Origin of the sequence: Micromonospora globbae, assembly GCF_036184225.1 — a bacterium.
GTDB classification, from domain to species: domain Bacteria; phylum Actinomycetota; class Actinomycetes; order Mycobacteriales; family Micromonosporaceae; genus Micromonospora; species Micromonospora globbae.
In genome coordinates this window covers 1,664,747-1,777,252 of sequence record NZ_CP108084.1, presented here as the reverse complement: position 1 = coordinate 1,777,252, position 112,506 = coordinate 1,664,747, and the positions used below count along the sequence as shown (strand labels likewise).

At 74.4% G+C, this 112,506-nt stretch carries 109 protein-coding genes and 2 pseudogenes (2 of these 111 only partly in view); 44 read left to right on the top strand and 67 right to left on the bottom strand.

The window, feature by feature from the left end:
• Positions 1-758, top strand: partial view of a 5'-3' exonuclease gene (locus tag OG994_RS07890; protein WP_120327024.1) — the 3' portion only. The gene continues 163 nt to the left of window position 1, outside the view; the window shows 758 of its 921 coding nt (coding positions 164-921); its start codon lies beyond the left edge, outside the window; the stop codon is at positions 756-758.
• Between the two features lie 50 nt (positions 759-808).
• On the opposite strand, the pseudogene OG994_RS31540 reads toward OG994_RS07890, so the two are convergent.
• A pseudogene (locus OG994_RS31540) lies at positions 809-1,324 on the bottom strand (DEAD/DEAH box helicase); the annotation flags it as partial.
• A gap of 305 nt (positions 1,325-1,629) precedes the next feature.
• A pseudogene (locus tag OG994_RS07885) lies at positions 1,630-3,691 on the bottom strand (DEAD/DEAH box helicase); the annotation flags it as partial.
• 86 nt (positions 3,692-3,777) lie between these two features.
• Here OG994_RS07885 and OG994_RS07880 point away from each other — a divergent pair.
• Positions 3,778-4,548: an HAD family hydrolase gene (locus tag OG994_RS07880; RefSeq protein WP_120327101.1), complete on the top strand. Its 771-nt coding sequence runs from the start codon at positions 3,778-3,780 to the stop codon at positions 4,546-4,548.
• Between the two features lie 120 nt (positions 4,549-4,668).
• Here OG994_RS07880 and OG994_RS07875 read toward each other — a convergent pair whose 3' ends face one another.
• The 6 genes from OG994_RS07875 to OG994_RS07850 form a co-directional block, all read right to left on the bottom strand.
• Positions 4,669-5,604, bottom strand: coding sequence for a diacylglycerol kinase family protein (locus OG994_RS07875; protein WP_328852671.1), 936 nt, complete (start codon positions 5,602-5,604; stop codon positions 4,669-4,671).
• Positions 5,605-5,701: 97 nt separating this feature from the next.
• A complete protein-coding gene (gene tatC, locus OG994_RS07870; RefSeq protein WP_120327021.1) occupies positions 5,702-6,655 on the bottom strand; it encodes a twin-arginine translocase subunit TatC in 954 nt (317 codons plus the stop codon).
• 18 nt (positions 6,656-6,673) lie between these two features.
• Positions 6,674-6,970 (bottom strand): Sec-independent protein translocase subunit TatA, encoded by a 297-nt coding sequence (tatA, locus tag OG994_RS07865; protein ID WP_120327020.1) that lies wholly within the window; start codon positions 6,968-6,970, stop codon positions 6,674-6,676.
• A 250-nt stretch (positions 6,971-7,220) separates the two neighbouring features.
• On the bottom strand, positions 7,221-7,469 hold the full coding sequence (locus OG994_RS07860) for a hypothetical protein (protein ID WP_120327019.1): 249 nt from the start codon (positions 7,467-7,469) through the stop codon (positions 7,221-7,223).
• 10 nt (positions 7,470-7,479) lie between these two features.
• Positions 7,480-8,517 (bottom strand): helix-turn-helix transcriptional regulator, encoded by a 1,038-nt coding sequence (locus tag OG994_RS07855; protein ID WP_120327018.1) that lies wholly within the window; start codon positions 8,515-8,517, stop codon positions 7,480-7,482.
• Complete coding sequence (locus OG994_RS07850) at positions 8,514-9,512, bottom strand: helix-turn-helix transcriptional regulator (RefSeq protein ID WP_328852670.1); 999 nt, start codon at positions 9,510-9,512, stop codon at positions 8,514-8,516. Before OG994_RS07850 ends, OG994_RS07855 begins: the two co-directional genes overlap by 4 nt.
• A 158-nt stretch (positions 9,513-9,670) precedes the next feature.
• On the opposite strand from OG994_RS07850, the gene OG994_RS07845 reads away from it, so the two are divergent.
• Together OG994_RS07845 and OG994_RS07840 are read left to right on the top strand one after the other, a co-directional pair.
• The gene (locus OG994_RS07845) at positions 9,671-10,663 is read left to right on the top strand and encodes a cation diffusion facilitator family transporter (protein WP_120327016.1); all 993 of its coding nucleotides are present in this window, start codon (positions 9,671-9,673) and stop codon (positions 10,661-10,663) included.
• A 152-nt stretch (positions 10,664-10,815) separates the two neighbouring features.
• Complete coding sequence (locus OG994_RS07840) at positions 10,816-11,901, top strand: DUF3866 family protein (protein ID WP_328852669.1); 1,086 nt, start codon at positions 10,816-10,818, stop codon at positions 11,899-11,901.
• Position 11,902: 1 nt separating this feature from the next.
• Here OG994_RS07840 and OG994_RS07835 read toward each other — a convergent pair whose 3' ends face one another.
• The 6 genes from OG994_RS07835 to OG994_RS07810 form a co-directional block, all read right to left on the bottom strand.
• The gene (locus tag OG994_RS07835; protein ID WP_328852668.1) at positions 11,903-13,048 is read right to left on the bottom strand and encodes an oxalate decarboxylase family bicupin; all 1,146 of its coding nucleotides are present in this window, start codon (positions 13,046-13,048) and stop codon (positions 11,903-11,905) included.
• 307 nt (positions 13,049-13,355) lie between these two features.
• On the bottom strand, positions 13,356-13,550 hold the full coding sequence (locus tag OG994_RS07830) for a hypothetical protein (protein WP_120327013.1): 195 nt from the start codon (positions 13,548-13,550) through the stop codon (positions 13,356-13,358).
• 68 nt (positions 13,551-13,618) lie between these two features.
• A complete protein-coding gene (gene pafA, locus OG994_RS07825; RefSeq protein WP_120327012.1) occupies positions 13,619-14,977 on the bottom strand; it encodes a Pup--protein ligase in 1,359 nt (452 codons plus the stop codon).
• Positions 14,978-15,259: 282 nt separating this feature from the next.
• Entirely contained in the window at positions 15,260-16,090 is an 831-nt protein-coding gene (gene prcA, locus OG994_RS07820; protein WP_120327011.1) for a proteasome subunit alpha, read from the bottom strand.
• A 54-nt stretch (positions 16,091-16,144) separates the two neighbouring features.
• On the bottom strand, positions 16,145-16,984 hold the full coding sequence (gene prcB / locus OG994_RS07815) for a proteasome subunit beta (protein WP_192902055.1): 840 nt from the start codon (positions 16,982-16,984) through the stop codon (positions 16,145-16,147).
• Positions 16,903-17,193, bottom strand: a complete 291-nt coding sequence (locus OG994_RS07810) for an endonuclease VII domain-containing protein (RefSeq protein ID WP_328853688.1) — start codon at positions 17,191-17,193, stop codon at positions 16,903-16,905. Before OG994_RS07810 ends, prcB begins: the two co-directional genes overlap by 82 nt.
• Between OG994_RS07810 and OG994_RS07805 the strand changes: the two genes are divergently transcribed.
• Positions 17,098-17,400, top strand: coding sequence for a hypothetical protein (locus OG994_RS07805; RefSeq protein WP_328853850.1), 303 nt, complete (start codon positions 17,098-17,100; stop codon positions 17,398-17,400). The genes OG994_RS07810 and OG994_RS07805 overlap by 96 nt on opposite strands.
• On the opposite strand, the gene OG994_RS07800 is transcribed toward OG994_RS07805, so the two are convergent.
• The 3 genes from OG994_RS07800 to arc all read right to left on the bottom strand — a co-directional run bounded on the left by OG994_RS07800 (position 17,394) and on the right by arc (position 21,266).
• Positions 17,394-17,609, bottom strand: coding sequence for a ubiquitin-like protein Pup (locus tag OG994_RS07800; protein WP_120327008.1), 216 nt, complete (start codon positions 17,607-17,609; stop codon positions 17,394-17,396). The genes OG994_RS07805 and OG994_RS07800 overlap by 7 nt on opposite strands.
• Positions 17,610-17,717: 108 nt before the next feature.
• The gene (gene dop, locus OG994_RS07795; protein WP_120327007.1) at positions 17,718-19,235 is read right to left on the bottom strand and encodes a depupylase/deamidase Dop; all 1,518 of its coding nucleotides are present in this window, start codon (positions 19,233-19,235) and stop codon (positions 17,718-17,720) included.
• Positions 19,236-19,484: 249 nt separating this feature from the next.
• Positions 19,485-21,266: a proteasome ATPase gene (arc, locus tag OG994_RS07790; RefSeq protein ID WP_120327006.1), complete on the bottom strand. Its 1,782-nt coding sequence runs from the start codon at positions 21,264-21,266 to the stop codon at positions 19,485-19,487.
• Positions 21,267-21,445: 179 nt separating this feature from the next.
• Between arc and OG994_RS07785 the strand changes: the two genes are divergently transcribed.
• Positions 21,446-21,739 carry a ferredoxin gene (locus OG994_RS07785; protein WP_328853687.1) on the top strand — a complete coding sequence of 98 codons (294 nt, stop codon included), beginning with the start codon at positions 21,446-21,448 and terminating at the stop codon, positions 21,737-21,739.
• A gap of 75 nt (positions 21,740-21,814) precedes the next feature.
• Here OG994_RS07785 and OG994_RS07780 read toward each other — a convergent pair whose 3' ends face one another.
• The 3 genes from OG994_RS07780 to OG994_RS07770 all read right to left on the bottom strand — a co-directional run bounded on the left by OG994_RS07780 (position 21,815) and on the right by OG994_RS07770 (position 24,683).
• Positions 21,815-22,387, bottom strand: coding sequence for a hypothetical protein (locus OG994_RS07780; RefSeq protein ID WP_120327005.1), 573 nt, complete (start codon positions 22,385-22,387; stop codon positions 21,815-21,817).
• Positions 22,388-22,620: 233 nt separating this feature from the next.
• Positions 22,621-23,628 carry a tRNA (adenine-N1)-methyltransferase gene (locus OG994_RS07775; RefSeq protein ID WP_406104209.1) on the bottom strand — a complete coding sequence of 336 codons (1,008 nt, stop codon included), beginning with the start codon at positions 23,626-23,628 and terminating at the stop codon, positions 22,621-22,623.
• The gene (locus tag OG994_RS07770; protein WP_240032794.1) at positions 23,625-24,683 is read right to left on the bottom strand and encodes a site-2 protease family protein; all 1,059 of its coding nucleotides are present in this window, start codon (positions 24,681-24,683) and stop codon (positions 23,625-23,627) included. The genes OG994_RS07775 and OG994_RS07770 overlap by 4 nt, the downstream gene beginning before the upstream one ends.
• 183 nt (positions 24,684-24,866) lie before the next feature.
• Here OG994_RS07770 and OG994_RS07765 point away from each other — a divergent pair, with 183 nt between their 5' ends.
• The 5 genes from OG994_RS07765 (at position 24,867) to OG994_RS07745 (ending at position 31,440) form a co-directional block, all read left to right on the top strand.
• A complete protein-coding gene (locus tag OG994_RS07765; protein ID WP_328852667.1) occupies positions 24,867-25,784 on the top strand; it encodes a RecB family exonuclease in 918 nt (305 codons plus the stop codon).
• Between the two features lie 76 nt (positions 25,785-25,860).
• Entirely contained in the window at positions 25,861-27,054 is a 1,194-nt protein-coding gene (locus OG994_RS07760) for a sensor histidine kinase (RefSeq protein ID WP_120327001.1), read from the top strand.
• Positions 27,055-27,085: 31 nt separating this feature from the next.
• On the top strand, positions 27,086-27,766 hold the full coding sequence (locus OG994_RS07755; protein WP_328852666.1) for a response regulator transcription factor: 681 nt from the start codon (positions 27,086-27,088) through the stop codon (positions 27,764-27,766).
• Positions 27,767-28,120: 354 nt separating this feature from the next.
• Complete coding sequence (locus tag OG994_RS07750) at positions 28,121-28,888, top strand: ABC transporter ATP-binding protein (RefSeq protein WP_120326999.1); 768 nt, start codon at positions 28,121-28,123, stop codon at positions 28,886-28,888.
• The gene (locus tag OG994_RS07745) at positions 28,888-31,440 is read left to right on the top strand and encodes an ABC transporter permease (RefSeq protein WP_328852665.1); all 2,553 of its coding nucleotides are present in this window, start codon (positions 28,888-28,890) and stop codon (positions 31,438-31,440) included. Before OG994_RS07750 ends, OG994_RS07745 begins: the two co-directional genes overlap by 1 nt.
• Before the next feature lie 113 nt (positions 31,441-31,553).
• On the opposite strand, the gene OG994_RS07740 is transcribed toward OG994_RS07745, so the two are convergent.
• Entirely contained in the window at positions 31,554-32,216 is a 663-nt protein-coding gene (locus OG994_RS07740) for an HAD family hydrolase (RefSeq protein WP_328853686.1), read from the bottom strand.
• 111 nt (positions 32,217-32,327) lie between these two features.
• On the bottom strand, positions 32,328-33,074 hold the full coding sequence (locus OG994_RS07735; RefSeq protein ID WP_407942572.1) for a neutral zinc metallopeptidase: 747 nt from the start codon (positions 33,072-33,074) through the stop codon (positions 32,328-32,330).
• A gap of 397 nt (positions 33,075-33,471) precedes the next feature.
• On the opposite strand from OG994_RS07735, the gene OG994_RS07730 reads away from it, so the two are divergent.
• The 4 genes from OG994_RS07730 (at position 33,472) to OG994_RS07715 (ending at position 37,759) form a co-directional block, all read left to right on the top strand.
• Positions 33,472-33,864, top strand: a complete 393-nt coding sequence (locus tag OG994_RS07730) for a YciI family protein (RefSeq protein ID WP_240032793.1) — start codon at positions 33,472-33,474, stop codon at positions 33,862-33,864.
• A gap of 3 nt (positions 33,865-33,867) precedes the next feature.
• Positions 33,868-35,109 (top strand): RNA polymerase sigma factor, encoded by a 1,242-nt coding sequence (locus OG994_RS07725; RefSeq protein WP_328852664.1) that lies wholly within the window; start codon positions 33,868-33,870, stop codon positions 35,107-35,109.
• Positions 35,110-35,246: 137 nt separating this feature from the next.
• On the top strand, positions 35,247-36,131 hold the full coding sequence (locus tag OG994_RS07720) for a S1 family peptidase (RefSeq protein ID WP_328852663.1): 885 nt from the start codon (positions 35,247-35,249) through the stop codon (positions 36,129-36,131).
• A 203-nt stretch (positions 36,132-36,334) separates the two neighbouring features.
• The gene (locus OG994_RS07715; protein WP_328852662.1) at positions 36,335-37,759 is read left to right on the top strand and encodes a M1 family metallopeptidase; all 1,425 of its coding nucleotides are present in this window, start codon (positions 36,335-36,337) and stop codon (positions 37,757-37,759) included.
• Positions 37,760-37,856: 97 nt separating this feature from the next.
• Here OG994_RS07715 and metH read toward each other — a convergent pair whose 3' ends face one another.
• Positions 37,857-41,372 (bottom strand): methionine synthase, encoded by a 3,516-nt coding sequence (gene metH / locus OG994_RS07710; RefSeq protein ID WP_328852661.1) that lies wholly within the window; start codon positions 41,370-41,372, stop codon positions 37,857-37,859.
• A 339-nt stretch (positions 41,373-41,711) separates the two neighbouring features.
• Between metH and OG994_RS07705 the strand changes: the two genes are divergently transcribed.
• Together OG994_RS07705 and OG994_RS07700 are read left to right on the top strand one after the other, a co-directional pair.
• A complete protein-coding gene (locus tag OG994_RS07705; RefSeq protein ID WP_120326992.1) occupies positions 41,712-42,581 on the top strand; it encodes a PAC2 family protein in 870 nt (289 codons plus the stop codon).
• Between the two features lie 610 nt (positions 42,582-43,191).
• Positions 43,192-43,983, top strand: coding sequence for a GntR family transcriptional regulator (locus OG994_RS07700; RefSeq protein ID WP_120327097.1), 792 nt, complete (start codon positions 43,192-43,194; stop codon positions 43,981-43,983).
• Between the two features lie 243 nt (positions 43,984-44,226).
• Here OG994_RS07700 and mshC read toward each other — a convergent pair whose 3' ends face one another.
• From mshC to OG994_RS07670, 6 genes are all read right to left on the bottom strand, one after another.
• Entirely contained in the window at positions 44,227-45,465 is a 1,239-nt protein-coding gene (gene mshC / locus OG994_RS07695; RefSeq protein WP_328852660.1) for a cysteine--1-D-myo-inosityl 2-amino-2-deoxy-alpha-D-glucopyranoside ligase, read from the bottom strand.
• A gap of 133 nt (positions 45,466-45,598) precedes the next feature.
• Positions 45,599-46,417 (bottom strand): SCO1664 family protein, encoded by an 819-nt coding sequence (locus OG994_RS07690; RefSeq protein WP_328852659.1) that lies wholly within the window; start codon positions 46,415-46,417, stop codon positions 45,599-45,601.
• Entirely contained in the window at positions 46,414-46,992 is a 579-nt protein-coding gene (locus tag OG994_RS07685) for a DUF3090 domain-containing protein (RefSeq protein ID WP_120326989.1), read from the bottom strand. Before OG994_RS07685 ends, OG994_RS07690 begins: the two co-directional genes overlap by 4 nt.
• Positions 46,993-47,111: 119 nt before the next feature.
• Positions 47,112-47,825 (bottom strand): MSMEG_4193 family putative phosphomutase, encoded by a 714-nt coding sequence (locus OG994_RS07680; RefSeq protein WP_328852658.1) that lies wholly within the window; start codon positions 47,823-47,825, stop codon positions 47,112-47,114.
• An 88-nt stretch (positions 47,826-47,913) separates the two neighbouring features.
• Positions 47,914-48,558: a response regulator transcription factor gene (locus OG994_RS07675; RefSeq protein WP_328852657.1), complete on the bottom strand. Its 645-nt coding sequence runs from the start codon at positions 48,556-48,558 to the stop codon at positions 47,914-47,916.
• The gene (locus tag OG994_RS07670; protein WP_204985153.1) at positions 48,555-49,661 is read right to left on the bottom strand and encodes a sensor histidine kinase; all 1,107 of its coding nucleotides are present in this window, start codon (positions 49,659-49,661) and stop codon (positions 48,555-48,557) included. The genes OG994_RS07675 and OG994_RS07670 overlap by 4 nt, the downstream gene beginning before the upstream one ends.
• 112 nt (positions 49,662-49,773) lie before the next feature.
• Between OG994_RS07670 and OG994_RS07665 the strand changes: the two genes are divergently transcribed.
• From OG994_RS07665 to OG994_RS07655, 3 genes are all read left to right on the top strand, one after another.
• On the top strand, positions 49,774-50,514 hold the full coding sequence (locus tag OG994_RS07665; RefSeq protein WP_328852656.1) for an ABC transporter ATP-binding protein: 741 nt from the start codon (positions 49,774-49,776) through the stop codon (positions 50,512-50,514).
• The gene (locus tag OG994_RS07660) at positions 50,502-51,266 is read left to right on the top strand and encodes an ABC transporter permease (protein WP_328852655.1); all 765 of its coding nucleotides are present in this window, start codon (positions 50,502-50,504) and stop codon (positions 51,264-51,266) included. The genes OG994_RS07665 and OG994_RS07660 overlap by 13 nt, the downstream gene beginning before the upstream one ends.
• 487 nt (positions 51,267-51,753) lie before the next feature.
• Positions 51,754-52,344 carry a hypothetical protein gene (locus tag OG994_RS07655; RefSeq protein WP_328852654.1) on the top strand — a complete coding sequence of 197 codons (591 nt, stop codon included), beginning with the start codon at positions 51,754-51,756 and terminating at the stop codon, positions 52,342-52,344.
• 99 nt (positions 52,345-52,443) lie between these two features.
• On the opposite strand, the gene OG994_RS07650 is transcribed toward OG994_RS07655, so the two are convergent.
• Together OG994_RS07650 and OG994_RS07645 are read right to left on the bottom strand one after the other, a co-directional pair.
• The gene (locus OG994_RS07650; RefSeq protein WP_120326985.1) at positions 52,444-53,280 is read right to left on the bottom strand and encodes an undecaprenyl-diphosphate phosphatase; all 837 of its coding nucleotides are present in this window, start codon (positions 53,278-53,280) and stop codon (positions 52,444-52,446) included.
• Positions 53,277-54,329: an LLM class F420-dependent oxidoreductase gene (locus OG994_RS07645; protein ID WP_120326984.1), complete on the bottom strand. Its 1,053-nt coding sequence runs from the start codon at positions 54,327-54,329 to the stop codon at positions 53,277-53,279. Before OG994_RS07645 ends, OG994_RS07650 begins: the two co-directional genes overlap by 4 nt.
• 189 nt (positions 54,330-54,518) lie before the next feature.
• Here OG994_RS07645 and OG994_RS07640 point away from each other — a divergent pair, with 189 nt between their 5' ends.
• Complete coding sequence (locus OG994_RS07640; protein WP_120326983.1) at positions 54,519-55,490, top strand: aldo/keto reductase; 972 nt, start codon at positions 54,519-54,521, stop codon at positions 55,488-55,490.
• Between the two features lie 90 nt (positions 55,491-55,580).
• Positions 55,581-55,772, top strand: a complete 192-nt coding sequence (locus tag OG994_RS07635; RefSeq protein ID WP_120326982.1) for a DUF5703 family protein — start codon at positions 55,581-55,583, stop codon at positions 55,770-55,772.
• A gap of 67 nt (positions 55,773-55,839) precedes the next feature.
• On the opposite strand, the gene OG994_RS07630 is transcribed toward OG994_RS07635, so the two are convergent.
• Positions 55,840-56,496, bottom strand: coding sequence for a hypothetical protein (locus OG994_RS07630; protein ID WP_120326981.1), 657 nt, complete (start codon positions 56,494-56,496; stop codon positions 55,840-55,842).
• A gap of 55 nt (positions 56,497-56,551) precedes the next feature.
• Entirely contained in the window at positions 56,552-57,874 is a 1,323-nt protein-coding gene (locus OG994_RS07625) for a M20/M25/M40 family metallo-hydrolase (RefSeq protein WP_120326980.1), read from the bottom strand.
• A 226-nt stretch (positions 57,875-58,100) separates the two neighbouring features.
• Between OG994_RS07625 and OG994_RS07620 the strand changes: the two genes are divergently transcribed.
• From OG994_RS07620 to OG994_RS07610, 3 genes are all read left to right on the top strand, one after another.
• Complete coding sequence (locus OG994_RS07620; RefSeq protein WP_328852653.1) at positions 58,101-58,697, top strand: hemerythrin domain-containing protein; 597 nt, start codon at positions 58,101-58,103, stop codon at positions 58,695-58,697.
• A gap of 109 nt (positions 58,698-58,806) precedes the next feature.
• Positions 58,807-59,814 (top strand): LysR family transcriptional regulator, encoded by a 1,008-nt coding sequence (locus OG994_RS07615; protein WP_328852652.1) that lies wholly within the window; start codon positions 58,807-58,809, stop codon positions 59,812-59,814.
• A 20-nt stretch (positions 59,815-59,834) separates the two neighbouring features.
• Complete coding sequence (locus tag OG994_RS07610) at positions 59,835-60,080, top strand: hypothetical protein (protein ID WP_328852651.1); 246 nt, start codon at positions 59,835-59,837, stop codon at positions 60,078-60,080.
• A 113-nt stretch (positions 60,081-60,193) separates the two neighbouring features.
• Here OG994_RS07610 and OG994_RS07605 read toward each other — a convergent pair whose 3' ends face one another.
• Genes OG994_RS07605 through OG994_RS07595 form a run of 3 tightly spaced genes read right to left on the bottom strand, consistent with a single transcriptional unit; the run spans position 60,194 to position 63,314 of the window.
• Complete coding sequence (locus OG994_RS07605; protein ID WP_328852650.1) at positions 60,194-60,544, bottom strand: DUF3140 domain-containing protein; 351 nt, start codon at positions 60,542-60,544, stop codon at positions 60,194-60,196.
• Positions 60,544-60,762 carry a hypothetical protein gene (locus OG994_RS07600; RefSeq protein ID WP_328852649.1) on the bottom strand — a complete coding sequence of 73 codons (219 nt, stop codon included), beginning with the start codon at positions 60,760-60,762 and terminating at the stop codon, positions 60,544-60,546. Before OG994_RS07600 ends, OG994_RS07605 begins: the two co-directional genes overlap by 1 nt.
• On the bottom strand, positions 60,759-63,314 hold the full coding sequence (locus OG994_RS07595; RefSeq protein ID WP_328852648.1) for an ATP-dependent Clp protease ATP-binding subunit: 2,556 nt from the start codon (positions 63,312-63,314) through the stop codon (positions 60,759-60,761). The genes OG994_RS07600 and OG994_RS07595 overlap by 4 nt, the downstream gene beginning before the upstream one ends.
• Before the next feature lie 130 nt (positions 63,315-63,444).
• On the opposite strand from OG994_RS07595, the gene OG994_RS07590 reads away from it, so the two are divergent.
• The 5 genes from OG994_RS07590 (at position 63,445) to OG994_RS07570 (ending at position 68,706) form a co-directional block, all read left to right on the top strand.
• Positions 63,445-63,855, top strand: coding sequence for a hypothetical protein (locus tag OG994_RS07590; RefSeq protein WP_328852647.1), 411 nt, complete (start codon positions 63,445-63,447; stop codon positions 63,853-63,855).
• A gap of 162 nt (positions 63,856-64,017) precedes the next feature.
• Positions 64,018-64,278 carry a hypothetical protein gene (locus tag OG994_RS07585; protein WP_088993708.1) on the top strand — a complete coding sequence of 87 codons (261 nt, stop codon included), beginning with the start codon at positions 64,018-64,020 and terminating at the stop codon, positions 64,276-64,278.
• 9 nt (positions 64,279-64,287) lie between these two features.
• Positions 64,288-65,394 (top strand): hypothetical protein, encoded by a 1,107-nt coding sequence (locus OG994_RS07580; protein ID WP_328852646.1) that lies wholly within the window; start codon positions 64,288-64,290, stop codon positions 65,392-65,394.
• Positions 65,387-68,044, top strand: a complete 2,658-nt coding sequence (locus tag OG994_RS07575; RefSeq protein WP_328852645.1) for an FtsK/SpoIIIE domain-containing protein — start codon at positions 65,387-65,389, stop codon at positions 68,042-68,044. The genes OG994_RS07580 and OG994_RS07575 overlap by 8 nt, the downstream gene beginning before the upstream one ends.
• Complete coding sequence (locus OG994_RS07570; RefSeq protein WP_328852644.1) at positions 68,041-68,706, top strand: hypothetical protein; 666 nt, start codon at positions 68,041-68,043, stop codon at positions 68,704-68,706. The genes OG994_RS07575 and OG994_RS07570 overlap by 4 nt, the downstream gene beginning before the upstream one ends.
• Positions 68,707-68,748: 42 nt before the next feature.
• On the opposite strand, the gene OG994_RS07565 is transcribed toward OG994_RS07570, so the two are convergent.
• Positions 68,749-70,023 carry a cupin domain-containing protein gene (locus OG994_RS07565; RefSeq protein WP_328852643.1) on the bottom strand — a complete coding sequence of 425 codons (1,275 nt, stop codon included), beginning with the start codon at positions 70,021-70,023 and terminating at the stop codon, positions 68,749-68,751.
• A gap of 9 nt (positions 70,024-70,032) precedes the next feature.
• Complete coding sequence (locus OG994_RS07560; RefSeq protein WP_120326969.1) at positions 70,033-70,323, bottom strand: hypothetical protein; 291 nt, start codon at positions 70,321-70,323, stop codon at positions 70,033-70,035.
• A 229-nt stretch (positions 70,324-70,552) separates the two neighbouring features.
• On the opposite strand from OG994_RS07560, the gene OG994_RS07555 reads away from it, so the two are divergent.
• Both OG994_RS07555 and OG994_RS07550 read left to right on the top strand, forming a co-directional pair.
• Positions 70,553-71,302 carry a PIG-L deacetylase family protein gene (locus OG994_RS07555; RefSeq protein ID WP_328852642.1) on the top strand — a complete coding sequence of 250 codons (750 nt, stop codon included), beginning with the start codon at positions 70,553-70,555 and terminating at the stop codon, positions 71,300-71,302.
• Between the two features lie 6 nt (positions 71,303-71,308).
• Positions 71,309-72,061, top strand: a complete 753-nt coding sequence (locus tag OG994_RS07550) for a DUF72 domain-containing protein (RefSeq protein ID WP_328852641.1) — start codon at positions 71,309-71,311, stop codon at positions 72,059-72,061.
• 39 nt (positions 72,062-72,100) lie between these two features.
• Here the strand turns inward: OG994_RS07550 and OG994_RS07545 are convergent, their stop codons facing one another.
• From OG994_RS07545 to OG994_RS07505, 9 genes are all read right to left on the bottom strand, one after another.
• Positions 72,101-72,529, bottom strand: a complete 429-nt coding sequence (locus OG994_RS07545; RefSeq protein WP_120326966.1) for a DUF2267 domain-containing protein — start codon at positions 72,527-72,529, stop codon at positions 72,101-72,103.
• Between the two features lie 294 nt (positions 72,530-72,823).
• On the bottom strand, positions 72,824-73,696 hold the full coding sequence (locus OG994_RS07540) for a DUF72 domain-containing protein (RefSeq protein WP_120326964.1): 873 nt from the start codon (positions 73,694-73,696) through the stop codon (positions 72,824-72,826).
• A gap of 46 nt (positions 73,697-73,742) precedes the next feature.
• A complete protein-coding gene (locus OG994_RS07535) occupies positions 73,743-74,141 on the bottom strand; it encodes a TraR/DksA family transcriptional regulator (protein ID WP_120326963.1) in 399 nt (132 codons plus the stop codon).
• Positions 74,142-74,405: 264 nt separating this feature from the next.
• The gene (locus tag OG994_RS07530; RefSeq protein ID WP_328852640.1) at positions 74,406-75,053 is read right to left on the bottom strand and encodes a nucleoside/nucleotide kinase family protein; all 648 of its coding nucleotides are present in this window, start codon (positions 75,051-75,053) and stop codon (positions 74,406-74,408) included.
• Positions 75,054-75,082: 29 nt separating this feature from the next.
• The gene (locus OG994_RS07525; RefSeq protein ID WP_120326961.1) at positions 75,083-75,688 is read right to left on the bottom strand and encodes a winged helix-turn-helix domain-containing protein; all 606 of its coding nucleotides are present in this window, start codon (positions 75,686-75,688) and stop codon (positions 75,083-75,085) included.
• 299 nt (positions 75,689-75,987) lie between these two features.
• Positions 75,988-76,581, bottom strand: a complete 594-nt coding sequence (locus OG994_RS07520; RefSeq protein ID WP_120326960.1) for a winged helix-turn-helix domain-containing protein — start codon at positions 76,579-76,581, stop codon at positions 75,988-75,990.
• A gap of 50 nt (positions 76,582-76,631) precedes the next feature.
• On the bottom strand, positions 76,632-77,117 hold the full coding sequence (locus OG994_RS07515) for a rhodanese-like domain-containing protein (RefSeq protein ID WP_120326959.1): 486 nt from the start codon (positions 77,115-77,117) through the stop codon (positions 76,632-76,634).
• Positions 77,118-77,191: 74 nt separating this feature from the next.
• The gene (locus OG994_RS07510; RefSeq protein ID WP_328852639.1) at positions 77,192-77,644 is read right to left on the bottom strand and encodes a cysteine dioxygenase; all 453 of its coding nucleotides are present in this window, start codon (positions 77,642-77,644) and stop codon (positions 77,192-77,194) included.
• Positions 77,645-77,814: 170 nt separating this feature from the next.
• Positions 77,815-78,192 (bottom strand): cupin domain-containing protein, encoded by a 378-nt coding sequence (locus OG994_RS07505; RefSeq protein ID WP_120326957.1) that lies wholly within the window; start codon positions 78,190-78,192, stop codon positions 77,815-77,817.
• Positions 78,193-78,328: 136 nt separating this feature from the next.
• Here OG994_RS07505 and OG994_RS07500 point away from each other — a divergent pair, with 136 nt between their 5' ends.
• On the top strand, positions 78,329-79,282 hold the full coding sequence (locus OG994_RS07500) for a DUF3500 domain-containing protein (RefSeq protein WP_328852638.1): 954 nt from the start codon (positions 78,329-78,331) through the stop codon (positions 79,280-79,282).
• Between the two features lie 30 nt (positions 79,283-79,312).
• On the opposite strand, the gene OG994_RS07495 is transcribed toward OG994_RS07500, so the two are convergent.
• From OG994_RS07495 to OG994_RS07470, 6 genes are all read right to left on the bottom strand, one after another.
• Entirely contained in the window at positions 79,313-80,089 is a 777-nt protein-coding gene (locus OG994_RS07495) for a class I SAM-dependent methyltransferase (RefSeq protein ID WP_328852637.1), read from the bottom strand.
• A 44-nt stretch (positions 80,090-80,133) separates the two neighbouring features.
• Positions 80,134-80,652 carry a DUF2231 domain-containing protein gene (locus OG994_RS07490; protein WP_120326954.1) on the bottom strand — a complete coding sequence of 173 codons (519 nt, stop codon included), beginning with the start codon at positions 80,650-80,652 and terminating at the stop codon, positions 80,134-80,136.
• An 85-nt stretch (positions 80,653-80,737) separates the two neighbouring features.
• Complete coding sequence (locus OG994_RS07485) at positions 80,738-81,478, bottom strand: GAF and ANTAR domain-containing protein (RefSeq protein WP_328852636.1); 741 nt, start codon at positions 81,476-81,478, stop codon at positions 80,738-80,740.
• A gap of 182 nt (positions 81,479-81,660) precedes the next feature.
• The gene (secA2, locus tag OG994_RS07480; RefSeq protein WP_328852635.1) at positions 81,661-83,952 is read right to left on the bottom strand and encodes an accessory Sec system translocase SecA2; all 2,292 of its coding nucleotides are present in this window, start codon (positions 83,950-83,952) and stop codon (positions 81,661-81,663) included.
• An 80-nt stretch (positions 83,953-84,032) separates the two neighbouring features.
• The gene (locus tag OG994_RS07475) at positions 84,033-85,121 is read right to left on the bottom strand and encodes a zinc-binding dehydrogenase (protein ID WP_328852634.1); all 1,089 of its coding nucleotides are present in this window, start codon (positions 85,119-85,121) and stop codon (positions 84,033-84,035) included.
• Positions 85,114-86,124 carry a Gfo/Idh/MocA family protein gene (locus OG994_RS07470; RefSeq protein WP_328852633.1) on the bottom strand — a complete coding sequence of 337 codons (1,011 nt, stop codon included), beginning with the start codon at positions 86,122-86,124 and terminating at the stop codon, positions 85,114-85,116. Before OG994_RS07470 ends, OG994_RS07475 begins: the two co-directional genes overlap by 8 nt.
• 156 nt (positions 86,125-86,280) lie before the next feature.
• Here OG994_RS07470 and OG994_RS07465 point away from each other — a divergent pair, with 156 nt between their 5' ends.
• From OG994_RS07465 to ctaD, 5 genes are all read left to right on the top strand, one after another.
• Positions 86,281-87,339 carry a glucosyl-3-phosphoglycerate synthase gene (locus OG994_RS07465; protein WP_396844458.1) on the top strand — a complete coding sequence of 353 codons (1,059 nt, stop codon included), beginning with the start codon at positions 86,281-86,283 and terminating at the stop codon, positions 87,337-87,339.
• A gap of 49 nt (positions 87,340-87,388) precedes the next feature.
• On the top strand, positions 87,389-88,594 hold the full coding sequence (locus OG994_RS07460) for a glycosyltransferase (RefSeq protein ID WP_120326948.1): 1,206 nt from the start codon (positions 87,389-87,391) through the stop codon (positions 88,592-88,594).
• 92 nt (positions 88,595-88,686) lie between these two features.
• The gene (locus tag OG994_RS07455; protein ID WP_240032786.1) at positions 88,687-89,142 is read left to right on the top strand and encodes a DUF4383 domain-containing protein; all 456 of its coding nucleotides are present in this window, start codon (positions 88,687-88,689) and stop codon (positions 89,140-89,142) included.
• Positions 89,143-89,292: 150 nt separating this feature from the next.
• Positions 89,293-90,021: an ATP-binding protein gene (locus OG994_RS07450; RefSeq protein ID WP_120326947.1), complete on the top strand. Its 729-nt coding sequence runs from the start codon at positions 89,293-89,295 to the stop codon at positions 90,019-90,021.
• Between the two features lie 103 nt (positions 90,022-90,124).
• Positions 90,125-92,125 carry an aa3-type cytochrome oxidase subunit I gene (ctaD, locus tag OG994_RS07445; protein ID WP_120326946.1) on the top strand — a complete coding sequence of 667 codons (2,001 nt, stop codon included), beginning with the start codon at positions 90,125-90,127 and terminating at the stop codon, positions 92,123-92,125.
• A 142-nt stretch (positions 92,126-92,267) separates the two neighbouring features.
• Here ctaD and OG994_RS07440 read toward each other — a convergent pair whose 3' ends face one another.
• The 4 genes from OG994_RS07440 to OG994_RS07425 form a co-directional block, all read right to left on the bottom strand.
• The gene (locus OG994_RS07440; protein ID WP_120326945.1) at positions 92,268-93,401 is read right to left on the bottom strand and encodes a SigB/SigF/SigG family RNA polymerase sigma factor; all 1,134 of its coding nucleotides are present in this window, start codon (positions 93,399-93,401) and stop codon (positions 92,268-92,270) included.
• A 220-nt stretch (positions 93,402-93,621) separates the two neighbouring features.
• On the bottom strand, positions 93,622-95,025 hold the full coding sequence (locus OG994_RS07435) for a hypothetical protein (RefSeq protein ID WP_328853684.1): 1,404 nt from the start codon (positions 95,023-95,025) through the stop codon (positions 93,622-93,624).
• A gap of 463 nt (positions 95,026-95,488) precedes the next feature.
• Entirely contained in the window at positions 95,489-97,249 is a 1,761-nt protein-coding gene (locus OG994_RS07430; RefSeq protein ID WP_120326944.1) for a thiamine pyrophosphate-binding protein, read from the bottom strand.
• The gene (locus tag OG994_RS07425) at positions 97,242-98,366 is read right to left on the bottom strand and encodes a baeRF2 domain-containing protein (RefSeq protein ID WP_328852632.1); all 1,125 of its coding nucleotides are present in this window, start codon (positions 98,364-98,366) and stop codon (positions 97,242-97,244) included. Before OG994_RS07425 ends, OG994_RS07430 begins: the two co-directional genes overlap by 8 nt.
• A 143-nt stretch (positions 98,367-98,509) precedes the next feature.
• On the opposite strand from OG994_RS07425, the gene OG994_RS07420 reads away from it, so the two are divergent.
• On the top strand, positions 98,510-99,058 hold the full coding sequence (locus OG994_RS07420) for a hypothetical protein (protein ID WP_120326942.1): 549 nt from the start codon (positions 98,510-98,512) through the stop codon (positions 99,056-99,058).
• Between the two features lie 24 nt (positions 99,059-99,082).
• On the opposite strand, the gene OG994_RS07415 is transcribed toward OG994_RS07420, so the two are convergent.
• The 9 genes from OG994_RS07415 to OG994_RS07375 all read right to left on the bottom strand — a co-directional run bounded on the left by OG994_RS07415 (position 99,083) and on the right by OG994_RS07375 (position 106,550).
• Positions 99,083-99,427 carry a hypothetical protein gene (locus OG994_RS07415; RefSeq protein WP_328852631.1) on the bottom strand — a complete coding sequence of 115 codons (345 nt, stop codon included), beginning with the start codon at positions 99,425-99,427 and terminating at the stop codon, positions 99,083-99,085.
• Positions 99,399-100,196 carry an ABC transporter ATP-binding protein gene (locus tag OG994_RS07410; RefSeq protein ID WP_328852630.1) on the bottom strand — a complete coding sequence of 266 codons (798 nt, stop codon included), beginning with the start codon at positions 100,194-100,196 and terminating at the stop codon, positions 99,399-99,401. The genes OG994_RS07415 and OG994_RS07410 overlap by 29 nt, the downstream gene beginning before the upstream one ends.
• A complete protein-coding gene (locus OG994_RS07405) occupies positions 100,193-101,053 on the bottom strand; it encodes an ABC transporter permease (protein ID WP_120327089.1) in 861 nt (286 codons plus the stop codon). Before OG994_RS07405 ends, OG994_RS07410 begins: the two co-directional genes overlap by 4 nt.
• A 10-nt stretch (positions 101,054-101,063) precedes the next feature.
• Positions 101,064-101,906, bottom strand: coding sequence for an ABC transporter permease (locus tag OG994_RS07400; protein WP_328852629.1), 843 nt, complete (start codon positions 101,904-101,906; stop codon positions 101,064-101,066).
• Entirely contained in the window at positions 101,903-103,033 is a 1,131-nt protein-coding gene (locus tag OG994_RS07395; protein ID WP_328852628.1) for an ABC transporter substrate-binding protein, read from the bottom strand. The genes OG994_RS07400 and OG994_RS07395 overlap by 4 nt, the downstream gene beginning before the upstream one ends.
• 2 nt (positions 103,034-103,035) lie before the next feature.
• A complete protein-coding gene (locus OG994_RS07390) occupies positions 103,036-103,989 on the bottom strand; it encodes a sugar kinase (RefSeq protein WP_328852627.1) in 954 nt (317 codons plus the stop codon).
• A 4-nt stretch (positions 103,990-103,993) separates the two neighbouring features.
• The gene (locus OG994_RS07385) at positions 103,994-104,647 is read right to left on the bottom strand and encodes an RraA family protein (RefSeq protein ID WP_120326938.1); all 654 of its coding nucleotides are present in this window, start codon (positions 104,645-104,647) and stop codon (positions 103,994-103,996) included.
• A 35-nt stretch (positions 104,648-104,682) separates the two neighbouring features.
• Positions 104,683-105,456 (bottom strand): SDR family oxidoreductase, encoded by a 774-nt coding sequence (locus tag OG994_RS07380; RefSeq protein WP_328852626.1) that lies wholly within the window; start codon positions 105,454-105,456, stop codon positions 104,683-104,685.
• Positions 105,457-105,584: 128 nt separating this feature from the next.
• A complete protein-coding gene (locus OG994_RS07375) occupies positions 105,585-106,550 on the bottom strand; it encodes a LysR family transcriptional regulator (protein WP_120326936.1) in 966 nt (321 codons plus the stop codon).
• A gap of 568 nt (positions 106,551-107,118) precedes the next feature.
• Here OG994_RS07375 and OG994_RS07370 point away from each other — a divergent pair.
• From OG994_RS07370 to eda, 4 genes are all read left to right on the top strand, one after another.
• Entirely contained in the window at positions 107,119-108,567 is a 1,449-nt protein-coding gene (locus tag OG994_RS07370; protein ID WP_328852625.1) for a mannonate dehydratase, read from the top strand.
• A 64-nt stretch (positions 108,568-108,631) separates the two neighbouring features.
• Positions 108,632-110,263 carry an Hsp60 family chaperonin gene (locus OG994_RS07365; RefSeq protein ID WP_328852624.1) on the top strand — a complete coding sequence of 544 codons (1,632 nt, stop codon included), beginning with the start codon at positions 108,632-108,634 and terminating at the stop codon, positions 110,261-110,263.
• A 67-nt stretch (positions 110,264-110,330) separates the two neighbouring features.
• Entirely contained in the window at positions 110,331-110,795 is a 465-nt protein-coding gene (locus OG994_RS07360) for a 2,4'-dihydroxyacetophenone dioxygenase family protein (protein WP_328852623.1), read from the top strand.
• 2 nt (positions 110,796-110,797) lie between these two features.
• Positions 110,798-111,457 carry a bifunctional 4-hydroxy-2-oxoglutarate aldolase/2-dehydro-3-deoxy-phosphogluconate aldolase gene (gene eda / locus OG994_RS07355; protein WP_328852622.1) on the top strand — a complete coding sequence of 220 codons (660 nt, stop codon included), beginning with the start codon at positions 110,798-110,800 and terminating at the stop codon, positions 111,455-111,457.
• A 116-nt stretch (positions 111,458-111,573) separates the two neighbouring features.
• On the opposite strand, the gene OG994_RS07350 is transcribed toward eda, so the two are convergent.
• Positions 111,574-111,921: a DUF3817 domain-containing protein gene (locus OG994_RS07350; RefSeq protein WP_406104270.1), complete on the bottom strand. Its 348-nt coding sequence runs from the start codon at positions 111,919-111,921 to the stop codon at positions 111,574-111,576.
• 178 nt (positions 111,922-112,099) lie between these two features.
• Between OG994_RS07350 and OG994_RS07345 the strand changes: the two genes are divergently transcribed.
• Positions 112,100-112,506, top strand: the start of a protein-coding gene (locus OG994_RS07345; protein ID WP_328852620.1) for a glutamate--cysteine ligase. It continues 1,072 nt past the right edge of the window; 407 of the gene's 1,479 nt are visible here — the first part of the coding sequence; the start codon lies at positions 112,100-112,102; the stop codon falls past the right edge of the window.

Genomic DNA, 112,506 nt, shown 5'->3' with positions numbered 1-112,506 from the left:
CCGACCGGATGGTGTGCGCTCTCGACCACGACTGGCGGCCCGAGTGGCGGGTGGCGCTGCTGCCGTCGTACAAGGCCCACCGGCTCGCGCCCGAGGGCGGCGAGGTGGTGCCCGACACGCTCACCCCGCAGGTGCCGGTGATCCTCGACGTGCTCGCCGCGGTCGGCATCACCACCGTCGGCGCCGCCGGCTACGAGGCCGACGACGTGCTGGGCACCCTCTCGGTGACCCAGCCGGCCCCGGTGGAGGTCGTGTCCGGCGACCGGGACCTGTTCCAGCTCGTCGACGACGCGCGACCGGTGCGGCTGCTCTACGTGGGCCGCGGGGTGGCCAAGCTGGAGGACTGCGACGACGCGGCCGTCCAGGGCCGTTACGGGGTGCCCGCCGCCCGCTACGCCGACTTCGCGGCCCTGCGCGGCGACCCCAGCGACGGGCTGCCCGGCGTGCCGGGCGTCGGCGAGAAGACGGCGGCGCGCCTCATCACGCGCTACGGCGACCTCGCCGGCATCCTCGCGGCGCTCGACGATCCCCGGTCGGGCTTCGCGCCGGGGCTGCGCGCCAAGCTGGCCGCCGCCCGGGACTACCTGGCCGTCGCCCCGAAGGTGGTCCGGGTGGCCCTCGACGTGCCGCTCCCGGAGCTGCCCACCGCGCTGCCGAGCGCCCCGGTCGACCCGGACGGCCTGCTGGAGCTGGCCCGCCGGTGGAACCTCGCCGGCTCCACGCGACGCCTCGTCGACGCGCTGGCCGACCGCGGCTGACGCCGCCCGCGACGTCGCCCTGGCAGGGCGTGCCGGGCTCGGCCGGCGCGTCAGGCCGCCGCGTGGTAGGCCAGCACACCGCGGTTGACCGCGGCGATGGCCTGCCGGGCGGTGGACCGCAGGTCGGCCGACGCCCCCGACGAGTCGGCGAGCTGCCCGAGCAGGTCCACGACCTGCCGCGCCCAGCGCACGAAGTCGCCGGCCGGCATCTCCCCGTCGATCTCGTGGCCGCTGGCGAGCACCTTCGCGAGGGCCTCACCCCGCGCCCACCGGTAGATCGGCCACGCGAAGCCCAGATCCGGCTCCCGCGTCACCGCGAGGCCCCGGGACGACTCGTCCGCCTCGATGTCGCTCCACAGCTTCAGCGTCTCGTCGACCGCGTCGGCGACCGGGCCGCGCGGCAGCGACGCCCGCTCGTCGACGTCCCGGCGCGCCTCGAAGACCACCACCGACACGGCGGCGGCCAGCTCGGCCGGGGACAGGCCGTCCCAGACGCCCCGGCGCAGGCACTCGGCGACCAGCAGGTCCGCCTCGGTCCAGATCCGGCCGAGCATGCGGCCGGCGTCGGTGACCGCGCCGTCGGGCGTCAGGTAGCCGCGGGCGGTGAGCAGCGCGACGATCCGGTCGAACGTACGGGCCAGCGAACCGGTCCGCCCGGCCACCCGCTGCCGCAGTTCCTCGGTGTCCCGCTCCAGCCGGCGACGCCGCTCGGCCCACCGGGCGTGCTCCTCCCGGTCCGGGCAGGCGTGGCAGGGATGCCGGCGCAGCTCGGAACGGAGCTGGCTGAGCCGGTGGTCCTCGCCGACCGGCTGCCGGGACCGCCCGCCCCGGCGGCCGCCGTGCCGGTCCAGCCCGGTGCCGCTCACCGCGGCCGCCAGGTCCCGCCGGGCGGCCGGCGAACGGTGGTTGAAGTGCTTGGGCACCCGGATGCGGGCCAGCACCTCGGCGGGGCTCGTGAAGTCGCTCGGGCCCACCCGTCCCGCCCAGCGGTCCTGGGTGAGGACCAGCGGGCGGGGCTCGCCGAACCCGCCGGCGGCCGGGTCGAGCACGACCGCGAGCCCGGCGCGGCGGCCCGAGGGCACCCGGATGACGTCGCCGACGCGCAGCCGTTCCAGTGAGGCCACGGCGGCCGCCTTGCGCTGGCTCTGCCCCTGGCGGGCGAGCGCCCGTTCCCGGTCGGCGATCGCCACCCGCAGCGCGAAGTACTCGTCGAAGTCGCCGTGGTGGCAGGCGGCCTCCGCCCCGTACGCCTCGATGGTCTCGGTGTTGCGCTGCACCTGGCGGGCCAGCCCGACCACCGACCGGTCCGCCTGGAACTGGGCGAACGACGACTCGAGCAGGGCCCGGGCGGGTTCCGCGCCGACGCTGCCGACCAGGTTGACGGCCATGTTGTACGAGGGCCGGAAGCTGGACCGCAGCGGGTACGTGCGGGTCGACGCGAGGCCGGCCACGTGCCGCGGGTCGGTCTCGGGCGACCACACCACCACGGCGTGCCCCTCGACGTCGATGCCCCGACGGCCGGCCCGGCCGGTGAGCTGCGTGTACTCGCCGGGGGTCAGGTCGACGTGGGCCTCGCCGTTGTACTTGACCAGCCGCTCCAGCACCACGCAGCGGGCCGGCATGTTGATGCCCAGGGCGAGCGTCTCGGTGGCGAAGACCGCCTTCACCAGGCCCCGGACGAACAGCTCCTCGACGACCTCCTTGAACGCGGGCAGCATCCCGGCGTGGTGGGCGGCCAGGCCGCGCTCCAGCCCGTCCAGCCACTCCCAGTAGCCGAGCACGGAGAGGTCCTCGCCGGGGATCGCCGTGACCCGCGACTCGACCACCCGGCGGATCTCCGCCCGCTCCTCGGGGCTGGTGAGCCGCAGCCCGGCGGCGAGGCACTGCTGCACGGCCGCGTCGCAGCCGGCGCGGCTGAAGATGAACAGGATCGCGGGAAGCAGCCCCTCCCGGTCCAGCCGGTCGACGATGTCCGGGCGCATGGGCCCGCGCCAGCGCGGCCCGCGCCGCCCGCCGCCCGGTCCCGCGCTGCGCCCCTCGCCCAGTTCGAGGCGGCGCATGGTGTCCCGCGTGTAGCGCAGCAGCTCCGGGTGCACGTCGTGCTTACGGGCGGCGTCGGCGTCGTGGAACAGGTCGAACATCCGCTTGCCGACGAGCATGTGCTGCCACAGCGGCACCGGCCGGTGCTCGCTGACCACCACGGCGGTCTCACCGCGCACGGTGACCAGCCAGTCGGCGAACTCCTCGGCGTTGGACACGGTGGCCGACAGCGAGACCAGGGTCACCGAGGCCGGCAGGTGGATGATCACCTCTTCCCACACGCCGCCGCGGAACCGGTCGGCGAGGTAGTGCACCTCGTCCATCACCACGTACGCGAGCCCTTCCAGGGTGCTGGAGCCGGCGTAGAGCATGTTGCGCAGCACCTCGGTGGTCATGACCACCACCGGCGCGTCGCCGTTGATCGCGTTGTCGCCGGTGAGCAGGCCGACCTGCTCGGCACCGTAGCGGTCGACCAGGTCGTGGTACTTCTGGTTCGACAGCGCCTTGATGGGCGTGGTGTAGAAGCACTTGCGCCGGGTCGCGCCCGCGGGCGTGCCCTCCGCACCGCCCACCGTGCTCTCCGCGCCGCCGGGCGTGCTCTCCGCGCCGCCGGGCGTGCCCTCCGCGCCGCCGGGCGTGCCCTCCGCGCCACCGCGCGGGGCTCCGCCGCGCAGCGCCAGGTGGACGGCGAACTCGCCGACCACCGTCTTTCCGGCGCCGGTGGGGGCGCAGACGAGCACGCCGCTGCCCCGCTCCAACGCCTGACACGCCTCGCGCTGGAAGTCGTCGAGGTCGAATCCCAGGTCGAGAGCGAACTCTTCCAACGCCGGGAACATGGAGGCCTGCGCGGCCCGGCGGCGCGCCGCGGCGTACCGCTCGGCGGGGCTCGACATGGCACCAAGATTAATGCGTGCCGGGGCGCGGCACCCGGCAAGGCCGACCGGACGGGCCGTCAGGGGCGGTCGGTAGGGTGCACCACGTGCCGGAGCAACCCGAACCGCCCCAGACCCCCGCGCCGGGCGGCGCCGACGCGTCCGCCCGCCATGAGCCGTCCCGCCGCCCGGTCAAGGCGGTGCTCTTCGACTTCCACGGCACGCTCGCCCAGGTGGAGGAGCCCCGCGAGTGGGTGCTGAAGGCCGCCGCGGCCTGCGGCGTCACCCTCGACCGCGCCCGGGCCACCGCCCTCGCCGACCGGCTGCTCACCGCCGGCCGCGCCGGCGGGCCGCTGCCGGCCCGCGTGCCGCCCCGGCTGGCCGAGCTGTGGTCGGCGCGCGACCTCTACCCGCACGCCCACCGGGGGGCCTACACGGGGTTGGCCGAGACGGTCGACGCCGGCATCGAGGGCTTCGCCGAGGCGCTCTACGAGCGTGTGCTCATCCCCGACGGCTGGGTCCCCTACCCGGACACGGCGCCCACGCTGGCCGCGCTGCGCGACGCGGGCGTCCGCGTCGCCGTGGTGAGCAACATCGGCTTCGACCTGCGCCCGCTGTTCGACGCGTGGCAGCTCACCGGCCTGGTCGACGCGTTCGTCCTGTCGTACGAGGTGGGGCGCTGCAAGCCCGACCCGGGCATCTTCCTGCGCGCCTGCGGCATGCTCGGCGTCGACCCGGAGGAGACGCTCATGGTGGGCGACACGCCGGCCGACGCCGGGGCCGCCGCCGCGGGCTGCGCCGTGCTGGTGCTCCCCTGCGCCGACGCCGGGCGCCCCAACGGCCTGGGCGCGGTGCTCGACCTCGCCCTGCCGTCCTGAGCCCCGATCCCGGCGCCCTGGTCCCGCCGCACTGATCCGCCGTCCCGGGCGGGCCGGTCGCCGGGCACGCCGCCCGGCCGCGGCCCACGCACGGTGGCCTGGGCCCGGGCGGCGGCGCGGTCAGCGCAGCAGCCGCAGGGCGCCGGGCACGGCCGTGACGGTCACGGGCAGGTCCAGCGCCCGCTCCCCGTCGGCGTACGTGGTGATGCCCTCGGCGGCCAGCTCGACGGTGCGGACCCGGTAGCTGGTCACCAGCGGGTGCCGCACGTGGGTGCCCTGGTAGATGCTCGGCTTCACCCGGATCAGGGTGCGCCGGTCGAACCGGCCGCCGACCACCACGTCGAGCAGGCCGTCCGCCGGCTCCGCGTCGGGGCAGATCCGCATCCCGCCGCCGTAGCTGGGGCAGTTGCCCACGGCCACCAGCACGGCGTCCAGTTCGTGCGCCTCGCCGTCGAGGCGCAGCTTGTAGCGGCGGGGGCGCAGCCGCGCCAGCTCGACGAGGATCGCCAGGTCGTACCGGCGGGGCCCGCGCGGCCAGCGCATCCGGTTGGCCCGCTCGTTGACGATGGCGTCGAAGCCCGCCGCGAGCACCGCCCCGTACCAGCGTGGCGGACCGGTCGGGCCGGTGAGGCGGGCGAGGTCCACGGGGCTGGTGCGACCGGCGCGCAGCGCCCCGGCGATCACCTCGGCGGCCGCGAGGGGATCCGGCGGGTATCCGGTTTCGGTGGCGAAGTCGTTGCCGGTGCCCGCCGGCACCGGCGCGAACGGGATCGACGTGCCGGCCACCGCCTGCACCGCGCGGTGCACGGTGCCGTCCCCGCCGACCGCCACGAGGGCGGCCACGCCGCCGGCGACCGCCGCGTGGCAGACCGCCTCGGCCTGCTCGGCGCTGCGCGCCTCCAGTAGCCGCACCTCCCGGCCCGCGCCGGCCAGCCGGGACAGCAGCGGCGCGAGCAGGCCGCGGTGGCGGCCCCGGCCGGCGCTCGGGTTGGCCAGCACGGCGACGGGCCCGTCGGGGTCGACGGTGGGGTGATCGTCCGCGGTCACGGCGAGCAACCTACCGGTACGGCGGAGGCCGCCCCATCCGGGCGGCCTCCGCTGTTCGCACGTGTCGCGCCGGCGTGTCCGCCGGTGCCGGTGTGGTGACCCAGGGTCAGGTCATGTCGTCGTAACGGCGCTCGATCGGCGCGGGAGCCGCGACCGGCTCCGGTGGCTCGATCGGGCCGGACGCGTCGACCCGCTGCCCGGCCTCGACCGGTTCGGCGTCGAGGTCCAGCGGCGACACCTCGTCGTCGGCGATCCCCGCGTACATCTCCTTGCCCCGCCCGCGCCGCCTGTCGTTGAGGAACGCGACGCCCACCGCCGCGAAGTAGAGCGCGCAGAGGCAGACGGCGAGGGCGGTCATCCCGAACGGGTCCGGCGTCGGCGTGACGACCGCGGAGAACGCGAAGAACACGAACACCGCGATCCGCCACCACCCCAGCAGTCGCTTCCCGCTGGCCAGCCCCACGAAGTTGAGCATGAGCACGATCAGCGGGAACTCGAACGCCACCCCGAACAGCAGGATCAGGTTCGTGACGAAGGAGATGTAGCGGGTGATGTCCAGTGTCGTGGTGACGTCCCCGCCGCCGGAGACGTTGAGCAGGAACTCCAGGCCCTTGGAGGTGACGAAGAAGGCCAGCACCGCGCCCGCCGCGAACAGCGGCGCCGCCAGCCCGGTGAAGATGTACGCGTAGCGCCGCTCGTGCCGGTGCAGACCGGGCGCGATGAACGCCCACAGTTGGTAGAGCCAGATCGGTGCCGCGATGATCAGGCCGACCCAGAGCGCCACCTTGAGCTGGAGGAGGAACAGGTCGGCCGGGCCGAGCTGGACGAAGTTGCAGTCGCCGTTGGCCAGCCGCGCCTTCGGCAGGTCGCAGTACGGCATCTGCAGCACGTGCAGCACCCGACCGGCCACCGCGACCCCGACACCGAAGCCGACCAGGATTCCCAGCGAGGCGCGGAACAGGCGGGTGCGCAACTCCCGGATGTGCTCGATGAGCGTCATCGAGCCGTCGGCGGCCCGCTGGAAGTTGCTGGGGCCGCGCTTGCGCAGCGCGAAGGCCACGGGTCTCGGGCCCCTCGATCAGTTGTCGCGGACGCGCTGCACCGGGTCGGCGACCGGCTGCTGCGGCGGGGCCTGGTACGGCGCGGCCTGCGGGTGCTGCTGCGCGGCGTTCGGCGGCAGCGGCTGGTAGCCCGCCTGGGCGTCGGCCTTCTCGGCCAGGTCGCGGTCGTCGTCGTGCAGGCTCTTGGTCTCGGCCTTGATGATCCGCAGCGAGCGGCCCAGCGAGCGGGCCGCGTCGGGGAGCCGCTTCGCGCCGAAGAGGAGGATCAGCACGACCACGAGTACGGCGATGTGCCACGGCTTGAGGGCACCCATGGGAAGCTCCAGTCGCTCTGTGAGACAGCAAGGGGTGTGTCGGAGCCCATCGTACGTGCGTATCGGCTCGATGCCACCCACCGGGGCGACGGTGGTTCGTCCCGGCCGGTGAAGTCTTGACCAACCCGGGATGTCCCGTCAACAGGCAGTCACCGATCGTTTCCGCGCGAAACGGGGCAGAACTGCGCCGCCACGCGAAGATCATCGGGTCGGGGCGTCACCCCCGAGTGGACCGTGCGACCGGTCCCGGTCACCCGCCTCGCTTCGCCTTGATCAGCTCGATGCGCCGCTGGGCGGTGGCCAGCTGGTCCTGGAGCGCCTCGGCCCGCTCCTGCAGCGCCGTGGCCGCACCGGCCAGCTCCTGCGCCTCCGCCTGCCGGCGCTGCAACGCCACCGCCGCGCGGCGCAGGCCGGGCAGCCGGCTCAGCACGCCCCGGACGGCCACGGCCAGCACGACGAGGGTGGCGAGCACCACCGCGAGCACGATCCACCACAGCACGGCGGTCAGCCTACCGGGGGCCGGCGGCGACCGCCGGGTCGGCGGCCGCGGGTTCCGGGTCGCGCCGGGCCGTGGGCGCCGGTCGGGCGTACGCGTCCAGCGCGGCGGTCGCCGCCGCCCGGACCTGCTCGGCCAGCTCGGCGGGGGCGACCACGGCCACGTCCGGGCCCAGCCCGAGCACGAAGCGGCGCGCCCAGGCCAGGTCGGTGACCCGCAGGGAGACCAGCCACTCGTCGCCGTCACCGGCCTCCACCCGCTCGCACGGGTAGTACTCGGTGATCCAGCGCTCGCCGCGGCCGATCCGCAGCGTGATGAGCGGCAGGTCGGGCGAGGGACGGAACACCCCCTCGCTGAGGTCGTGGGGGCGGGCCTGCGGCGGCACGACGGCCGGCTCGTCCAGCTCGGTGACCGCGTCGATCCGGTCGGCCCGGAACAGCCGGACCGCCTCGGCCCGGCGGCACCACGCCTCCACGTACGCCCGGCCGCCGACCATCAGCATCCGCAGCGGGTCGATGGTGCGTTCGGTCGTCTCGTCGCGCGCCGCCGTGTAGTACGTGATCCGCAGCGCCCGGCCGCCCTCCACGGCCGCCCGCAGCTCCTCCACCCGCCGGGTGTCCGCCGGCAGCCGCACCTCCACCGGCGCGCCCACCAGGTCGGCCGCGTTCTCAATCTTGGCGAGGGCGCGTTCCACGGCCTCCCGGTTGGTGACCCCCGGCGTCTCGGCGAGCATCCGCAGCGCCACCACGAGCGCGAGCGCCTCGTCCGGCGTGAGCCGCAGCGGCCGGTCGATGCCGGCGTCGTACGTGATCGTCACCCGGTCGCCGTCGAACGCCATGTCGATGAGGTCACCGGGGCCGTAGCCGGGCAGCCCGCACACCCAGAGCAGCTCCAGGTCCTCGCGCAGCTGCCGCTCGGTCACGCCCAGGTCCCGCGCGGCCTCGGCGAGTTCGATGCCGGGCCGGGCCAGCAGGTAGGGCACGAGGTTGAGCAGCCGGGCCAGCCGGTCGGCGGAGGTGCGGGAGCCGCCGCGGGCGGCGGGGCGCGTCATCGGGGGCCTCCCGCGGCCGCCAGGTCGTCGTGCCGCGCGGCGAACTCCTTGAGCCGCTGGATGACCGCCTCGCGCACCTCCGGCGGGTCGAGCACCCGCACGTCCGGCCCGTAGCCGACCAGGTGCGCGGCGAGCGAGTCCGGGTCCGCGTACGGCAGCACCAGCCGGTCTCCGTCGGGCCCGGCGGCGACCTCCACCGCCCAGCGGCGCAGCCCGGCGGCCCGGCCCGGCGCGGCCAGCACGGTGGCCCGCCCCGTCCGCTCCACCGGCCCCGACCAGCGGGCGACGTGGCTGATGAGGTCGACCCCCGCCGGCGGCTCGTAGCCGCCCGGCTCGCCGGTGACCCGTACCGGGCCCACCACCCGGGAGAGCCGGAAGCAGCGGGTCGCCTCCCGGTCCAGGTCGTGCCCCACCACGTACCACCGGCCGCGCCAGCACACGACGCCCCACGGCTGGAGACGGCGGTGCGTCGGGGCGTCCCGGTCGGGCACCCGGTAGTCGAAGGCCACCTCCCGGCGGTCGCGGGCGGCGGCGGTCAGCGGCGCGAACGCCGGGTCGACGGTCACCATCGGCTCGAGACCGAGCGTGGCCTGCGGGTCGACGTCCACCCCGGCGGCACGCAGCTTCGCGAGCCCCGACGAGGCCGCGGCGGCCAGCCCGGCGTGCTGCCACAACCGCGCGGCGATGCCCACGGCGGCGGCCTCGTCCGGTTCGAGGGGGATGTCGGGCAGCGCGTACTCCCGGCGGGCGATCCGGTAGCCGGGCTCGCTGTCGAAGACGCTGGTCGTGCCGGTCTCCAGCGGGACGCCCAGCTCGCGCAGCTCGGCCTTGTCCCGCTCGAACTTGCGCTGGAACGCCTCGTGGTCACGCGCGTCGTTCGGATCGTGCTCGTAGCCGGGCACGGTCGCGGCGATCTGCGCGGCGGTCAGGAAGCGCCGCGTGGAGAGCAGGCAGATCACCAGGTTGACCAGGCGTTCGGTACGGGTACGGGACACGCATAGACGCTAGCAGCCGCCGCGGCGGAACCGTGCACCCGCACGGTCGGCGTGTGGTGGACGCGAAGGCCGTCGCCACGGCGGCCGATCTCCAACCGGGTGCGGGTGGTCCCCCGCTCGCCGCGCGGACCGCCCGCCGCTGGCCATAGGGTGGCCCCATGGCCCAGCCGGAGGTCAAGAGCGAGAGCGTCGGCACCGTCGTCGTCGCGGGCGCCGCCAACCTCGCCATCGCCGGGGCGAAGCTGGTCGCGGGCCTGATCTCCGGGTCGGCCGCCATGCTGTCCGAGGCCGCGCACTCGGTGGCCGACACCACCACCGAGGTGCTGCTGTTCATGGCCCTGCGCCGCGGGGCCCGCCCGGCCGACGCCCGGCACCCGTTCGGCTACGGCAAGGAGAGCTACGTCTGGGCGTTCTTCGCCGCCCTGTTCACCTTCGTGGCGGGCGCCGGCTTCGCGATCACGCACGGCGTCACCACGATCCTCGTGCACGAGCACAGCGGGAACTTCCTCGTCTCGTACGTGGTGCTCGCCGTCTCGTTCGCCATCGAGTCGGTCTCGCTGACCCGGGCCGTACGCCAGGTGCGCCGCGAGTCCCGGCGCTGGCGGACCACACCGCGCCGCTACCTGCGGCTCACGGCCGACACCACCCTCAAGGCGGTGTTCCTGGAGGACAGCGCCGCCCTCATCGGCCTGCTCCTGGCCGGGGCCGGCGTCGGCCTGTCCGAACTCACCGGGGACGAACTGTGGGACGGCATCGCGTCCGTCCTCATCGGTCTGCTGCTCCTGACCGTCGCCGCCACCCTCGCCTACAGCAACCTGTCGCTGCTGGTCGGTCGCGCCGTCCCGGAACGGCTGCGGCGCGAGATCGAACACGCCCTGGCCGGCCTGCCGGAGGTGCAGCGGATCGACACCCTGCTCACCATGCAGCTCGGCCCGATGGACATGCTGGTCGCCGCCAAGGTCGACTTCCGGGACGAGGCCACCGGCGCGGCCATCGAGGCCACCGCCGACGAGGCGGAGCGGCGGCTGCGGGAACGCTACCCGGAGATCCGCTACCTGTTCCTCGACCCGACCGGGTCGCTTCCCGGCCGCGGCGAGCGCGGACCGGAGCCGCCGCTGCAGGACGGCCCGATGGATCCCGGGCTGCGCTGACTGTGAGCATGGCGGGGTTCCGGGCCGCGCCGACCGCGGGCCGGCGACCCGCCCGAGCCGCGCCGACCGCGGGCCGGCGACCTCCGGGGCTGCGCCGACCGCGGGCGACCCCGCGCCCGGCCCCGGCGGGCCGCGCCGCTAGCGTGCCCGTCATGGTGCGATGGCGGTCCGGGACGGTGTCGGCGCTGCGGCGGCGGTGGGCCGGCGCGGTGGAACTGGACGTGGCCCTGCCCGACGGCACGATCATGCGGGCGCTCGCCTACCCGCACCTCGTCGGCGAGCCGCAGCCGGGCGACCGGGTGCTGCTCAACGCCGGCGCGCTGCTCATGGGCCTTGGCACCGGCGGGTACGCCCTCGTGGTGGCCCTGCCCGACCGGCTGCCGCCGGACCCGCCGCAGGCCGCCGACACCCGCGACGCGGGGCACCTCGTGAAGGCCCGCTACACCCCGCTGCAACCGATCCTGCTCGGGGTCGACGAGGAGGCCTCGCCCCACCGGGCCGTGCTGGAGGCCGCCGAGGACCTCGCCGGCCTGCCGGTGGTCACCGCCGACCTGCACTCGGCCCTGCCGGCGATCCTCGCCGGCGTCCGGGCCGACGCGCCGCACGCCCGCGTGGCGTACGTGCTCACCGACGGCGGCGCCCTGCCTGCCTGGTTCTCCCGCACCCTCGCCGGGCTGCGTGACGAGCTGGCGGGCACCGTCAGCGTGGGACAGGCGTTCGGCGGCGACCTGGAGGCGGGCACCCTGCACAGCGGGCTGCTCGCCGCCCGCCACGTGCTCCACGCCGACGTGGCCGTCGTCGCCCAGGGCCCGGGGAACCTGGGCACCGGCACCCGCTGGGGCTTCTCCGGGGTCGCCGTCGGCGAGGCCGTCAACGCCGTGGCCACGCTCGGCGGCCGCCCCGTCGGCTCGCTGCGCATCTCCGCCGCCGACCCCCGCCCCCGGCACCGCGGCGTCTCCCACCACAGCCTCACCGCGTACGGCCGGGTGGCCCTCGCCCCCGCCGACCTGGTGGTGCCCGACGACCTCGACCCGGCGCTCGCCGCCGAGGTGGACGCGGCGCTGGCGCCGCTGGCCGCGCGCCACCGGATCGTGCGGGTACGCACCGACGGGCTCGACGCCGCGCTGCGGGCCAGCACCGTGCCGCTGTCCACCATGGGGCGCGGCCTCGACGCCGACCACGCGTACTTCCTCGCCGCCGCGGCCGCCGGCCGCCACGCGGCCGCGCTGCTCGCCTGACTCAGCCCACGACCGACCGCTTCACCTTCGGCAACGCCTCGACCATCTCCCGGGGCAGGTTGAGCGTGTCCGCCACCACCTGCGCCGGCGTGAGCGCCATCCACTGGGCCAGCGAGATGTCCTCGAAGCGCGGCTTGCGGAACATCTCCAGGAACACCAGCGGCTCGGAACCGAGGTTCTCGATGTAGTGGCCGTACGCGAACGGCACGTACCCCACGTCGCCGGCCCGGAAGTCGAACGTCCGCGCCAGCCCGCTGCTCGCGAAGACCCCCATCCGGCCCTGCCCCGAGATGTAGTACTGCCACTCGTCGTCCGTCGGATGCCAGTGCAGTTCCCGCAGACCCCCGGGGTCGATCTCCACGAGCGCCGCGCAGATCGTCGTCGACGCGGCGAAGTTCGACACGTCCGCGACCCGGACCCGGCCGCCGGGGAAACGCTGCGGCTCCTGCGCCAGCATCCGGTGGCTGAACGTCCGCGGCACGTCCCCGGTCGGGCTGATCACCCGGTCCTGCTCCAGCGGCGGCGGCACCTGCCCCGCGAAGATGTACTTCTCCCGCTCCGGCAGGCGCTCCAACTGCTCCGGCGTCCAACCGAAGTTCTTCGCCAGCACCTCGCGGGGCGTGTGCGCGAAGAAGTCGCTGATGAGGAACGTGCCGTTCTCCGAGAACGCCCCGTCGTCGAACACCAGCAGGAACTCCACTCCCTCGTCGAGGGCCTGGATGTGGTGCGGCACCCCCTGCGGGAAGAACCACAGGTCCCCCGCTCGCACGTCGTCCAGGAACGTGCGCCCCTCCTGGTCGACGGCGCTGATCCGGCAGCTGCCCCGCAGCACGTACGCCCACTCGGACTGCTTGTGCCAGTGCAGCTCCCGGTACGCGCCCGGCTCCAGCGCCATGTCGACACCGGCCAGCTCGGTGGCGATCGGCAGCTCCCGCTGGGTGACCTCACGGGTCCACCCGCCCCGCTCGATGCGGGTGTGCGCGTCGGAGAACGAGAACCGCAGGTTCGGTAGCGTGCCCGCGTCCGTCGGCGGCGGGGTCAACAGATCCGGGTTCTGCCGGTCCCGCAGCACGTCCCGTGGCCCCGTGTCGAGCCAACCCCTGCCGTCCCACTGCGGCTGGGGCACCGTCGTCGTCTCATCGGCCATGCGTCGCCTCCCGCGTCGTGGCGTCCCGGTGGCCGCCGGCGCGGGGTCGTACGTGGCGCTGACCGCGCGGCGGCGACGCCGGCCGGTTACCCGCCGGGGCGACCCGCCCGGGCCAACCCCTGGCCCACCCGGGTCACGCCCCACCCCTCCCCCTCCCTCCCCGCCGCTCCCCGCCCCTCTCCGCGATCTTGCACTTTCGGCCCCGGCATTTGGGGCGAAGGCCGCGAAACAGGGGCCGAAAGTGCAAGATCGCCGGGGAGACGGGGGCGGGGCGCGCGGGGCGGGGGGGCGGGGCGCGCGGGGGCGGTCAGACTAGGAAGATCAGGGCGAGCCAGCCGCCCACGATCAGCACCAACGCGAGCGCCAGCACCCAGGTCGGCACCGTGTACTCGCCGCGCCGGTTGCGCTCGATCTCGGCACGGATCTTCTCCCGGCGGCGCTCGACCCAGTTCAGGCGCTGCTTGCCGCCCTCGGGAGGCTCGGGACTCGAGGATGTCGTCATGGCCCGGCCAGCCTACCGGGCCGGTCGGCTCGACGGCGCGCGCCACCGCCGAGCCGACCGCCCACGGGTCACATGCTGGCGATCAGCCGCTCGACCCGCTCGTCGTACGCCCGGAACGGGTCCTTGCACAGCACGGTCCGCTGCGCCTGGTCGTTGAGCTTCAGGTGCACCCAGTCGACGGTGAAGTCCCGCCGCTTCTCCTGGGCGTGCCGGATGAACTCGCCCCGCAGCCGCGCACGGGTCGTCTGCGGCGGCGTCTCCTTCGCCTCGAAGATCTCCGGGTCGGTGGCCACGCGGTCCACCTCGCCGCGCCGCTCCAGCAACGCGTACAGGCCGCGGCCCCGGCGCAGGTCGTGGTACGCCAGGTCCATCTGCGCCACCCGCGGATGCGACAGCGGCAGGTCGTGCTTGCGCTGGTACCGCTCGATGAGCCGCAGCTTCGTCACCCAGTCGATCTCCCGGGCCACCGGCTCCAGGTCACCCGTCTCCACGGCTCGCAGCACCCGGCCCCACAGCTCGACCACCCGCTTGGCCGTCTGGTCGCCGCCCCGCCGCTCCACGAACTCGGTCGCCTTGGCCAGGTACTCCTGCTGGATCTCCAGCGCGCTGATCTCCTTGCCGGACGCGAGCCGCACCTTGCGCCGGCCGGTGATGTCGTGCGACACCTCGCGGATCGCCCGGATCGGGTTCTCCAGCGACAGGTCCCGCATCACCACCCCCGACTCGATCATCCGCAGCACGATGTCGGCCGTGCCGACCTTGAGCAGCGTCGTGACCTCGTTCATGTTGGAGTCACCGACGATCACGTGCAGCCGGCGGTACCGCTCGGCGTCCGCGTGCGGCTCGTCGCGGGTGTTGATGATCGGCCGGCTCCGGGTGGTCGCCGAGGAGACGCCCTCCCAGATGTGCTCGGCCCGCTGGGACAGGCAGTACACCGCCCCGCGCGGCGTCTGCAGCACCTTGCCCGCCCCGCAGATCAACTGCCGGGTGACCAGGAACGGGATCAGCACGTCCGCCAACCGGCCGAACTCCCCGTGCCGCGACACCAGGTAGTTCTCGTGGCAGCCGTACGAGTTCCCGGCCGAGTCGGTGTTGTTCTTGAACAGGTAGATCTCACCCGCGATGCCCTCGTCGTGCAGCCGCTTCTCGGCGTCGACGAGCAGCCCTTCGAGGATCCGCTCGCCGGCCCGGTCGTGGGCCACCAGGTCGACCACCGAGTCGCACTCGGGCGTGGCGTACTCGGGGTGGGACCCGACGTCCAGGTAGAGCCGGGCACCGTTGCGCAGGAACACGTTGCTGGACCGGCCCCAGGACACCACACGGCGGAAGAGGTAGCGGGCGACCTCGTCGGGAGAGAGCCGCCGCTGCCCGCGGTAGGTACAGGTGACGCCGTACTCGGTCTCGAGGCCGAAGATTCGCCGCTCCATGGTGTGACATTAGCCGCCCGGAAGCCCGATTGGGCAGCGCTCATGTCCGCGGACCCACGACGGCGCGGCCCGACCGTGCCCGCCGGCCCGGCGCCGCCGCCCCGCCGGGCACGTCGCCACCCGTGAAGATCCTGGTCACCGGCGGTCGACCCGGCGTACGCGGCCGTCGCAGTTGGACGAGACGATCACCGACACCCGCCGACACAGAAAACCGGACCGCCCGGCGGGAGGAGAAACTCCCCGCTCAGGCGGCCCGGCTCGCTCGCCCGCCGGCCGGATCCGTCAGGAACCGGCCTCGTCGGAGTCGCGGCGCTCCAGGTCGGCCGAGGCGGCCGACGTGGTCGGCTTGTGCGCCTCCTCCGTCGGCACGGTCGGCGTCTGCGGACCGCCGGCCGGCTCCTCCCCCGTACCCGCGCCGCCGTCCAGCAGCGACGTCAACGCCGCCCCGGTGATCCGCCGGAACGTCCGCCCGATCCGGCGCCGGTCGAGGACCGCCACCTCCAGCTGGTTCGCCGCTATCGTGCGGGCCGCGCCGCCCTCGCCGCCGACGCTGCCCAGCGCCCGCACGGCCACCTGCACCGCCTCACCGAGCGACATGTCCGGCCGGTGCTCCGACTTGAGCACCCCGGTGATCGCCTCGGCCTGCCCACCCATCGCCATCCGGCCCGGCTCGTCGTTGACCGAGCCGTCGTAGGTCAGCCGGTAGAGCTCGTCGTCGTCGGGCGTGGCACCCACCTCCGCCACGCAGATCTCCACCTCGAACGGCTTCGACTGCTCGGTGAAGATGGCGCCCAGGGTCTGCGCGAACGCGTTCGCGAGGGCCCGCCCCGTGACGTCCCGCCGGTCGTACGACAGGCCGTTCAGGTCGGCCATCCGCACGCCGGCGCGGCGCAGGTTCTCGAACTCGTTGTACCGGCCGACGGCGGCGAACCCGATCCGGTCGTAGATCTCACTGACCTTGTGCAGGGCGCTGGAGAGGTTCTCGGCGACGAAGAGCACCCCGCCCTCGTAGCTCAGGACCACGGCGCTGCGCCCCCGGGCGATGCCCTTGCGGGCCAGCTCGGAACGGTCGCGCATGATCTGCTCGGGCGAGGCGTAGAACTGCATGGCCACGGCGGCTGGTTCTCCTTAGCGCTGTGCGGACGACTGCTGACGGTGCGGACGGGCTCAGCCGCCCGGGTTCTCCATCCGGGCGGAGACCACGGCCTCCGCGATCGCCGCCGTCTCGGCGTCGGTGAGCCGGTGGGTGCCCTCCGCGGTCGCGGTCATCACCACCGGGTAGATGCGACGGGTCAGGTCGGGACCGCCGGTCGCCGTGTCGTCGTCGGCGGCGTCGTAGAGCGCCTCCACGGCCAGCCGGACCGCGTCGTCGATCGACAGCCCGGGCCGGAACCGCTTCTTGAGCGCCGACTTCGCGAAGAGCGAACCGGAGCCGATGGCGTCGTAGCCGGTCTCCTCGTACGGGCCGCCCGTCACGTCGAAGCTGAAGATGCGCCCGGCCCTCGCCGGGTCCGTCGCGGCCAGGTCGAAGCCCGCGAACAGCGGGATCACCGCGAGGCCCTGCATCGCGGCGCCGAGGTTGCCGCGGATCATCGAGGCGAGCCGGTTGGCCTTGCCGTCGAGCGAGAGCATCGCGCCCTCGATCTTCTCGTAGTGCTCCAGCTCCACCTGGAACAGTCGCATCAGCTCGATGCCGATGCCGGCGGTGCCCGCGATGCCGACCAGCGAGTACGCGTCGGCCGGGTGCACCTTCTCGATGTCCCGCTGCGCGATCAGGTTGCCCATCGTGGCCCGGCGGTCGCCCGCCATGACCACGCCGCCCTCGGCGGAGATCGCCACGATCGTGGTGGCGTGGGGGGCCATGTCGGCCGCCATGCCCGGAGGCAGGGGCCGTCGGCCGGGCAGCATCTCGGGTGCCACCTTGCTCAGGAACGAGGTGAAGGAGGACGTCCCCGCGTTGGTGAACACATCTGGTAGACGCCCGGATGGATCAAAACCCGCTGCCACGTGGTTCCTCTCAGATACGTGATCGCCCTGGCCAGCCGTTCGGGACTGTCACGGAACCGGCCAGGACCACCGTTGCAGTTGAAGCAGAGTATCCCGCGCACCCATCCGGTGCGATGATCGTGGTCCAGATGTTCCGGATCGGGGACGCCGCAGACCGCGCACACGCCGCCCTGCGCGGCGAGGAGCTCGTCGAACTCCTTCCGCCCGATGCCGTACGGCCGCCGCAGGTGGTACTCGCGATCGCCGCCGTAGCGCCGCTGCCTGGTCTCGCTCGTCCGTCGGTCGTGGCAGGGCGCGTGCTGCTCGCACAGAACTCGCCGCGCCGCTTCCATTCCCCACAGTCGCGGCAACGGCGGCGGGCCGCCTTGATCATCCGGTCACAGCGGCATGTCCGCTTTGACCCGTATAATCACTGACCTCCCTTTTGCACGTATCCCCTCACGAACTCCTCTGCGTTCTCTTCGAGGACCGAGTCGATCTCGTCGAGCAGGTCGTCGACGTCCTCGGTGATCTCGGCGTGCCGCTCGGCGACCTCCGGGTTCGCCTCGGTGGTGACGTCCTCGATCTCCTCGCTCTGGCGGGACTTGCCCGTCTGCGACTGACCGCCGCTGTCACGAGTGGCCATCTGTGCCTCCTCCAACGATCTCTTCCGAGAAACTTACCTCGCGGGGGCGACGAAAGGCCCGCCGCGCGCCGTTGTGGTCGCGCGACGGGCACGTGGGTGCGGGACGGGTCAGCCGCCGGTGAGCGTCTCCAGCAGATCCTTCGCGCTGGCGCACCGGTCGAAGAGCGCCCCGACGTGCTTGCGGGTGCCCCGCTCGGGCTCCATCATCGGCACCCGCACGAGCGACTCGCGTCCCACGTCGAAGATGACCGAGTCCCAACTCGCCGCGACGACCTCGGACGCGTACTGGGCGAGGCACCGGCCGCGGAAGTACGCCCGGGTGTCCTCGGGCGGCTCCGTCATCGCCGTGCGGGTCTCCTCGTCGCTGAGCAACGTCTTCATGGCGCCGCGCGACACCAGCCGGTGGTAGAGGCCCTTCTCGGGGCGTACGTCGGCGTACTGCAGGTCGACGAGTTGGAGCTTGTGCGAGCCCCAGCCGAGCTTCTCCCGCTCCCGGTAGCCCTCGAGCAGCCGCAGCTTCGCCACCCAGTCCAACTCGTCGGCGCAGAGCATCACGTCGCGGCCGAGGCGGTCCAGCACGCTCTCCCACCGGTCGAGCACGTCCACGGTCTGCTCGTCGGCGTCGCTGCCGTAGCGCTCGTCCACGAAGGACCGCACCCGCTCGTAGTACGCCCACTGCACGTCGAGGGCGGTGAGCCGGCGCCCGTCGCGCATCCGCATGAGATGGGTCAGGGAGGGGTCGTGGCTGACCGCGCGCAGCTCGTTGACCGGGTCGGCGATGCCGAGGTCGGGCCCGAGCGCCTTCTCCTCGATCATGGTGAGGATGAGCGCGGTGGTCCCCACCTTCAGGTAGGTGGAGATCTCCGACAGGTTCGCGTCGCCGATGATGACGTGCAGGCGCCGGTACTTGTCCGCGTCGGCGTGCGGCTCGTCGCGGGTGTTGATGATCGGACGCTTGAGGGTCGTCTCGAGGCCGACCTCGACCTCGAAGAAGTCGGCCCGCTGGGAGATCTGGAAGCCGTTCTGGCCGCCGTCCTGGCCGATGCCGACCCGGCCGGCGCCGCAGACGATCTGCCGGGTGACGAAGAACGGCGTCAGGTACGCCACGATGTCGGCGAACGGGGTCTGCCGCCGCATGAGGTAGTTCTCGTGGGCGCCGTAGCTGGCGCCCTTGTTGTCGGTGTTGTTCTTGTAGAGGTGGATCGGCTGGGTGCCGGGGATGGTGGCGGCCCGGCGGGACGCCTCGGCCATCACCCGTTCGCCGGCCTTGTCCCAGCGCACCAGGTCCAGCGGGTTGGTCACCTCGGGCGTCGAGTACTCGGGGTGCGCGTGGTCGACGTAGAGGCGGGCGCCGTTGGTGAGTATGACGTTGGCGAGCCCCAGGTCCTCGTCGGCCAGCGCCTCGGCCGGGTCGTACGCGGCGCCGGAGTAGGTGAAGCCGCGGGCGTCGCGCAGCGGCGACTCCTCCTCGTAGTCCCATCGGGCCCGGCCGCCGCGGTTGAGTTCCGGGCGGGCCCCGTAGGCGTTCACCACCTGGGAGGAGGTGACCATCGGGTTGGCACCGGCCTGACCGGGCACGGAGATGCCGTACTCGACCTCGGTGCCCATGATCCGTCGTACGCTCATCGACCTGCTCGCTCCGCTCGCCCGTCCGGTCCCCCGTCCCGTCGAGCGTAGTCGTCCGTGCGGCGGGCGGGGGCGTGGCGGGGGCCGCGCCGTCCGCACGGGGTGTGGAGGGTCCGCCGCGCGGGCGCGGCGGTCGCCGCCGCCGGCCGGGCGACGTGGGCGCGCGGTCCGCGGCGGGTGGTGGGTGCGGCGTACGACGGGGGCCCGGGGTGGCGCCCACCCCGGGCCCCCGTCACCGCACGGTGCCGGTCAGAGGTACTGGCCGGTGTTGCTGGCCGTCTCGATGGACCGGCCGGCCTCGGCCCCCTTGCCGCCGGAGACGAGCGTGCGGATGTAGACGATCCGCTCGCCCTTCTTGCCGGAGATGCGGGCCCAGTCGTCCGGGTTGGTGGTGTTGGGCAGGTCCTCGTTCTCCCGGAACTCGTCGACGCAGGCGTCGAGCAGGTGCTGCAGGCGCAGCCCCTTGCGGCCGGAGGTGAGGAACTCCTTGATGGCCATCTTCTTGCCCCGGTCGACGATGTTCTGGATCATCGCGCCGGAGTTGAAGTCCTTGAAGTAGAGGACCTCCTTGTCACCGTTGGCGTAGGTGACCTCGAGGAAGCGGTTCTCCTCGGTCTCCGAGTACATGCGCAGCACGACCGCGTCGATCATCGCCGCCACGGTGGCCTGCGGGTCGCCGCCGTGCTCGGCCAGGTCGTCCGGGTGCAGCGGCAGGTCGGGAAGGATGTACTTGGAGAAGATGTCCTTGGCCGCCTCGGCGTCCGGCCGCTCGATCTTGATCTTCACGTCGAGCCGGCCGGGGCGCAGGATCGCCGGGTCGATCATGTCCTCGCGGTTGGAGGCGCCGATGACGATGACGTTCTCCAGCCCCTCCACGCCGTCGATCTCGCTGAGCAGCTGCGGGACGATGGTGTTCTCCACATCGGAGGAGACGCCGGAGCCGCGGGTGCGGAAGACGGAGTCCATCTCGTCGAAGAACACGATCACCGGCGTGCCCTCGCCGGCCTTCTCCCGTGCCCGTTGGAAGATCAGCCGGATGTGCCGCTCGGTCTCGCCGACGTACTTGTTGAGCAGCTCGGGGCCCTTGATGTTGAGGAAGTAGCTGGTGTGCTTCTCCTCGCCCCGCCGCTCGGCGATCTTCTTGGCCAGCGAGTTGGCCACGGCCTTGGCGATGAGCGTCTTGCCGCAGCCGGGCGGCCCGTAGAGCAGTATGCCCTTCGGCGGGCGGAGGTGGTGCTCGCGGAACAGGTCGGCGTGCAGGAAGGGCAGTTCCACGGCGTCGCGGATCTGCTCGATCTGCGCCTGGAGGCCGCCGATGTCGGTGTAGTCGACGTCGGGCACCTCCTCCAGGACCAGCTCCTCCACCTCGCTCTTCGGGATCCGCTCGTAGGCGTACGCCGAGCGGGGCTCGATCATGAGCGAGTCGCCCGCGCGCAGCGGGGCGCCGACCAGGGTGTCGGCGAGGTGCACCACCCGCTCCTCGTCGGAGTGGGAGACCACCAGCGCCCGGTCGCCGGGCGTCCCACCGGGGCTCTCCAGCACCTCCTTGAGCATCACCACCTCGCCGACCCGCTCGTAGCCGAACGCGTCGACGATGTTGAGCGCGTCGTTGAGCAGGACCTCCTGCCCGCGCCGAAGCTCGGCGACGTCGAGTGACGGCGACACCGCGACGCGCAGCTTGCGGCCGCCGGTGAAGACGTCGACGGTGCCGTCGTCGTGCCGGGCGAGGAAGACGCCGTAGCCACTCGGTGGCTGGGCGAGGCGGTCGATCTCCTCCTTGAGCGTCACGATCTGCGCGCGAGCCTCCTTGAGGGTGCTCACGAGCCGCTCGTTGTTCTCGGTCAGCCGCGCCAACTGTGCCTGGGTGGCCGCCAGCCGCTCCTCGAGCTGCCGGACGTGTCGGGGGCCTTCGGTCAACTTGCGCCGCACCAGAGCGAGTTCCTCTTGCAGGAACGCGACCTGCGTGGAGAGATCGTGGGCCTCCTTCTCCCACCGTGCGGCGCGCGAGTCCGCGTCGTCGCTGCGTGCCACGTCCCACCTCCCCGGGGGGCTTGAACGTTCTGCCCTAACACTAGCCGCTATGAGCGCGATTCGGTCCCGCGCAACGCCCCTGTCACCGAACCTTGATCGCGAAGGGTGGGCCGACCGGGCCGGTGCGGCCGTTCCGGTACCGTCGGGGCGTGGGACGGGAGAACATGGGGGGTGCGCCGGTGGCGGAGGTCGCGACGGACCAGCTCCAGGTCTGGGTGGACCAGGATCTCTGCACGGGTGACGGTCTCTGTGTGCAGTACGCCCCGGAGGTGTTCGAGTTCGACGTCGACGGCCTGGCGTACGTGAAGGGCGCCGACGGCGAGCTGCGGCAGGCTCCCGGCAGCCGGGTGGACGTGCCGGAGCACCTGCGTCTCGAGGTGATCGACTCGGCGCGGGAGTGCCCCGGCGAGTGCATCCACGTGGTGCGCGCGGGCGACGGCCTGGAGGTGGCCGGCCCCGACGCCGGCGACTGAGCGCTCCGCGGAGCGGGCACCGCGCCGGGGAGGGAGCGCCTGGTAGAGGGAGGGACGCCGCCCGGGGACTGCGCACTACAGGAGCGGACGGCCGACCACCGAGGCGACGAGCCGGGCGAACTCCTCCAACCGGGCGATCTGCCCGGCCCCGCCGTCGTCGAGGGTCTTGCCGAAGCGCAGCGCGTCGTGCCGCGGCGCGCCGACCATCTCCTCCGGCGCGGACGCCTCGTCGAGCGAGCTGAGCAGCAGGTAGACGTCGATGCTGTCGACCCGGATGGCGCCGCTCTCGGAGCGGGTGAGCCGGCGCCGGCAGCCCACCTCGGTGACCGTGGAGACCGGCACCACCCGCAGCGACGAGGTCATCGACCCCGGCGGCCCCTCCCCCGGCGGCACGTCCTCGCCGTGCCAGAGGATGAGCCGGCTGCCGTCGCAGACGACGACCTCCTGCCACACCCCGTTGACCTCGTTGACGAAGCGTTCCAGCGTGAAGCCCAGCACGGACGCCCCGCGCAGCACGCCGCCGAGCGCCTCCAGGGCGATGTCGGGGTCGCGCAGGTAGGCCCGCGCCGCCGACTCCAGGTCCTGGTAGGGCGACCAGTCCGGGAACACCGCGGGCAGGTCCCCACCGCCGTAACCCGGGCTGCTCATGCCGCCGCCTCCCTCCGGTCGGCGCCACCATGAGACTCCACCGCGCAGTGCCCGATGACTCGCTCGCTGCGCTCGCTCATGCCGCCGCCTCCCTCCGGTCGGCGCCACCATGAGACTCCACCGCACAGTGCCCGATGACTCGCTCGCTGCGCTCGCTCATGCCGCCGCCTCCCACCGGTCGACACCCTCGTCCGCGGACGCCCCGTCCGCTCATGCCACGTCACCCGTGCCGGTCACGGCCGGTCCGTCTCCTCCGCGGCCTCGGCCCGTACGCCGTCCGCCGCCGCGGCGGCCTGGCGGGCCGCCTCGGCCTCGCGCAGCACCTGCCGGCGCTGGACGTACGCCTCGGCGCCCTTGCTGGGCTTGCGGCGCCGCGGCGGCGCGGTGACGCCCGGGGCGAGCTTGCGGGCGGAGACCAGGAAGGCGGTGTGCGCGACCATCCGGTGGTCGGGGCGGACGGCGAGCCCCTCGGCGTGCCAGTCGCGCACCAGGGACTCCCAGGCGCGCGGCTCGGTCCAGCCGCCCCGCTCGCGCAGCGCCTCGACGAGCTCGGAGAGCTGCGGGGTGGTGGCCACGTAGCCGATGAGCACCCCGCCGGGCAGCAGCGCCCGTTCGACCATGTCGAGCATCTCCCACGGAGTGAGCATGTCGAGGATGATCCGGTCGAAGCCGGTCTCGGTGCAGCCGGCCACGTCGCCGACGTGCAGGTGCCAGGCGGGGTGCGGGCCGTTGAAGAAGGCCTCGACGTTGCGGCGGGCGATCTGGGCGAAGTCCTCGCGGACCTCGTAGGAGTGCAGTTCGCCCTCGGTGCCGACGGCGCGCAGCAGGGAGCAGCTGAGCGCGCCGGAGCCCGCGCCGGCCTCCAGGACCTTCGCGCCGGGGAAGATGTCGCCCATCGCGACGATCTGCGCGGAGTCCTTCGGGTAGATGACCTGGGCGCCGCGGGGCATGGACAGCACGTAGTCGGCGAGCAGGGGCCGCAGGGCGAGGAACGCGGTGCCGCCGCCGCTGGTGGTGACGACGCTGCCGTCGGGCAGGCCGATGAGCGCGTCGTGCTCCAGGATGCCGCGGTGGGTGTGGAACGCCTTGCCGGGCTCCAGGGTGATGGTGTGCATCCGCCCCTTCGGGTCGGTCAGCTGCACCCGGTCGCCGGGTGTGAAGGGGCCTCGGCGCGCCGGCGGCAGCTCCGGGCGGACGGGGGCGCCCGAGTCGGCCGGCACGGCGGAGGGAGTTGCGCTCACGTGTTCATCTTCCGGTCGGGTTCGAGGAGCTGGGCGAGATCCGCGATGTGCAGAACGCCGACGACATCTTCGCCTGCCGTCACGACGTACTGCGCGCCCGGGTGGGTCTGCACGGCCTCCATCACGCGTTCCCCGTCCAGCCCGACCGGGAGGGCGGGCAGGGCGGACAGCGAGCGGGTGACGGCGTCCACGGCGAGCCAGGGGCGGCGCTCGGGGGGCACCGCGGCGGCGGCGGCCGGGTCGACCAGGCCGACGGGGCGGCCGGCGTTGTCGGTGACCAGCAGCGCGGCACCGGGCGGGCCGCCCTCGGCGTGGCGGCGCTGCGCCTCGGCGAGGGGGGTGCCGGTGGGCACGGGCCAGACGGGCCGGGCGAGGCGGGTCAGGTCGATGAGCGGGAACCGGCGGCTGATCCGGGCGTAGCGGATCGACTGGCCGGCGCCGCGCCACAGGGTGAACGCGACGAGCAGCATGAGCGGCAGCGCGAGCGGCGCCAGGTGGCGGGTGAGGGTGAGCGCGGCGACGAGCAGGGCGGTGCCCGCGGCGACGACGCGCCCGACCCAGCCGGCCACCTCGGTGCCGCGGTGCCGGTCGCGGGTCAGCGCCCAGACGGCGGCACGCAGGGCCCGCCCGCCGTCCAGCGGCAGCCCGGGCAGGATGTTGAAGACCGCGACGATCACGTTGCTCACGGCGAGCTGGAAGGCGAGCTGGTTGGCGACGGTCCGGTCGGGCAGGGCGAGGGTGGCCGCGACGGAGAGCGCGCCGAGCACCGCGGACACCGCCGGCCCGGCGAGGGACACGAGCAGGTCGACGCGGGGTGACGGGGCGTCGCGGTCCATCTCGGTGTACCCGCCGAGCAGTTCGAGGGTGATCCCCCGCACGCCGATGCCGTACCGGCGGGCGGTGAGCGCGTGCCCGAGTTCGTGCAGGAGCACCGAGCCGAGCAGCGACACCACGAACCCGACCCCGATCACGTACCCGGCGAGCTGCGACAGCGCGAGCTGGTGGCGGGCGAACTCGGCGTACAGGACGGTGACCAGCAGGGCGAGCAGGAGCATCGAGCCGTTGAGGTACAGCGGCACCCCGAACACCCGCCCCACGCTCACGCCGGGGCCGGGGCGGGGCCGGCGCCGCGGCCGGGAGGTCTGCTCCATCGGGTCGATGCTACGGACTGCGCCCGCGGCGCCGCGCGGGCGGCGGGGGCGCGGGCGGTGTCAGACCGGTGCCCTAACCTTCCGGGCATGACGGCGGAACCGGTGACGACGCGACAGCCCACGGCCGCGGCGGAGGTGCCGCCGACAGTGCGGGCGTCGCTGTCGCCGTCGCGGGCGGCGGATTTCAAGACCTGCCCCCTGCTCTACCGCTTCCGCAGCATCGACCGGCTGCCCGAGCGGCCCACCGTCGAGCAGGCCCGGGGCACGCTGGTGCACGCGGTGCTGGAGCGTCTGTTCGACCTGCCGGCCGGGGGTCGCACCCCGGCGGCGGCGGCCGACCTGGTGGCCCCCCAGTGGGACCGGCTCGTCACCGAGCAGCCGGAGCTGGCGGAGCTGTTCGGTGACGACGCGGACCCGGCGGCCGTGGGCGAGTTCCTCCGGTCCGCCGCGGCGCTGCTGGAGGGCTACTTCGCGGTGGAGGACCCGCGCCGGCTGGAGCCGGCCGAGCGGGAGAGCCTCATCTCCGCGGTGGTCGACGACGAGCTGCTGATCCGCGGCTACCTCGACCGGCTCGACGTGGCGCCGGACGGGGCGCTGCGCGTGGTCGACTACAAGACCGGCGGGGCGCCGCGGGAGGCGTTCGAGGCGCGCGCCCTGTTCCAGCTGAAGTTCTACGCGCTGGTGCTCTGGCGCACCCGGGGGGTCGTGCCCCGGGTGCTGCGCCTGCTCTACCTGCGCGACGCGGAGGTCTGCGACTACACGCCCGACGCCGAGGAACTGGTCCGCTTCGAACGAACGGTGGTGGCGCTGTGGCGGGCGATCGAGCAGGCCACCGCCCAGCAGGACTTCCGGCCCCGACCGAGCAGGCTGTGCGACTGGTGCAGCCACCAGGCGCTGTGCCCGAGCTTCGGCGGCACGCCGCCGCCGTTCCCGCTGGGGGCGGCCGACGCCGACCCGCTGCGCGACGCCCGGTCGCGGCCGGCGCCCCCCGGCGCGGACGAGTGACCCTCATCCCTGGGGAGGAGGGCAGGCTCACCTTCGGCGACGATCATCGCGGCCGGGCGGCGGCTAGCGTCGCGGTATGACCGAGCGCCCGTGGGTGGTGCTGCGCCGGCACCCGCTGGCCGTCGACGCCCTCCTCGCCGCCGCCCTGGTGGCGCTGGACGCGCTGTTCGCCGTGATCGCGGCGCCGCGAAGCACGCCGCATCCGCTGCCGCTCGCGCTGCTCTGGAGCGTGCTGTGCGCGTTCCCCGTCGCGCTGCGCCGGGTCGCGCCCCGGGCGGCGGTCGCCGCGGCGCTGCCGACGCTGGCGCTGCCGGCGCTCACCGGCGGCGGTCCCGGCGCGCAGGGTCTGGCGTTCGCCATACTCACGTACACCCTGGCGGCGCGGCGACCGGCCCGCTCGGCGGCGCTGGCCGCGGCCGTGCTGTGGGTGCCGGTGGTGGTGGTCACCGTCGTGGCCCCGCCGAGCAGCGCGCAGGACGTGGGGCCGGTCCTGCTGGTGCTGAACAACCTGCTCGTCGGGCTGCTGTCGTACGCGGTGGGGCGGGTGGTACACGCCCGGCGGGCGGCGACGCTCGCGCTGCGGGAGCGGGCCCGGGTGGCCGAGGAGCAGCAGCGGGCGCTGGCGGCGCAGGCGGTCGCCGACGAGCGCCGGCGCATCGCCCGGGAGCTGCACGACGTGGTGGCGCACCACGTGAGCGTCATGGGGGTGCTGGCCACCGGTGCGCGGCGGGTGCTGCGCCGGGATCCGGACGCCGCCGACGAGGTGATCGGCACGATCGAGGAGACGGGCCGCGCCACGCTGCGGGAGCTGCGCCGGCTGCTGGACGTGCTGCGCACCGAGGCGGAGCCGGCCGCCGACCTCGCCCCGCAGCCCGGCCTGGCCGGCATCGAGGCCCTGGCCGAGCAGGTCCGCGAGGCCGGCCTGCCCGTGACCGTCCGGGTGGAGGGCGGCCCGCGGGTGGTCGAGGACGGGGTGGCGCTGGCGGTCTACCGGATCGTGCAGGAGGCGCTCACCAACGTGCTCAAGCACGCCGGCGCGGCGACGGCCGAGGTGCGCATCGCCTACGGCGAGGCGGCCGTCGAGGTGGAGGTGACCGACACCGGGCGCGGTCCGGCGCCCGACACCTCACGGGTGGGGCACGGCCTGGTGGGCATGCGGGAGCGGGTCGGCCTCTACGGTGGGGTGCTGCGGGCCGGCGCCCGCCCGGGCGGCGGTTTCCGGGTGTACGCGAGAATTCCGGTGGAGCGGGAGGGCCAGGTCGCGGCGTGAGCCGGCGCGGCGGGGCGGGACAGGGGGCACGATGACCGACGGGACGGCACGGCCGGTACGCGTCCTGCTCGCCGACGACCAGCCGCTGCTGCGCACCGGGTTCCGGATGGTGCTGGGCACCGAGGACGACCTGGACGTCGTCGCCGAGGCCGGGGACGGCGTGGAGGCGGTGGACCTGGCGCGCCGGCTGCTGCCCGACGTGGTGCTCATGGACATCCGGATGCCGCGGATGGACGGGGTGGCCGCCACGCGAGCCATCGTCGACGCCCGGCTGCCGGTGCGCGTGCTGATCCTCACCACGTTCGACCTGGACGAGTACGTGGTGGGGGCGCTGCGCGCCGGGGCGAGCGGCTTCCTGGCCAAGGACGTGCCGGCCGAGGACCTCGTCACGGCCATCCGCACCGTGGCCGCCGGTGAGGCGGTCGTGGCGCCGCGGATCCTCAAGCGGCTGCTGGACCGCTTCGCCGACGTGCTGCCGGACCCGTCGGCGACGCCGCCGCGTTCCCTGGCGGCGCTGACCGACCGTGAGCGGGAGGTGCTCGTGCAGGTGGCGCGCGGGCTGTCCAACGCCGAGATCGCCGCCGAGCTGTCGGTGAGCGAGACCACGATCAAGACCCACGTCGGGCACGTGCTCACGAAACTGGGACTGCGGGACCGGGTGCAGGCCGTCGTGCTCGCGTACGAGACGGGTCTGGTCCGCCCCCGGGGGTAGGGCGGGCCGGCCGGCTACGTCGATGGGCGTACCCGAAGATCCCTCCGTGGTGCGACGGCCCGGTTGCCGCCGTCACCTACCGTGACCGCAGACGGTCCGGCGCGGTTGACTCTCACGCGGCGTGAGCTCCTAGCGTCGGCCGGGTGCCGTTGCCGGCGGCGACGAGGACGCGGCGACGGCACGCCCGGTCAGGGTCAACCCTGAGCCGGGATGGGGGGCACCCGCAGCGCGGAAATCCGCGCCGGCTCCGCCCGTAGGCGGACGGATCCGGGGTGGCCAGCACGGACGATGGGACTGCCGCGTCGAAACCAGCGGGGGCGGCGCGGACCAACCTGACGACAAGAGGGAGACGACGTGACCGCGACGGTAGGCCGGCAGGCGCAGGCCGCGGCCCGGGCGAGCGACGTGTGGAAGGTGTACGGCAGCGGTGAGGCGCAGGTCATCGCGCTGCGGGGGGTCAGCGCGGAGTTCGAGCGGGGGCGCTTCACCGCGATCATGGGCCCGTCCGGGTCCGGCAAGTCGACGCTCATGCACTGCCTGGCGGGCCTGGACACGGTGACCCGGGGGACGGTGTCGATCGGCGACACCACGGTCACCGGCCTCGGCGACGCGGGGCTGACGAAGCTGCGCCGGGACAAGGTGGGCTTCATCTTCCAGCAGTTCAACCTGCTGCCCACGCTCAGCGCGAAGGAGAACATCCTGCTGCCCCTGTCGATCGCGGGGCGCAAGCCGGACCCGGCCTGGTACGACACCGTGATCGACACGGTCGGTCTGCGGGACCGGCTCGACCACCGCCCGGCGCAGCTCTCCGGCGGGCAGCAGCAGCGGGTGGCGTGCGCCCGCGCGCTGGTCTCCCGCCCCGAGGTGATCTTCGCGGACGAGCCGACGGGCAACCTGGACTCGCGCGCCGGCGCGGAGGTGCTGAACTTCCTGCGCAACTCGGTGCGGGAGCACGGCCAGACGATCGTCATGGTCACCCACGACCCGACGGCCGCCGCGTACGCCGATCGGGTGGTCTTCCTCGCCGACGGGCAGATCGTCTCCGAGCTGATCGAGCCGACCGCCGAGACCGTGCTCGACACGATGAAGAAGCTGGACGCCCCGACCGAGGTGAACGGCTGATGCTGCGGGCGACGCTCAAGAGCCTGCTGGCGCGCAAGCTGCGGCTCGTGCTGTCCGGCCTGGCGGTCGTGCTGGGCGTGATGTTCGTCTCCGGCGCGTTCGTGCTGACCGACACCCTCGGCCGCACCTTCGACGCGATCTTCGCCGACGCGTACGAGGGCATCGACGTCAACGTCGCGGCCAAGCCGAAGATCGCCCTGTCGGAGATGGAGGGCGAGCAGACGCCGCCGCCGTTCCCGGCGGCGACGGTCGAGAAGGTCCGCGCGGTGCCGGGGGTGGCCGAGGCCACGGGTGTGATCGCCGCCGACGGGGCGCGGCTGATCGGCAGCAACGGCAAGGCGGTGGCCTCGTTCGGGCCGCCCCAGTTGGGTGAGAACTGGACCGGCGAGTCGGACCTGATCCGGCTGCGCGAGGGTCGCGGCCCGAACGCCGACGGCGAGATCGTGATCAACAAGGGGCTCGCGACGGCCGGAAAGGTGGCCGTCGGCGACCGGGTGGGTGTGCTCACCCCCCTGGGCCCGAAGCAGGAGTTCACGATCGTCGGGATCTTCGGTTACAGCGGCGGCCGGGACTCCATCGGCGGGGCCAACGAGATCATGTTCACCACGCCGGTGGCGCAGCGGCTGATGCTCGGCGAGGCGGGCACCGTCAACAGCGTGTCGGTGAAGGCCGCGGACGGCGTGTCGGCCGAGTCGCTGCGTGACGCGGTGGCCACGGCCGTGGGCGACGCGTACGAGGTGAAGACCGGCAAGCAGCTCTCCGACGAGGCGGCGGCCGGCTTCAAGGAGGCGCTGTCCTTCTTCAACCGGATCCTGCTCGGCTTCGCGGCGGTGGCGCTGCTGGTGGGCACGTTCCTGATCCTCAACACGTTCTCGATCATCGTGGCGCAGCGGACCCGGGAGCTGGCGCTCATGCGGGCCATCGGCGCGGGCCGGCGGCAGATCGTCAGCTCGGTGGTGCTGGAGGCCGTCGCCGTGGGTCTGATCGCCTCGGTGCTCGGCCTGGCCGCCGGCATCGGCATCGGCGCGCTGCTGGCGTGGGCGTTCGGGAACCTGGCCGGCGATCTCACCCTGGCCGGGCTGGGCGTGCCGGCGAGCGCCGTGATCAGCGCGTTCGCCGTCGGCATCGTGATCACCGTGGTGGCGGCGCTGCTGCCGGCGCTGCGGGCCTCGCGCATCCCGCCGATCGCCGCCATGCAGGACGTGGCCACCCCGGACCGGCCGCTCACGAAGATCACGGTGGCCGGTGGGCTGGTCACCGCCGTCGGCGCCGTGCTGCTCTTCCTGGGGCTCGGCGGCAACGCCGGCGACAACACGCTGGTGACGATCCTCGGCGGGGTGCTGTTCGCCTTCATCGGCGTGGCGCTGCTGACGCCGCTCATCAGCCGGCCCGTGGTGAACCTGCTCGGGACGATCTTCGCCTGGTCGGTGCCGGGCAAACTGGGCCGGCTCAACTCGGGGCGCAACCCGCGCCGCACCGCCATCACGGCGGCCGCGCTCATGGTCGGCATCGCCCTGGTCACCGGCGTGACGGTGATCCTGGACTCGGCCAAGAGCAGCATCAGCGGCCTCGCCCAGGACAGCATCAAGGCCGAGCTGGTGATCTCCGGGGTGCAGAGCGGCCCCCGGCCGCCGACGTTCGACCCGGCGGTGCTGGAGAAGGTCGCCGCGATCCCCGGTGTCCGGCTGGTCGACGGCGAGTACGGCGACATGGCCGTGGTCGGCGGCGAGCGGACGTGGGTGGCCGCGAGCAGCGAGGTCGGCGCGCTGCGGCAGATCTTCGGGGCGACTCCCACGGCGGGTGACATCGACCGGCTCGCGCCGGACGAGATGCTCGTCAGTTCGGACGTCGCGAAGAACCGCGGGCTGTCGGTCGGCTCGACGGTGCCGGTGCAGCTGGCCCGGGGCGACGCCCGCACCTACACGGTCAGCGGCATCTACACGGCGAGCCAGCTCACCAACCCGGTCGTGCTGCCGCCGCAGGCGGCCCGCGACTTCGCGATCCCGCAGCCGATCCAGGGCTTCATCCAGCTCGCCCCGGGCACCCGTGTGGCGGACGTGCAGCCGCAGGTCGAGGCGCTGCTCGCGGACTCGCCCGAGGTGTCGGTGGCGGACCGGGACGCGTTCATCGAGCAGCAGGCCAGCCAGCTCGACGGGCTGCTCACGATGATCCAGATCCTGCTGGCGCTGGCCATCGTGATCGCCGTCCTCGGCATCGTGAACACCCTCGCCCTGTCGGTGCTGGAACGCACCCGCGAGCTGGGGCTGCTGCGGGCCATCGGCCTGCGCCGGGCCCAGACCATGCGGATGATCACCGTGGAGGCCGTGGTGATCTCGGTGTTCGGGGCGCTGCTCGGCGTCGTCGTCGGCGCCGGTCTCGGCGCGGCCGTGGTCGAGGCCCTCAAGGACGAGGGCATCACCGACCTGATCCTGCCCTGGTCGCAGATGGGCGTCTTCCTCGGCCTCGCCGCGATCGTCGGCGTCGTCGCGGCGGTGCTGCCCGCGATCCGGGCCGCCCGGATCAACGTCCTGGGCGCGATCGCCCACGACTGACCGTCCGGCGGGGCCCCTCGTCCGCGTTCCGCGCGGCGAGGGGCCCGCGTCGCTCAACGGTGGCGGCCGCTGGGCCCCTCGTCCGTGTTCCGCGCGGCGAGGGGCCTCGCCGCTCAGCCTCGGCGGCCGGCGGGGGCGCGCCGCTCGAGCAGCGCGGCGAGCAGGTCCAGGTCCGCGCCGGCCAGGCTGTCGAGCTGGTGTACGCCGTCCGTCGGCGGCAGCGGCACCTCGGCCGGCACGGCCAGCACGGCGGCGCCCGCCGCGAGCGCGCTCGCCACGCCGGTCCGCGAGTCCTCGATCGCCACGCACCGCTCGATGGGCACACCGAGCAGCCGGGCCGCCGTGAGGTACGGCTCCGGGTCCGGCTTGGGCGCGGCCACCTCGTCGCCGCAGACCACCGCGTCGAAGCTGTCCCGCCCCAGCGTCTCCAGCGCCACCTCGACCAGCGGCCGGCCGCTGGACGTCACGAGGGCGGTCGGGATGCCGGCCGCGCGGACGGCCCGCAGCAGGGCCATCGCGCCGGGCCGCCAGCGCAGCCCGCTGCGGAACAGCTCCAGGATCCGGGCGTCGATCCACGCGGCGCTGGCGGCCGGGTCCCGTTCGGGCTGGCCGAGGTCGTCGTGGACGATGCGCATCGACTCGGCCATGCTGGTCCCGGTGATCGCCCGGCGGGCCGCGTCGGAGAGGGTGCCGCCGTACGACTCGGCGAGCTCCTGCAGCGCGATGTCCCACAGCTTCTCGCTGTCGACCAGGGTGCCGTCCATGTCGAAGAGCACGGCGGCGGGGTGACGGCTGGTGAGCGGATCGTGCGGCATCCCGGGATCCTCTCAGGGTCGCGCGCCGCCCACCCCGGCGGTACCCGGTCGGGTGACCTGGGCCAACGTGTTTCAGCCCAGGCCGCAGGCCGACAGGGAGTTCTCGTAGCCGCGGAAGAACGACTCGGTGCGCTGCTCGGCGGTGCCGTGCGAGCCCTCGGCGAACCACGGTTGGCCGGGGTCGTCGCCGACGGCCGCGAGGCCCTCCCGGAACTCCTCCAGGTCGCCCTCGGCCAGGGTGAGGTCGCCCGCCCGCACCGAGTCGCCGAGGTACGCCCCGGCCATGCAGTCGGCCTGCAGCTCCTGCTGGATCGTGAAGTCGTAGCGGACGCCGAGGCGCACCTGGACGCCGTGCGCGTACTCGTGGCCGAGCAGGTAGAACACGAACGCGTCGCCGACCTGGCGGAACGCGGCGACCGACCAGGTCACGTCGTAGGCGATGAAGTCGCCCTGGGAGCAGTAGACGGCGTTGTTGCGGGGCAGCGGCTGCCCGCCGCAGGACACCTCCCCCGCCCGCTGGTACGGGATGATCCGCCGGATCGGCTGGAACCTCTCGCCGGACTCCCGGAACCGCGCGGCCCAGTAGCGCTCGGCGACGGCCTGCGCGCTGGCGACGTCCTCGGCGAACTCCTCGATGCTCGTGGTGCTGTCGGCGCGGGTCGTGGTCGCCTCGGGCTCCACCGTCGGGACCGGCGGCGCCGGCTCCCCGCCCTGCGGGTCGGAGACTCCGCCCACGAAACATCCGGCCGCGGCGAGCACCGCCGCCACGAGGCCGGCCAGCCGGACCCGGGAACGACGTGCCGAGCCTGCCTCCACCATTGCCCTCCCCGGCGTCCGTGCTGCCGCACAGCCATACCCCGGCGGCGCGTCGACCATGCGTCAGTGCTCACGGCCGGCGGGCCCCGCCGGTTCACCACCGGCCGGATCCCCGCCGCCCGCCGCGGTCAGGACGGGCCGCCGCCGCCCGGCCACCCGGCACGTCGCGTCGCCGGGCTCGCCGCGCCGGGGCGTGGCGCGGGGACTGGACGCGGTCCGGTGCGAGACGCTGTCCTGGACGTCCCGCGCGGCGCGGCTACGCGCCGGCCGCCCGGGGTCCGGGCGTGGCGGGGTCGGGCGCGGTGACGGACCGCCGGCGGCGTGTCCGGAACGGGGTGTCGGCCTCGACGTCCCCGGTGAGCGGCGCGCCGCGCCGGCGGAAGGAGCAGACGTGAAGTACATGATCATGCTGTACGGCTCGCAACAGGACTACGACGTCCTGTCCGGGCGGCCGGGCGACAAGCCGGCCATGTCCCCGGAGCAGGTGGCGGCCATGCACGCGCACATGGAGAAGGTCCACCAGGCGCTCGTCGAGTCCGGGGAGTTCGTCGACGCCCGCGGCCTGACCGCGCCGGTGCACGCGCGCCGCGTCCAGGTCAGGGACGGACTGCCGGTGGTGACCGACGGGCCGTACCCGGAGACGCAGGAGGTGCTCGCCGGCTACACCATCGTGGAGTGCGCCAGCTTCGACCGGGCCACCGAGATCGCCGCCGGGTACGTGAACCCGGACGCCCCCGGCGAGTACGTCGACGTGCGGCCGGTGCTCGACGGCGTCGAGGACCTGGCCGGCTGACCGGTGCCCGGCACGACCGTCGAGGACCTGCTGCGCGACCTGGCGCCGCAGGTCCTCGGCGCGCTCGTCCGCCGCTACGGCCACTTCGACACCGCCGAGGACGCCACCCAGGAGGCGCTCATCGCCGCCGCCACCGCCTGGCCCCGCGGCGGCGTACCCGACGATCCCCGGGCCTGGCTGATCGCGGTGGCCGCCCGCCGCCTCACCGACCTGCTCCGCCGGGAGCAGGCGCGGACCCGGCGGGAGGACACGGTGGCCCGGTGGGTGCGCCCCGCCGACCGGGTGGCGCCGCCCGCCGACGAGGCGCCCGACGACGGCGACGACAGCCTCATCCTGCTCTTCCTGTGCTGCCACCCGGCGCTCTCCCCGGCCTCGCAGATCGCGCTCACCCTGCGGGCCGTGGGCGGGCTCAGCACGGCGGAGGTGGCGCGCGCGTTCCTGGTGCCGGAGGAGACCATGACCCGGCGCATCAGCCGGGGCAAGCAGCGGATCCGCGCCAGCGGCGTGCCGTTCCGGATGCCCACCGGCGCGGAACGACGCGAGCGGCTCGCCGCCGTGCTGCACGTCCTCTACCTGATCTTCAACGAGGGGTACGCCCGCACGAGCGGGCCCGGCCTGTTCCGCGCCGACCTCGCGGCCGAGGCGATCCGGCTGACCCGCCTGGTGCACCGGCTGCTGCCCGACGACGCCGAGGTGGCCGGGCTGCTCGCCCTCATGCTGCTCACCGACGCGCGGGCGCCGGCCCGGGTCGGTCCGCACGGCGAGCTGGTGCCGATGGCCGAGCAGGACCGGAGCCGGTGGAAGGCCGCGCAGATCGCCGAGGGCGTCGCGCTGGTCAGCGCGGCCCTGCCCCGCGGGCCCGTCGGCCCGTACCAGGTGCAGGCGGCCATCGCGGCCCTGCACGACGAGGCGCCGAGCGCGGCGGAGACGGACTGGGCGCAGATCACCGCCCTCTACGAGGTGCTGCGCGGGATGAACGACAACCCGGTGGTGGCGCTCAACCACGCGGTGGCGGTCGCCATGAGCCGCGGCGCTCCGGCCGGCCTGGCCCTGCTCGACGACCTGAACGCCGACGGCCGGCTCGCGCGCGACCCCCGGCTGCCCGCGGCCCGGGCGCACCTGCTGGAGCTGGTCGGCGACCGGGACGCCGCCCGCGACGCCTACCGGGAGGCGGCCGGCCGGTCGACGAACCTCGCCCAGCAGCGCTACCTGCACGCCCGCGCCGACCGGCTGACCGGCAACTGACGGCTTGCGCAGCGATCGACAGACGCAAATACTGACGGGAGCGTGTGTCAGGCGGGCACATCGACCAACCGCAGCGATGCGTCACCCCGACGCCGACCCACGAGGCCACCATCCGACTCGCCTCCAAGGAGGAGACAGTGAGCCTCACACCCTCTCCCACCCGCCGCCACACCGTCTGGTCCAAGCTGGTCGCCGTGAGCGTCGGCCTGGTCGCCACCGCCGCCTTCGCGCCGTCGACGGCCGCCGCGTCGTCGCCCCGGGACTACAGCGCGAGCCAACTGGCCGAGGTCAGCGACGCCGTCCAACGCTCCGGCGTCGAGGGCATCGCCTGGCACGTGGACGCCGCGTCCGGACGGGTCGTCGTGACCGCCGACGACAGCGTCTCCCGCGCCGAGCTCGCGAGGATCACGAAGAGCGCCGGGGCGAAGGCCGGCGCCATCCGGGTCGAGCGGGCGAAGGGTGTGTTCGCCCCGCTCCTGGGCGCCGGCGACGCCATCTACGGCGGTGGATACCGCTGCTCGCTCGGCTTCAACGTGGTCAGCGGCGGCACCTACTACTTCCTGACGGCCGGACACTGCGGAAACGTCGCCAACACCTGGTACACGAACTCCAGCCAGACCACGCTCGTCGGCCCGACCGTCGGCTCCAGCTTCCCGGGCAACGACTACGCGCTGGTCCGCTACGACAACACCTCGCTCACCCACCCCGGCGGCTTCACCGTCGCGGACGCCTTCGTCGGTGAGTCCGTCACGCGCACCGGCTCGACAACCGGCACCCACCGGGGCACCGTGACCGCGCTGGACGTCTCGGTCCGCTACGTCGGCAAGGGCGGCGGCACCGTACGGGGCATGATCCAGACCAACGTCTGCGCCGAGCCCGGCGACTCCGGTGGCCCCCTCTACGACGGCACCCGGGCGCTGGGCATCACCTCCGGCGGAAGCGGTGACTGCCGCAGCGGCGGCACCACCTTCTACCAGCCGGTACGCGAAGCGGCCAACGCGTACGGCGTGACCGTCTACTGACCCGACCGGCGAACGTGGAGGGCTCCCCGGCCGGTGCCGGGAGCCCTCCACCCGGTCGCGGGCCGCGTCATCCCGCCACCCTCGGCACACACCACGACGGTGAGGTGGCCTCCAGACCTTGACGCAGGGGCGCCCCGTGCGCGTGGATGGGGCAGACACACGCTGCCCGGCACCGCGCTGGCAGTCCAATGGAGAGGAACCACATGACAGTCCCACGCCTGCGCAGCGCCGCACTGGCCACGGTCGTCCTCGTGGCTGCCGGGTCGGCGGTGGCGCCGACCGCGGCCGGCGCGGCACCCGGCGCCCCGGGAGCCCCCCGGTACTCGGCCGGCGCGGCGAGCGCCGGGGACCCGTACTTCCCGGACCAGGGCAACGGCGGGTACGACGTCCAGCACTACGACCTCACCTTCTCCTACGACCCGGCCACCCGGTTCATGGATGCCACCGCCACCATCACCGCGGTCGCCACGCAGGACCTCGACCGGTTCAACCTGGACTTCCGCGGCCCGGAGGTCTCCGCCGTGACGGTCGACGGGCATGCGCACGGCTTCAGCCGACACGGCCAGGAGCTGGTCGTCACGCCGCGGCCGAAGCTCAAGACCGGACACAGGTTCACCGTGGTGGTGAAGTACGCCGGCGTACCGGGCCCGGTCACCGACCCGGACGGGTCGATCGAGGGCTGGGTGCCCACCGACGACGGCGCCTTCGTCGTCGGGGAACCCCAGGGCACGCCCGCGTGGCTGCCCACCAACGACCACCCGACCGACAAGGCCACCTTCCGGTTCACCGCGACGGTGCCGGCGGGGCTCACCGCCGTCGGCAACGGCCAGCTCCTGTCCCAGAAGACCCGGAACGGCTGGACCACCTTCGTGTGGGACTCGACCGAGCCGATGGCCACCTACCTGGCGACGATCACCATCGGCACCTTCGTGGTCACCGAGTCGACCACCTCCGGCGGGATCCCCGTCTACGTGGCGACCGACCCGCGGCAGGTCTCCGGGTCCGCCGCGGCGGTGGCACAGATCCCCAGGATGATCGACTTCTTCTCCACGCTGTTCGGCCCGTACCCCTTCGCCTCGACCGGGGCGATCATCGACCGGGCACCCGAGGTGGGCTACGCCCTGGAGACCCAGACCAAGCCCATCTTCTCCAGCACGGCGAGCGTCGGCACGATGGCCCACGAACTGGCCCACCAGTGGTACGGCGACAGCGTCTCCCCGGAACGCTGGTCGGACATCTGGCTCAACGAGGGCTTCGCCACCTACGCCCAGTGGATGTACACCGAGTACAACGGCGGCGCGTCGGTCAGCCAGACCTTCAACAGCAGCAGCAACTACGGTCGCGCCGCGTCGTCGCCGTTCTGGCAGATCGTCCTCGCCGACCCGGGCCCCGAGGAGATGTTCAGCAACATCCCGTACAACCGGGGCGCGATGACCCTGCACGCGCTGCGCGGCAAGGTCGGCGACGACACGTTCTTCCGCATCCTGCGCGGCTGGGCGGCCAGCCACCGGTACCACCACGCCGGAACGGCCGACTTCATCGCCCTCGCCGAGCGGGAGTCCGGACGGGACCTCACCGCCTTCTTCGACGTGTGGCTGTTCCAGAAGGGCAAGCCCACGACCTGGTGACGGAGGGCCGAGGCCCGCGACACCGGCTACGCGGCTCTGCCCGGTGCGACGCCGTCGACCGACGACCGAGCGAGCGAAAGTCGCGGGCCTCCCCTTGTCACTTGGCGTTGAAGTAGCTCGCCTCCGGGTGGTGCACCACGATCGCGTCGGTGGCCTGCTCCGGCATGAGCTGGAACTCCTCCGACAGCTGCACACCGATCCGCTCGGCCCCGAGCAGCTCCACGATCTTGGCCCGGTCCTCCAGGTCGGGGCAGGCCGGGTAGCCGAACGCGTACCGGCAGCCCCGGTAGTCGGTGCGCAGCAGACCCGCCAGGTCCGTGGGGTCGTCGTCGGCGACCGTACGCCCGCCGGGCAGCGTCAGCTCGGCGCGCACCCGCTTGTGCCAGTACTCGGCCAACGCCTCGGTGAGCTGCACGGACAGGCCGTGCACCTCCAGGTAGTCGCGGTACTCGTTGCGGGCGAACAGCTTCGCCGTGTACTCGCTGATCGGCTGGCCCACCGTGACCAGCTGCAACGCCACGACATCCAGCTCGTCCCCCCGCGGGCGGAAGAAGTCGGCGAGACACAGCCGGCGCTCCTGCCGCTGCCGGGGGAACGAGAACCGGGCCCGCTCCGCGTGCCCGTTCTCGTCGAGCACCACGAGGTCGTTGCCCTCCGAGTACGCCGGGAAGTACCCGTACACCACCGCCGCCTCGAGCACCTGGTCGGCGATGAGCCGGTCCAGCCAGTAGCGCAGCCGCGGCCGGCCCTCGGTCTCCACCAGTTCCTCGTACGACGGGCCCTGGCCGCCGCGCGCCCCGCGCAGCCCCCACTGGCCCAGGAACGTGGCCCGCTCGTCGAGCAGCGCCGCGTAGTCCGCGAGCGGCACACCCTTGACCACCCGCGTACCGAAGAACGGCGGCGTGGGGATCTCCACGTCCACCGCCACGTCGGAGCGGACCGAGGCGTCGTCCAGCGCCGGCAGCGACTCGTGGACCACGGCCCGCTGCCGCTCCCGCCGGGCACGCCGCGCCGCGAGCGCCGCCTCCCGTTCCGGGTCGACCACCGGCGTGCCGCCCCGCTTGGCGGCCATCACCCGGTCCATGAGCGACAGGCCCTCGAACGCGTCCCGCGCGTAGTGCACCTGCCCGGGGAACATCGACCGCAGGTCGTCCTCGACGTACGCCCGGGTGAGCGCCGCACCACCCAGCAGCACCGGCCAGCGCTCCGCGACCCCGCGACTGGCCATCTCGGCCAGGTTCTCCTTCATGACGACCGTGCTCTTCACGAGCAGCCCGGACATGCCGATCGCGTCGGCCCGGTGCTCCTCGGCGGCGTCGAGGATCGCGCTGATCGGCTGCTTGATGCCGATGTTCACGACCTCGTAGCCGTTGTTGGACAGGATGATGTCGACGAGGTTCTTGCCGATGTCGTGCACGTCGCCCTTGACGGTGGCCAGCACGATCCGGCCCTTGCCGCCGTCGTCGGCCTTCTCCATGTGCGGTTCGAGGTACGCGACCGCGGCCTTCATCACCTCGGCCGACTGGAGCACGAACGGCAACTGCATCTGGCCGGACCCGAACAGCTCGCCGACGACCTTCATGCCGTCCAGCAGCGTGTCGTTGATGATCGACAGGGGCGTACGGCCCTCGGCCATCGCCGCGTCCAGGTCGGCCTCCAGGCCGTTGCGCTCGCCGTCGATGATCCGCCGCTTGAGCCGCTCCCCCAGCGGCAACGCGGCCAGTTCCTCGGCCCGGCTGATCCGCGCCGACGCCGCGTCGACCCCCTCGAACAGCTCGATGAAGCGCTGCACCGGGTCGTACCCCTCGCGGCGCCGGTCGTAGATCAGGTCGAGCGCGACCTCGCGCTGCTCCTCCGGGATCTTCGACATCGGCAGGATCTTGCTGGCGTGCACGATGGCCGAGGTCAGCCCGGCCTGCACGCACTCGTGCAGGAAGACCGAGTTGAGCACCTGCCGGGCCGCCGGGTTCAGACCGAACGACACGTTGGAGATGCCGAGCGTGAAGTTGACACCCGGCCAGCGGCGGGCGATCTCCCGGATCGCCTCGATCGTCTCGACGCCGTCGCGGCGGGTCTCCTCCTGCCCCGTGGCGATCGGGAAGGTCAGCGCGTCGATCAGGATGTCCGACCGGCGCATCCCCCACCGCCCGGTGAGGTCCTCGATGAGCCGCTCCGCGACGCGGATTTTCCACTCCCGCGTACGCGCCTGGCCCTCCTCGTCGATGAGCAGCGCCACGACGGCCGCACCGTGCTCCCGGACCACCGGCATCACCCGGGCGTAGCGGGAGGTCGGGCCGTCGCCGTCCTCGAAGTTCACCGAGTTGACCACGCACCGGCCGCCGAGCATCTCCAGCCCCGCCTCGATCACCGCCGGCTCGGTCGAGTCCAGCATGATCGGCAGGGTGGACGCGGTGGCGAACCGGCCGGCCAGCTCCCGCATGTCCTGGGTGCCGTCGCGGCCCACGTAGTCGACGCAGAGATCCAGCAGGTGCGAGCCGTCCCGGGCCTGCCCCCGGGCGATCTCGACGCACGCCTGCCAGTCCCCGGCGAGCATCGCCTCCCGGAACGCCTTCGAACCGTTGGCGTTGGTGCGCTCCCCCACCATCAACACGCTGGCGTCCTGCGCGAACGGCACGTGGTGGTAGATCGACGACACCCCCGCCTCCGGCGCCGGCCGCCGGTCGACCGGCCGGAGCCCGCCCACCCGCTCCACGAGCACCCGGATGTGCTCGGGCGTCGTGCCGCAGCAGCCGCCGACCAGCGCCACCCCGTAGTCGGTGATGAACTGCTCCAGGGCGTCGGCCAGCTCCACCGGGCTGAGCGGGAAGTACGCCCCGTCGGCGGTGAGCACCGGCAGGCCCGCGTTCGGCATCACCGAGACCGGGATCCGCGAGTGCTGCGACAGGTAGCGCAGGTGCTCGCCCATCTCCGCCGGGCCCGTCGAGCAGTTGAGGCCGATCAGGTCGACGCCGAGCGGCTCGATGGCGGTCAGCGCCGCGCCGATCTCGCTGCCGAGGAGCATGGTGCCCGTCGTCTCCACGGCGACCTGACAGATGATCGGCACGTCCCGCCCCAGCTCGGCCCGCGCCCGCTTGGACCCCACCACCGCGGCCTTGACCTGGAGCAGGTCCTGGCACGTCTCGATGATGAGCGCGTCGGCGCCGCCGGCGATGAGGCCCGCGGCGTTCTCCTGGTATGCGTCGCGGAGGGTCGCGTACGCGGCGTGACCCAGGGTGGGCAGCTTGGTGCCGGGCCCCATCGAGCCGAGCACGAACCGCGGCCGCTCCGCCGTCGCGTACGCGTCCGCGGCCTCCCGGGCCAACCGCGCCCCCGCCTCGGAGAGTTCCCGGATGCGGTCGGCGATGCCGTACTCGGCGAGGTTCGGCAGGTTCGCCCCGAAGGTGTTCGTCTCGACGCAGTCCGCGCCCGCGGCCAGGTACGCCTCGTGCACGCCCCGCACGACATCCGGGCGGCTGACGTTGAGGATCTCGTTGCAGCCCTCGTGCCCCTCGAAGTCGTCCAGCGTCAGCTCGGCGGCCTGCAGCATCGTGCCCATCGCCCCGTCGGCGACGAGGATCCGGTCGGCCAGCGCGTCGAGAAACGAAGTCTGCACGGCTTCAGGCTAATGCGGCGGAGACGTCACCGACCCTCCCCGGCGCGCCGTCCCACATTCTGTCGGCTGGATCACGCAGTCCGGTTCGACCGGTCCCGCCGGGTTGTGCGCACGGTTGTCCCCCGGCCGCGTGTTCGGTGGTCCGCCGGGTCGTCCGCCCGGCCCGACCGGCGCGGCCGGCGGGCCGCATCCCGGCCCGGGACGTAGGCTGACGGACGTGAAGGAGTACAGGGACGCCACCACGCGCCAGGGGCGGTCGGCCGGGCCCCGCCCGGCGCGCCGAGGACGACCGACCGGGCCCCGCCCGGGTCGGCGTCACGAGCAGGGTGAGGTGACGGCGTGACCGAGTTCGACGGACTGCCGGTGCTGCGCTCCCCGGTGGCCATCGCCGCGTTCGAAGGCTGGAACGACGCCGCCGACGCCTCCACCGCCGCGGTCGAGCACCTCGAGCAGGTCTGGGAGGCCCGACCGATCACCGAGCTGGACCCGGAGGACTTCTACGACTTCCAGGTGAGCCGGCCGACGATCACCATGGCGGAGGGCGAGACACGCCGCGTCGAGTGGCCCACCACCCGGTTCATGGTCGCCAGCCCCGAGGGCACCGAGCGGGACGTGGTGCTCATCCGCGGCATCGAGCCGAGCATGCGTTGGCGCACCTTCTGCGAACAGGTGCTGGAGGTCTGCCACAGCCTGGAGGTCGAACGGGTGGTGCTCCTCGGGGCGCTGCTGGCCGACGTGCCGTACACGCGGCCGCTGCCGATCAGCGGCAGCGCCTCCGACACCCGGGCCGCCCAGCGCTACCAGCTGACCCCCACCCGCTACGACGGCCCCACCGGCATCGTGGGCGTGCTGCACGACGCGTGCACCCGGGCCGAGGTGGACGCCGTGTCGTTCTGGGTGCATGTGCCGCACTACGCCAACAACCCGCCCTGCCCCAAGGCCACCCTCGCCCTGCTGCACCGGGTCGAGGAGGTTCTCGACCTGCCGGTGCCCATGGCCGACCTGGCCGAGGAGGCCGCCGAGTGGGAACAGCGGGTCCGCAACGCCGCCGAGCAGGACGCCGAACTCGGTGAGTACGTCCGCGAGCTCGAGGAACGCGTCGGCGACGCGGGCATCACCCCGCTGACCGGCGACGAGATCGCCCAGGAGTTCGAGAAGTACCTGCGCCGCCGGGGCGGCTCCGCCGGCCCGACCGCCGGCTCCTGGTAACGCGCTTCTGACGTACGGTGCCCGGGTCGCCCACGGCCCGGGCACCGTCGTGTCGGCTCCCCGTGACCGTCTGAGCTTTGTCGTGCCCGCCCCGCCGTGCCCGCCCCGAGCCCCGTCCGTTGGCCGTGCTCGCGCGACTGCCCGGGCTCCGTCGTGCCGGAGTCCCCTCGGTAGCCGCCGGCTTGAGGCCACTACTTCCCGGATGTTGTCGGATCGTCGCGGGGTTGATGCCCCTACTTCCGGGATGTTGCCGGGGTGCCCGGCCGACGCCACCCCGTCCTGGTTGTGGAGGTCCCCCGCCGGGCGAGGCCGCTACTTCCTGGATGTTGTGGCTTCCGCCGCGGCCTGAGGCCACTACTTCCTGGATGTTGTCGGGTCCGGTGCCCGTTGAGGCCACTACTTCCTGGATGTGGGGGCTCCGCCGCTGGGTGAGCCCACCACTTCGTGGATGGTGCGGTGCCGAGCCTCTTTCTGCGGGTCGCCGCGCCGCACGGCGGCAGATGCCCGCCGAGCCGGTCGCTCGGCATCTGCTGCCGTCGGCGTGTCGGGGTCGCGCGCCACACCCTCCCTACGGCATCCTAGGAACCTAGCCGTGGACGAGGAGGAGGGCATGCAGATCAATCCGGGCGCCGCCGAGTTCCCGCACCGGCAGATCGCCGCGCAGCTCAAGGCTCGGGTGCGTCGCGGTGACTGGGCACCCGGCGAGCGCCTGCCGTCGATCCCGGCCATGGCGGAGATGTTCGGCGTGGCCAAGCAGACCGTCCAGCGTGCCGTCGACCAGCTCCGCGTCGAGGGCGTCCTGATCACCAAGCCCGGCTCGGGCACGTACGTCCGAGGCACCCGGCGGCGACTCAACCGCCTCTCCCGCGGTCGCTACGGCGGCTTCCGCGGCTACCACACCGATCTCGCCGCCCGATACCGGCAGCAGCTCGTCTCCGTCGGGCGCGCCCCCGCGCCGCCCGAGGTCGCCGACGCCTTCGGCGTGGCCGACGGCACCGAACTGATCTGCCGTCGGCACCTCGTCCGCACCGACGACTCCCCCGTCGAGGTGGGCGCGTCCTGGTTCCTGCCGGCCGACGCCGCCGGCACGTCCCTCGAACGGGCCGAGGCGTTCGGCCGGCCGCTCTACCAGGAGGCCGAGGAGGCGACGGGGCGCCGGTACGTCACCGCCACCGACACGATCAGCGCCCGCCAGCCCAGCCGGGAGGAGGCGGAAACCCTGCAGATCAGGCCCGACACACCGGTGCTGCACCTGCTGCACGTCGCCTACGACGGCGCCCGCAAGCCGATCGAGGTCGCCCAGGCGACCTGGCCCGGACCGATGACCACCCTCACCGAGGAGTACAAGATCCCGGCCCCGGCCGCAGAACCGGACCCCGACCCCGGCCTGGTCCTGGGCTGACCGGGGCGGGCGGGGAGGGGCGTGGTCCTGGGCTGACCGCCCCAGCCCCAGCCCCAGCCCCAGCCCCAGCCCCAGCCCCAGCCCCAGCGATCTTGCACTTTCGGCCCTCGATTCGCGGCTAACGCCCCGATTCGCCCGGGCACAAAGTGCAAGATCGCGGGGGTGGGGGCCGCGGGAGCGCATGGAGCCCACGGAGCGCGCGCGGCGCCGGGGCCCTGTGGGCTTGGCGCGCGGGGGCGGGGACTAGAGGGCTACGCCGAGGAGGGCGTCGACCGTCTTCGCGAACAGCGCCGGCGCGCCCGCATCGTCGCCCACGCCGGCCAGCGCCTGCTCCGCCCACGCGTCGGCCAGCGCCAGCGCGCCGGGGCTGTCGAGGTCGTCGGCGAGCCGTGCGCGTACGCCCTCGAGGAACTCGGCCCCCGACGGCCCGGCGGGCGCGGCGGCGGCCCGGCGCCAGCGGGCCAGCCGCTCCTGCGCGGCGGCCAGCAGCTCCCCGGTCCAGGCCCGGTCGCTGCGGTAGTGCCCGGCCAGCAGCGCCAGCCGGACCGCCATCGGGTCCACCTTGTCGGCGCGCAGCCGGGACACGAACACGAGGTTGCCCTTGGACTTGGACATCTTCTCGCCGTCCAGCCCGATCATGCCGGCGTGCACGTAGTGGCGGGCGAACGGCGCCTCGCCGGTGAGCCGCTCGGCGTGCGCCGCGGACGCCTCGTGGTGCGGGAAGAGCAGGTCGTTGCCGCCGCCCTGCACGTCGATCCGGTCACCGAGCAGGTTGAGCGCGATGACGGCGCACTCGATGTGCCAGCCGGGCCGCCCGGCGCCCAGCTCGCCGCCCGGCCAGGACGGCTCGCCCTCACGGGCGCCGCGCCACAGCAGCGGGTCGAGCGGGTCGCGCTTGCCGGCCCGGTCGGGGTCGCCGCCGCGCTCGGGGAAGATCTCCAGCATCTCGTCCCGGCTGAGGTTGGACTCGTAGCCGAAGCGGGGCGCGGCGGAGACGTCGAAGTAGATGTCGCCGGTGCCGTCGTCGAGGCGGTACGCGGCGCCGTCCTTGAGCAGGAGCAGCACCTTGTCGGCGATGTCCGGGATCGACTCGACGGCGCCCACGTAGTGCTCCGGCGGGATGATCCGCAGCGTCTCCATGTCCTCCCGGAACAGCGCCGTCTCCCGCATCGCGAGGACCACCCAGTCCTCGCCGTCGCGCTCGGCGCGTTCCAGCAGCGGGTCGTCGATGTCGGTGACGTTCTGCACGTACCGCACCGTCAGGCCGGCGTCCCGCCACATGCGCTGCACCAGGTCGAACGTGATCATGGTGGCGGCGTGGCCGAGGTGCGTGGCGTCGTACGGGGTGATGCCGCAGACGTACATCCGCGCCACGTCGGCCGGGTCACTCGGGTGGATGCCCTGTCGCGCCGAGTCGTACAACCTCAGCGGCTGGCCCCTGCCCGGCAGCCGCGGCACCTCGTGTCCCGCCCACGCTTCCATGATTGCCAGCCTAACGAGCCGTACGACAGCGGGTGGGCACGGCCACGGGTGATCAACATGACAGCGCCGGGCGGGACGCGGCCGGGCGGGCTGCCGGGCCGCGGCCCCGAAGGCCCCGGGCGGACCCCGCCGGTCAGATCGGCGGCCAGGGGACCGCCGGCCAGTCCTCGGACGGCAGCGGGAACCGGCCGGTGTCGCGCAGCCGGTCGATGCGGGCGGCCAGCTCGGCGATCTCGCTGATCGTGAGGTGCTCGGCCAGTTCCTCGCCGAGCGGCCCGGCGACCTGGCCGGCGAGCGTGTCGAGGACCTGCACGGCGTCCGGCGGCAACTGCCGACCGGCCCAGCCCCAGAGCACCGTGCGCAGCTTCCCCTCGACGTGGAAGCTCACCCCGTGGTCGACGCCGTAGATCCGGTCGTCCGGCCCGACGAGCACGTGCCCGCCCTTGCGGTCCGCGTTGTTGATCACGGCGTCGAGCACCGCGAGCCGCGCCAGGCGGGGATCGTCGGCGTGCGCCAGGGCGTACGGGGTGCCGTCGTCGTCGCGGGCCGCGGCGATCGCGAACCAGCGGGGCGGCAGCGCGTCGGCCGGCACGAACCCGACCAGCGGCTCGGCGTCGGCCGGCTCGTCGATCCAGAGCTGGCACGATCCCGGGCCGAACGGGCCGTCGCGCAGGACCGTCGGGGGGACCAGGTCCCAGCCGGTGGCCCGGGAGACCAGGTAGGCCGAGACCTCCCGGCCGGCCAGGGTGCCGTCCGGGAAGTCCCACAGCGGCCGTTCACCGCGTACCGGCTTGTAGACGCAGTGGGCGCTGACCCCGTCGCGGGTCAGCACCCCGCGCAGCGTGGCGTTCGACGCGTCGACGAGCCGTCCTTCGAGGGTGAGCTCGCCGTCGCGCAGCAAGCGGAGCGCGGCGTCGCCGTCCTGCCGGGGCTGGATGCCGGACGACGTCACCGGTGGTAACCGTTGTGCCGCGGGCAGAGGTGCCCGGCGGGGTCCAGCGGCTGGCCGCAGAGCGGGCAGGGCGGGCGGCCGGCGTTGACCACGCGGCGGGCCCGCTCGATGAACTCGCGGGTCGCCTGCGGGGTCAGCCGGACCCGCAGCCGGTCGAGGTCGTCGTCCGGCTCGTCGTCGTCCTCGTCCTCGTCGTCGTCGGAACCGCCCAGCTCGACCTCGGCCTCCGCCTCGCCGGCGGCGATCGCCTCGATCACGACGGTCGCGGTGTCGACGTCGAAGGCCAGGCCGAGGGTGCCGACGCGGAACTCCTCGTCGACGGGCGTGTCCAGCGGGTCGTTGTCGCCGAGCGTCGTGGGCGCCTCGGGCAGCTCCACCCCGAACCGGCGGTGGGCCTCGGTGAGCAGTTCCTCGAGCTTCTCGGCGAGCAGGGACACCTGGACCTTCTCCAGCGCGACGCTGACCAGCCGGCCTCCGCCGCGGGCCTGGAGGAAGAACGTCCGCTCCCCCGGAGGCCCGACGGTCCCGGCGACGAACCGCTCCGGCGGCTCGAAGGCGTGCACCTGGTGGGTCATACCCACGACCCTATCCGGCCCGTCACGGCGTCGCGCACCCCACCGACCCGAATCGCCGCCTCGCGCCACACCCGGCGCAGCCCACCCGGCCGCCCCGCGTGGCCCGGCGCCGGGCGTGGTCACCGGGTCGCGCCGGCGCCGCCGCCCACCGCCGCGTCCGAGTCGGCCCGCCGGGGGGCCCGCCGGCGCCGCTTGCGCGGCGGCGGGACCAGGCCCGCGAGGTCGCCGCCGGTGTCGTTCAGGCGTACGAGGAACGGCCGCAGCGGGGTGTAGCGGATCACGGTCACCGACGCCGGGTCGGCCACGACCCGCTGGAACAGATCCAGGTGTACGCCGAGCGCGTCCGCCACGATGGCCTTGATCACATCGCCGTGGCTGCAGGCCAGCCAGAGCGCCTCGGGGCCGTGCTCGGCGTTGACCCGGGCGTCCCAGGACCGCACCGCCGCGACGGCGCGGGCCGCCATCTCGGCCATCGCCTCCCCCTCGGGGAAGACGGCCGCGCTCGGGTGCTGCTGCACCACCGGCCAGAGCGGGTCCTTGGCCAGCTTCTTGAGCGGCTGCCCCTCCCAGCTGCCATACCCGCACTCGACGAGCCGATCCTCCACGACCGGGGCGACGTCCGGCAGCGCCAGTTCGAGGGTCTGCCGGCAGCGGACGAGGGGGCTGGTCACCACGGCGGCGAGGGGCAGCCCGCGCAGCCGTTCACCGACGGCGGCCGCCTGCCCCCGGCCGGTCTCGTCCAGCTCGACCGGTTGCCGGCCGGCCAGGCCGCCATCGGCGTTCGCGGTCGTCCGGCCGTGTCGCAGAAGCAGAAGGGTCGCCACGGTGACCACCCTAGGGCCTGCCCCGCCGCCCCGGCCCGCCGCGCGCCCCGGGTCGGCACGCGCCGCGGCACCGGCGTCCGGACGGGTGCGACCCGGCTCAGCGCAGGATGCCCTCGTGCAGGGCCCGCAGCACCGCGTTGGTGCGGTCCCGGGCGCCGAGCTTGAGCAGGATCGTCGAGACGTGGTTCTTCACGGTCCCCTCGGCGAGGAACAGGGCGCCGGCGATCTCCCGGTTGGTGTACCCCTCGGCCACCAGCCGCAGCACCTCCAATTCGCGTCCGGTCAGCTCCTGCGGGGTGGACCCGGCCACGCCGACGGGGGCGGGCGCCGACCGGATGGCGCGCAGCAGCCGGTCGGTGATCGACGCGGCGATGAGCGTCCCGCCCGAGGCGAGGGTCTCGACGGCCCGGGTCAGCTGCTCGAGCGTGACGTCCTTGAGCAGGTAGCCGCGCGCGCCGGCGCGTACGGCGTCGAGGAGGAGAGCGTCGTCGTCGAAGGTGGTGAGCACGAGCACGGGTACGTCCACCGCACGGTCGCTCAGCTGCCGCAGCGTCCAGATGCCGTCGCGGTGCGGCATGCGCAGGTCGAGCAGGGCGACGTCCGGGCGGTGCGCCACGATGACGTCCAGCGCCGCCGCGCCGTCGTCCGCCTCCCCCACGACCTCGATGCCCGCGAGGTCGAGCAGGCGGCGGATGCCCTGACGGACCAGCGTCTGGTCGTCCACCACCACGACCCGGGTCATCGGACCGGCGCCCACGCGGTGACCCGGAAGCCGGACGCGCCGTCGTACGCGATGTCACCGCCGAGCGCCGCGAACCGCTCCGCGATCCCGCGCAGCCCGTTGCCCGGGACCACCTCGGCGGCGCCCTTCCCGTCGTCGGACGCCGTGAGCCGGATCGTGTCGCCGTCGCGCGCCACGCTAATCCACAGCTCCCGCGCCGCGGCGTGACGCAGCGTGTTCGTCACGATCTCCTGCACGGCCCGGACGAGGGCGGCCGTCTGCTCCTCGTCGGCCTCGACGTCGTCGCTCACCTCGACCGCGACGTCCAGGCCGGGAACGTCGCGGCCGACGTCACGCAGCGCCTGCGCAAGGTCGGTGGCCGGCGCGGCGCGCAGCGCGCCGACCGTGACGCGCACGTCCGCGAGCACGTCGCGGGCCACCTGGTTCGCCCGCTCGACGTGCTCCCGCGCGGACTCCCCCGTGCGGTGGCGGGCCGCCTCCAGTTCCAGCGTGAGGACGGTGAGCTGGTGGCCGATGAGGTCGTGCAGCTCGCGGGAGATGCGCAGGCGTTCCGCCGTACGCGCGGACCCGGCCAGCAGCACGCTCGCGGCCTGCAGGTCGACGTGCGCCCGGGCGAGTTCGTGGCGCAGGCGCCGCTCCCGCCCGATCGCCGTGAGGCTGAACACCGTCGCGAGCTGGATCAGCGCGTAGAACACCGGGGCGGCCGCGAGCTGGAACCCGTCGTCGTGCACCCGGCTCACGGACACCGCCACCACGGCGGTGTTCAACGCGACCACCACGAGGTTGGCCGGCAGTCGGACGACCTCCGGCCCGAGTGCGGCGACCACGACCAGCAGGATCGGCAGCAGCCCGGCCTGCGGGGCGGAGAGCACGGTGCCCCAACTGGCCGCCACGGCGACGCCGAAGGCGGCACGTCGCGGGAGGAGACGCCCCGCCCCGGCGACGGCGACGAGGGCCGCGACCAGTGTCGTGAGGAGCAGCGCGACCCACACCGGTGGCGGAACGTCCGGCTCGACCAGACCGACCACGACGGGCGACGCGGCGCCCAGGCACACGGCGAGCATCACGAGGCCGGCCCACTCGTCGAGCCCCACGCGACGCATGGGTCCACTGTAGCGACGGGGCCACCCCGGCCAGGGGTGCCGGAAGTCACGACCGACGTCGCTGACCTGCGGCACAGGCGGCCGAGCGGGTGCGGCGCCCACGATCGAGGGCATGAGCGTTCCCGCGATCCAGGTCGAACATCTGCACAAGCGGTACGGCGACGTCGTCGCGGTCGAGGACGTGAGCTTCGAGGTGGCCGCCGGCGAGGTGCTGGGTCTGCTCGGCGTCAACGGGGCGGGCAAGACGACGACGGTCGAGCTGATCGCCGGCCTGCGTACGCCCGATGAGGGCCGGATCCGGGTGCTGGGCCTCGACCCGCGCCGGGACCGCGGCGCCCTGCGCCAGGTGCTCGGTGTGCAGTTGCAGCAGACGTACCTGCACCACGCCCTCACCGTCGCCGAACTCGTCGACCTCTACCGGGCCTTCTACCCGGACCCGCGCCCCGCGGCCGACCTGCTGGACCTGGTCGAGCTGGGCGGGCACGCCCGGACCCGCTTCGAGAAGCTGTCCGGGGGCCAGCAACAGCGACTGTCCATCGCCCTGGCCCTGGTCGGCCGGCCGCGCGTGGTGATCCTCGACGAGCTCACGACCGGGCTGGACCCGCGGGCCCGGCGCCGGGTGTGGGCGGGCGTCGAGGAACTGCGCGCGGAGACCGTGCTGCTGGTGAGCCACTCGATGGACGAGGTCGAGCGGCTCTGCGACCGGGTGGCCGTCCTCGACGGCGGCCGGCTCGTCGCCCTCGACACGCCCGCCGGGCTGGTCGCCCGGGCCGGCACGACGGACCTGGAGGAGGCGTTCGTCGCGCTCACCGGCAGGGAACTCGCCCCGGAGGAGGACGGGTGTCCGAGGTGACGGTGCGGCGGCCGGGTCCGCGGGCCTGGGCGACCCTGATCCGGTGCGAGGCGAAGATGGTCGTCCGGGACACCGCCGGGCTGGTCGTGCCGATCGCCCTGCCACTCCTGATCATGGTGATGAACGCCTCGGCCGCCGGTCAGGAGACGGTCGTCAACGGCCGCTCGGCGTTGGACGTCCACGTCCTGCCGTTGGTCTTCACGATCGTCCTCGCCTCGATCGGCATCATCAACATGCCGAGCTTCCTGGCGTACTACCGCCGCGCCGGCGTGCTGCGCCGGCTCGCGGTCACCCCGGCCTCGCCGGCGATGGTCCTCGTGGCGCAGTTCGTGGTGAGCCTCGCGCAGGCCGTGGTCGGCATCGGCGCGGCCTACGCCGTGGCCGTGCTCGCCTTCGGCGCGCTGCCGCCCGTCGACACCGGGGTGGCCCTCGCCGTCGTGGGGCTCGCGGTCGCCGCCATGTACGGGTGGGGCATGGTCGTGGCGTCCGTGGCGCCCACGCCGAACTCCGCCGTGGCCATCGGTCTGATCGGCTTCTTCGCGCTCGGGGCGGTGGGCGGGATGTTCGGCGGCACCGCCGTCCTGCCGGAGCCGGTTGCGCGGCTCGGCTCCTGGCTGCCGTTCGGCGCGACGGTCGAGGCGTTGTCCGCGGCCTGGGCCGGATCGCCCGTCGACGCGTCGCACCTCGTCGGCCTGGCGCTGTCGGCGGTCGTCGGGGCGGTCGTGGCCACCATCCTGTTCCGCTGGGACTGAGGCCGATGTCCGCGAACGGCCCGGCTCGACCCGTCCGGGGCCGGTGTCCGGTTCCTGGGAGGTGGCCGCCTGGGGGTGTGTCCGGTATGGGGTGGTCTGGGGTGTGGCCGGTGGCACCCTGGGGCCGGAATCGTGGGCGGGCCGGGGTCGTTGAACACCCCTGACGGCCGAGGCAGCACGGCCCCCTGGCCCGCGTGGCCCGCTCGATCGGCGGGACCGCCGGGAATGATGGCGGGCCGCCGGTCGTTGAACACCGATCCACGGCCCCGGTAGGGCACCGCCCCGCCGCCGCCCCCCGGCCTGGCGCCGGGGAATGACGGCCGGCCCCGGGTCGTTGGACACGGACCCGGCCCGGTGCGGCACCCCCGCCCACCACAGGCCGCGAGACTTTCCCCCCTTCGAGCGCACCCCCGTGCTCGTTCCCCTGAGATCCACGCCCTGATCCCCCGAACGGGTGTGGACCTTCACCCCCTGAGGAGCTTTGATCATGAACACGATCCTGCGGAAGAGCATGCTCAGTGTCGCTGGTCTGGCGTTCGCCACCGGTGTGGCCGCCGGCCCCGTGACCGCCCACGCCGCCCCGGTGCACGAGGCGAAGCCCGTCGCGGTCGTCCACACCGACAAGCCGGGCGTGGACACGGCGAAGCTGATCCCGCACGGCACCCAGGGCGCCCAGTCCCGTATCGCCCTGAACGACGAGCAGACCGCGAACGCGAAGGCGATCATCGCGGCGACGAAGAAGGCCGGCCTGCCCGAGCGGGCGGCGGTCATCTCCATCGCCACGAGCCTGCAGGAGTCCAAGCTGGAGAACCTGGGCCACCTCGGCGACGCCAACGACCACGACTCGCTGGGCCTGTTCCAGCAGCGCCCGAGCTCGGGTTGGGGCACGCCGGAGCAGATCACCGACCCCGAGTACTCCACCACCGCCTTCCTGAAGGGCCTCAAGCAGGTCGACGGGTGGCAGGACATGCCGCTGACCGACGCCGCGCAGACCGTGCAGGTGTCGGCCTACCCCGACGCCTACGCCCAGTGGGAACAGCAGGCCGCCGACCTGGTCGCCCAGCACTGGAACAGCTGACACCCCCACAGCGGACCACCACACAGACCTGACACACAAGGGGGAAACACGCTGGCCGGCACCCGTTCGGGTGCCGGCCAGCGGCATGTCACGGGTGGATCAGGTCGCGCTGATCTGGCCCGTCAGGAGCAGCGCCAGCACCAGCGTGCCGAGCGCCACCCGGTAGAGCACGAACACGTACAGGGTGTGGTGGGCGACGTAGCGCAGCAGCCAGGCGATGGCCGCGTACCCGATGCCGAACGCGATGATCGTGGCGACGATCATCTGGGCGACGGTCGGTGCGGCCGTGCCGGCCGCGGCCGGTTCGAACACGTCGCCGAGGCTGAACACCCCGGACATGACGACGGCCGGGATGGCCAGCAGGAACGAGTACCGGGCCGCGGCCTCCCGGGTCAGGTTCAGCAGCAGGCCGGCGGTGAGCGTGCCGCCGGAGCGGGACACCCCGGGCACCAGCGCCATGGCCTGGGCGAAGCCCATGACCACGCCGTCGCGCATCCGGAAGTTCTCCAGCGTGCGGGTCTGCCGGCCCCAGTACTCGGCGAACGCGAGCACGAAGGCGAACACGATCAGCGTGGTGGAGACCAGCCACAGGTTGCGCCCCGCGGTGCGGATCTGGTCCTTGAACACGAATCCGAACAGCCCGATCGGGATCGAGCCGACGATGACGTACCAGCCCATCCGGTAGTCCATGCTCGACCGCACCGACCGGTCCCACAGGCCGACGATCCAGGTGCGGGCGATCCGCCAGATGTCCTTGGCGAAGTAGATGAGCACGGCCGCCTCGGTGCCGAGCTGCGTCACCGCCGTGAACGACGCGCCCGCGTCACGCCCGAAGAAGATCGCCGAGGTGATCCGCAGGTGCCCCGACGAGCTGACCGGCAGGAATTCCGTGAGCCCCTGGACGACGCCCAGGACGATGGCCTCGATCCAGGTCACTCGCCGACTCCGGCGAGATCGAGCGCCTCGGCGACGGTACGCAGGGTCTGCACGCCGCTCTCCCGGTCGGCCCCGAACAGCGTCACCGACAGGGTGGTCACGCCGGAGGCGGCGTACTCCCGCATCCGCTCGGCGATGCGCTCCTTCGGCCCGAGCAGCGACGTACGGTCGATGAACTCCATCGGCACGGCGGCCGCGGCGTCGCGGTGCCGCTTGGCCAGGTAGAGGTCCTGTACCTCGCGCGCGGCGTCGCCGTAGCCCATCCGGGTGGCCAGCTGGTTGTAGAAGTTCTGCTTCCGGCTGCCCATGCCGCCCACGTAGAGGGCCGCGTACCAGCGGACCAGCTCGGCGCAGGACGCGACGTCGTCGCCGACCACCACGGGCACCGACGGGACCACGTCGAAGCCCGTCAGGTCCTTGCCGACCTTCTCGCGGCCGGCCCGCACCGCGCGGAGGTGCTCCTCGGCGAACTCCGGGGAGTAGAACACGGCCAGCCACCCGTCGGCGATCTCGCCGGCGAGTTCGAGGTTCTTCGGGCCGACGGCGGCGAGGTAGATCGGGATGTGCTCGCGCGGCGGGTGGAAGCTCAGCCGCAGGGCCTTGCCGGGGCCGTCGGGCAGGGGCAGCGTGTAGTGCTCACCGTCGTACGCCACCTCCTTGCGGCCGACCGCCAGCTTGACGATCTCCACGAACTCGCGGGTCCGGGCGAGGGGCTTGCCGAAGCGTACGCCGTGCCAGCCCTCCGAGACCTGCGGCCCGGACACGCCCAGGCCCAGCCGGAACCGGCCGCCGGAGAGCGTGTCGATGGTCGCCGCGGTCATCGCCGTCGCGGCGGGTGTGCGGGCGGGGATCTGCATCACCGCGCTGCCCACGTCGATCCGGTCGGTCTGCCCGGCGATCCACGCGAGGATGCTGGGCGCGTCGGAGCCGTACGCCTCCGCCGCCCACACCACCGAATAGCCGAGCCGGTCCGCCTCCTGGGCCAGGGCCAGGTGGTCGGCCGGCGTGGTCCACGCCGTCTGGTATCCGAGGCTCAGCCCGAGTCGCAATCGTCCTCCCCCATCCGCACCACAGGTCGCACCAGGTTACGCAATGCCGGCGGCGGGTTCGATCACCGGCTCACCGGGAGGCGGTCGGGACGGTGTCGGGGCGTCGCGCCGGCAGGATCACCGGCAGACACGCCAGACATGACGGGAGCGAGGATATCGGTTGCGCCGGGTTCGAAATAAGGTTCACCCATGCAACAGCGACCGCTCGGCCGAAGCGGGCTGGCGGTTTCGCGGCTCGCCCTCGGCACCATGACCTGGGGTCGGGACACCGACGCCGACGACGCGGCCGCCCAGCTGAAGAGCTACCTCGACGCGGGCGGCAACCTGATCGACACGGCCGACGTCTACGGCGACGGCGACGCCGAGTCGGTGATCGGGTCTCTGCTCGGCACCCTGGTCCCCCGTGACGAGCTGCTGATCGCCACCAAGGCGGGGCTGCGGCCCGGGCACGGCCGGCGCCGCGACAACTCCCGCGGGCACCTGCTGCGTACGCTCGACGCGTCGCTGCGCCGCCTCGGCACGGATCACGTCGACCTGTTCCAGGTCCACGGCTACGACCCGGACACCCCCCTGGAGGAGACCCTCGCGGCGCTCGACCACGCGGTGGCCAGCGGCCGGGTGCGCTACGTCGGGGTGTCGAACTTCTCCGGCTGGCAGACCGCGCGGGCCGCGGCCTGGCAGGCGGCCTGGCCGGGGCGGGCGCCGGTGGTGGCCGCCCAGGTCGAGTACTCGCTGCTGGAGCGGGGCGTGGAGCGGGAGGTGCTGCCCGCCTGCGAGGCGCTCGGCCTCGGCGTGCTGCCCTGGTCGCCGCTGGGCCGGGGAGTGCTGACCGGCAAGTACCGGCACGGCCGGCCGGCCGACTCCCGGGCCGCCTCGCCGCACTTCGAGCGGTTCGTCGCCACGTACCTGGAGCCGCGCTGTTCGAGCATCGTCGAGGCGGTGGCGACGGCCGCCAGTGGGCTGGGCGTCTCGCCGCTGGAGGTGGCGCTGGCCTGGGTGCGGGACCGGCCCGGGGTGACCGCGCCGATCCTCGGGGCCCGCACGGTGGGCCAGTTGCTCGGCGCCCTCCAGGTGGAGCGGATGACGCTGCCGGAGGAGATCACCACGGCGCTCGACGACGTGTCGGCGGTGCCCGTCGGGTATCCCGAGCGGGACAGCTGAGGGCCGGGCGGCACGAAACGCCCGGGCAGCGGCGCCGGTCACGCCCCGGGGGGGTGGCGGACGGTGCCCGGGCTGGGCAGCATAGGGCCCATGGACTACGAATACGCGCCGCTGCGGTTGCCGCCGAACGTCGACCGGGTGACCGCCGCGGCGCAGCTGGCGATCCAGGCGGAGTTCTCCGGATGGGAGCTGGCCCGGGTGCGGCTGTTCCGGGACGGTACGCGGCAGGTGATGCTGCGCCGTCGGCGGGTCAACCAGCCGCAGCCGGGCCTGTCGTACTGAACGGGCGACCGTTGCCGGCCGCTGCGGGGCCCCACGCCGTCGCGTGCGGGCCCCGCAGCGGGGCCGCCTAGTGCACGTGGTCGTGCTCGTCCTCGAGGTCGAGGAACGGGTGCTCGTCGAGGCGGCCGATCAGCCGGTCGTCCGCGGCCGGCTGGAACGGGCCAACCGGGTCGTCGTCCTCGAACGACTCCAGGTCGACCGGGGTGCCGACCTCGCTGACCATCACCACCCCGTCGAGCGGTTCCAGCTCCGGGATGTCCAGGGCGCCGAGCGACCCGTCGCCGCTCTGCAGCAGCTCCAGCACCGCCTCGCCGACACCCTCCACCGGCGCGGGCTCGTCGTCCTCCGGCGTGCCCTCCCGGCGGGCGATCTCGGCCACCCGCATCAGCGCCGAGACGCTGGGCACCCGGTAGTCCCGGCGCTGCCGTACGGAGATCACCCGCGGGTGCGGGTCGGTGGCCTCCAGGCCCTCCACGCCACCGCCGAAGCGCTCGTCCGCCTCGTCCGGGTCGATGGACTCGACGTCCCACGGGGTGACCTCGCCGAAGGCGTCCAGGAGTTGCTCGTCGTAGGCGTAGGAGGCGTTGTTCAGCTCCACGTACGCCTGCCAGACGGCGTCGTCGTCGATGCGGCCCTGGGCGGCCCGTACGGCGGCCAGGTGGCGGCGGGCCGCGTCGATCACCCGCTCGAGGGCGGCGTCCAGCTCACCATGCTGGTCGGTCATGCGAGGTTGTCCCTTCACGATGGGAGGTTCCGCGTCGGCTGCCACCGGACACGGGCTAGCAGGTGCGGAGGAACCGGTCGAGAACCCGCACGCCGAACTGTAGTCCCTCGACCGGGACCCGCTCGTCGATGCCGTGGAACAACGCGGAGAAGTTCAGGTCGGGCGGCAGCCGCAGCGGCGCGAACCCGAAGCAGCGGATGCCGAGCTTCGAGAACGCCTTGGCGTCCGTGCCGCCGGAGAGCATGTACGGCACCGGGTGGGCGCCCGGGTCCTCGGCGCGCAGGGCGGCCGACATCGCGTCGACGAGGTCGCCGTCGAAGGTCGTCTCCAGGGCCGGCTGCCGCTGGATGTACTCGATGGCGATGTCCGGCCCGACCAGCTCACGCAGCTGCGCCTCCAGCAGCTCCGACTGCCCGGGCAGGCTGCGGCAGTCGATGGTGGCGGTGGCCCGGCCGGGGATCACGTTGTCCTTGTAGCCGGCCGCGAGCCGCGTCGGGTTCGCGGTGTTGCGGACGGTGGCGCCGATGATGTTGGCGATCGGGCCGAGCTTGGCGATGGCGGTCTCCGGGTCCTCCGGGTCGAGTTCGATGCCCAGCAGCTCGCTGACCTGTTCGAGGAACGCCCGCACGGTGGGGGTGACCACCACCGGGAAGCGGTGCCGGCCCACGCGGGCGACCGCCTCGGCGAGGGCGGTGACCGCGTTGTCGTCGTGCACCATCGAGCCGTGCCCGGGCCGGCCCTTGGCGTGCAGCCGCAACCAGTCGAGGCCCTTCTCGGCGGTCTCGATGAGGTAGAGGCGCTGGCTGTCGTTCACCGAGTACGAGAAGCCGCCCACCTCGCCGATCGCCTCGGTGCAGCCGTCGAAGAGGTCGCGGTGCCGCTCGACCAGGAAGTGCGCGCCGTAGTCGCTGCCCGCCTCCTCGTCGGCGGTGTAGGCCAGCACGATGTCGCGGGCCGGGCGTACGCCGGTGCGCTGCCAGTGCCGCACCACGGCGAGGACCATGGCGTCGAAGTCCTTCATGTCGATGGCGCCTCGGCCCCAGAGGTAGCCGTCGCGGATCTCACCGGAGAAGGGGTGCACCGACCACTCGTCCGGGTCCGCCGGCACGACGTCGAGGTGGCCGTGGACCAGCAGCGCGGGGCGTCCCGGGTCGGTGCCGGCGATGCGGGCGACGACGTTGGCCCGGCCGGGCGCGGACTCGTGGATCTCGGCGGCGAGCCCCACCTCGGTGAGCTTCTCCGCCACGTACTCGGCGGCGCGGCGCTCGCCCACGCTGGTGTCGTTGTCGCCGGTGTTGGTGGTGTCGATCCGGAGCAGGTCGCGGCAGAGGTCGACGACCTCGTCGGTGGGTGCGGGTCGGGTGGCGTCGCTCGTCATCGCTTCTTCATACCAGCCACGGCGCCCGCCCAGGTCGCCCCGGGCCCCGAGTCGGCCCGCGCCACGCCCCGGCACCGACCGATCCGCGCCGCGCCCCGGTGCCGGAACGCGGTCCGCCCCCGACGGTCCGCGCCGCGCCGGGCCGCGGTTTGGCGGCGGGCCGCCCCGGGTACCGCCGCCCGCGACCGCACGTCCCCCGCACCGCCCGCCAGACGAGGAGGGCACCATGACCGTCCCCCTGCCGCCGCTGCCGCCCGCCCCCGACGAGGGCTACCGGCCCGGTGGACGCAGCGTCGCCGACGTGGTGGCGCAGGAGCACCGCCAGCTGCGGGAGCTCGTGGACCGGCTGGACGAGCCGGACGTGCCCGCGGAGCACCTGGCGGTGCTGACGGCCGTGCTGTCCCGGCACCTGTCGGCCGAGGAGCAGTACCTGCTGCCGGCCGTGCGGGCGGCGGTCCCCGGGACGGCCGAGCGGGTCGACCGGACGCTCGACGCGGACGCCTCGCTGCTGACCGCCCTGAAGGGGCTCGCCGACGGCGACGCCGGCGAGGTCGCCGCGCGGGTCCGCCGGCACGTGGCCGAGGTGGACGCGCTGGTCGCGGCGCTGCGCGACGTGGCCACCGAGGAGGAGCTGATCCGCCTCGGCAACCGGCTGGAGATCGCCGAGGAGGCGGCGCCCACCAGGCCGCACCCCGACACCCCGGCCACGCCCCCGTGGAACCGGATCGTCGAGCCGGCGCTGGGCGTGGTCGACAAGGTCCGCGACGCCGTGACCGGCCGGCCGACGTACCCGGCCGACCTGCCCGAGCCGCCGCGCGCCTGACGCCGCGCCCGGGCCCCGGCGGCGGCCGTCCCGCCCCGCGACGGTCATCCATCATCACCGATCCGTCCGGGCCCTTCCCCGGGCCGGAACGGGGTCATACCGTCACGGTATGAATCTGGAGCTGCGACACCTGCGGGTGGTGTGCGCGATCGCCGAGACGGGCAGCGTCACGAAGGCCGCCTCGACCCTCGGCCTGGCCCAGCCGGCTCTCACCGCCCAGCTCCAACGCATCGAACGGACACTGGGCGGGCCGCTGTTCGAGCGGGACCGCCGCGGCGCCCGGCCCACCGCGCTCGGCGAGCTGGTGCTCGCCCGGGCCCGGGTGCTGCTGCCGGCCATGAAGGGGTTGCAGGACGAGGCGGCGCGGCTGGCCGGCGCCGCCGACGCGCCGCGGCGCTACCGGTTCGGCGGGGTGAACAGCCCCATCCTCGGCCGGCTGGTGCACCGGCTCGCCGCTGAGCAGCCGCAGGCGCAGATCAGCACGTACGCGTCCTGGTCGGTGGACGAGCTGGCCCAGCTCGTCGTCGGCGGACGGTTGGACTTCGTGCTGACCGGCGTGTGCGGCGACTCGAGCCCGTCGGCCGAGTTCGGGCTCAGCTGGCGGGAGGTGTCGGTCGACCCCGTGCTGGTGCTGCTGCCGGAGACCCACCCGCTCGCCGAGCGGGAGGAGATCGACCTGGTGGACCTGCGGCACGAGCAGTGGGTGGCCGCGCCGGGCGACGGCTGCTTCGGCGACTGCTTCGCCGCCGCCTGCGCCCGCGCCGGCTTCACCCCGCGGAAGCTGTACGAGACCGACATCCGTGGCTGCGTGGACCTGGTCGACGCCGGGGAGGCCGTGGCGCTCTGCCAGGCCACGTTCCGCCCGATCCCCGGGCTCGTCACCCGGCGGCTGGCGGGGGTGCCGCTGCGCTGGCGCCTGATGTTCGGGTGGCACCCCGACTCCCCCGCCGCCGGGGTCGCCGAGATGGTGCTCGAGACGGCGCAGGCCGCGTACACCGACTCCCTGGCACCGCACCCGGCGTACCTGGCCTGGCTGGTGCGCAACCCGGAGTTCGGCCTGCGCCGTTCGACGGTGGCCGGGCCGGCGGCCGGCGCCGGCGGGGTGCGAACCGCGTAGCGCTGGGTATCACGGCCCTCATGACCGAACCCGCTACCACCGCCGACGACCGCGACCTGCTGCGCCGTGCCGCCGCCGCGCACGCGAGCGCCGCGCAGGACATCGAGGCGTTCCTGCGCCGGCTGCCCGAGGTGCCCGGCCCCGCCGAGATCACCGAGTACGCGAACCTCGTCACGCGGGAGGAGCGGCTGCGCGCCGACCGGGAGGCCGCCGCGGACGCCGCCGGCCTGGTCATCGGCAGTCTCGAATCCGACCAGGGCACCTGAGGCCGCCGCCGCCCGGCCGCGCGACGGCGACGCGGTCGCGGGCGGACGGCGAGCAGACCGCGGGCGGACGGCGAGCGGACCGCGACCGGACGGCGGCCCGCCCGGCGGGCGGGTCACCGTTCGACGAGCACGTCGTGGCCGAGGTCCAGCAGGGAGTGCCGCCACTCGTCGTCGGCGTTGCCGCGCGGCGGCCGGGCGTCCACGAGGGACTGGATGCGGTCGACGGCCTCCCGCATCACCTCGATGTCCTCCGGGGTGAGGTCCACCTTCCGCTTGGTCAGCACCCGGAGGATGTGCCGGCCCGGCTCGGGCAGGCCGAGGTCCGGGTCCGCGCCGAAGGACTCCTCGCCGGAGCCCCGGGTCAGCAGCCACTGCCGCAGCTTCTCCGACGGGACGTTGACCTGGGCGTGGAAGTCGTCCCAGAGCTCCTCCACCTCGGGATCGAGCCGCTGTTCGCGTGCCATCAGGCCTCCTCTCCGGGTGGCGGCCCGGACGCCTCCGGGTCGCCCTCGTCCTTCCTGCGGCTCAGGCCCTCCTTCGGTACCCGCACCCGCGCCGGGTTCGCCGTCGGCCCCGTCCGGATCCGCTCGACGTGCTCGGCGTCGTCCCGGGACGCGGCCTCCTCCCGGCCGGCCCCCTCCTCCCGGGGCTCCTCCGGCTCGGGCGCCCGCGGCCGGCTCATCGGGGGTGCGACGTGCTGGCGGCGGTGTAGCCCCGCTCGCCGGCACCCACGTCGAAGGTGAGGGCGCCGTCACGGGCGTCCACGGTGACCTTCTGCCCCGGCGAGATGGCCGACTCCAGCAGCATCCGGGACAGCTGGTTGTCCACCTCGCGCTGGATCACCCGCCGCAGCGGGCGGGCGCCGAACTCCGGCTGGTAGCCGTGCTCGGCGAGCCAGTCGATGCCGGCGGTCGTGAAGTCCACCTCGATGTCCTGGGCGTGCAGCCGGCGGCGGGTCTCCTCCAGCAGCAGCTCGGTGATCTGGCGCAGCTGCGCGGCCTCCAGCCGACGGAAGATGATCACCTCGTCGATGCGGTTGAGGAACTCCGGCCGGAAGTTCTCCTGGAGCCGGCGCATCAGCCGCTCCCGCAGCTCGTCGCTCTCCTGCGTGCTGCCCGGCTCGCCCGCGCCGAACCCGACGGCCCGCTGGGTGCCGGTGATCAGCTCCGAGCCGAGGTTGCTCGTCATGATCAGTACGGTGTTCTTGAAGTTCACCGTCCGGCCCTGCCCGTCGGTGAGCCGGCCGTCGTCGAGCACCTGGAGCAGGATGTTGAACACGTCCGGGTGGGCCTTCTCGATCTCGTCGAGCAGGATCACCGCGTACGGGCGGCGGCGCACCGCCTCGGTGAGCTGGCCGGCCTCCTCGTAGCCGACGTAGCCGGGCGGCGCGCCGACGAGCCGGCTCACGGTGTGCCGCTCCTGGAACTCGCTCATGTCCACCCGGACCATGCGGTCGGACTCGCCGAAGAGCGCCTCGGCGAGGGCCCGGGCCAGCTCGGTCTTCCCGACGCCGGTCGGGCCGAGGAACAGGAAGCTGCCCATCGGCCGCTCCGGGTCGGCCAGGCCCGTACGGGAGCGGCGGACCGCCTCCGCCACCGCGGCGACGGCGTCGTCCTGCCCCACCACCCGCTCGTGCAGGTGCCCCTCCAGGCGAAGCAGCCGGTCCCGCTCCTCCTCGGTGAGCTGGGCGACCGGGATGCCGGTGGCCCGCGACACGACCTCGGCGATCTCCTGCGGCCCGACCTCGGGGACCTGCGAGGTGTTGCCGTCCTCGCCGTGCGCCCGCCGGACCTGCTCCTCCAGCTCGGCGATCCGGTCCCGCAGGGTCGAGGCCCGCTCGTACTTCTCGTCCGCGACCGCCTGCTCCTTGTCCCGGCGCACCTCCTCCAGCTGCCGTTCCAGCTCGCGGACGTCCGCGGCGGGCGTCCGGGTCCGCAGGCGGACCCGCGCGCCGGCCTGGTCGATGAGGTCGATGGCCTTGTCGGGCAGGTAGCGGTCGGTGACGTACCGGTCGGACAGCTCGGCGGCGGCGATGAGCGCCTCGTCGGTGAAGCGGACCTGGTGGTGGGCCTCGTACCGGTCGCGCAGCCCGCGCAGGATGGCCACCGTGTCGTCCACGCTCGGCTCGGGCACCAGCACCGGCTGGAACCGGCGGGCCAGCGCGGCGTCCTTCTCGATGCTCTTGCGGTACTCGTCCAGCGTCGTCGCGCCGATCACCCGCAGCTCGCCGCGGGCCAGCGCCGGCTTGAGCATGTTGCTGGCGTCCATGCCGCCCTCGCTGCCGGCGCCGCCCGCGCCGACCAGGGTGTGGATCTCGTCCAGGAAGATGATCAGCTCGTCGCGGTGCGCCCGGATCTCGTCGATGACCTTCTTCAACCGTTCCTCGAAGTCGCCCCGGTAGCGGGTGCCGGCCACCAGACCGGCCAGGTCGAGCTGGACGACCCGCTTGCCGAGCAGCGTCTGCGGCACGTCCCCGTCGCAGATCCGCTCGGCGAGGCCCTCGACGATGGCGGTCTTGCCGACGCCCGCCTCACCGATCAGCACCGGGTTGTTCTTCGTACGCCGGGAGAGGATCTCCACGGCCTGCTCGATCTCGTCGGCGCGGCCGATCACCGGGTCGATCTGGTCGTTGTGGGCCAGGTCGGTGAGATCCTGGCCGTACTGGTCGAGGGTCGGCGTGCCGCGGTCCGGCCGCGGCCCGGTCATGGGGCCGCGCTCGGCGTTGGCCGCCTGCAACGACTCCGGTTGGATCCGCCCGGCGGCCAGCATCCGCCCGGCCGGTGACTCCGGGTTCAGCGGCAGGGCCATCAGGATGTGCTCGGGGCCGATGTAGTTGGCGCCCATCGCGCGGGAGAGCTGGTGGGCGTCGAGCAGCGCCCGTTTCGCCGCCGGGGTGAGCGACAGGTTCGGCGGCACCTCGCCGCGCGGCGCGCCGTCGCCGCGCCCCCCGAGGGCGTTGAGCAGCGTGTCCGGGTCGGCGCCGGCCCTGCGGACCAGGTCGCGCAGCGGCTCCCGTTGCAGCGCCGCCCAGAGCAGATGGTCGGTGTCGAGGTCGGTGCTGTGCTTCTGCGCCGCGCGGCGGGCCGCGTCGGCCAGCATCTCCCGCGCGTCGGCGGTCATGAGCCGGGTGATGTCGACCCGGTGCGCCGGCCGGCGCCCGCCCTCGCCCCGGCCGAAGTACCGGGCCAGGAACTCGTCCCAGGGGTCGGTGCCGAAGTCGCCGGGTCCCATCATCTTTGTCCTCCGCAGTAGCGCGCGGCACGGTCGGCAGGGGCTACCCGGCGGTCGGCGCGACAAACGCCGCCACGCGCGGGGCGGCGCGCGTCGCCGGGCCGGCCGGGGGGCCGGGTGGCAGGCTGGGGGCATGGAGGGACCTCCGCTGCTGATCGTGGACGCCGCCAACGTCGTCGGGTCGCGGCCCGACGGGTGGTGGCGGGACCGGGCCGGGGCCACCGCCCGGCTGCGCGACTCGCTGGCCGGGGTGGCCGAGGCCGGACTGCCCCCGGACCTGCCGCCTCCGGTGGAGGTCGTGCTCGTCGTGGAGGGCCGCGCGCGGGAGGTGCCGGCCGTGCCGGGAGTCGGGGTCGTCGCCGCGTCCGGCTCCGGCGACGACGCCGTCGTCGACCTGGTGAGCGCGGCGCCGCGGCGCCGGCGGGTCGTCGTCACCGCCGACCGTGAGCTGCGGGAACGCGTCACCGCGCGGGGCGCCGAGGTGTACGGGCCGCGCTGGCTGCGCGACGGCGCCCAGGGCCCGGACGGGGCGCCGGTGGGGTGAGCCGGGGGCGGGTGGCGGTTTGCAGCACGGTCCCACCAATCGGACTCCCGGCGCTTCCTGGTGACAAGCGGTCACCGGGGCAGGAACACTGACAGGGCGGATGTCGTCGCTCCGCACGCGTAGGCTCTAATGAAGGCCTCCCCGCCCCCAGGAGGTACCCCCGTGGCGAGCGTCGCCGAGCTCAAGGCAGCCATCGACGTTGCACTGCAACAGATCGGCGACGGCCAGAGCGCCGTGCAGGCCGCCGGCGAGAAGCTGGCCGAGGCGCAGCAGACCCTGGCCGGCGCGCTGGAGGGCAGCGGGCACGAGACGGTCGAGGCGGCCCAGGCGTCGCTGACACAGGCCAGCCAGGAGCTGGAGGAGTGCCTCGCGGCCACCCTCGTCGCCGTCGAGCAGGCACAGCTGTACGTCGCGGCTCTGTGAGGCGTACCCGTGTCCATCGTCGAGGACATCGGTGCGCAGGTGCGCGCCGCCGCCGAGGAGCTGCCGCTCGGCCTCGTCAGCCAGGCGCTGGAGAAGTTCGGCCTGGCCAGCGAGCGGCTGAGGTGGGTGCGGCAGGAGTCGGCCAACCCGATGGGGGTGCCGGAGCTGTCCGCCGCCACCGAACACGCCGAGACCGCCGGGTACGCGCTGCGGCTCGCCCAGGAGCAGTTGGCGGCGTACCTCGCCGCCATCGGCCTCGGCGTGGGCGGTGAGCCGCCGGCCCGTGCGCCCCGCCCCGAGCCCCGGCACGACGCGCCCCGCGAGGCAGCCCCGGTCGTCGTACCGGCCGAGCCGGCCGAGCAGGTGCGGATGCGGCGCTGGTGGTCGGTGCGGGTGGCGGAGCTGACCGGGGGACCGGAGGGCGCCGACGAGCCGGACGAGCGGATCAGCGACTCCACGGAGCTGCTGCGGCGGGTGGTGCGCGGCGTCCGCGCGGGCGACCGGGACCGGCTGCGTACCGAGCTGCGCCGGGCGCACGCCGACGTCGGTCTGGGGCTGGCCGCGCTCGCGCCGCCCCTGCTGCGCGACCTCGCCACCGACCTGCTCCGGCACCCGCCGCGCGCCGAGGACCTCGACCGTCTCCGCGGGGCGCTGGGCGGTCCCGTGCGCGACCTGCTGCCCGGGCTGCCGGCGCCGGTGCTGGAGACGCTGCTGACCCGGGTGTGCCGGATGCCCCCGCCCCGGCGTTCCGGCGAGCCGCCCCACGCGGCCGACTCGGCCGTCGCGGGCGGCGTGCTGACCGGCGTGCTCCTCGCCCGCCTCGGCCGGGACCTGCCGCCCGACCTCGGGCCGGCGGCCGGCGGCACGGGCGGGGCGGGCGCGGATCGGGCCGGCGGCGACCGGCCGGGCGCGGGCCGTCCCGGGGACGGCTCGCCGGCGGCCCGCGCGGGCCGGGCCGGCACCACCGGGCCCCGCGACTCCACGGCGGCCGCCGGCCGCCCGGCGGCGCCAGATCCGGCCCGGGCGGCCACGGGCGGCCCACCGGCGGGCGTTCCGCGCCCCGGCCCGTGGACCGGCGCGCCGCACCGCGTCTCCCGCCGGGGTGGCGATGGCTGACCGGCGTACGCAGCTGGTCAGCCGCGTCCGGGACACGCTCGCCGACGCGCTCGGCGCGGCCCGTACCCGGCTCTTCGCCGCCCAGGCCGACCTGACCGCCGGACGGGAACGCCTCGCCCGGGTCCGCCGCGCCGCGGCGGAGGTGCCGGCGCGCGTGGGCGCGGAGCGGGACCGCCGGCTCGCCGAGATCGACGACCGGCACGCGGCCCGCATCGCCGAACTGGCCCGGCGGGCCGTGGACGCCGCCCGGCGGGAGGCGCCCGGCGCGGCCTCCGAGGAGTGGCCGCGGTGGGAGGCCACGCCCGCCGGGCGGGGCGAGGCTCCCGGCCCGCTGCGGGTCGGCGCCCTCGCCATCGCGGGCGCCGAGCCGGTGCCGGCGCTCGTACCGCTGCTCGACGCCGGGCACGTCGAGCTGGCGGGAAGCGACCGGGACGGCTGCGACGCCGTGGTCTCCGCGCTGCTGCTGCGGTCCCTCGGGCGGGCCGAGCCGGGCGGGGTCCGGCTGGTCGGGTACGACCCGGAGCACCTCGGCGGCGGGCTGGCCGGGTTCGCCCCGCTCGGCACCGCGGGGCTGCTCACCTTCGTCGGCCCCGGCGGGCTGGGCCGGCTCCTCGACGACCTGGTCGAGCAGATCCGCCGGATCAACGAGACCGTCCTCGCCGGTGAGCACGGCTCGCTGCGGGACCTGGCCGCCGACACGGGCCGGCGGCCCGAGCCGTGGCGGGTGGCGGTGCTGCTCGGCGGCGACGAGCTGTCCCGGCACGAACGCGGCCAGCTCGACCGGATCGTCCGTACCGGCGCGGCCTGCGGGGTGCACCTCGTGGCGCGGGGCGTGCGGCTGCCCGACGACCCGACGGTCACCCGCGTGGTGGCCGACCCCGACGGCGTACGCGTCGCCGGCGTGCCGGTCCGGCTCGACCCGCCGCCACCGGCGGCGCTCGTGACGCGGACCTGCCGGGACGTGGCGGCCCGGGTCAACGCCGGCCCGCCGCCGGCCCCGTTCACCGACCTGCTGCCGCCGCCGGAGCGGATGTGGCGGGAGGACTCGGCCACCGGCCTCACCGCGCCGATCGGCGAGGGAGCGCACGGCCGGCAGGTGCTGCTGACGCTCGGCGACTACCCGCCGCACGCGCTGATCGGCGGCCCGTCCGGCACCGGCAAGACCAACCTGATCTTCGCGTGGATCGGGTCGCTCGCCGCGCGCTACTCCCCCGCCGAGCTGGAGTTCTACCTGCTGGACTTCAAGGAGGGCGTGTCCTTCGCCCGGTTCGCGCAGGGCCGGCGCGACCCGAGCTGGCTGCCGCACATGCGCCTGGTGGGGATCAACGTCAACACCGACCGGGAGTTCGGGCTGGCCCTGCTGCGCTTCCTCGCCGAGGAGCTGCGCCGGCGGGCCGACGCCGCCAAGAAGCACGAGGTCACCAAGCTCGCCGAGCTGCGGGCGGTGGACCCGACCGGGCGGTGGCCGCGCATCGTGGCGGTCGTCGACGAGTTCCAGATGCTGCTCGCCGGCCGGGACGTGGTCGCCCGCGAGGCCGCCGACCTCCTGGAGGACCTGGCCCGCCGGGGCCGCTCGCAGGGCATCCACCTCGTGCTGGCCTCGCAGGACGTGCGGGGCATCGAGGCGCTGTGGGGGCGCCCGGCCCTGGTCGCCCAGTTCACGCTGCGGATCGCCCTGCCGAAGGCGCTGCGGATCCTCGCCGAGCGCAACGACGCCGCACAGTCGCTGCCCCGCTGGCACGCGGTGGTCAACGCCGAGTCGGGGCTGCCGGAGGGCAACGAGGTGGCCCGCATCCCGTCGGCCAGCGACTGGGAGACCTGGAGCGGCCTGCAGCACCGGTTGTGGCGGATGCGCCCGCAGGACGCCGCGCCCGCCCGGCTCTTCGACGGCGACGCGATCCCCCGGCTGGCCGACGCCCCGGACTTCCGGGCGCTGCGGCCCGACGAGGGCACCGCCCGCGGGCCGGTCGCGCTCCTCGGCGAGATCATCGACGTGCAGGCCCGCTCGGCGGCCCTGCGGCTGCCGCGGGCGCCGGGCCGCAATCTCGCGGTGCTGGGGACGCGGGTCGACGAGGCGTGCGCCGTGCTCGACGCCGCGGCCCGCTCGCTGGCCCGGCAGCACCGGCCCGGGACCGCCCGCTTCTCCATCGCCTGCCTCGACCCGGACGCCGACCCGGTCGCCCGGGCCCTCTACGAGGACCTGGCCGACGACGCCGCCTGGTACGACGAGGAGACGGTGCCCGAGCTGATGGCCGAGACCGCCGACGGGCTGGCGGCCGCGGCGGACCCGCACTACCTGCTGCTGTTCGCCGTGGACGCGGCCTCCGGCGCGCTGGCCGCCCGCGCCGGCGGGCGTACGGGGTTGGAGCGGCTGCGCCGCATCCTGCACGACGGGCCGGAGCGGCGTACGCACGTGCTGGCCTGGTGGCGCGGTGTGGCCCGGATGCGCGCCGACCTGGGCGGGCCGGCGGCGCGCACCGACCAGATCGGGGCGTGGGTGGCGCTCGACACGCACGGCGGCGAGCTGGGCTCGCTCCACCCGGGCACCGGGGGCCCCGACTGGTATCCCCGCCCGTGGCGCGGGCTCTTCTTCGACCGGGCGGTGCACCGCACCGGCCAGGTCATCATCCCCTACGGACCGTCGCGATGAACCAACCGGTGCCCAGTGAGACGTACGCCGCGCAGGTGCGGCGGCTGGCCGACGTGAGCGAACGGGTGCACGCCCAGCGGGAGGAGGCGCGGGCCTGGCACGAGCGGCAGTGCGCGGCGGCCGACCGGGCCGTGGCCGAGGCCGAGGAGCGGGTCCGGCGGGCCGAGCGGGACCTGGCCGAGGCGCGGGAGCTCCAGGAGCGGGTGGACGCGGAGGTGGCGCACCTGTGGCAGCAGTTGCGGGAGCGGCTCGGCGCCGCCGGTCGGCGGCTCGCCGAACCCCCGGCGCCCACGTCCGGTGTCGACGCCGACCCGGTCCTGCTGCTCGACCGGGTCCGCGAGCTGCTCGACCGGACCCGCAAGCCGGGCGAGCTGCCCGGTTCGACGAACCCGCTGCTCGCCCTCTGCGGGGTGGCCGGCGCCGTGTTCGCGTACGCCCTCGGGGCGGCCGCCCGGGCCGCCGGCGTCGGCTACGGCGGCGACCTCGCGGTCGGGATGCCGGTGCTCGCCCTCGTGGTGACGCTGTTCGGCCCGCTGGTCGGCCTGGTACCGGCGAAGGTGCTCGCCGACCGGCGGCACGCCGTCCTCGGCCCCCGCCCGATGATGGTGGTGCTGGCCGCCGGGCTGGTGACCACCGTCGTGCTGCTGGTCGCCAGCCGGTGACCAGCGTCGTGCCGCTGGGTCGCCGGCCGGTGGGCGGCGGCGTCAGGCGGGGACCAGCACGGCCTCCCGCAGCAGCCGGCGGGCCAGCGTCACCCGGTCGGCGTCGTCGTCGAGGCCCGGCAGGTCATCGACCCGGCCGACCGCGCCGGTGAGCAGCGCCCGGACGGCGGGCGCGCACTGGGCGGGCAGCGTGATGGTGCGGTCGAACAGCCGCAGCGCGACCCGGTCGTCGCCCTCGGGTTCGAGCTGCCACCGCAGCCCGGGCCGCACCGCGACCCGCGTGTCGGCATCCAGTGTGGCGAGCACGGCGGCCTGAGCGAGCGGGCGGATCGGCGCCGGCCGGGCCGCGGGCCAGGCCCGCCTCCGCAGCCGCCCGGCCACCGCCGCGGGGTCGACGCGCAGCAGCCAGTCCCGCAGCGCCTCCACCGTCTCGGTGAGTTCCGGCTCGACGGCGTCCGGGTCGGCCACGTCGATGCCCAGCGGCAGGCTCGTCCGCAACCGGCCGTCCTCGGCGGCCAGCGCCAGCAGCTCCTCGACGAGCGCGTACCGGGTGAGGGCGCGCACGCCCACGGTCAGGTGCAGCGAGCTGTACTCCTGCGCCTGCGCGCTGTGCAGCCAGCCGCGCGGCAGGTAGAGCGCGTCGCCCGGGGCGAGGACGACGTCGAGCGTGGCCGGTCCGGCCGCGGTCGCGGCGACCTCGTCGGCCCGGCCGCCCCACGGCTGCCGTTCCAGCGGGTCGGGCAGCACCGGCGGGTGGATCCGCCAGTGCTTGCGGCCGTCGACCTGGAGCACGAAGACGTCGTGGGTGTCGTAGTGGGTGGCGAACCCCTGGTTGCCGGCCGGCGTGAGGTAGGCGTTGACCTGCAACGGCTGGCCCAGCGCGAGACCCAGGTCGCGGGCGAGGTCGATGAGCGGCGGCCAGGTGCGGTGCAGGCCCTGCAGCACGAGGGTCGCGCCGGCGGCGTACTGCTCCAGCACCCGCTCGTCGAGGACCTGGTCGCCGATCTCGGCGCCGGCGCCGCCCCCGCCGGTCCAGCGGGCCGGCGGCACCAGCTCGCCGTCCTTGGCGATCCGCAGGAACGGCGTACGCAGGCCGCGCCGGCTGAGCAGCTCGTCGGCGTCGTCGGGGCTGAACAGGTCGGTGAAGCCGGCCCGGTTCGGCAGTTCGTCCGCCCGGGACAGCAGCGGGGTCCGGCCCCAGTGCGCGGCGGCGAACTTCGCGGGCTCCACGGCCACGCAGCGGGCGAGGGCGTCCGCCGCGCCCTGCGACGGCACCGCCGGGCGGCCGTTGCCGCCCGGCGGGTCGATGTCCGTCATGGCGATCGGTCAGTTGGCCGGGCCGTCGGCGCCGCCGTCCTGCTTGCCCGGGGTGGTGCCGCCGTCCGCCGGGCCCTCGGCCGCGCCGTCGGCGCCGCCGTCCTGCTTGCCGGGAGTGGCGCCGCCGTCCGCCGGGCCCTCCGCGCCCTCGTCGGCCCCCCGGTCGAGACCGCGCTCGACACCCTCGTCGGCGCTGCCGTCCGCGCCGCCGTCGCGCTTGCCCGGCGTCGCGCCCCCGTCGGCGGGACCCTCGCCGCCACCGGCGCCGCTGGTCGTCATGTCGTCGTCGCTGAGTGCCATCGCTGCTCCCTCATGCCGCCCCGCCTACGCCGGGGTTCGTCGTGCAGCGGGTGCTACCCCACCCTCGGTCTCCTCTAACCACACCGTAGACGGCCGGTAGGGCGCGCACGGGCGGTTCGGCCAGCGCGGCCGCACCGACGGTCCGACCCGCCGGCACCGGCCGCGCGGACGGCGGGCGGCACGCCGCGGACGGCGGTGGCAGGATGGGGCGGACGCGCAGGAGGTGTCGATGACCGAGCCCACCATGCTTCCGCTCGAACCGGTGACAGAGGACTGGCAGCGCGCGCTGGCGGTCGTGGCCCACCCCGACGACCTGGAGTTCGGCGCGGCCGCGGCCATCGCGCGCTGGACCGGCCAGGGCAAGCGGATCGCCTACTGCCTCGTCACCAGCGGGGAGGCGGGCATCGACGGGATCCCGCCCGAGCGCGCCCGGCAGATCCGGGAGCAGGAGCAGCGGGACTCGGCGGCGCTCGTCGGGGTCGACACCGTCGAGTTCCTCGGGCTGCCCGACGGCGTCCTGGAGTACGGCGTGCCACTGCGACGCGCGATCGCCGAGGTGGTGCGGCGGCACCGGCCCGAGATCGTCATCACGACGAACTTCCGGGAGACGTGGGACGGCGCGTACGCCCTGAACCAGGCGGACCACATCGCCACGGGGCGGGCGGTGCTGGACGCCGTGCGCGACGCCGGCAACCGGTGGGTGTTCCCGGAGCAGCTCACCGACGGCATCGAGCGGTGGGCCGGGGTCCGGCAGGTGTGGGCCGCGGCCTCGCCCCTCGCCGGGCACGGTGTCGACGTGACCGACACGTTCGACCGGGGGGTGGCCTCGCTGCGGGCGCACGAGGCGTACCTGGCCGGGCTGGGCGACGGCGGCTTCGACGCCGAGGAGTTCCTGGAGGGGCTCGCGCGGCCGACCGGCACCCGGCTGGGCGTCCGCTACGGCGTCGCGTTCGAGGTGTTCCGCTTCGACCTCTGGTAGCCGGCGATGATCCTGGTCGGCACCTCGGGATGGCAGTACCGCGACTGGCGCGACCGGTTCTACCCGCCCGGGCTGCCGCAGCGGCTCTGGCTGGAGCACTACGCGGAGCGGTTCGCCACCGTGGAGGTCAACAACGCCTTCTACCGGCTGCCGGAGCGGGACACGTTCGCCGCCTGGCGGGCCCGTACGCCGGACGACTTCTGCGTGGCGGTGAAGATGAGCCGCTACCTGACCCACATCCGGCGGCTCGCGGAGCCCGCCGAACCGGTCGCCCGCTTCCTCGGCCGGGCCACCGCGCTCGGCGACCGGCTCGGGCCGGTCCTGCTGCAACTGCCGCCGACCCTCGGCGCCGACACCGCGGCGCTCGACGGCACCCTGCGGCTGTTCCCGCCGGACGTGCGGGTGGCCGTCGAGCCGCGCCACCCGTCGTGGTGGACGGCCGCCACCCGGGCGGTGCTGGAGCGGCACCGGGCGGCGCTGGTCTGGGCGGACCGCCGGGGCCGGCCGGTCACGCCGCTGTGGCGCACCACCGACTTCGGCTACCTGCGGCTGCACGAGGGGCGTGCGCACCCGCATCCGCGGTACGGCCGCGCGGCGCTCGCCTCCTGGGTGCGCCGGCTCGCCGAGGCGTTCGGCGATGCGCCGGCGTACGTCTACTTCAACAACGATCCGGGCGGGGCGGCGATCGTCGACGCCGTCGCCTTCGCCCGCCTGGCCCGGCGGGCCGGGCTGCCGGTGAGCCGCGTCCCCGCCGGGTGACGCCGGCCCGCCCCGGAGGCGGGGCAGGCCGGCGTCACCTCACGGCATCATCCGGGCCAGGTCCCGGGGCATGGTGTCCTTGACGTCCTCCCACTCGCCCTGGGTGACGTGCCGGCGCAGGGTGTCGAGCACCACCTGCACGACCCGCTCCGGGCCGCCCTCCACGTCGTACGGGAAGCCCTGCCGGACCTCGTAGAGGAAGTCGTCCCGGTTCAGCTTGATCGGCACGTCGGACGGGTTCCACCCGTCGTAGTAGATGCCGCGCACCAGCACCGGCAGCTGCTGGGCGAACTCGGCGCTCTCCTGCACCGGCAGCCGGTCGCGCAGCAGGTGCAGCACCGTGCGCAGCGCCGCGTAGGACTGGTTGCGCTGTTCCTTGGGCCAGCCGTAGGCGTTCTCGATGTCCTTCAGGATCAGGTTCGTCTTGTCCATCGAGGACTCGAACGCCGACACCAACTGCTCAGCCATCTTCCCACCCCCGTTCGTCGGTTACCCAGCGTCGGTCGTCGTCGCGTCGCGGCGGACCCGCCGGTCCGGGACGCGCCCGGACGGGGCTGCGCCGGCCGGCCCGCGGGGCCTGCCGGGCGTCGCCGGACGCGCCGACCACGTGCAGGACGGCCCCGCGCCGGGGATCCGTCACCACCCGAGCCGTCATTCCCGGTCACCTCCTCGTGGTGCGCCGGTCGGTGGACCAACCGCACGCACCCTCCACGGTGCCGCTCGGGTGGGTGAGGTGGCGTCACCCGCCCGGGGTGAGCCCGGTCAGTCGGCGCCGAGCAGCCCGGCGAGGGTGGCGGCGTTGGTCTGCGCGTAGTCGCGGTAGCAGTTGTTCATGAGCACGTGCGTCTCCCGCGCCGAGTCGGCCAGCTCGCGCAGTTTCGGCGCCCAGTCGCGCAGTTCCCGGTCGGAGTAGCGGTAGCCGAACTTCTCGTGGATGTCGGTGCTGGTCCACTTCTCGCTGTGCCCGTGGAAGCGCACCACGGCGAGGTCCGCCGTGGCGGCCAGGACGGGCGGGACGGACGAGCGGTGCCCCTGCGGCATGTCCACGCAGACGTACGGCAGGTGGTGCTTGCGCAGGAACTCCAGCGTCTCGTCCCGGTTGTCCCCGTCGAACCAGGAGGCGTGCCGGAACTCGATCACCGGCCGCAGCGGCGCGCAGCGCTTCGCGACCTCCAGCAGGTACTGCTTGTTGTCGCGCCGGATGGTGAACCACGGCGGGAACTGGAACAGCAGCGCGCCGAGCTTGCCCGCCTCGACGAGCGGGTCGAGTGCCGTGAGGAAGCGCGTCCACACCTCCTCGTACGCCTGCGGCGCGAGGTCGTCGGGATAGACGTTGCGCTTGTCGGTCTGCGGCCGCAGGTCCTTGTAGAGGGCGCTCACCCGGGTGGGGTGCCCGGTGAGCAGGCTGAACGCCTTGACGTTGAACGTGAAGCCGGCCGGGGTGCGCTCGGCCCACAGCCGCGCCGTCCGCTCGGCCGGCGGTGAGTAGTAGGTGGCGTCCACCTCGACCAGCGGGAACTGCCGGGCGTAGTACGCCAGCCGCTTCTCCGGGGTGTCCGCGGTCTGCGGGTACCAGCCGGAGTCCAACAGCGTCCGGTCGGTCCAGGACGCGGTGCCCACCTTGATGTCACCCATGGGTGGAGTCCACCGCGCTCCGGACCGACCGGCAACCGCTGGCTCGTCAGGCCGCCCGCCGCTCCCGGGTCTGCTTGCAGGTGACGCAGGTGGTGGCGGAGGGGAAGATCTCCAGCCGCTCGACGGGGATCGGCGCCGAGCAGCCCTCGCAGAAGCCGTAGGTGCCCTCTTCGAGGCGGGTGAGGGCGTGCTCGTACTGGGCGCGGCGGTCGAGGATCGTCCGCAGCAGGGACTGGGCGGTGTCCCGCTCGGCGGTCTTGGTGCCGCTGTCGGCCTGGTCGTCGCCGGCGGTGTCGCCGACCTCGACCAGCCGCAGCACCTGGCTCTGCAGCACCGCCTGCTCGTACTCCGCGGACAGCTCGTCGTAGCGCGCCTGGAGGGACTGCCGGATCTGGTCGATCTCCGCCTGGGTACGGCCCGTTCCTACCGTGTCGTGGACGAGCATGACTGCCTGCCTTTCCTGGCCTCTGGTCAACCGGGGCCCGGTGCGCGGTGGCCCCGGTCGTCGCGTCCGGTGCACGAGCGGTCACCCGTGCTCTGTGAGCCGGGCGAATACCCACCCCGCCAGTCGATCAAACCGGGGATTTTCCGGACGCCGGTGCGGTTCCGTCACCCCTGCGCCGGAGCGAGCGCGCCACGCCCGCCGGCGCCTCGCCCGCCCGCCCGCGCTGGTGCCGTGCGCCGCCCGCCGGGCTTGCCGTCGGCGCGCTCAGGCGGGCTCCGCGGGCTCGACGAGGGCCGGGTGGCGGGGGTCGTCGACCCGCACGACGACGTCGGCGAAGGAGTCGGGGGCGACCTCCGCGGCGTACCGGTCGAACGCCGGCAGGGTCCGCCGCCGCTCCGGTGCGGTGCGCCGGCGCAGCGCGGCCGGGGAGAGAGCCAGGTGGACGGTGACGTCGAAGGGCAGCCCTCCGCCGAGCAGCAGCGCCCCGCTGACGAGCACGACCCCGCCGGGCGGCAGTCGCACGTACGCCGCGCGGCTCGCCCGGTCGGCGTCGGCGTCCCAGAGCGAGGGCAGCATCCGGCCCGAGCCGCCCGGACCGGCCGGGTCGAGCACCTCCCGGCGCAGGCCGGACTCGTCCACCCAGCCCTCGTAGTACGCGTCCGGGTTGGTGCGCCCCCGTTCGAGGCGGACGGAGGCGGGGCGCAGGAAGTCGCCGGCCCGCACGTGCAGCACCGGACGGCCCCGGGCGCGCAACGGGTCGACCAGGGCCGCCGCCAGCTCGTCGGGGGCCGCGGCGTCCGGGCCGTCGACGCCGACCCGGAGCCGCCCGGTGCCGGTGCCGGCGGCCCGCTCCGCCAGGTGGTCGGTGAGTTCCGCGACGAGCCGCTCGGGCGAGATGGGACGGATGCGCACCCGACCATCCTGCCGGGCCGGCGGCGGGGTCAGCCGTTGCGGTCGACGGTGACCCGCGCGTCGTCGGCGAGGCGGTAGCCCACCCCGTACACCGTCGTGACCAGCGGCACGTCCACGCCGACCTTGCCGCGCAGACGGCGTACGTGCACGTCGACGGTGCGTACGCCGGCGTGCTCGTAGCCCCAGACGGCGTTGAGCAGTTGCAGCCGGGTGAAGACCCGGCGGGGGTGGGCGACCAGGTGCAGCAGCAGGTCGAACTCGAGGCGGGTCAGCGGCAGCGGCTCGCCGTCGCGCAGCACCGAGCGGGACGAGGCGAGGATGTGCAGGGTGGGGATCGTGGGGGCGACCGATCGGGAGGCGGCCCGGTTCGCCGGCACGTCGACCCGACGCTCGACGGTCGCGGGGACCCCGGTCACGGTGCCCTCGCCGCGTTCGATCAGCTCCCGGGCGGCCTCCAGCAACCGGCGCGCGGGCGGCGTCAGCGACTCCTCGCACGCCAGCGGGATGGAGAGCGTGACGGTGAGCACCGGTGCGGGCGTGCTCGCCGGGCGGCGCTGGCCGCCGGGGGGCCGACCGGGAACCGCGGGTTGGGACGTATGCCATCCGGCGCGCGACGAGGCGGGGCTGACCGACATGGTCCTCCTTGGCTGGTCCGGGTATATCCCCACGGCCCGGGACGCCGCTTCATCGATGCTTCCCGGCACCCGTGCGAGGGTCAAGAGGCGGCTGCGTTGCATGAATGTGACAATTGACGAACACATCGGAGCCGAATGCTCGCTCTGCGTACGAGGCCTGATGATTACAGCAGAGCCGCCGAGATGACCCGATACGGGGGGTCCCCGCCCGGTTCACATTCCACGCCGTCCGGCGCGGGCCGCGTCCGGTGAGGATCGTTCACCTCGACCGGGCGCGCTCCCATGTGGATCCGGGGCCGTCACCCGTCCCGCTCCACGGTGATCCGCGCGTCGTCGGCGAGCCGGTAGCCGACGCCGTGCACGGTGGTCACGAGCGGGGCGCCGGGGCCGAACTTGGCCCGCAGCCGGCGGACGTGCACGTCGACCGTGCGGGCCACGGCGTGGTCGTATCCCCAGACGCTGCTGAGCAGTTGCCGCCGCGTGAAGACCCGACGGGGGCGTTCGGCCAGGAAGAGCAGCAGGTCGTACTCGATGCGGGTCAGCGTCACCGTACGCCCGCCGTGGCGCACCACCCGCGGGCCGGCCAGGATGCGGACCTCCTCGGGTCCGGCGGCGGCCGGGCCGGGTGGGAGCGGGCCGGACGCCGCGGGGCCCGGCGCCGGTACGGGCGACGGCGGGCCGGGTACGGCCGGCGCGGCGCCGGCGGCGCGCAGCCTGCCCTCGCCGGACTCGGCGAGTTCACCGATCAGGTCGAGCAGCCGGGCCAGCCGAGGCGTGAGCGGGCCCGGCGGGAGGTCGACGGTGAGGGTGAGGGTCGCGGTGGCGCGGCGCGGCCCGGGGCGGTCGGCGCGGGCCGGTGGGCGGGGTCGGGGCGGGACGGCGACGACGGACATGGTGCCTCCTGTTGCGGCGTACGCCCGCCGCGCCCGGTGGAGCGCGGCGGTCAGCGACGTGCCCGGGCGGCGGTGACCGGGGGCGGGAACGGGGACGGCGGCAGCGGGGTGGGGCCGAGTACCGGCAGGCCGGCGATCCGCCAGGCGGCGAATCCGCCGACGACGTCGGTGGCCCGCCACAGCCCGAGGTCCTTCAGGGCGGCGGCGGCCAGCGAGGAGGTGTAGCCCTCCTGGCAGATGACCACGACGGGCAGGTCGTAGCCGACCGCCTGGGGCAGCCGGGCGGGACAGCGGGGGTCGAAGCGCCACTCGAGGACGTTGCGTTCGACGGCGAGCGCCCCCGGGACGGTGCCGTGCGCGGCCCGCTGGGCGGCCGGGCGGATGTCGACCAGCAGCGCCCCCGTCCGGCAGGCGACGTGCGCCCGTTCGGGGTCGAGCCGGTCGAGCCGGGCCCGGGCGGCGGCCAGGATCTCGTCGATGCCGCGGGAGCCGGGCGGCGGCGAGGCCGGCGCACCGGTGGCCTGGAGCTGGCTCATGGTCGTGTCCTTCCGGTGTCGACAGCGGGACCGGCCGGGCCGGGTGGGCGGGAGCGGACGGCGCGGCGCGGTCGTCACCACGCCACCCCGGCCTCGGCCACCTCGGCGACCCGCAGCCGGCCGCCGGTGAGGTCGTAGCGGGTCATCCGGCGCAGCGCCGGACGGTAGACGTGCACGCTGACCGCCGGGGCGTCGCCCCGGTTGGCGACGAGGTGCACGTGGCGGACGCCGAAGCGCCGGCCGGCGCCGGCGGGCAGCCGGTGGGGGCGCAGCCGGCCGCCGCTGACCGTCTCCTCGGTGAGGACTCCGGCGACGACGAGGAACGCCCCCGCCGAGCCACCGTGGTCGTGCAGGTCCGTGCCCTGCCCCGGCAGCCAGCTGAGCGCCCACACCTCGTGGTCGGCGTCGGCGGCGAGTCGGGCGTACCAGCGGGTGACGGGATCGAAGCGCAGCGGCTCCGGCCACCCGCCCGGGTCCGCCGCCCACCGGGCGGCCACGGCGAGCAGATCGGTGGTGCGGTGGGTCATCGGGCTGTCCTCACGGGTCGGCGACACCGTCCACCATAGCCCATAAACCCTATCGGTTTAGTGGGGATATCGGATACTGGGATTCCGGGTCGTCGCGCTCGGGCGGGCGTTCCCGCTCGCGGACCCCGGCCACCGCTCACGCGCGCGGACCCTTCCGCGGCGCGGCCGGCTCACCGGATGACGGGCGGCTCCACCCGGTAGCCCGGCACCGACGGCCAGCGGACCGTGAGGACCACCGACTCCCGCTCGGCGTACCAGGAGTGGTCGACGCCGGGGCCCCACACCACGTAGTCGCCGGGGGCGCCGAGCACCACCGTGCGGTCCGGCAACTCCACCCGGAACCGCCCGCTCACCAGCACCAGCAACGCCGTGCGCCGCTCCCCGGTCGCCCACCGGGCCCGGGTCTCCCCCGGCGGGTGCACACCCCACTTGATCTCGACGTCGGTGCTGTGCCGGACCTCGCCCGGCGGCATGAAGTGCCCCAGCAGCCATCCACCGTTGGTCGCGCCGTCGACACCCGCGTTACCCACGTAGATCGCGTCGTCCATCGCCCTCCCCCACGCGCGCCAGACCGTACCAGGGCGCCCGCTTCCCGCCGCCCCGCGGTCACTGCGCCCCGGCGGGGTCCCGGCCTTCCCGCCGACATCGCGGGCGGGCCGCGGCCCGGCCCGGTATACAGAGGCGGTGGACGACCCGCTGCCCGAACAGATGCGCGCCGCCGCCGGCGACCTCCTGGCGGCGCTCGACGAGCCGGCGCGGGCCCGTGCGGTGTACCGCTTCGACGACACCGACGCCCGGCAGTGGCTGGAGTACCGGCCGCGTCCCCGGCCCGGCGTCTGCCTGGACGACCTGGGCCGCCCCGCCCGCAAGGCCGCGCACCGGCTGCTGGCCACCGCGCTGAGCCCCGCCGCGTACGCGCAGGCCATGGCGATCGTCGCGCTGGAGGAGGTGCTGGACCGCGCCGAGGGGTGGCGGGGCGGCCGGCACAGCGGCGACTACTGGGTGGCCGTCTTCGGTGACCCCGTGCGGGACGACCGCTGGGCCTGGCGGCTGGAGGGCCACCACCTGTCGGTCAGCATGACGGTGGTGGACGACCAGGTCTCCCCCGCCCCGATCTTCTTCGGCGCGAACCCGGCCACGGTCCGGCACGCCGGGCACCCGGTCTCCCGGCCGCTCGGCGTCGAGGAGGACCTGGCCCGCGCGCTGCTCGACTCGATGGGCCCGGCCGCCCGGGCCCGGGCGATCATCGCCGACGAGGCGCCCGGGGACATCGTGAGCGCCACCCGCCCCCGGGTGCGCGGGCCGGTGGAGCCGCTCGGCGTCCCGGCCGACCGGCTCGGCCCGACCGCCCGGGCGCTGCTCGACCAGCTCGTCGCCGTCTACCTGGACCGGCTCCCGCCGGAGCTCGCGATCCGCGAGGCGCGCCGGCTGGACGGCCGCGAGCTGCACGTCGCCTGGGCCGGCCCGGTCCGGCCGGGCCAGCGGCACTACTACCGGGTGCAGGGTGACGACCTGCTGATCGAGTACGACAACACCACCGACGACGGCAACCACGCGCACACCGTGCTGCGCCGCCCCGACAGCGACTTCGGCCAGGACGTCCTCGCCGCCCACCACACCGCCGCCGCACCCCGCTGACCACTCGGCGGGCGCCCGGCCCCGCCAACCTCATGATCGGCCGGAGCGGGCGGGGCGGTGAGCCTCGACGAGGAACCGGCGGGCGTGGGCCACGAACGGGCCCTCGGCCAGGATGCGGCGGTGCAGGGCGTACAGCTGGGGGCGGTACCGGTCGACCGTGAAGCCGGGCACGGTCCAGACGACCTTGCGCAGGAACCAGACCACCGCCGCGATGTCGTTGAAGACCGTCCGCAGCGTCGCCTCCCGCAGGTCCACCACGGTGAGTCCGGCCGCCCGGGCCGCCGCCACCGCCTGCCGTGGATGCCGCTGCGCGGGCGGAGGCAGCGGTCCGAGGATGGCCTCGCTCAGCTCCCGCACGGTGCCGGGACCGATCTGCTGGGACAGGAACGTGCCGCCGGGGCGGAGCACCCGGGCCGTCTCCGGCCAGTCGGTGCGGACCGGGTGCCGGCTCACCACGAGATCGAAGCTCGCGTCGCGGAACGGCAGCGGGGCGTCCGGGGTGACGGCCACGACGGTGGCGCCCAGCGGGCGCAGCGCCCGGCGGGCGACCGGCACGTTCGGCGGCCAGCCCTCCGTGGCCACCAGCAGCCGCGGCGGCCGGGGCACCTCGGCGAGCACCTCGCCGCCGCCGGTGTCCACGTCCAGGGCCGCGTCGGCGGTCGCCATCCGCTCGGCGACCATGCGGGCGTACCCCCACGGGGGACGCTCCTCGGTGGCGCGACCGGCCAGCCAGTCGAACGCCCAGCCCTCGACCGGCGCCGCGGCGCCCTCCACGATCAGTCGCGCGAAGTCCGGATCGGTGTCCACCGGGCGAGGGTGCCGGCCGGCGCCGGCCGGCGGCAACCCGTTTGTCAGCGGCCGCGCAGGGACCGGGTCGGGGTGACGATCTCGACGGTCGAGCCGGCCACGCCGTCGAGCGCGTCGAGGCTCGTGGTCTCCGCGGCCCGGCCCGCGTCGAACCGGCGCACCAGACGCGCGCCGAGCCGTACGCCGACCCCGCCCACGGCGAGGGCCAGCACCTCGACGGCGAGCAGCGCGACCGAGGCGCCCCGCTGCGGGGAGTCGGCCCGGATGAGGCAGGCCAGCAGGAAGAGCCCGGCCGTCGCCAGGTTCACGAGGTTGAAGGCGATCGCCGTCGCGCGGGTGCGGTCACCCGGCACGTCCCACAGGTCGACCATCCCGGCCACGGCGGTCAGCGCGGCGCTCACGAGCGCGGCGACCGCCGTCCAGTAGCCGACCTCGCCGAGGAACGCGGGCCCGCCGATCACGTCGGTGAGGTCGAAGATCCCGGCGCTGACGAAGAGCCCGTACGGGAACGTCACCAGCATCGGTTGGATGGGGTGCCCCTGCACCCGCAGTCGGCTCTGCATCGTCCCCTCCTCTGGTCGCCTCGCCCCTGAGCCCAGGGTGCTACCCGGGTGCGAACGGGCCGAAACGACGCGGAGGGGACGGCCGTCAGTTGTCCCGGGGTCGGGAAACGGTGCGGACCAGGCGTTCGGCCACCTCGCGCAGCGGGATGTCGAGCGACGAGGCGGCGGTGCGGAGCACCTCCAACGCCTCCTCGGCCGGGCAGCCGCGCTGCGTCATGATCACCCCGATGGCCTGGCCGACGACCCCGCCGTCGAGCAGGGAGGCGTCCCGCTCGCCGGCCGCCTCCAGTTGGCGGGCGCGGTCGCGGACGGCCGCCAGCAGCAGGCCGGCGTGTTCGGCGAGCAGCATGGCCGTGAGCTGGTGCTGAGGTGTGAGCGCGTCGGCGGCGCCCGCGTACAGGTTGACGGCGCCCAGCACGTGGTCGTCGACGTCGAGCGGGGCGGAGATCACCCCGCGGACGCCGAGGTCGACGGCGCGGGGCGTCCAGTCCGACCAGCGCCGCTCGTGGCGCAGGTTCTCCGACAGCACCATCTCCCGCCGGCGGATCGCGTCCATGGCCGGCGTGTCCGGGCCGTGCCGCAGGTCGTCCAGCCCGGCGAGGCGCGGATCGGAGGCGGCGGCAGCGGCCGGCTCCCCGGCGCGCAGGGCGGTGAAACCGCACCAGCTCACCCCGGCCACGGCGTCCCGGGTGATCCGGACCAGCGCGGCCAGCGCCTCGTCGAAATCGGTCGCGGCGATCAGGCCGGCGGTCAGCTCGCGCAACAGCGCGGCGGTCTCCAGGACGCCGACGGTCGCGACCGCCGGCTGGTCGGTGTCGAGGTTCACCGGCGCCCAGCCCCCGCTCCGCCGCCGGCCACGGCGCGGTCGGCCGGTGCCATCACCTGTGTCATGCTCTGTTCTCTCCCGAGTCTTCGGACCCGCCCTCCTACCCCCGCGTACACGGGTCGAAACGGGCCAAAACGGGGCCTGCCCGGCACCGGCCTGCGCCGCGCGGGCCCCGGGTGACGTCAGCGGGACGCGCCCGTGAGCCGGCGGCCCACCGAGGCGATCAGCCGGTCGAGCTCCGAGCCGAACGGGTTGTCGTGCACGAGGTACGTCCACGTGGCGCTCGGGCGGACCAGCGCGGCCTCGTCCGGCTCCCAGTCCTCATCGAATTCGGTCTCGGTGAAGGTGGCGATGGTGCGCGCCTCGATCTCCGGGATCAACGCGTTGAACGCCGGGACCGCGGCCCGGTGGAACTCGTCCAGCGGGTCCAGCCGGCCCAGCGCGCGCAGGTGCACGCCCTCGCGGACCTCCGACAGCTCGGCCAGGTGCTCGGCCCAGAGCCGGTCGAGGTGGTAGAGCGCGATCGACCGCGCCACCCGGCAGAGCAGGTCCTCGTCCATCTCGCCGGCCTTCTCCGGCACCTTGTCCAGCAGCATCAGCGCCGCCACGTCGGTGGTGAGCAGCCGCTCCCGCCGCTCCGCGAGGGCCTTGCGCTGCTGCTCGATGACCACGCTGTAGCGCCACGTGTTGCGGTGGATCTCGTGGTCGACGCCCTCAGCGACCCGCTGGGCGTGCTCCACCGCGTAGTCGACCTGCTCGTCGGTGACCAGGCCGTCGGCGTGCATCCGCGGCGACGGCGGCACCACGTCGGCGGCGTGGCGGACCACCAGGTCGTCCTCGAGGCTGACGAAGAACACCGAGCCGCCCGGGTCGCCCTGGCGGCCGGCCCGGCCGCGCAGCTGGTCGTCGACCCGGCGGCTGTCGTGCCGGCCGCTGCCGATCACGTAGAGGCCGCCGAGGGCGGCCACCCGCTCCCGGTCGGCCTGGTCGCTGCCGCCCAGCCGGATGTCGACGCCCCGGCCGGCCATCTGCGTGGAGACGGTCACCGCGCCGAACGCGCCGGCCTCGGCGATGATCGCCGCCTCCTCGTCGTCGTTCTTGGCGTTGAGCACGGCGCACGGCACACCGGCGGCGTGCAGGCCGGCGGCGAGCTGCTCGGACTCCTTGACGTCCAGCGTGCCCACCAGCACCGGACGGCCGACCTCGTGGCAGCGCCGGATCTCGTCGATCAGCGCCTCCTCCTTCTCGGCCCGGGTGGCGTAGATGCGGTCCGGCTCGTCCTCGCGGATGCACGGGGTGTTCGGCGGGATCACGGCGACCTCGAGGCCGAAGAACTCGCGCAGCTGGTCACCGACGAGGACGGCGGTCGCCGTCATGCCGCAGACCCTCGGATAGAGGCCGATGAACGCCTGCACGGCGATGGTGCCGAGCACCTCGCCCTCGGCCGTCGCGTCGAGGCCCTCCTTGGCCTCCACGGCCGCCTGGAGCCCGTCCGGCCAGCGCCGCCGCTGGGCGACCCGGCCGCGCATCTCGTCGATCAGCTCCACCGACCCGTCGCGGACGATGTAGTCCACGTCACGGTGCAGCAGGGCGTGGGCGTGCAGCGCCACGTTCACGGCCGAGAGCTGCTGGACGTTCTCCTCGTCGTACAGGTCGATGCCGAGCTTCGCCTCGACGGCGGCGAGCCCGGCCGAGGTGAAGGCCACGCTGCGGCCGTCCTCGGCCACCGTGTAGTGCTTGCCCTTGCGCAGGCCGCGCACCAGGGCGGCGGCCGTGTGCACCGGGTCCTGCTCGCCGGGGACCGTGCCGGCGAGCACCATCGGCACCCGGGCCTCGTCGATGAGGATCGAGTCGGCCTCGTCGACGATGGCGGTGCTCAGCGGCCGCTGGACCCGGTCGGCGATGTCGGTGACGAGCTGGTCGCGCAGGTAGTCGAAGCCCGCCTCGCTCACCGAGACGTAGGTGACGTCGCAGGCGTACGCCTCCCGGCGCTCCTGCGGGGTGGACGCCTCGTTGACCCAGCCCACGGTGAGGCCGAGCAGGGTGTAGACCGGCTCCATCCACTGGGCGTCGCGGCGGGCCAGGTAGTCGTTGACGGTGAGCACGTGCACCGGCCCGTTGCCCATCCGGACGTGCCCGTACGCGGCGATGGCCGCGGTGAGCGTCTTGCCCTCGCCGGTGGCCATCTCGGCGACCTTGCCGGACAGCAGCGCCATCGCGCCGAGCAGTTGGACGTCGTACGGGCGCTGGTCGAGCCCGCGCCGGGCGGCCTCCCGGCCGATCGCGCAGATCTCCTCGTAGCCGGTGGCCTTGCCGGCGGCCTCGGTGAGTTCGGCGTCGTCCAGCGCCGCGAGGTCGTCCTCGCGCGCGGCGATCGCCGGCAGCAGCTTCTCCAGCGGCGCGAGGTCCACCGTCGTGCCCGGGCGCTGGAGGAACCGCCGGAACCTGCTCTTCAACCGTTGCGACACACCCATGAGCCGCAACGGTACGCGAACTCGGCCGCCTTCCGCGTCCCGCCCGGTCGGCATGTCGGCACGGGTGCCCGACCGGCGCCTCAGACCGCCAGCACCACCTGGAGCTCGTGGCGCCGCCGGGCGGCGAGGTCGGTCAGCACGGCGGGCGCCTCGTCGAACGGCACCACCGCCGAGACGAGGTGCTTCCCGATCGCGTCGCCGTCGTCCCGCAGCAGGTCGACGGTCGCGGCCGAGAGGCGTTCCCGGTCCCAGGTGGGAGCGAGACCACGGGGCACCCGCCCGATCTGGGCGCACCGGACGGAGAGGCCGTTGTGGTGGAATTCCTCCCCGAGGCGCACCTCGTCGGCGCCCGCCTGGTAGAACGCCAGGTCGATCACGGTCCCCTGCGGCCGCAGCAGGCGCAGCGCCAGGTGCAGGGCCCACGCCTGGCCGCGGCACTGGAACACCACGTCGGCGCCCCGGTCGCCGGCCGCGTGCGCCCAGCGGGTCTTGAGCACCACGGCGGGGTCGTCGGCGTCCGGGTCGAGGGCCTCCAGCCCCAGCACCTCGGCGACCTGCCGCCGCTGCGGCGTCGGGTCGAGCACCACGACGGAGGCCGCGCCGTGCCGCCGGGCGAACAGCGCCGTGAGCAGGCCCACGACCCCGCACCCGACCACGGCGACGCGGCGGCCGGCCACCCCGTCGTCGAGGGAGCGCACGTCGCTCCCGTGCAGGTCGGCGGCGGCGTGCAGCAGCCCGTTGGCGCAGATCGGGCCCATGTGGGCGGCGTAGACGCCGAGCAGCGGGTCCAGGTCGTCGGGGAGCGGCACGAACCGCTCGGCCAGCGGGTCGGCCACCCAGCCGGTGCGGTGGCCGTACGTCATGGCGCCGACCGCGCCCTCCGCGACCGCCGGGGTGGCGCTCTCGACCACCCGGCCCACCTGCATGTAGCCGAGCCGGGTCACCGGGTACGGGCTGCTCGGCGGACCGGGGCGGAACAGGCCGAGGTCGGCGTCCCAGGTGACGTTGAGATAGGGGTTGGTGCCCTTGACGTAGCTGAGTTCGGTGCCCGCGGAGACGCCGCTGAACAGCGTCTGGACCCGGAACGTGCCGGGTCGCAGCGGCCCGGCGTCCTGCTCGACCACGCGTACGCGGCCGGGGCCCTCGACGACCACGACCCGGTCACGCATCGACGGTCACCCCGCTGGCCGGGAGCGTCGCCGGGGCCGGCTGGTCGAGGCGTACGGGGCGTCCGGCGCGGGCCGAGTCGGCCACGGCCAGCGCCAGCCGGTGGGTGGCCAGGGCCTCGGCGTACGGGACGCGGACGTCGTCGCCCAGGCCCCGGACGGCGTCGACGAAGGCCCGGTCGACGGCCACCCGGGCGGCCTCCGGGTCGGCGGGCAGGCGCCGCTCCCCGTCGCCGTCGCAGACGAGCAGGCCGTCCTCGGTCAGGGTCAGCGCGAGCCCGTCGGCGAGGATCTCCACCCCGGCGCGGTGCTTCCAGCCGAGCACGCAGGCGGCGGTCAGGGTGCCGACGGCCCCGCCGGCGAAGCGGAGGGTGGCCGCCGTGACCGAGTCGATGTCGGCCCCCTCGACCGGCGGGGGGCTCCCGTCGCCGTACGCGGTCGCCTCGGTCGCCTCGCCGACGAGCAGCCGGACGAGGTCGAGCACGTGGGCGGCCTGCTCGACCACGGGGCCGCCCGAGCCGTCGCGCCGGCACCACCAGTCGACCGGCGGCACCCTGTCCCACCAGGCGCCGCTGACCATCCGCACGGTACGGCCGGCGAGCAGGTCCCGCGCGTGCTGCACCACCGGCAGGTACCGCCAGTGGTGCCCGACGGCGGTGAGCAGCCCGCGCCGGGCGACCAGGTCGGCGATCCGCTCGGCGGTGACGAGGTCGACGGCGACCGGCTTCTCCACGAACATCGGCACCCCGGCGGCCACGACCGCCTCCTCGACGGCGCCGTGGGCGAACGGCGGCACGCAGACGTACACGGCGTCCGGCCCGGCCGCGAGCAGTTCGTCGACGTCGCGGAAGGTCCGGGCGCCGTGCGTGCCGGCCAGCGCCGCCGCCGCGGCGGGGCGCACGTCGGTCACCCCCACCAGTTCGACGTCCTCGAATCCGGACAGCACGCGGGCGTGGCGCTGCGCCACCCCGCCGGCACCGACCAGTCCCACCCGGCACGTACGCATGCGACCCGCCCTCTCCCGCCAGGGATTCGTGTATCGACGCAAGCACTCCCCCGGGGGCCGGGCAACCAAACGTTCACGATGAGGGAACCCGACGCGGCACGAATCGTGATCAAGCTGGTAGGCATGATCCGGTTAGCGCGACGCCGGCACTGGGAAATGCGAGGCCGTGTTTTCCGCCACGATCTGGGGGTGTGTCCCGTGCGGGAAAGTGATTCGACCGTCTCTCCGGTGGTGGAGGCCTGGGCCACCTACCGGACCACGTCGGCCGCCGAGTGGAACGCCCGACGGCTGGTCCGGGCCAAGGGGGCGAGCCGGGTGAGCGTCGTGCTGCCCGCGCGCAACGAGGAGGCGACCGTCGGTGCGATCGTGTCCACCATCCGCGAGCACCTCATGGACCGGGTCGCCCTCGTTGACGAGCTGATCGTGGTGGACTCGCGGTCCACCGACCGGACCGCGCAGGTCGCGCGGGCGGCGGGCGCCGAGGTGGTGAGCCAGGACGCGATGACCCGGGGGCTGCCCCGGCTGACCGGCAAGGGGGACGCCCTGTGGGCGGGGTTGGCCGCCGCCGAGGGTGACGTGGTGGCGTTCGTCGACGCCGACCTGCGGGAGTTCCGCCCGCACTTCGTGACCGGGCTGGTCGGCCCGTTGCTGACCGACCCGTCGGTCGAGTTCGTGAAGGGGTTCTACCACCGGCCCCTGGTCGGGGCGACGAGCGTGGAGCCGGACGGTGGCGGGCGGGTGACGGAGCTGATGGCCCGGCCGCTGCTCAACCTGTTCTGGCCGGAGCTCGCCGGATTCGTGCAGCCGCTCGCCGGCGAGTACGCCGGCCGCCGCGACGTCCTCGCACAGGTGCCGTTCGTCTCCGGCTACGGCGTGGAGACGGCCATGCTCATCGACCTGCTCGAACTGGTCGGGCTGGACGCGCTGGCGCAGGTGGACCTCGGCGAGCGCAAGCACCGGCACCAGGACACCGCGGCGTTGGGGCGGATGTCCGCCCAGATCCTGCTGACCGTCTGGTCCCGGTTGCAGCGCCGCGGCTGGGCGGCGCCGGGCGCGGACCCGACCCCGCTGCTGACCCAGTTCCGCCGCGGCGGCTCCGAGGCGCTGCCCAACCTGGAGCGGGAGATCGTGGTGAGCGACGTGTCCATCCAGGAACGTCCGCCCCTCGCGGAGCTGCGGCACCGGGTGCCGCGCCGGCGGATGGCGGCGGCGTGAACGGCCGGCCGTCCACCGCCCGCCGCGCCCACGGACGGAGGCGGGCGCGATGAGCCTCACCGTGCTGATGAACGCCGGCCCCTGGCTGTCGGTGCCGCCGCCCGGCTACGGCGGCATCGAGAACGTGATCGCGACGCTGGTGCCGGAACTGCGGCGCCTCGGGGTCCGGGTGGTGCTCGCCTCGGTGGGCGACAGCACCCTGCCGGTGGACGAGCTGGTGTCGGTCTTCCCCGAGGGCCAGTTCGCCTCCCTCCAGCGGCCGTACAACCAGGTCTGCGGCGTCGCGCAGGCGCACCTGGCGGGCGTCGTCCGCGAGCTGCACACCCGCGACGACATCGACCTGGTGCACGACCACGTCGAGGCGGTGGGCCTGGCCACCCTCACCGCGATGGGCGCCGACGCCCCGCCCGTGCTGCACACGCTGCACTGGGACCTGGCCAAGCACCCCGCCCTCTACGGGACCCTCGACGGCGGCGGCCGGGTACGGGTCAACGGCGTCTCGGCCTCCCAGCTGGCGCGGGCGCCGCAGGCGCTGCGGGACCACTCGGTCGGGCACGTGCACCTGTCCACCCCCCTCGCCGTGGACGCCGACCGCCGGCCCCGGCCCGCCAAGGGCGACCACGTGGTGGTGCTCGGCCGGATCAACCCGGGCAAGGGCCAGGACCTCGGCGCCCGGCTCGCCCACCGGGTCGGCTTCCGGCTGGTCCTCGCCGGCCCCGTCGGCCCGTACCACCGGCCGGAGGACCTCGCCGCCGCCGGCGAGGAGGCCCGTCAGAACCCCGACGTCCGCTTCTTCGTCGAGGAGGTCGCGCCGTACGTGGACGGGGACCTGGTGCGCTGGGTCGGGACGGTCGCCGGACGGGAGCGCGACGACCTGCTGGCCACCGCCCGGGTGGCGCTGTTCCCGCTGCGCTGGGAGGAGCCCGGCGGCACGGCCGTGGTCGAGTCGCTGGCCCTGGGCACCCCGGTGGTGGGGATCGCCCGGGGCTGCCTGCCCGAGCTGGTCGCGCACGGCCGCACCGGCCTGCTCACCGCCGACGAGGAGGAGCTGGGCGAGCTGGTGCTCGCGGCGAGCGTCCTCGACCCGGACGAGTGCCGCCGCGAGGCGGTCGCCCGGTTCACCCCGGCGGTGATGGCCGAGCGGTACCTCACCCTCTACGAGCGGGTCCGGAAGCTGGCCGCGACGCCCCGCCGGCCGGCCTGGCGGGAGGAGTCCCACCTCACGGCGTTCGACATGGCCGGGGGTCCGTCGTGACGCCGGCGCCCCGCCACCGCCGGGCGCGGTTTGTCCGTCCCGATCCCGGGTAGCCGCGCCCCGGCCGAGGCCCGCAGAGGGAGGAGACGGCGGTGACCGGACCCATGGCCCACTCCCGCGCCCGGGCCAACCCGGCGGACGGCAAGCCGCCGGTACGCCGGGCGGCCGGTGTCGTGGGCGTGGTCTTCCTGATCGTCGGCGTGCTCGGCTTCGTTCCCGGGGTCACCGACCCCATCGGGGACCTGCGCCTCGCCGGCCACCACTCCGGGGCCACGCTGCTCGGCGCCTTCCAGGTCTCGGTGCTGCACAACCTCGTCCACCTCGCCTTCGGGGTGGCCGGCCTCGTCATGGCCCGGACGGTCACCCGCGCCCGGACCTACCTGGTCGGTGGCGGCGCGATCTACCTGGTGCTCTGGCTCTACGGGCTCGCCGTCGACGCCGACAGCGGCGCGAACGTCCTGCCGCTCAACGCCGCGGACAACTGGCTGCACCTGGGACTCGGCGTGATCATGATCGCGCTCGGGGCGCTGACCGGCCGACGCCGCTGAGCCGAGCCCGCGCGGACGCGGGCACGCTCGGCCGCGGCGCCGTCGCGCTCCGATCCCGGGAGCGCGAGGGCGGCTCGCGTGAGGCCGGTTTCGTCGGTCGGGGCGGGGGGTAGTTCCTGAGTCCCACCGACGAGACGCGAAGAGGTCCTGATGTCGAGCCGGATCACCTGCGAGGTGCGCGAGGGTTCGCCGGTCACCGTCGTCCGTCTCGACGGGACGCTCGACCTGGGCACGATGCGTGCGGTCCACCGGGCGCTGGACGCGTGCCTCACCGCGCAGCCCGACGCCCTCGTGGTGGACCTGGGCGGGGTCGCCGTCCGCGACCGCCTGGCGCTCTCGGTGTTCGCGGCGGCGGCCCGCCGCGCCGAGGAGTGGCCGGCCGTGCCCGTGGTGCTGTGCGCCCCGCCGCCGCCCGCCGCGCGGTGGCTGGCCGAGTCGACCACCTGCCGGGTGGTGCCGGTGCGGCGGGACTGCGACGAGGCGACCCGCGCGGCCCGGGCCGCGGTCGCGCCCCGGCTGGGCGCCCGCCTGGAGCCGGTGGCCGAGGCGTGCCGACGCGCTCGGGAGCTGGTCCGGGACGCCTGCGCCCGGTGGAACCTGCCGGAGGTGGCCGGGCCCGCCTCGGTGGTCCTCAGCGAGCTGGTCGCCAACGTCGTCCGGCACGCCGGCACACCGATGCAGGTGACGCTGACGCTGCGGCCGCCGTATTTGCATCTCGCGGTGGTCGACGGGTGCCGCAGGTCGGTGCAGGCCCGCGCGCCCCAGCCGCGCGCCGAGGGCGGCCGTGGCCTGTTGCTCGTCCGGGAGCTGGCCCAGCGCTGGGGCAGCGCGCCCGTCGGGGACGGCAAGGCGGTCTGGGCCATGCTGCCGGTGAACTGACCGGCACCGCGAATTGAGCAGATTTACCCCTTCGGCCTGGTTTCATAGGGAGCGGGTCGGGTAGGCACGCCCGTCCCCTTGTGCCGACCATGAGGTGAGAGCCATGCCCGAGCGGGTGACGACGGAGCCAGGCCGAGATCGGGGACCGGCGATCCTGGCGCCAGCCCGCTTCGGCGGGTACCCCGGGCCGCTCCGCAAGTCCCTCCCCGGGTCCTCGCTCATCCGGTTCCTGGCCACCACCGACCACAAGCAGATCGGCATCCTCTACCTGCTGACCTCGTTCGGGTTCTTCCTCGTGGCCGGCCTGGAGGCGATGCTGATGCGCGCCGAGCTGGCCCGGCCCGGGATGCAGTTCCTGTCGCCGGAGCAGTACAACCAGCTGTTCACCTCGCACGGCGCCGTCATGCTGCTGCTGTTCGCCACCCCCGCGGCGTTCGGCTTCGCGAACTTCATCGTGCCGATCCAGGTCGGCGCGCCGGACGTCTCGTTCCCCCGGCTCAACGCGCTCGCCTACTGGCTGTTCCTGTTCGGCGGCCTCATGGTGATCAGTGGCTTCGCGACGCCGAACGGCTCGGCCGACTTCGGCTGGACCGCGTACACGCCGCTGAGCGACGTGGAGCACTCCCCCGGCGTCGGCGCGAACCTGTGGGTGCTCGGGCTGGTCGTCTCCGGCCTGGGCACGATCCTCGGCGCGGTCAACATGATCACCACGATCCTGACGCTGCGCGCCCCCGGCATGACCATGTTCCGGATGCCGATCTTCACCTGGAACATGCTCTTCGTCAGCGTGCTGGTGATCCTGGTCTTCCCGCTGCTCGCCGCGGCGCTGCTGGCCCTCGCGGCCGACCGGCTGATCAACGCCCACGTCTACGACGCCGCGACCGGCGGGCCGATGCTCTGGCAGCACCTGTTCTGGTTCTTCGGCCACCCCGAGGTCTACATCATCGCGCTGCCGTTCTTCGGCATCATCACCGAGATCATCCCGGTCTTCTCCCGTAAGCCGATCTTCGGCTACACCGGTCTGGTGCTCGCCACCATGGCGATCACCTTCCTGTCGATGACCGTGTGGGCGCACCACATGTTCGCCACCGGCCAGGTGCTGCTCCCGTTCTTCAGCATCCTCAGCTACCTCATCGCCGTGCCGACCGGCGTGAAGTTCTTCAACTGGATCGGCACCATGTGGAAGGGGCAGATCACGTTCGAGACGCCGATGCTGTTCGCCATCGGCTTCCTCGTCACCTTCCTGCTCGGCGGCCTCACCGGCGTGCAGCTGGCCGCCCCGCCGGTCGACTTCCACACCCACGACACGTACTTCGTCGTCGCGCACTTCCACTACGTGCTGTTCGGCACCGTGGTGTTCGCGCTCTTCGGCGGCTTCTACTTCTGGTGGCCGAAGTTCACCGGGCGGCTCCTCGACGAGCGGCTCGGCAAGGTCCACTTCTGGACGATGTTCCTCGGCTTCCACGGCACGTTCCTCGTGCAGCACTGGCTCGGCAACGAGGGCATGCCGCGGCGGTACGCCGACTACCTGCCCACCGACGGCTTCACCACGCTGAACACCATCTCGTCCATCTCCGCGTTCGTGCTCGGCTTCTCCACGCTGTTCTTCATCTACAACGCGTGGAAGTCCTGGCGGTACGGGGCCATGGTCACGGTCGACGACCCCTGGGGCTACGGCAACTCGCTCGAGTGGGCCACCACCTGCCCGCCGCCGCTGCGCAACTTCGACCGGATGCCCCGCATCCGCTCCGAGCGGCCCGCGTTCGACGCGAAGTACGGCCCCGTCGTCGCCGACCTCGGCCGCGACCTCCCGCAGCGCACCACCCGGCCGCCGCAGGAGTTCCGCGAGGAGATGCGCCACGTCCGCAAGGTGCCCGAGTCCCCGGCCGCCGAGGGCGCGCACGGCCCGCGCGAGGCGACCGAGTACACCCCGGCGCCGCAGTCCGGCGCCCGCCCGGTCAACGTGCCGGACCCGGAGCACGTCCGCCGGCCCAGCTTCGAGGAGACCGACGAGCCCGAGGAGACCCGGTTGGGCGCCCAGCGCGCACCACAGGAGAACGACGAGTGGCGGCACCCGCGCAGCCACGGCGACCCGCCCGAGTGACGCGACGGCACGACGGCCGCGGGGCCGGCACCCTCTCCGGGTGCCGGCCCCGCGCCGGTGTGGGTGGACGGCGCCCGCCCGCGGTCGCCGTCGACCGGCCGACGGCGGGGCCGGGCGGGCCCGGCCCCGCGTCGGTCGTGGCTCAGTCGCGGGCCGGTGCGAGGCCGGCCGCGGTGAGCGAGCGGCGCACCGCCGGCTGCACGCGGGTGAGCCGCAGGGGCACGCCCGTGCGGGCCGCCGCGTCCCGGCCGGCCACCAGCGCGGCGATCCCGCCGGCGTCGACCCCGCCGGCGCCGACGAGGTCGACCACCACCTCGCTCGGCTGGCCCGTCACGGCCTCCAGCATGGCCCGTCGCAGCTGGTCCGCGCCGTCCCGGTCGACGTCGCCGCCGACCTCGACGACCACGCGGTCGCCGTTCTGCCGTACGGAGATGCGCGGCTTGGCCGGCTCCTCGGCGGCGCCGTTCTGCCAGGGCGGCGGTGTGTCGGCGAGCATCGCCTGGCGCAGCCAGGTCAACGCGCGCGACAGCAGCCGGGAGACGTGCATCTGCGAGATGCCGAAGCGGGCGGCGATCTCCGCCTGCGTCTGGTTGCCGTAGAAGCGCATGGCGAGGATGCGCCGCTCCCGCCAGGGCAGGCGGTGCAGCAGACCGCTCACGGTGACCCGGTCGTCGACGGATTCCAGCGCGTTGTCCGACTCGCCCACCAGGTCGCCGAACTCGGCCGAACTCTCCCCGCCGACCGGCGCGTTCAGCGAGGCGGGACTGTAGCCGGCGGCCGACTCGAGCGCGGCGAGGATCTCCTCCTCCGGCGTCTCCAGCCGTTCGGCCAGCTCGGCCACGGACGGCGCCCGGGACAGCTCGCTCGTGAGCGCCGCGGTGGCCTGGCCCACCTCCAGGATCAGGTCACGCAGCCGGCGGGGCACGTGCACGCCCCACGTGCGGTCGCGGAAGTGCCGCTTGATCTCGCCGACGATGGTGATCGCCGCGTACGCGGTGAACGAGCCCCGTTCCGGGTCGTACCGGTCGACGGCGTTGACCAGCCCCAGTCGGGCCACCTGCTCCAGATCCTCCAGCGGCTCACCGCGCCCCCGGTACCGGCGGGCGAGCCGGCCGGCGAACGGCAGGGCGAACCGGACGAGGTCGTCACGGGCCTCCTGCCGCCGCTCGGGTGGAAGTCCCTGGATCCGCGCCGCGTACGCCAGGGCGGCCGCGTCGAGGTCCTCCAGGCCCCGCTCGGTCGGTGGTGGTGTGCTTGTGGTGGTCTGTCCGAACATCCGCGCCTCCCTCAGGAAGGTCCCCCGCCCGGATTGGGAAACCGGTCGTGCGCGTGGTCGGGCCACGCACCGGGCCGGAAGTGGGTTACGTGGCTGGGACGCCAGCGGGCGACGATACGCTGCGCAACGTGATCAGTCCATCGCAGCCAGCGATGTTCCCGCTCCGTAGGTACTCAATCACGGGATCCCGGGTTCGCGAGGATGTTTCGCTAGGCTCCCCTCAAGAGACCAGCAACCCCTGGTGGGTGCCGCTGTCGCGGAGCGCTTCCAGGGCCTCGGCAGCCGTCAGCGGGGGCGGCACCGGCAGGTCGTACGGCTGGGCGCGGAGTACCTCCGTGGCCCGGCGGGTGGGCACCGAGGTGACCGGGTAACCCCGGGCGGAGGTGCGGTCCAGGGCCCGCCGCCGGCGGCCGAACCCGGCCACCGCGAGCCACTGCGGCAGTCCGGCGAGCGCCGGCGACCGCACCCCCGGCGGCTCGGGCAGCACGTCCACCGAGCTGAACGGCTCGCTGCCGGCGAGCCACCACTCGACCCCCTCGACGCTGCGCCGGGTGGCGTTCTCGCACCAGTACGGCACCATCCCCGCGCGCACCACCTGCCACGGGTCGAGCAGCCGCCCGCACTCCACCACCAACCGGTCCCCCGTCTTCCCCGCGGCGCGCAGCCACCGCCGGTACAGGTCGGCGATTGCCGCGCTCAGCGCCTCCGGCCGCGGGAAGAGCACCCGGTGCAGGCGGCGACCGGCCCGCCCGGCCCAGTCCCGGGCGCTGAGTTCGAAACCGGACTCCACGCCGTGCTCGGCGTACCCGGAGGGCGACGAGACCTGCGGTGGCTCCCACCGGGCGGCGTCACCGCCCGCGGAGCGGAGCACCTGGCGCAGGGTGTGGCTGTCCGGGTGGAAGTCCACCGGGTCCAGCCCGCTGCCGGGGCAGCCGACCTGGAAGCTGTGCCCCTGCCCGGGGTCCACCACCGGCCAGGTCCGCGCGTCCCGCAGCAGCAGCACCGGGGCGCCGGGGGCCAGCCGGTCGGTGAGGAACCGCCGGTACGCGGCCGGCAGGGACCGCCAGCGGGCCGCGAGCAGCACGGTGGCCCCGGCCAGCGCGCCTCGGCTCGCCGGGCAGTGCACCTGGCGTACGTGCAGGTCGTCGTTGCCGGCGAGCAGCCGCGCGGCGAGTCCGGCCCCGTGCTCCAGGGCGGCGCCGGGTCGGTCCACCCCGCCCTGCGCCCAGTGGGCGGTCATCTCGAAGCCGGCGGGCAGCCAGGGCACCCCGAGGGCGACGGCGAGGTGCGCGGCGGCGCCGTGCGGAGAGCCGAGCACCGCGCCCGCGTAGCTGCGGCGCGGGTACTGGTCGACGAACCAGCGCGCCACCCGCTCCGCGTCCACCTCGGCGACCTGCGCGGGCGTGAGCGCGACGCGGCCCGCCGCCCGCGTCGCCGCCGCCCGGCGGACCGGGTCCGGCGCGCCGGGGAACCGGGACACCGGCCCCGGATGTCCCAGATCGGCGCAGTCCATGCCGCGCAGCGCGCGGGCCGTGGCGGCGACCAGGACGCGGGCGGTACTGCCGGCCGCCACGACCCGGTCGCCGGCCAGCCCGGCGTCGGCCGCCACGAGCCCCTCGCGCATCTTGCGCACCGGCCCCACCTTGCCTCGTTCGCTCACCACGCGGCCCGGCTTCCCGTCCGGATGGGGTTCAAACGGGCCCTCCCCCACCTGTCGGGACCATTCCGCTGATGGGGGACGCTTCGCCGGTCCCGGACGGTTGACGCGGTCCGGGGACGGGTCGCCCACGGCGACCGGACCACGCGACGACGACCAACCCCGCCGATGAGGCCGGTTCTGCCGGGCGTCCCCCAGACGGGAGCGCGGCTCGGGGACGCGCGCGCCACGACGCCGGTGGTCGCGCGGGGCGGGGCGTCCCCGGTGGTGGCGGACGCGCCCCGCGACGAGCGCCGGGCACGACGAGGCCCGGGCCGCCACGCGCGGGACGACGCACCTCGGCGGCACCGGGGCCGTCCGGGGCACCCGGGCCCGGGTGCCGCCGGCGTCGACACGCCAGAGCCGCCTGGACGACGGGCTCGGCCGACCGCTAGACCAGATCCTCCGCGGCCACGGAGAGCTGCCGGTCGACCTGCTCACGGACCCGACGGGCGGCGTCGCCGTCGGCGAACACGCCGCGCAGGTCGGCGAAGGCCGGCTCCGGAGGCGACAGCGGGACCCGGGCGTCGACCACCGCCTCCACGACGCACGGCCGGTCCGCGGCCAGGGCCTCGTCCCAGGCGGCGCCGACCAGCTCCGGGCGGTCCACGCGTACGCCGTGCAGCCCGAGCAGCCGGGCCCAGCCGGCGTACGGCACGTCCGGGCGCCGCCGTGCGGGATCGTGCACCGGCTGCCGTCCGCCGCCCGTGCCCGACTGGTCGCGGTTGTTGAGCACCAGCACCACGAGCCTCGGGTCGCGCCACCGCGACCAGTGGTTCGCCACGGTGATCAGCTCGGCGAGGCCGTTGAGCTGCATGGCACCGTCGCCGACGAGCGCGAGCACCGGCTCGTCCGGCGCGGCCAGCTTCGCGGCGACCGCGTACGGCAGGGCGCAGCCCATCGAGCCGAGCGTGCCGCACAGCTGCGCGTTCACACCGGGCGGCAGCTCCAGGTGACGGGCGTACCAGTAGATGACCGAGCCGACGTCGACCGCCACCGAGCCGGTGCGCGGCATCCGCGTGGAGAGTTCCTGGAGCACGAGCCGTGGGTTCACCGGCTCGGCGGGGGCGGCGGCCTGGTCGGCCAGCTCGCGCCGCCACCGGTCCACCGAGTTCTCGACCGTGGCCCGCCACCGCGGGTTGGGCCGGTCCGGCAGCCGGGACAGCAGCGCGCGCAGCGTCTCGGCGGCGTCACCGACGAGCGGGACGTCCACCGGGTAGCGGCTGCCGATCCGGCGGCCGTCGATGTCGATCTGCACGGTCCGCACCTGACCGGGCATCGGCAGGTAGCCCGTCCACGGGTTGTTGGTGCCGACGAGCAGCAGCCGGTCGCAGCCGCCCATCAGCTCCGCGGCGGCCCGCGTGCCGACCTCGCCGAGGACGCCGGCGTGGAACGGCAGCCGCTCGTCGAGCACGGGCTTGCCCAGGAGCGAGCTGGCCACACCGGCGCCGAGACGGTCGGCGAGCGCGAGGACCTCGTCCGCCGCGTCCCGGGCGCCCTGGCCGACGACGACGGCCACGCGCGAGCCGGTCTCCAGCAGCTGAGCGGCGGCCGCCAGGTCCACTTCGTGCGGCAGTACGCGCGCCAGCGGCTCGCCGGGCGTCGCCGTGATCACCCCGGCGGCGTGCGACTGGAGGTCGGGCACGGCCGCCTCCTGCACGGCCCGGGGCAGCACGACGCAGACCGGGCTGCGGGTGGCCGCGGCGGTCCGGAACGCCTGGTCGAGCAGGGTCGGCACCTGGCCGGCGCTGCGGGCGTAGTGGACGAACTGGTTGCACACGTCGGCGAAGAGCCGGCTCAGGCCGATCTCCTGATGCGCGCCGCCCAGCGGCCCGGCGACGTCCTCGCCGACGATGGCGACCACCGGCTTGCTGTCCAGCTTGGCGTCGTAGAGGCCGTTGAGCAACTGCACCGCGCTCGGCCCCTGGGTGGCCAGGCAGACCCCCATCTCGCCGGTGAACTTCGCGTGCCCGGTCGCCATGAAGGAGGCGGTCTCCTCGTGCCGCGCGGGAACGAACTCCGGGTCGCCGCCGGCGCGGTCGAGCGCCGCGACGACCGGTGCGATGGCCTCGCCGGGGTAGCCGAACGCCCGCGGCACCCGCCAGGCGCGCAGCCGCTCGACCACCAGGTCGGCGGCGGTCCGCTCAGCCATTGCCCCGCCCCGGGGTGCTCGCGTCGACGTACCGCAGCACGGCGCCGACCCCGTCGGTCAGCTCCGGCGCCTCGTCGGGGCCGAGGACGGTCAGCTCCGCGTCGGTGCCGACCAGCGCGCGCACCAGCGCCGCGTCGGCCCGTACCCGCTGCGGGTCGTCGACCGACATGGCGCTCAGCTGCCCCGGGTCGACGGCGATCTCGGTGGGCTCGGGCCCGATCCACAGCTCCCCGTTGGCGGAGGGGTCGTCCACGATCAGCATGTTCTCCACCTGGTTGCGCTGCAACGCGGAGACCACCGCGTCCAGGCCGGCGCCGACGTCCTCCTGCATGCCGAAGCGGTCCAGGGTGGCGGCGATGCGCTGGTCGGCCACCTCGGCGATGGTCTGCACCGTCAGGTCGTCCAGGAGGGTCTGGTCGGCGCCGCCCGCGCGGGAGCCAGCGTCGGTGCGGACCACGACGTCCTGCCAGCGCGGCGGCATCTGCGCGGCGATCATGCCGGTGGCGCGTACGTCGCCGGCCACCACCACGACGTCCGCGCCGACCCGCTCGGCCAGCTCGACGGTCGCGGCGGTGACGTCGCCGGCGTTGTGGTGCCAGGCCTCCATGGCCGCGCGCTGGTAACGGGACTGCGACCAGCCGCCGGGCTGCACCCGCCGCAGCTGGTGCTCCTCGCGCCCGACCACGCTGGCCCGCCGCGGCACGCCACCGGCGCTGACCGCCATGGCGTCCGCGCCCGTGCGGTCGGCCAGGACGCGCACCCAGGCCACCTGTTCGCCGCGCTGGGCGAGCAGCGGCATCACGTGCGGCAGCGGCGCGTACGAGGCGAGGTCGCGCAGTGGCGGCGCGGAGAGGTACTCGGTGAGCACCACCCGCCCGCGGGTGGCGAAGACGGCGAGGCCGTAGTCCCCCGGCATCGGGTCGTGCCCGCGCACCACCCGGTCGAGTGCGGCGACGGTGGGCTCGTCCGCGCCCTGGTCGGTGAGTTGGCCCTGGAGTGCGCGCCAGCGCAGGTCGAGGGCCGGGTGGGCGTCGTGCGTGTCGGCCGACGCGTCCAGGTACACCGAGCACCACGGCCCGGGGCGGTCGTAGAGCGGGCGCAGGAAGGACAGCTGCATGCTCGACCCCTTTCCAGCTCGGCCCTGCGCTTACCCGTGCCGTCCCGGATGTCACCTGACCGGTCGTGAGCGCGTGACCAGGTTTCATTCACGCCGTTCAACCCGACACGTCGATACCATGAGTGAACCGATCAGGACTCTCGGTGGTGACCATGGACAGCGGACTCGATACCCGGCGGATCGCCCATCCCACCGAACGGATCCTCACGGGCCGGGTCGTCCGGCTCCTGGAGGGGTACACGCGGGAGCTGCCGGTCAGTCAGCCGGTGCTGGTGGTGGTGCTGGCCGCGGCGGGCGTGGGCGCGCTGCTGCGGCTGCTGGCGCGCGCGATCCTGCCCGGCTCCGGCGGTGGCGGTCGCCGGAGCTGGAAACAGCTGCGCAAGGGCCCGGAGTACCTCGTCACCCCGCTGCGGCTGCGCGACGGCGCCGGCCGGCTCTGCGAGGTCGAGCTGCACGGGCACCTGCCGCAGAGCGCGCTGCACCCCGCCGACCACGTCCAGCTGACCCTGCGTCCGCAACGCGACCCGGAGCTGCCGCCACGGATCGAGCGGATCGTCAACCTCACGACCGGCCAGTTGCTGACCCCGCGGACCGCGACGCTCTGGACGCACCTCGGCCCGCCGCTGCTGCTCCAGGCCGTCGTCGGGCTGCTGGTCGCGCTGGGCGTCGCCCTCTGGTCCGCGCTGCGGTGACCGCCCACGCGGCGGACGGCACCGTCAGCGCGCGGGGGCGATCCGCTCGATCCAGTACTCCCTCGCCAGCGCGTCCACACCGGCGTCGGACACCGACCGCAGCCGGACCGTGTTGCCGTCGGTGCCGGCGATCCGGCCGTGCTTCTGCAGCTCCAGGATGTGGTAGCGCTCGGGGGCGAAACCGAGTTCGACGGACACCGTGAACCGTCCCCGCGCGTCGCGCCGCTCGCCGACACCCTCGGCGACCTTGCCGGACGCCTGGATCGCCAGCCACGCCTGGTAGGCCAGCACGAGGACCAGGACGACGACGACCCGGCGGAGGGTGCGGACCCGCCACGCCCTACGCAGCGGTGAGCTCCGGTCCCTCACGGTCACCCCCCTCCGACAGCAGCGCCGTGATGTGGTTGGCGATCTCGCGGAACTCCGGAAGCGCCGTGGTGCCCTGCCAGTCGCGCGGCCGGGGCAGGTCGACGGTCACGATCTCCCGGACCCGGCTCGGCCGGCGGGAGAGCACGACCACCCGGTCGGAGAGGAACACGGCCTCGTCGATGTCGTGGGTGACGAAGAAGACCGTCGGCCGGCGCAGCTCGAACACCCGGGTGAGGTCCTCCTGGAGCTTGCGCCGGGTCTGCGCGTCGATGCTCGCGAAGGGCTCGTCCATGAGCATGACCGCCGGTTCGTTGGCGAGCACCCGCGCGACGCCGAGCCGCTGCCGCATGCCGCCGGACAGCTCGTGCGGATACCGGTTCTCGAAGCCCGCCAGCCCCACCAGCTCCAGGTGCTCCAGCGCGATCTCCCGGCGCCGGGCGGCGGGAATCCCCTTCATCCGCAGGCCGAAGGCCGCGTTGCCCAGCACGGTCTTCCAGGGGAACAGGGCGTGGTTCTGGAAGACGACGCCCCGGTCGGGCCCGGGACCGTCGACCACCCGGCCGCCGACCTTCACCGTGCCGGCCGTCTGCTCCACGAACCCCGCGATGATGTTGAGGACCGTCGTCTTGCCGCAGCCGCTGGGGCCGAGGATCGAGACGAACTCCCCCTCCTCGACGGTGAAGGTCACCTCGCCGATCGCGGTCACCCGGTCACCGCTGTAGCTGTCGACGTACTCCTTGGCGAGCCCACTGATCTCGAGCGCGGTCACCTGCCGGCCTCCACTTGTCGCACCATTCCCCAACGCTCCACGGTGGCCCGTTCGAACGGAGCCAGGACGAGGGCGTCCATCGCGTACCACAGGACGCCGAGAACGATCATGCCCAGGAACACCTCCGAGACGTCGCCGACGCGGCGGGCGTCGAACATCATGAAGCCGACGCCGCTGGTCCCGACGATGATCTCGGCGGCGATCAGGGCGCGCCAGCCGTAGCCCAGGCCCGTGCGGATGCCGCCGGCCACCGCCGGCAGCGCACCGGGCACGATGACCTCCACGAAGACCCGGAACCGGCCGGCGCCGAGGCTGCGCGCCGCGCGGACCAACTCCTGCGGGACCTGCTCCACCCCGGACACCACGGCCAGGACGAGCGGGAAGACGATCGTGTAGACGATCACGAACGTCACCGCGGTCAGGCTGAAGCCGAACCACACGATCACGATGGGCAGCCAGGCGATGTCGGCGATGGCCTGGAAGAAGAGCAGCAACGGCCACGTGAGCCGCCGCGCCCAGGCCGACATCGCCACGAGGAAGCCCATCGGCAGGCCGATGAGCAGCCCGAACCCGATCCCGTACGCGAGCCGGGTGAGCGAGTCCGACAGGTAGCCGGGCAGCACCCCCTTGCGCATGAGGTCGAGGAACTCGGTCAGCACGGCGTCCGGGCCGACGAAGAAGGCGGCCGGGAAGACCTCCAGCTCCGCGGCGAGCCACCACAGCACGACGATCGGCACGAACGGGCCGAGCGTGCGGACCGCCCCGGTCCGGGTGACGCGTCGCAGCCAGACGGCGAGCCGACGGCGGGGAGTCCGCGTCGCGGCCCGGTCCAGCGCACCGTCGGTGGGTGCCACCATGTCCGCCACCTCAGCTCACCACCGACTTCATGCCCCACCGCTCGACCGTGCGCCGTTCCAACGGCGACAGGACGAGCCGGTCCATGAGGAGCCAGAGCACCCCGATGATCGCCATGGAGGCGATGACCACGTCGGTGTCGAAGCTCTTCTGGGCCAGGAACAACGCGTAGCCGAGGCCGGCGCTGCTGGCGATGATCTCGGCGGCGACCAGGCCGCGCCAGCCGTACCCGAGGCCGATCCGCAGACCGGTCACGACGCTGGGCAGGGCGCCCGGGAGCAGCACCTCCCAGAACATCCGCAGCCGCCCGGTGCCCATCGACCGCGCCGCCCGGATCAGCTCGATCGGGATCTGCTGCACGCCGAGCAGCGCGTTGTAGGTGAGGGCGAAGAACATGGCGTTCCACACGATGAAGATCACGGCCTGGTCGCTGTAGCCGAGCCAGAGCGTGGCGATCGGGATCCAGGCGATGCCGGCCAGGGAGACCGAGAACCGCAGCAGCGGGGTGAAGAAGGCGGCCAGTTTGGGGCTCGCGCCGAGCGCGATCCCGAACGGCAGCGCCGTCGCCACGGCGAGCAGGGCGCCGACGCCGACGCGCCGCAGGCTGGCGCCGAGGTGCCGCAGGAGGTCGCCGCTGGCCCACATGTCGGCGATGGCCGATCCGACGTCGGTCACCTGCGGGAAGATCCGCATCGGTGTGCCCGTGGCCGCGACCACGACCGCCCACACGACCAGGAGGAGGGCGAAGGGCAGCAGGAACCAGAACGCTGAGGCCAGGCGGGCGCGCGGGCCGCGGCCCACGGGGGCGGCGGTGCGCCCCCGCGGGCCCGGGCCGGCCGTCCGGCCGAGTGTCACGGACAAGCCTTCACCGCCTCGTCACGGTCGAAGGTGAACCCGGCACCGATCGCCGCCGCCTCCGGGACGGCCGGAAGGTCGTCGAAGAGCGCCGGCTCGGCCGACATGATGCCGAGGATCGGCTCGGGCGCGAAGTACCTGCTCACGTCGAAGCCGGGCTGCACCACCTCCTGCTCGGCGAGGAGCCGGCTGATCGTGTCGAGCGCCAGGTAGTTGCACGCGCTGAAGCGCGGGTCGAGCTGCTTGGTGTTGTACTGCATCGCCTTCCTGGCCACCTCCGGCTTGGTGCCGGGCAGCCACCGGGTCGCCGACTCACCGGCCTCGTCCGGGTTCTTGCGCATCCACTGGTCCACCGCCGCCCGTGCGGTGAGGAACTTCTCGACGACCTCGGGGTTGCCCTCGACGAACTGGCGGGTGGCGACGATGTATCCGACGAACGGGATGTGCCCGCCGCCGCGCAGGATCTCCCGCGCGCCCTGCACCTGCTCGGTGACGACGATCGGCCACGGGTCCCAGATGACCGCCGCGTCCACGCCGCCGGTCTGCAGGGCGACGCCCATGTCCGGCGGCGCGGTGTTGACGATCTTCACGTCGTTCGTGGACAGCCCCACCGAGTCGAGCAGGCCCAGCAGGTAGAGGTGGTTGATCGAGGCCACCGACACGCCGATCCGCTTGCCGCGCAGCGTCGTCAGGTCGGCCGGGTCGATGTCGGCGCCGGGCGCGGCCACCACGGCCATCGTCTCGTCGATGCTGCGCTGGCTGGCCGAACCGGTGTAGTTGCCGAGCAGCACGAGGTCGATGCCCTTCTGGGCGGCGGCGATGAGGGGCGTGCCGACCTGGATGATGTCGACGGTGCCGGCCTGCAACGCGTTGAGGGCGTCGACGCCGGTCGGGAACGGCTGGGCGAGCTCGACGTCGAGCCCCTCCTCCTCGAAGTAGCCGCCCTCCAGGCCGACCGGCAGCCCGATCTGGTCGATGGCCGACACGTAGCCGGCGCGGACCTTCGTGAGCGCCGCCCCGCCGGCGCCGTCGTCGTCGTCGACCGTGGAGCCACCGCCGCAGGCGGCGGCCAGCAGGACCACCGCTGTGCCGACGGCGGCGAGTCGCAGACGTCTCGCAACGGGCATGGTTATCGCCTCCGCTGGTGAATCGTGATCGGGTCCTTCCGCAGGGCGGAGCGGATCGCCGCGTCCCGCGGTATCGGGTGGACGGCGCCGTCGCCCTGAGTGGTGAGGGCACCGGCGACCGCGGCGTAGCGGGCGGCGTCGGACGGCGTGTCCCCCTGGACCAGCCGGGCGACGAACGCCCCGTCGAACGCGTCACCGGCCCCGGTGCTGTCCACCGGGACCACCGGGTGCGGCGGGATCTCGCTGACGCGGCCGTCGTCCCAGAGCAGGACGCCCCGGTCGCCCATCTTCAGCGCCACGATGCGCGGGCCGCGCGCGGCGAACCACGCGAGGACGGCCTCGGGGTCGTCCAGCTCGGTGAGCTGCCGCCCCTCCTCCACGTTGGGCAGCGCCACGTCGCACAACTCGACGCTGCGGGCCACGACGGCCCGGGCCCGCTCCAGCGGCCACAGCGCCGGCCGGTAGTTCGGGTCGTAGCTGACCAGCGTCTGGTGGCGGCGGGCCAGCCGCATGGCGTGGAAGGCGGCGTCGCAGGCGGACACGCTGATCGCCTGGGTGATCCCCGAGACGTGCAGGGCCCGGGCCCGGGCGACCGCCTCACCTGGCACGTCCGCGGGGCTCAGCCGGCTGGCCGGCGAGCCGGCGCGGTAGTACGTGAAGGAGCTGTGCGCGGCGTCGCGCGAGATGAAGTAGATGCCGGTCCGGCCGCCGGGCTCGCGGACGACGTGCGCGGTGTCCACGCCCTCGGCCTGCCACAGTCGCAGCAGCGCCGTGCCGAAGCCGTCGTCGCCGATGCGGGTGATGTAGCCGGTGGCGGCGCCGCACCGGCTGGCCGAGATGAGGACGTTGGAGGTGTCGCCGCCGTACCCCACGGCGAAGGTCCGCGCCGCCTCCAACGGGCGGTCGTCGCCGGCGGTGAACTCCAGCAGCGGCTCGCCGAGGGCGAGGATGTCCACGGCCTCAGACCCGGTTGTGCTTGGCGAGGCCGGTGAGCAGGGACCCCGACTCGTGGATCAGCTGCGTCTGCTCGCGTTCGGCCTTCTCGATGCCCTGCGCGATCTCGAGGATCTCGACGATCCGGTCGGCCGGCACCCGCACCACGCCGTCGCTGTCGGCGACGATCAGGTCCCCCGGCGACACCACGACACCACCGAGTTCGACCGGCTCGTTGAGGCTCACCGTCCGGTAGCGGCCGACCGTCGTCGAGGGGACGCCGCCCCGCGCGTAGATCGCCAGCTGGGGGTAGTCGCGCCGGATCTCCTCGATGTCGCGCACCCGGGCGTCCAGCACGGCGCCGGCGATCCCGTTCACCACCGCGCCGGCGGCCATCAGCCCGCCGAACACGGCGACGTCCGCGCCGCCGGCGGCGATGCACAGGACGCTCCCGGCCGGCGACTCGTCGATCGCCCGCAGCGCGAGGGTCGGCGGCTCGGCCCAGTCGCACGGCTCCTCGAGCACGGTCACCGCCGGACCGACCAGCTTGCCGGGCAGGACCGGGCCGATGGCACCGGTCAGGTACCCGCGCTCACCGGTCTTCTCCACGGCGTCGGCCACCGAGGCGGTCGCCAGGCCGCGGTAGGCCTCGACGATGTCGTGCGTCGGTACGGAAGTCACGTGCTCCCGCTCCTTTCGAGGTTGTCGGCGAAGCGTCAACGGCAGAGCCAGCCGCCGTCGACGACGAGGATGTGTCCGTGGACGTAGTCCGCGGCCGCGGACGCGAGGAAGACGGCCGGCCCGACGATGTCCTGCGGCGTGGCCCACCGGCCCGCCGGGATGCGGGCGGTGATCTCGGCCCGGCGTTCCCGGTCCTCGCGCAGCCCTTCGGTGACGGCGGTCTCGACGTAGCCGGGCGCGATGGCGTTGACGTTCACACCCCGGCCGGCCCACTCGTTGGCGAGGGCCCGGGTGAGGCCGGCGATCGCGTGCTTGCTCGCGGCGTAGGACGGGACGAAGACGCCGCCCTGGAAGCTCAGCACCGAGGCGATGTTGATGATCTTCCCGCCGTCGCGGGCGAGCATGCGGCGGCCGGCCGCGCGGGCGAGGTGGAACGCCGCGTGGGTGTTGACCTCGATGACGTCGTACCAGTCGTGGTCGGGGAACGTCTCGCTGGGCGCGCGGCGGATGACGCCGGCGTTGTTCACCAGGACGTCCACCTCGTGCTCGTCGAGGAGGGCCTCGACGAACCCGGCGCGGCCGGCCACGTCGGCCAGGTCGAACCGGACACAGGTGGCCGTCGCGCCGTGCGCCCGCACCGCCTCCGCCACCTCGTCGAGGTTGTCCCGCTCGGAGAGCAGCACGAGGTCGGCGCCGGCCGCCGCGTACGCGACGGCGATGGCCCGGCCGATGCCGCTTCCGGCCCCGGTCACGAGGGCCCGCCGTCCGGTGAGGAGGAAGGTCGGAGACGGTTCCTGTGGCGTACGCACCGTGTCCTCCCTCCCCGTCGAGCCGTTCCGGCGGTTGCGTGCGGATGACACTAGGCGAGTTGTTGCAGGGCGTTAACAACGGAAACGGAATGGACCTATCCGCACAACGGATGCACCGAGGTGGCACGTCAGCGCGCCATCGCGGGGGCCTCCGGCACCGCGCCGGGGGGCTGCGTGCCGGGCGGCCGGGGCGCCTGCACGATGCGTTCGAGCAGGCTGCGGGCGGCCGGGTTCATGGGCCGCGACATGTCCCGGTAGACGGCGACCCGGCGACCGCAGTCGCCCTCGATCCGGCGGATCCGCACCCCCTCGGTGTCGGCGATGCGTACGGCCAGCCAGTTCGTGACGCCGACGCCGAGCCCCGCCCGGATCATCTCGACGAGGGTCTGCGGCTGGTTGGTCGCCTGCACCGGTTCCAGCTCGCGGCTGTGCTCCCGGAAGAGCCGGTAGACCTCGAACTCCGAGGACTGGGCGTCGTCGAGGCGTCCGATGGAGACCAGCGGGTACGTCGCCACGTCGGCGACGGCCAACGGTTCCGGGAGCTCGGACAGCGGGTGGTCGATCGGGTGCAGCACCACCAGCGGCTCCCGCCACAGAGGATGGCCGACGACCGACGGGGTCGTCGGGGGCGGTGACATCGGACGCAGGCAGACGTCCACCTCGCCCGTCGTGAGGGCGTGGTCGAGTTCCAGGGTCGCGCGCTCGATGAGCACCACCTTGACGTCCGGGACGGTCCGGGCGAACTCGCGCAGCAGCGCCGGAACGAACGCCGCACTGGCGCTCGGGTAACAGCCGAGTGTGACGACCCCACGCGCGCCGCCCCGCCAGGGCGCCATCGCCGCCTCGGCGGCCTCCAGTTCGCGCAGGACGGCGCGTGCGTGCACGGCGAGGACGGCGCCCGCCTCGGTCAGCTCGACGGGCCGCTTGCGGCGGTCGAACAGGGGCAGCCCCACCTCCCGCTCCAGCGCCGCCACGTGCATGCTCACCCGCGGCTGCGACCGGTGCGTGGCCTCCGCGGCGGCCACGAAGCTCCCGGTGTCCACCACGCCGAGAAACGAGACGAACCACTCCAGCCGGGTATCCGTCCTGAGCACCGAGAACCCCCTGCCGCCAGGCACGCCGCCGATCGGTGGGTGTGCGTCACCGGATCAGCGTCGACAACGAGTAATCAAGGATGCGGATGGCATCATTCGTAACTCGTTCTTAACAACCGACGAGGGTCGAGGCTAGCGTCTGCCAACACGAACCCGGGTTCTTCGTTACTGCGTTGTTATGGGGACCGTCGATCCCTTCACGGTTGGTCCCGCTGTGTCGACTGTGTCCATTCGACCTCGCCGGGAGGCGCCGTGGCACGAGATCCGACATCCTGAGCGCGCGGTGTCCCCGCAGGTGGCGGGCCACCGACCCGGCGGGGCGGGCCACGCCCGAAATCGGCAGGGCGCGCCCGGTCGACACATTTCCGCCCACCCGGACGAGCCGAAAGCCCCACCCTCACCGGGCGCCGGCGGCGATTTCGCACGCCCAATCACGGCGCCGCCACATCGTCCTACCGCAGTGCCGGAAAACGCATCACGGCGCGGTAACAGACAGTTTCGGCCGTGTCGGCGTCGATTACGCACCCCCGCACCGCCACCCGTACCGACGAACGAGAGGTAGCGCATCATGGCGCAATCCCGCCGGGACGTCCTGAGGCAGGGCGCATCGCTGGCGGCCGTGTCGGCCGCCGGTCTGACCATCGCGGGCAGCGGCGGGCCGGCCGCCGCCGAGGCGAGCGAGGCGGGTACGGCCGGGTCGAGCGGCCTGCCGTACCCGTACCTGAAGTGGCCCGAGCAGGTGAAGGAGAGCGCGAACACGCCGCGGCTGTGCCAGTGGTTCTCGCGCAACCCGAGCCAGGCGACGGTCCGCCGCTGGCGCCAGGCCGGTGTCACCGGCGCCCTCATCACCAACCCGCCGCCCCTGCCCTGGACGGCGGCCACGCTCATCGCCGACCGGCAGCGGCTGGAGGCGGCCGGGCTGCACATCACCGCCTACCTCATCAACATCACCGACAGCATCGTGCGCGGGCAGGAGGGCCGCGACCAGCAGATCGAGTACATCAGGCAGTCGCTGGTCGCCGCCGGCCAGGCCGGCATCCGCGTGGTCGAGTACAACTTCTACGTCCACCGGCTCACCGAGGGCTACTACGAGCTGATCGACGACGAGGACCGGCTCGGCGCCGGCTACACGGCCTTCGACTACCACCGCGAGGTGGACGGCGTCCCGGTGAAGGACCTGCCGCCGCGCCCGGGCACCCCCCTGCTGACGTACGAGCAGATCTGGGACAACTACAAGTACTTCCTCGACCGGGTGGTGCCCGTCGCCGAGGCGGCCGGCGTCCGGCTGGCGGTGCACCCCAACGACCCGCCCGCCGTCATCAGCCGGGGCAACCCGCAGGTGCTCGCGTCGGTGGCCGACTGGAAGCGCCTCATCGACACGTACGACAGCCCGGCCAACGGGCTGACCGTCCACGCCGGGGTGACGCCCGAGGTGGGCCACGACGCCGTCGAGTTCCTGCGCTACGTGGGCGCCAAGGATCGCGTGAACCACATCCACTACCGCAACGTCACGGTGGACAAGCCGCGGGAGCGGTACGCGGAGGTGTTCCCCGACAACGGCGAGACCGACATGTTCGCCTTCATGCGGGAGCTGGTCCGGCAGGGCTACGACCGCGGGGTGCTCGCCGAACACCCCCGCGCGCTGGACTTCGACCGGGAGAACGGCTCCATCGGCGGCCAGTACGCCGGGGTCGGCGGCGGCGGGCACGGCGGGGAGCTCTACGACACCGGCTACGCCCGCGCCATGCTCCAGGCCGCGCTGATCATGGAGCGGGGGCGCAGGCCGGTGCTCGACGACGCCGAGGCGCTGGTGAACCGCTTCTACGCGGCCGGGGCGGTCAAGCTCGCCGACCGTGCGCGGATGCGGGCCAGCCTCGAGGCGGCCGACCGGCTGGCCGAGCAGAGCGAGGCGGCCATCGACCGGTTCGCCGACGTGGCCGAGGGGGTCGACGACGCGGAGGCCCACGCGTCGCTGACGTCGATGGCCGCGTACCTCAAGGCGCAGCTGCCCACCTGAGCCGCGACGGGAGCCGGAGGCACCCCCGCACCCCCGCTCCCCCGACCGGAAGGACGCGCCCGCCATGCCCGAGATCCTGTTCGCGGAGTCCGCACGTCGCCGGCTCCGGGCGGGTGTCGACGCGCTCGCCGAGGCCGCCGCGGTGACCCTCGGCCCGCGCGGCCGGACGGTCGTGCTGGCCCGCCCCGCCGGCCCGCCCCGGGTGACCTCCGACGGCGCCGAGGTCGCCGCCGCCCTGACCCTCGACGATCCGTACGCCGACCTGGGGCGGCGGCTGGTCCGGGAGGCCGCCGAGGTCACGCGGCGGGAGGCCGGCGGGGGCGGCACCACGGCGGTCGTCCTCGTCCAGGCGATGGCCCGGCACGGTCTGCGGGCGGTCGCCGCCGGCGCCTCCCCCGTCGCGGTCCGGCGCGGCATGGACGCCGCCGTCGACGCGGTCCGCGCGCACCTGCGCCGCGAGGCGCGGCCCGTCGCCGGCTTCGCCGACCTCGCCGCCGTCGCCACCACCGCCGCCGGCGACCGGGAGGTGGGCGAGCTGGTGGCCGCCGCGTGGGAGAAGGTGGGACCGGACGGCGTGGTGACCGTCGAGGAGTGGGACGCGACCGGCACGGAGGCGGACCTGCTCGACGGGATGCGGCTGCCCGGGGGCTACCTGAGCCCGTACATGGTCACCGACCCGCAGCGGACGGTCGCCGTCCTCGACGACCCGTACGTCCTGGCGCACGACGGCCGCATCGGCGCGGTCGCCGAGTTCCTGCCGCTGCTGCGGCAGGTGGTGGCGACCGGACGTCCCCTGCTCGTCATCGCCGAGGACGTGGTCGACGACGCCCTGGCCACGCTGCTGCTGAACAACGTGGAGGACTCGTTCCGCAGCGTCGCCGTGCGGGCGACCGAGCTGGGCGAGACCCGCCGGGAGACGTTGCGGGACGTGGCCGCCCTCACCGGCGGTGAGCTGGTCACGCCCGAGGCGGGTCTGCGGCTGGCCGACGTGGGGCTCGGGATGCTCGGCGAGGCCCGCCGCGTCGTCGTCACCCGTACCGACACCACCATCGTCGGCGGCGCCGGGACCGAGGCGGCGCGGCACCGGCGGGTCGCCGGGATCCGCGCCCAGCTGGCCGCCGCCACCTCCGACTGGGAGCGGGAGCGGCACCGGCTGCGGATCGCCCGGCTGTCCGGAGGGGTCTGCGTCCTGCGCGTCGGTGGCCACACCGAGGTGGAGCGGCGGGCGCGCGGGCAGCGGGTGGCGGAGGCCGTGGCCGCCGCCCGCGGGGCGGCCCGCGACGGCGTGGTGGCCGGCGGCGGCAGCGCCCTGGTGAAGGCCCGCGCGGTCCTCGCCGCGCTGCCGGCCTCCGGTGACGAGCGCGCGGGCGTGGAGGTGGTCCGCCACGCGCTCGGCGAACCGCTGCGCCGGATCGCGGCGAACGGCGGCGCGGACGGGGCCTCGGTGGCCGAGCGCGTCGCGGACCTGCCCGGGCACGTCGGGTACGACGCGCGCACGGGCGACTACCGGGACCTGCTGGGTGAGGGCGTCGGCGACCCCGTCGGCGTGGTGCTGCGCGCCCTGGAGGCCGCGGCGTCGGTGACCGGGATGCTGCTCACCACCGAGGCGGCGGTGACCGGCACGGTGAGCAGCCGCGTCGTCGACTTCCACGTGGGGCACCGGCACGGCGAGGACGGCCACCACCACCCGCACTGACCGGCGGGCCGCGTCCCGCGAGGGGTCGCCGCCCGCCACACGTCCGGCACCACCGTCAAGGAGGATCATGGAGAACGTCCAGCCCGTCTCGGACTCGCTGGTCCGGGCCCGGGACCTGCCCTGGATCCCGCAGGGGTCCGCCAACGTCTGGTTCAAGCCGTTGCGGATCAACCTGCGCGCCGGAAGCTGGGTCAACCTGCTCAAGGTCGCCCGCAGCGGCGTCGTCAACCGGCACCGCCACCTGTCCGAGGTCGAGGGCTGGGTCGTGCAGGGCCGCTGGCACTACCTGGAGCACGACTGGCACGCCGAACCCGGCGCGTACGTCTACGAGCCGCCGGGCGACGTCCACACGCTGGTCGCCGACGTCACCGACGCGGAGCCGATGCTGACGCTGTTCGCCATCCACGGCCCGATCGAGTACGTGACGGAGACCGGCGACCTCGCGTACGTCGAGACGGCGGAGACGAAGCTCAAACGGTACGAGGACCACTGCCGGGAACACGGCATCCCGCTGCAACCGATCGTGTTCTGACGATGGACGCGCCCACTCCGATCCGCTCCGCGGCCGACCTCGTCCGGCTCGGTCCGGTCATCCCGGTCGTCGTCCTGGACGACGCCGCGGACGCCGTACCGCTGGCCCGGGCGCTGCTGCGCGGCGGCGTACGGACCATGGAGATCACCCTGCGCACCCCCGCCGCGCTGCCCGCGCTGCGGGAGGTCGCCACGCGGGTGCCGGAGATGGTGGTCGGCGCCGGCACGGTGCTGACCGCCGCGCAGGTGGACGAGGCCGCGGCGGCCGGCGCCCGGTTCCTCGTGAGCCCCGGCGCGACCGCCCGGCTCACCCGGGCCGCCCTGGACACCGGCCTGCCGTACCTGCCCGGGGCCGGCACCGTCGGCGAGATGATGGCCCTGGCCGAGGCCGGCCTCACCACGGTCAAGTTCTTCCCCGCGGCGGCCGCCGGCGGCCCCGCCTACCTGGCGGCGCTGTCCCAGCCGCTGCCCGACCTGACGTTCTGCCCCACCGGCGGCGTCAGCGCCGACACCGCCCCGCGATGGCTCGCGCTGCCCAACGTCGCGTGCGTGGGCGGCTCCTGGCTGACCCCGGCCGCGGCGGTCCGATCGCGGGACGAGGCGACGCTGACGGCGCTGGCCCGCAGGGCCGCGGCGCTCGGGTCGGACGGCGGCAGCGGCTGAGGCGAGGTCCGCGCGCGGACCGGCCGAGCCGCGCGCCGGCGGTCAGCGTGCTCCCGGGCGCCGGCCGGGATGGGCGGCCAGCCCGCCGACGGCCGGGGTGAGGTCGTGCGGCGGCGTCAGCGCACCGCCGCCGGCTCCGGCCGCGCCGGGGCGGCCGCGGCGCCGAGCATCCCCCGGCGGTGGGCCCAGCGCTCGTACGCGAGCGTCGCGAACGGGGGCACGGCGCAGGCGAGGGCCACCCCGGTGGCCAGCAGGCTCCACCGGTGCCGGCGGGCGACGAGGAGGACGAGCAGCAGGTACGCGACGAACAGCCCGCCGTGGATCGGCCCGAAGACCTTCACACCCAGCTCGTTCCCGGGCGGGCCGTACTTGACCGCCATCCCCACCAGCAGGCCGAGCCAGGAACACGCCTCGGCGATCGCCGCTCCGATGAAGAGCCGCGTCACCGTGTCTCGCTTCGCCACCGCCACCACCTCTCGGCGGGCCATGCTAGCGGTGGTGGCGTTCCGGACCGGGCACGACCGGCCGGACGCGACAGGGATCACCCGGGCCGGGGATGGGTACGGAGAAGTCCTCGTGGTCTTCCCCCGCCCGCCGTTCGCGTGCGAGGTTAGGAGGACCGGCGGTGACTGGGTGGTGACCATGGGCGAAGAAGTCGGCGTGCGGAGCTTCAGCCGGGAGGATCGGGCGCGGTACCGCGACAAGGTCCGCCGCTGCCTGGACGTCTTCGCCGAGATGCTGCGGGAGTTCCGCTTCGACGTCGACCGCCCGATGACCGGGCTGGAGATCGAGCTGAACCTCGTCGACGACGACGCGCAGCCGACCATGCGCAACGCCGACGTGCTGGCGGCCGTCGCCGACCCGCACTTCCAGACCGAGCTCGGCCAGTTCAACGTCGAGATCAACGTCCCGCCGCGACGCCTGTCGGGCACCGGCACCGCCGAGTTCGAGGAGCACGTGCGGGCCAGCCTGAACGCCGCCGAGGAGAAGGCCCGGACGGTCGGCGCCCACATGGTCATGATCGGCATCCTGCCGACCCTGCGTCCCGA

Bases quoted from the DNA above. Each gene is read 5' to 3' on its own strand.
- OG994_RS07745 (WP_328852665.1), top strand. From the start codon at position 28,888: ATGCTGCGGGCGACGCTCAAGAGCCTGCTGGCGCGCAAGCTGCGGCTC.
- OG994_RS07425 (WP_328852632.1), bottom strand. From the start codon at position 98,366: ATGCAGCTGTCCTTCCTGCGCCCGCTCTACGACCGCCCCGGGCCGTGG.
- OG994_RS07730 (WP_240032793.1), top strand. From the start codon at position 33,472: ATGATCATGCTGTACGGCTCGCAACAGGACTACGACGTCCTGTCCGGG.
- OG994_RS07535 (WP_120326963.1), bottom strand. From the start codon at position 74,141: ATGCTCGTCCACGACACGGTAGGAACGGGCCGTACCCAGGCGGAGATC.
- OG994_RS07525 (WP_120326961.1), bottom strand. From the start codon at position 75,688: ATGTCGGTCAGCCCCGCCTCGTCGCGCGCCGGATGGCATACGTCCCAA.
- OG994_RS07450 (WP_120326947.1), top strand. From the start codon at position 89,293: ATGTCGAGCCGGATCACCTGCGAGGTGCGCGAGGGTTCGCCGGTCACC.
- dop (WP_120327007.1), bottom strand. From the start codon at position 19,235: ATGAGCGTACGACGGATCATGGGCACCGAGGTCGAGTACGGCATCTCC.
- OG994_RS07765 (WP_328852667.1), top strand. From the start codon at position 24,867: ATGACGGCGGAACCGGTGACGACGCGACAGCCCACGGCCGCGGCGGAG.
- OG994_RS07855 (WP_120327018.1), bottom strand. From the start codon at position 8,517: ATGACGCGCCCCGCCGCCCGCGGCGGCTCCCGCACCTCCGCCGACCGG.
- OG994_RS07640 (WP_120326983.1), top strand. From the start codon at position 54,519: ATGCAACAGCGACCGCTCGGCCGAAGCGGGCTGGCGGTTTCGCGGCTC.
- OG994_RS07625 (WP_120326980.1), bottom strand. From the start codon at position 57,874: ATGACGAGCGACGCCACCCGACCCGCACCCACCGACGAGGTCGTCGAC.
- OG994_RS07655 (WP_328852654.1), top strand. From the start codon at position 51,754: ATGAACACGATCCTGCGGAAGAGCATGCTCAGTGTCGCTGGTCTGGCG.
- OG994_RS07440 (WP_120326945.1), bottom strand. From the start codon at position 93,401: ATGTTCGGACAGACCACCACAAGCACACCACCACCGACCGAGCGGGGC.
- OG994_RS07575 (WP_328852645.1), top strand. From the start codon at position 65,387: ATGGCTGACCGGCGTACGCAGCTGGTCAGCCGCGTCCGGGACACGCTC.
- OG994_RS07430 (WP_120326944.1), bottom strand. From the start codon at position 97,249: ATGGCTGAGCGGACCGCCGCCGACCTGGTGGTCGAGCGGCTGCGCGCC.
- OG994_RS07570 (WP_328852644.1), top strand. From the start codon at position 68,041: ATGAACCAACCGGTGCCCAGTGAGACGTACGCCGCGCAGGTGCGGCGG.
- OG994_RS07670 (WP_204985153.1), bottom strand. From the start codon at position 49,661: ATGCGTCGCGTGGGGCTCGACGAGTGGGCCGGCCTCGTGATGCTCGCC.
- OG994_RS07555 (WP_328852642.1), top strand. From the start codon at position 70,553: ATGACCGAGCCCACCATGCTTCCGCTCGAACCGGTGACAGAGGACTGG.
- OG994_RS07510 (WP_328852639.1), bottom strand. From the start codon at position 77,644: ATGACCCACCGCACCACCGATCTGCTCGCCGTGGCCGCCCGGTGGGCG.
- OG994_RS07760 (WP_120327001.1), top strand. From the start codon at position 25,861: ATGACCGAGCGCCCGTGGGTGGTGCTGCGCCGGCACCCGCTGGCCGTC.
- OG994_RS07675 (WP_328852657.1), bottom strand. From the start codon at position 48,558: ATGACCCGGGTCGTGGTGGTGGACGACCAGACGCTGGTCCGTCAGGGC.
- OG994_RS07595 (WP_328852648.1), bottom strand. From the start codon at position 63,314: ATGATGGGACCCGGCGACTTCGGCACCGACCCCTGGGACGAGTTCCTG.
- OG994_RS07360 (WP_328852623.1), top strand. From the start codon at position 110,331: ATGGAGAACGTCCAGCCCGTCTCGGACTCGCTGGTCCGGGCCCGGGAC.
- OG994_RS07630 (WP_120326981.1), bottom strand. From the start codon at position 56,496: ATGACCGACCAGCATGGTGAGCTGGACGCCGCCCTCGAGCGGGTGATC.
- OG994_RS07490 (WP_120326954.1), bottom strand. From the start codon at position 80,652: ATGCAGAGCCGACTGCGGGTGCAGGGGCACCCCATCCAACCGATGCTG.
- OG994_RS07700 (WP_120327097.1), top strand. From the start codon at position 43,192: ATGCAGATCAATCCGGGCGCCGCCGAGTTCCCGCACCGGCAGATCGCC.
- OG994_RS07475 (WP_328852634.1), bottom strand. From the start codon at position 85,121: ATGCGTGACCGGGTCGTGGTCGTCGAGGGCCCCGGCCGCGTACGCGTG.
- OG994_RS07605 (WP_328852650.1), bottom strand. From the start codon at position 60,544: ATGGCACGCGAACAGCGGCTCGATCCCGAGGTGGAGGAGCTCTGGGAC.
- OG994_RS07565 (WP_328852643.1), bottom strand. From the start codon at position 70,023: ATGACGGACATCGACCCGCCGGGCGGCAACGGCCGCCCGGCGGTGCCG.
- OG994_RS07685 (WP_120326989.1), bottom strand. From the start codon at position 46,992: ATGACCCACCAGGTGCACGCCTTCGAGCCGCCGGAGCGGTTCGTCGCC.
- OG994_RS07465 (WP_396844458.1), top strand. From the start codon at position 86,281: ATGCGAGGCCGTGTTTTCCGCCACGATCTGGGGGTGTGTCCCGTGCGG.
- mshC (WP_328852660.1), bottom strand. From the start codon at position 45,465: ATGGAAGCGTGGGCGGGACACGAGGTGCCGCGGCTGCCGGGCAGGGGC.
- OG994_RS07840 (WP_328852669.1), top strand. From the start codon at position 10,816: ATGGTGCGATGGCGGTCCGGGACGGTGTCGGCGCTGCGGCGGCGGTGG.
- OG994_RS07470 (WP_328852633.1), bottom strand. From the start codon at position 86,124: ATGCGTACGTGCCGGGTGGGACTGGTCGGTGCCGGCGGGGTGGCGCAG.
- OG994_RS07550 (WP_328852641.1), top strand. From the start codon at position 71,309: ATGATCCTGGTCGGCACCTCGGGATGGCAGTACCGCGACTGGCGCGAC.
- ctaD (WP_120326946.1), top strand. From the start codon at position 90,125: ATGCCCGAGCGGGTGACGACGGAGCCAGGCCGAGATCGGGGACCGGCG.
- OG994_RS07435 (WP_328853684.1), bottom strand. From the start codon at position 95,025: ATGCGCGAGGGGCTCGTGGCGGCCGACGCCGGGCTGGCCGGCGACCGG.
- OG994_RS07835 (WP_328852668.1), bottom strand. From the start codon at position 13,048: ATGGCCGATGAGACGACGACGGTGCCCCAGCCGCAGTGGGACGGCAGG.
- OG994_RS07620 (WP_328852653.1), top strand. From the start codon at position 58,101: ATGACCGTCCCCCTGCCGCCGCTGCCGCCCGCCCCCGACGAGGGCTAC.
- OG994_RS07405 (WP_120327089.1), bottom strand. From the start codon at position 101,053: ATGGTGGCACCCACCGACGGTGCGCTGGACCGGGCCGCGACGCGGACT.
- OG994_RS07615 (WP_328852652.1), top strand. From the start codon at position 58,807: ATGAATCTGGAGCTGCGACACCTGCGGGTGGTGTGCGCGATCGCCGAG.
- OG994_RS07505 (WP_120326957.1), bottom strand. From the start codon at position 78,192: ATGGACGACGCGATCTACGTGGGTAACGCGGGTGTCGACGGCGCGACC.
- OG994_RS07590 (WP_328852647.1), top strand. From the start codon at position 63,445: ATGGAGGGACCTCCGCTGCTGATCGTGGACGCCGCCAACGTCGTCGGG.
- OG994_RS07600 (WP_328852649.1), bottom strand. From the start codon at position 60,762: ATGAGCCGGCCGCGGGCGCCCGAGCCGGAGGAGCCCCGGGAGGAGGGG.
- OG994_RS07365 (WP_328852624.1), top strand. From the start codon at position 108,632: ATGCCCGAGATCCTGTTCGCGGAGTCCGCACGTCGCCGGCTCCGGGCG.
- OG994_RS07845 (WP_120327016.1), top strand. From the start codon at position 9,671: ATGGCCCAGCCGGAGGTCAAGAGCGAGAGCGTCGGCACCGTCGTCGTC.
- OG994_RS07610 (WP_328852651.1), top strand. From the start codon at position 59,835: ATGACCGAACCCGCTACCACCGCCGACGACCGCGACCTGCTGCGCCGT.
- OG994_RS07715 (WP_328852662.1), top strand. From the start codon at position 36,335: ATGACAGTCCCACGCCTGCGCAGCGCCGCACTGGCCACGGTCGTCCTC.
- OG994_RS07540 (WP_120326964.1), bottom strand. From the start codon at position 73,696: ATGGGTGACATCAAGGTGGGCACCGCGTCCTGGACCGACCGGACGCTG.
- OG994_RS07735 (WP_407942572.1), bottom strand. From the start codon at position 33,074: ATGGTGGAGGCAGGCTCGGCACGTCGTTCCCGGGTCCGGCTGGCCGGC.
- OG994_RS07520 (WP_120326960.1), bottom strand. From the start codon at position 76,581: ATGTCCGTCGTCGCCGTCCCGCCCCGACCCCGCCCACCGGCCCGCGCC.
- OG994_RS07770 (WP_240032794.1), bottom strand. From the start codon at position 24,683: ATGCTCCTGCTCGCCCTGCTGGTCACCGTCCTGTACGCCGAGTTCGCC.
- OG994_RS07830 (WP_120327013.1), bottom strand. From the start codon at position 13,550: ATGACGACATCCTCGAGTCCCGAGCCTCCCGAGGGCGGCAAGCAGCGC.
- OG994_RS07370 (WP_328852625.1), top strand. From the start codon at position 107,119: ATGGCGCAATCCCGCCGGGACGTCCTGAGGCAGGGCGCATCGCTGGCG.
- OG994_RS07665 (WP_328852656.1), top strand. From the start codon at position 49,774: ATGAGCGTTCCCGCGATCCAGGTCGAACATCTGCACAAGCGGTACGGC.
- tatA (WP_120327020.1), bottom strand. From the start codon at position 6,970: ATGGGTGCCCTCAAGCCGTGGCACATCGCCGTACTCGTGGTCGTGCTG.
- pafA (WP_120327012.1), bottom strand. From the start codon at position 14,977: ATGGAGCGGCGAATCTTCGGCCTCGAGACCGAGTACGGCGTCACCTGT.
- eda (WP_328852622.1), top strand. From the start codon at position 110,798: ATGGACGCGCCCACTCCGATCCGCTCCGCGGCCGACCTCGTCCGGCTC.
- OG994_RS07635 (WP_120326982.1), top strand. From the start codon at position 55,581: ATGGACTACGAATACGCGCCGCTGCGGTTGCCGCCGAACGTCGACCGG.
- OG994_RS07805 (WP_328853850.1), top strand. From the start codon at position 17,098: ATGATCGTGGTCCAGATGTTCCGGATCGGGGACGCCGCAGACCGCGCA.
- OG994_RS07560 (WP_120326969.1), bottom strand. From the start codon at position 70,323: ATGGCACTCAGCGACGACGACATGACGACCAGCGGCGCCGGTGGCGGC.
- OG994_RS07780 (WP_120327005.1), bottom strand. From the start codon at position 22,387: ATGAGCAGCCCGGGTTACGGCGGTGGGGACCTGCCCGCGGTGTTCCCG.
- OG994_RS07395 (WP_328852628.1), bottom strand. From the start codon at position 103,033: ATGCCCGTTGCGAGACGTCTGCGACTCGCCGCCGTCGGCACAGCGGTG.
- secA2 (WP_328852635.1), bottom strand. From the start codon at position 83,952: ATGGGTGTGTCGCAACGGTTGAAGAGCAGGTTCCGGCGGTTCCTCCAG.
- OG994_RS07545 (WP_120326966.1), bottom strand. From the start codon at position 72,529: ATGGCTGAGCAGTTGGTGTCGGCGTTCGAGTCCTCGATGGACAAGACG.
- OG994_RS07800 (WP_120327008.1), bottom strand. From the start codon at position 17,609: ATGGCCACTCGTGACAGCGGCGGTCAGTCGCAGACGGGCAAGTCCCGC.
- OG994_RS07515 (WP_120326959.1), bottom strand. From the start codon at position 77,117: ATGAGCCAGCTCCAGGCCACCGGTGCGCCGGCCTCGCCGCCGCCCGGC.
- OG994_RS07755 (WP_328852666.1), top strand. From the start codon at position 27,086: ATGACCGACGGGACGGCACGGCCGGTACGCGTCCTGCTCGCCGACGAC.
- OG994_RS07460 (WP_120326948.1), top strand. From the start codon at position 87,389: ATGAGCCTCACCGTGCTGATGAACGCCGGCCCCTGGCTGTCGGTGCCG.